The 115343-nt window shown below is 70.6% G+C and carries 84 protein-coding genes, 3 rRNA genes and 2 pseudogenes (2 of these 89 cut by a window edge); 21 read left to right on the forward strand and 68 right to left on the reverse strand.

The features are described 5' to 3' along the window. The 6 genes and pseudogenes from AB1046_RS11465 to AB1046_RS11490 all read right to left on the reverse strand — a co-directional run. Nucleotides 1-678 carry the 5' portion of an N-acetylmuramic acid 6-phosphate etherase gene (locus AB1046_RS11465; RefSeq protein ID WP_369375377.1) on the reverse strand. It extends 282 nt beyond the left edge of the window, so the window shows 678 of its 960 coding nt (coding positions 1-678); it begins with the start codon at nucleotides 676-678; its stop codon lies beyond the left edge, outside the window. Nucleotides 679-820: 142 nt separating this feature from the next. Next, complete coding sequence (locus AB1046_RS11470; RefSeq protein WP_369375379.1) at nucleotides 821-2755, reverse strand: glycoside hydrolase family 3 N-terminal domain-containing protein; 1935 nt, start codon at nucleotides 2753-2755, stop codon at nucleotides 821-823. Then, nucleotides 2752-3582 (reverse strand): carbohydrate ABC transporter permease, encoded by an 831-nt coding sequence (locus AB1046_RS11475; RefSeq protein WP_369375381.1) that lies wholly within the window; start codon nucleotides 3580-3582, stop codon nucleotides 2752-2754. Before AB1046_RS11475 ends, AB1046_RS11470 begins: the two co-directional genes overlap by 4 nt. After that, complete coding sequence (locus AB1046_RS11480) at nucleotides 3579-4487, reverse strand: carbohydrate ABC transporter permease (RefSeq protein WP_369375667.1); 909 nt, start codon at nucleotides 4485-4487, stop codon at nucleotides 3579-3581. Before AB1046_RS11480 ends, AB1046_RS11475 begins: the two co-directional genes overlap by 4 nt. 77 nt (nucleotides 4488-4564) lie before the next feature. Further along, a complete protein-coding gene (locus AB1046_RS11485; RefSeq protein ID WP_369375383.1) occupies nucleotides 4565-5857 on the reverse strand; it encodes a sugar ABC transporter substrate-binding protein in 1293 nt (430 codons plus the stop codon). A gap of 273 nt (nucleotides 5858-6130) precedes the next feature. Further along, nucleotides 6131-7191, reverse strand: a pseudogene (locus AB1046_RS11490) (biotin/lipoate A/B protein ligase family protein). Nucleotides 7192-7369: 178 nt separating this feature from the next. Between AB1046_RS11490 and AB1046_RS11495 the strand changes: the two are divergent. Next, the gene (locus AB1046_RS11495) at nucleotides 7370-8500 is read left to right on the forward strand and encodes an N-acetylglucosamine kinase (protein ID WP_369375385.1); all 1131 of its coding nucleotides are present in this window, start codon (nucleotides 7370-7372) and stop codon (nucleotides 8498-8500) included. A gap of 156 nt (nucleotides 8501-8656) precedes the next feature. After that, nucleotides 8657-9565 carry a MurR/RpiR family transcriptional regulator gene (locus tag AB1046_RS11500; RefSeq protein WP_369375387.1) on the forward strand — a complete coding sequence of 303 codons (909 nt, stop codon included), beginning with the start codon at nucleotides 8657-8659 and terminating at the stop codon, nucleotides 9563-9565. A 138-nt stretch (nucleotides 9566-9703) separates the two neighbouring features. Here the strand turns inward: AB1046_RS11500 and cimA are convergent, their stop codons facing one another. Continuing rightward, a complete protein-coding gene (cimA, locus tag AB1046_RS11505) occupies nucleotides 9704-11347 on the reverse strand; it encodes a citramalate synthase (RefSeq protein WP_369375389.1) in 1644 nt (547 codons plus the stop codon). Between the two features lie 363 nt (nucleotides 11348-11710). Here cimA and AB1046_RS11510 point away from each other — a divergent pair, with 363 nt between their 5' ends. From AB1046_RS11510 to AB1046_RS11540, 7 genes are read left to right on the forward strand one after another with little or no spacing between them, the layout of a single operon-like run. Next, nucleotides 11711-12910, forward strand: a complete 1200-nt coding sequence (locus tag AB1046_RS11510; RefSeq protein ID WP_369375391.1) for an inositol-3-phosphate synthase — start codon at nucleotides 11711-11713, stop codon at nucleotides 12908-12910. Beyond that, the gene (locus AB1046_RS11515) at nucleotides 12907-13848 is read left to right on the forward strand and encodes an SCO3242 family prenyltransferase (RefSeq protein ID WP_369375393.1); all 942 of its coding nucleotides are present in this window, start codon (nucleotides 12907-12909) and stop codon (nucleotides 13846-13848) included. Before AB1046_RS11510 ends, AB1046_RS11515 begins: the two co-directional genes overlap by 4 nt. Next, complete coding sequence (locus AB1046_RS11520) at nucleotides 13845-14843, forward strand: sugar phosphate isomerase/epimerase family protein (RefSeq protein WP_369375395.1); 999 nt, start codon at nucleotides 13845-13847, stop codon at nucleotides 14841-14843. The genes AB1046_RS11515 and AB1046_RS11520 overlap by 4 nt, the downstream gene beginning before the upstream one ends. Then, a complete protein-coding gene (locus AB1046_RS11525; protein ID WP_369375397.1) occupies nucleotides 14840-15577 on the forward strand; it encodes an EboA domain-containing protein in 738 nt (245 codons plus the stop codon). Before AB1046_RS11520 ends, AB1046_RS11525 begins: the two co-directional genes overlap by 4 nt. A 2-nt stretch (nucleotides 15578-15579) precedes the next feature. Continuing rightward, nucleotides 15580-16458 (forward strand): TatD family hydrolase, encoded by an 879-nt coding sequence (locus AB1046_RS11530; protein WP_369375399.1) that lies wholly within the window; start codon nucleotides 15580-15582, stop codon nucleotides 16456-16458. Between the two features lie 10 nt (nucleotides 16459-16468). Continuing rightward, nucleotides 16469-17752, forward strand: a complete 1284-nt coding sequence (gene eboE / locus AB1046_RS11535; RefSeq protein WP_369375401.1) for a metabolite traffic protein EboE — start codon at nucleotides 16469-16471, stop codon at nucleotides 17750-17752. Further along, on the forward strand, nucleotides 17749-19149 hold the full coding sequence (locus AB1046_RS11540; RefSeq protein WP_369375403.1) for an alkaline phosphatase family protein: 1401 nt from the start codon (nucleotides 17749-17751) through the stop codon (nucleotides 19147-19149). The genes eboE and AB1046_RS11540 overlap by 4 nt, the downstream gene beginning before the upstream one ends. A gap of 15 nt (nucleotides 19150-19164) precedes the next feature. Here the strand turns inward: AB1046_RS11540 and AB1046_RS11545 are convergent, their stop codons facing one another. Continuing rightward, nucleotides 19165-19512: a hypothetical protein gene (locus AB1046_RS11545; RefSeq protein ID WP_369375405.1), complete on the reverse strand. Its 348-nt coding sequence runs from the start codon at nucleotides 19510-19512 to the stop codon at nucleotides 19165-19167. Between the two features lie 47 nt (nucleotides 19513-19559). Next, a complete protein-coding gene (locus AB1046_RS11550) occupies nucleotides 19560-20660 on the reverse strand; it encodes a C2 family cysteine protease (RefSeq protein ID WP_369375407.1) in 1101 nt (366 codons plus the stop codon). A gap of 268 nt (nucleotides 20661-20928) precedes the next feature. Between AB1046_RS11550 and AB1046_RS11555 the strand changes: the two genes are divergently transcribed. Further along, nucleotides 20929-21507 carry a DUF6069 family protein gene (locus AB1046_RS11555; RefSeq protein WP_369375409.1) on the forward strand — a complete coding sequence of 193 codons (579 nt, stop codon included), beginning with the start codon at nucleotides 20929-20931 and terminating at the stop codon, nucleotides 21505-21507. A 39-nt stretch (nucleotides 21508-21546) separates the two neighbouring features. Here AB1046_RS11555 and AB1046_RS11560 read toward each other — a convergent pair whose 3' ends face one another. Together AB1046_RS11560 and AB1046_RS11565 are read right to left on the reverse strand one after the other, a co-directional pair. Beyond that, nucleotides 21547-22206 (reverse strand): response regulator, encoded by a 660-nt coding sequence (locus AB1046_RS11560; protein WP_369375411.1) that lies wholly within the window; start codon nucleotides 22204-22206, stop codon nucleotides 21547-21549. After that, the gene (locus AB1046_RS11565; RefSeq protein WP_369375413.1) at nucleotides 22203-23852 is read right to left on the reverse strand and encodes a sensor histidine kinase; all 1650 of its coding nucleotides are present in this window, start codon (nucleotides 23850-23852) and stop codon (nucleotides 22203-22205) included. The genes AB1046_RS11560 and AB1046_RS11565 overlap by 4 nt, the downstream gene beginning before the upstream one ends. A gap of 108 nt (nucleotides 23853-23960) precedes the next feature. Here AB1046_RS11565 and AB1046_RS11570 point away from each other — a divergent pair, with 108 nt between their 5' ends. Continuing rightward, on the forward strand, nucleotides 23961-24812 hold the full coding sequence (locus tag AB1046_RS11570; RefSeq protein ID WP_369375415.1) for a GAP family protein: 852 nt from the start codon (nucleotides 23961-23963) through the stop codon (nucleotides 24810-24812). A 31-nt stretch (nucleotides 24813-24843) separates the two neighbouring features. Continuing rightward, entirely contained in the window at nucleotides 24844-26676 is a 1833-nt protein-coding gene (locus tag AB1046_RS11575; RefSeq protein ID WP_369375417.1) for a cation:proton antiporter, read from the forward strand. A gap of 37 nt (nucleotides 26677-26713) precedes the next feature. Here AB1046_RS11575 and AB1046_RS11580 read toward each other — a convergent pair whose 3' ends face one another. The 15 genes and pseudogenes from AB1046_RS11580 to AB1046_RS11650 all read right to left on the reverse strand — a co-directional run bounded on the left by AB1046_RS11580 (nucleotide 26714) and on the right by AB1046_RS11650 (nucleotide 43588). Beyond that, nucleotides 26714-27844 (reverse strand): branched-chain amino acid aminotransferase, encoded by a 1131-nt coding sequence (locus tag AB1046_RS11580; protein WP_369375419.1) that lies wholly within the window; start codon nucleotides 27842-27844, stop codon nucleotides 26714-26716. 189 nt (nucleotides 27845-28033) lie between these two features. Further along, on the reverse strand, nucleotides 28034-29092 hold the full coding sequence (locus AB1046_RS11585; RefSeq protein WP_369375421.1) for a 3-isopropylmalate dehydrogenase: 1059 nt from the start codon (nucleotides 29090-29092) through the stop codon (nucleotides 28034-28036). A 105-nt stretch (nucleotides 29093-29197) separates the two neighbouring features. Next, a pseudogene (locus AB1046_RS11590) lies at nucleotides 29198-29602 on the reverse strand (pyridoxamine 5'-phosphate oxidase family protein); the annotation flags it as partial. A gap of 276 nt (nucleotides 29603-29878) precedes the next feature. Then, the gene (locus AB1046_RS11595) at nucleotides 29879-30277 is read right to left on the reverse strand and encodes a VOC family protein (RefSeq protein ID WP_369375423.1); all 399 of its coding nucleotides are present in this window, start codon (nucleotides 30275-30277) and stop codon (nucleotides 29879-29881) included. A 106-nt stretch (nucleotides 30278-30383) separates the two neighbouring features. Further along, nucleotides 30384-31076, reverse strand: a complete 693-nt coding sequence (locus tag AB1046_RS11600) for an ASCH domain-containing protein (RefSeq protein WP_369375425.1) — start codon at nucleotides 31074-31076, stop codon at nucleotides 30384-30386. A gap of 207 nt (nucleotides 31077-31283) precedes the next feature. Further along, nucleotides 31284-32312: a ketol-acid reductoisomerase gene (gene ilvC, locus AB1046_RS11605; RefSeq protein ID WP_369375427.1), complete on the reverse strand. Its 1029-nt coding sequence runs from the start codon at nucleotides 32310-32312 to the stop codon at nucleotides 31284-31286. Nucleotides 32313-32437: 125 nt separating this feature from the next. After that, nucleotides 32438-32986, reverse strand: coding sequence for an acetolactate synthase small subunit (gene ilvN / locus AB1046_RS11610; RefSeq protein WP_369375429.1), 549 nt, complete (start codon nucleotides 32984-32986; stop codon nucleotides 32438-32440). 16 nt (nucleotides 32987-33002) lie between these two features. After that, a complete protein-coding gene (locus tag AB1046_RS11615; protein WP_369375431.1) occupies nucleotides 33003-34883 on the reverse strand; it encodes an acetolactate synthase large subunit in 1881 nt (626 codons plus the stop codon). A 315-nt stretch (nucleotides 34884-35198) separates the two neighbouring features. Further along, nucleotides 35199-35930, reverse strand: coding sequence for a hypothetical protein (locus AB1046_RS11620; RefSeq protein ID WP_369375433.1), 732 nt, complete (start codon nucleotides 35928-35930; stop codon nucleotides 35199-35201). A gap of 2 nt (nucleotides 35931-35932) precedes the next feature. Continuing rightward, nucleotides 35933-37339, reverse strand: a complete 1407-nt coding sequence (locus tag AB1046_RS11625; protein WP_369375435.1) for an ATP-binding cassette domain-containing protein — start codon at nucleotides 37337-37339, stop codon at nucleotides 35933-35935. A gap of 91 nt (nucleotides 37340-37430) precedes the next feature. Continuing rightward, a complete protein-coding gene (locus AB1046_RS11630) occupies nucleotides 37431-38405 on the reverse strand; it encodes an NAD-dependent epimerase/dehydratase family protein (protein ID WP_369375437.1) in 975 nt (324 codons plus the stop codon). Continuing rightward, entirely contained in the window at nucleotides 38402-40246 is a 1845-nt protein-coding gene (locus tag AB1046_RS11635; RefSeq protein WP_369375439.1) for a class I adenylate-forming enzyme family protein, read from the reverse strand. Before AB1046_RS11635 ends, AB1046_RS11630 begins: the two co-directional genes overlap by 4 nt. Next, nucleotides 40243-41547, reverse strand: a complete 1305-nt coding sequence (locus tag AB1046_RS11640; protein ID WP_369375441.1) for a cytochrome P450 — start codon at nucleotides 41545-41547, stop codon at nucleotides 40243-40245. Before AB1046_RS11640 ends, AB1046_RS11635 begins: the two co-directional genes overlap by 4 nt. After that, entirely contained in the window at nucleotides 41544-42314 is a 771-nt protein-coding gene (locus AB1046_RS11645; protein WP_369375443.1) for a glycosyltransferase family 2 protein, read from the reverse strand. The genes AB1046_RS11640 and AB1046_RS11645 overlap by 4 nt, the downstream gene beginning before the upstream one ends. A 35-nt stretch (nucleotides 42315-42349) precedes the next feature. Next, nucleotides 42350-43588, reverse strand: a complete 1239-nt coding sequence (locus AB1046_RS11650) for a 3-oxoacyl-ACP synthase III family protein (RefSeq protein WP_369375445.1) — start codon at nucleotides 43586-43588, stop codon at nucleotides 42350-42352. A 128-nt stretch (nucleotides 43589-43716) separates the two neighbouring features. Here AB1046_RS11650 and AB1046_RS11655 point away from each other — a divergent pair, with 128 nt between their 5' ends. After that, nucleotides 43717-44286 (forward strand): Uma2 family endonuclease, encoded by a 570-nt coding sequence (locus AB1046_RS11655; RefSeq protein WP_369375447.1) that lies wholly within the window; start codon nucleotides 43717-43719, stop codon nucleotides 44284-44286. Nucleotides 44287-44308: 22 nt separating this feature from the next. Here AB1046_RS11655 and AB1046_RS11660 read toward each other — a convergent pair whose 3' ends face one another. From AB1046_RS11660 to ilvD, 5 genes are all read right to left on the reverse strand, one after another. Continuing rightward, entirely contained in the window at nucleotides 44309-45274 is a 966-nt protein-coding gene (locus tag AB1046_RS11660; protein WP_369375449.1) for an ATP-binding cassette domain-containing protein, read from the reverse strand. Then, entirely contained in the window at nucleotides 45271-45993 is a 723-nt protein-coding gene (locus AB1046_RS11665; RefSeq protein WP_369375451.1) for an ABC transporter permease, read from the reverse strand. Before AB1046_RS11665 ends, AB1046_RS11660 begins: the two co-directional genes overlap by 4 nt. A 130-nt stretch (nucleotides 45994-46123) precedes the next feature. Further along, nucleotides 46124-46924 (reverse strand): ABC transporter permease, encoded by an 801-nt coding sequence (locus AB1046_RS11670; RefSeq protein ID WP_369375453.1) that lies wholly within the window; start codon nucleotides 46922-46924, stop codon nucleotides 46124-46126. Between the two features lie 63 nt (nucleotides 46925-46987). Then, nucleotides 46988-47659: a 4a-hydroxytetrahydrobiopterin dehydratase gene (locus tag AB1046_RS11675; protein WP_369375455.1), complete on the reverse strand. Its 672-nt coding sequence runs from the start codon at nucleotides 47657-47659 to the stop codon at nucleotides 46988-46990. A 103-nt stretch (nucleotides 47660-47762) separates the two neighbouring features. Next, nucleotides 47763-49625 (reverse strand): dihydroxy-acid dehydratase, encoded by a 1863-nt coding sequence (ilvD, locus tag AB1046_RS11680; RefSeq protein WP_369375457.1) that lies wholly within the window; start codon nucleotides 49623-49625, stop codon nucleotides 47763-47765. Between the two features lie 253 nt (nucleotides 49626-49878). Here ilvD and AB1046_RS11685 point away from each other — a divergent pair, with 253 nt between their 5' ends. Next, nucleotides 49879-50313 (forward strand): CBS domain-containing protein, encoded by a 435-nt coding sequence (locus AB1046_RS11685; RefSeq protein WP_369375459.1) that lies wholly within the window; start codon nucleotides 49879-49881, stop codon nucleotides 50311-50313. Nucleotides 50314-50394: 81 nt separating this feature from the next. Here AB1046_RS11685 and AB1046_RS11690 read toward each other — a convergent pair whose 3' ends face one another. From AB1046_RS11690 to AB1046_RS11720, 7 genes are all read right to left on the reverse strand, one after another. Then, nucleotides 50395-50982, reverse strand: coding sequence for a GNAT family N-acetyltransferase (locus tag AB1046_RS11690; RefSeq protein ID WP_369375461.1), 588 nt, complete (start codon nucleotides 50980-50982; stop codon nucleotides 50395-50397). A gap of 67 nt (nucleotides 50983-51049) precedes the next feature. Further along, nucleotides 51050-52582, reverse strand: a complete 1533-nt coding sequence (gene gatB / locus AB1046_RS11695) for an Asp-tRNA(Asn)/Glu-tRNA(Gln) amidotransferase subunit GatB (protein WP_369375463.1) — start codon at nucleotides 52580-52582, stop codon at nucleotides 51050-51052. After that, a complete protein-coding gene (gene gatA / locus AB1046_RS11700; protein WP_369375465.1) occupies nucleotides 52579-54105 on the reverse strand; it encodes an Asp-tRNA(Asn)/Glu-tRNA(Gln) amidotransferase subunit GatA in 1527 nt (508 codons plus the stop codon). The genes gatB and gatA overlap by 4 nt, the downstream gene beginning before the upstream one ends. 14 nt (nucleotides 54106-54119) lie before the next feature. Continuing rightward, a complete protein-coding gene (gene gatC / locus AB1046_RS11705) occupies nucleotides 54120-54416 on the reverse strand; it encodes an Asp-tRNA(Asn)/Glu-tRNA(Gln) amidotransferase subunit GatC (protein ID WP_369375467.1) in 297 nt (98 codons plus the stop codon). Between the two features lie 168 nt (nucleotides 54417-54584). After that, nucleotides 54585-54701 (reverse strand): 5S ribosomal RNA (gene rrf / locus AB1046_RS11710). Between the two features lie 151 nt (nucleotides 54702-54852). Beyond that, a 23S ribosomal RNA gene (locus AB1046_RS11715) occupies nucleotides 54853-57973 on the reverse strand. 563 nt (nucleotides 57974-58536) lie between these two features. Continuing rightward, nucleotides 58537-60058 (reverse strand): 16S ribosomal RNA (locus AB1046_RS11720). Together the 16S, 23S and 5S rRNA genes form the textbook arrangement of a ribosomal RNA operon. 594 nt (nucleotides 60059-60652) lie before the next feature. On the opposite strand from AB1046_RS11720, the gene AB1046_RS11725 reads away from it, so the two are divergent. Continuing rightward, nucleotides 60653-61324 (forward strand): GNAT family N-acetyltransferase, encoded by a 672-nt coding sequence (locus tag AB1046_RS11725; protein WP_369375469.1) that lies wholly within the window; start codon nucleotides 60653-60655, stop codon nucleotides 61322-61324. A 70-nt stretch (nucleotides 61325-61394) separates the two neighbouring features. Here AB1046_RS11725 and AB1046_RS11730 read toward each other — a convergent pair whose 3' ends face one another. The 8 genes from AB1046_RS11730 to AB1046_RS11765 form a co-directional block, all read right to left on the reverse strand. After that, entirely contained in the window at nucleotides 61395-62408 is a 1014-nt protein-coding gene (locus AB1046_RS11730; protein WP_369375471.1) for a sugar phosphate isomerase/epimerase family protein, read from the reverse strand. Further along, nucleotides 62408-65086, reverse strand: coding sequence for a PQQ-dependent sugar dehydrogenase (locus tag AB1046_RS11735; protein WP_369375473.1), 2679 nt, complete (start codon nucleotides 65084-65086; stop codon nucleotides 62408-62410). Before AB1046_RS11735 ends, AB1046_RS11730 begins: the two co-directional genes overlap by 1 nt. Before the next feature lie 98 nt (nucleotides 65087-65184). Then, a complete protein-coding gene (locus tag AB1046_RS11740; RefSeq protein ID WP_369375475.1) occupies nucleotides 65185-66186 on the reverse strand; it encodes a sugar phosphate isomerase/epimerase family protein in 1002 nt (333 codons plus the stop codon). A gap of 65 nt (nucleotides 66187-66251) precedes the next feature. Continuing rightward, on the reverse strand, nucleotides 66252-69413 hold the full coding sequence (locus tag AB1046_RS11745) for a ThuA domain-containing protein (RefSeq protein WP_369375477.1): 3162 nt from the start codon (nucleotides 69411-69413) through the stop codon (nucleotides 66252-66254). A 162-nt stretch (nucleotides 69414-69575) separates the two neighbouring features. After that, the gene (locus tag AB1046_RS11750; RefSeq protein ID WP_369375479.1) at nucleotides 69576-70757 is read right to left on the reverse strand and encodes a Gfo/Idh/MocA family protein; all 1182 of its coding nucleotides are present in this window, start codon (nucleotides 70755-70757) and stop codon (nucleotides 69576-69578) included. Nucleotides 70758-70835: 78 nt separating this feature from the next. Further along, nucleotides 70836-71891, reverse strand: coding sequence for a substrate-binding domain-containing protein (locus tag AB1046_RS11755; protein WP_369375481.1), 1056 nt, complete (start codon nucleotides 71889-71891; stop codon nucleotides 70836-70838). Nucleotides 71892-71977: 86 nt separating this feature from the next. Beyond that, on the reverse strand, nucleotides 71978-72937 hold the full coding sequence (locus AB1046_RS11760; RefSeq protein WP_369375669.1) for an ABC transporter permease: 960 nt from the start codon (nucleotides 72935-72937) through the stop codon (nucleotides 71978-71980). Nucleotides 72938-72954: 17 nt separating this feature from the next. Beyond that, nucleotides 72955-74436, reverse strand: a complete 1482-nt coding sequence (locus tag AB1046_RS11765) for a sugar ABC transporter ATP-binding protein (RefSeq protein ID WP_369375483.1) — start codon at nucleotides 74434-74436, stop codon at nucleotides 72955-72957. A gap of 198 nt (nucleotides 74437-74634) precedes the next feature. Between AB1046_RS11765 and AB1046_RS11770 the strand changes: the two genes are divergently transcribed. Continuing rightward, nucleotides 74635-75756: an ROK family protein gene (locus tag AB1046_RS11770; RefSeq protein WP_369375485.1), complete on the forward strand. Its 1122-nt coding sequence runs from the start codon at nucleotides 74635-74637 to the stop codon at nucleotides 75754-75756. Between the two features lie 90 nt (nucleotides 75757-75846). Here AB1046_RS11770 and AB1046_RS11775 read toward each other — a convergent pair whose 3' ends face one another. Continuing rightward, the gene (locus AB1046_RS11775) at nucleotides 75847-78846 is read right to left on the reverse strand and encodes a family 16 glycoside hydrolase (RefSeq protein WP_369375487.1); all 3000 of its coding nucleotides are present in this window, start codon (nucleotides 78844-78846) and stop codon (nucleotides 75847-75849) included. A 279-nt stretch (nucleotides 78847-79125) separates the two neighbouring features. Beyond that, on the reverse strand, nucleotides 79126-81420 hold the full coding sequence (ligA, locus tag AB1046_RS11780) for an NAD-dependent DNA ligase LigA (RefSeq protein WP_369375489.1): 2295 nt from the start codon (nucleotides 81418-81420) through the stop codon (nucleotides 79126-79128). 169 nt (nucleotides 81421-81589) lie between these two features. Between ligA and AB1046_RS11785 the strand changes: the two genes are divergently transcribed. Continuing rightward, a complete protein-coding gene (locus tag AB1046_RS11785) occupies nucleotides 81590-83104 on the forward strand; it encodes a flavin-containing monooxygenase (protein ID WP_369375491.1) in 1515 nt (504 codons plus the stop codon). 98 nt (nucleotides 83105-83202) lie between these two features. Here AB1046_RS11785 and AB1046_RS11790 read toward each other — a convergent pair whose 3' ends face one another. The 5 genes from AB1046_RS11790 to AB1046_RS11810 form a co-directional block, all read right to left on the reverse strand. Continuing rightward, nucleotides 83203-84465 (reverse strand): cytochrome P450, encoded by a 1263-nt coding sequence (locus AB1046_RS11790; RefSeq protein WP_369375493.1) that lies wholly within the window; start codon nucleotides 84463-84465, stop codon nucleotides 83203-83205. Further along, nucleotides 84462-85073: an ATP/GTP-binding protein gene (locus AB1046_RS11795; RefSeq protein WP_369375495.1), complete on the reverse strand. Its 612-nt coding sequence runs from the start codon at nucleotides 85071-85073 to the stop codon at nucleotides 84462-84464. The genes AB1046_RS11790 and AB1046_RS11795 overlap by 4 nt, the downstream gene beginning before the upstream one ends. Continuing rightward, complete coding sequence (locus AB1046_RS11800) at nucleotides 85054-85407, reverse strand: DUF742 domain-containing protein (RefSeq protein WP_369375497.1); 354 nt, start codon at nucleotides 85405-85407, stop codon at nucleotides 85054-85056. Before AB1046_RS11800 ends, AB1046_RS11795 begins: the two co-directional genes overlap by 20 nt. A 110-nt stretch (nucleotides 85408-85517) precedes the next feature. Then, on the reverse strand, nucleotides 85518-85931 hold the full coding sequence (locus tag AB1046_RS11805; protein ID WP_369375499.1) for a roadblock/LC7 domain-containing protein: 414 nt from the start codon (nucleotides 85929-85931) through the stop codon (nucleotides 85518-85520). Continuing rightward, a complete protein-coding gene (locus AB1046_RS11810; protein WP_369375501.1) occupies nucleotides 85928-87604 on the reverse strand; it encodes an ATP-binding protein in 1677 nt (558 codons plus the stop codon). The genes AB1046_RS11805 and AB1046_RS11810 overlap by 4 nt, the downstream gene beginning before the upstream one ends. 317 nt (nucleotides 87605-87921) lie before the next feature. Here AB1046_RS11810 and AB1046_RS11815 point away from each other — a divergent pair, with 317 nt between their 5' ends. After that, complete coding sequence (locus tag AB1046_RS11815) at nucleotides 87922-90081, forward strand: prolyl oligopeptidase family protein (protein ID WP_369375503.1); 2160 nt, start codon at nucleotides 87922-87924, stop codon at nucleotides 90079-90081. Between the two features lie 118 nt (nucleotides 90082-90199). On the opposite strand, the gene AB1046_RS11820 is transcribed toward AB1046_RS11815, so the two are convergent. The 8 genes from AB1046_RS11820 to AB1046_RS11855 all read right to left on the reverse strand — a co-directional run bounded on the left by AB1046_RS11820 (nucleotide 90200) and on the right by AB1046_RS11855 (nucleotide 101297). Further along, a complete protein-coding gene (locus AB1046_RS11820) occupies nucleotides 90200-91270 on the reverse strand; it encodes a hypothetical protein (RefSeq protein WP_369375505.1) in 1071 nt (356 codons plus the stop codon). 162 nt (nucleotides 91271-91432) lie between these two features. Beyond that, nucleotides 91433-92470 carry a hypothetical protein gene (locus AB1046_RS11825; protein ID WP_369375507.1) on the reverse strand — a complete coding sequence of 346 codons (1038 nt, stop codon included), beginning with the start codon at nucleotides 92468-92470 and terminating at the stop codon, nucleotides 91433-91435. 12 nt (nucleotides 92471-92482) lie between these two features. Further along, nucleotides 92483-93736, reverse strand: a complete 1254-nt coding sequence (gene mnmA / locus AB1046_RS11830; RefSeq protein WP_369375509.1) for a tRNA 2-thiouridine(34) synthase MnmA — start codon at nucleotides 93734-93736, stop codon at nucleotides 92483-92485. Next, nucleotides 93733-95019, reverse strand: coding sequence for a cysteine desulfurase family protein (locus AB1046_RS11835; protein WP_369375511.1), 1287 nt, complete (start codon nucleotides 95017-95019; stop codon nucleotides 93733-93735). The genes mnmA and AB1046_RS11835 overlap by 4 nt, the downstream gene beginning before the upstream one ends. Nucleotides 95020-95077: 58 nt before the next feature. Further along, nucleotides 95078-96673 (reverse strand): phenylacetate--CoA ligase family protein, encoded by a 1596-nt coding sequence (locus AB1046_RS11840; protein WP_369375513.1) that lies wholly within the window; start codon nucleotides 96671-96673, stop codon nucleotides 95078-95080. Next, nucleotides 96670-97698: a hypothetical protein gene (locus tag AB1046_RS11845; protein ID WP_369375515.1), complete on the reverse strand. Its 1029-nt coding sequence runs from the start codon at nucleotides 97696-97698 to the stop codon at nucleotides 96670-96672. Before AB1046_RS11845 ends, AB1046_RS11840 begins: the two co-directional genes overlap by 4 nt. Before the next feature lie 172 nt (nucleotides 97699-97870). After that, the gene (locus AB1046_RS11850) at nucleotides 97871-100057 is read right to left on the reverse strand and encodes a PhoX family phosphatase (protein WP_369375517.1); all 2187 of its coding nucleotides are present in this window, start codon (nucleotides 100055-100057) and stop codon (nucleotides 97871-97873) included. A 160-nt stretch (nucleotides 100058-100217) separates the two neighbouring features. Continuing rightward, entirely contained in the window at nucleotides 100218-101297 is a 1080-nt protein-coding gene (locus tag AB1046_RS11855) for a ThiF family adenylyltransferase (protein WP_369375519.1), read from the reverse strand. Nucleotides 101298-101390: 93 nt separating this feature from the next. Here AB1046_RS11855 and glgX point away from each other — a divergent pair, with 93 nt between their 5' ends. Next, the gene (gene glgX, locus AB1046_RS11860) at nucleotides 101391-103703 is read left to right on the forward strand and encodes a glycogen debranching protein GlgX (protein ID WP_369375521.1); all 2313 of its coding nucleotides are present in this window, start codon (nucleotides 101391-101393) and stop codon (nucleotides 103701-103703) included. 18 nt (nucleotides 103704-103721) lie between these two features. Beyond that, a complete protein-coding gene (locus tag AB1046_RS11865; RefSeq protein ID WP_369369517.1) occupies nucleotides 103722-105437 on the forward strand; it encodes an FAD-binding dehydrogenase in 1716 nt (571 codons plus the stop codon). 7 nt (nucleotides 105438-105444) lie between these two features. Here AB1046_RS11865 and AB1046_RS11870 read toward each other — a convergent pair whose 3' ends face one another. The 4 genes from AB1046_RS11870 to AB1046_RS11885 all read right to left on the reverse strand — a co-directional run bounded on the left by AB1046_RS11870 (nucleotide 105445) and on the right by AB1046_RS11885 (nucleotide 111325). Then, entirely contained in the window at nucleotides 105445-106482 is a 1038-nt protein-coding gene (locus tag AB1046_RS11870; protein ID WP_369369518.1) for a prephenate dehydrogenase, read from the reverse strand. A gap of 43 nt (nucleotides 106483-106525) precedes the next feature. Next, the gene (locus AB1046_RS11875) at nucleotides 106526-107365 is read right to left on the reverse strand and encodes a hypothetical protein (RefSeq protein WP_369369519.1); all 840 of its coding nucleotides are present in this window, start codon (nucleotides 107363-107365) and stop codon (nucleotides 106526-106528) included. Nucleotides 107366-107417: 52 nt separating this feature from the next. Continuing rightward, nucleotides 107418-110477 (reverse strand): VanW family protein, encoded by a 3060-nt coding sequence (locus AB1046_RS11880; RefSeq protein WP_369369520.1) that lies wholly within the window; start codon nucleotides 110475-110477, stop codon nucleotides 107418-107420. 449 nt (nucleotides 110478-110926) lie between these two features. Beyond that, nucleotides 110927-111325 carry a hypothetical protein gene (locus tag AB1046_RS11885; RefSeq protein WP_369369521.1) on the reverse strand — a complete coding sequence of 133 codons (399 nt, stop codon included), beginning with the start codon at nucleotides 111323-111325 and terminating at the stop codon, nucleotides 110927-110929. Between the two features lie 58 nt (nucleotides 111326-111383). Between AB1046_RS11885 and AB1046_RS11890 the strand changes: the two genes are divergently transcribed. Further along, entirely contained in the window at nucleotides 111384-111953 is a 570-nt protein-coding gene (locus tag AB1046_RS11890; protein WP_369369522.1) for a hypothetical protein, read from the forward strand. A 1-nt stretch (nucleotide 111954) separates the two neighbouring features. On the opposite strand, the gene AB1046_RS11895 is transcribed toward AB1046_RS11890, so the two are convergent. The 3 genes from AB1046_RS11895 to AB1046_RS11905 form a co-directional block, all read right to left on the reverse strand. After that, the gene (locus AB1046_RS11895; protein WP_369369523.1) at nucleotides 111955-113097 is read right to left on the reverse strand and encodes a PIG-L family deacetylase; all 1143 of its coding nucleotides are present in this window, start codon (nucleotides 113095-113097) and stop codon (nucleotides 111955-111957) included. Between the two features lie 38 nt (nucleotides 113098-113135). Then, a complete protein-coding gene (gene typA, locus AB1046_RS11900; protein ID WP_369375671.1) occupies nucleotides 113136-115073 on the reverse strand; it encodes a translational GTPase TypA in 1938 nt (645 codons plus the stop codon). 206 nt (nucleotides 115074-115279) lie between these two features. Next, a protein-coding gene (locus AB1046_RS11905) for a dipeptide ABC transporter ATP-binding protein (protein ID WP_369369524.1) crosses the window boundary here: on the reverse strand, nucleotides 115280-115343 show its final stretch. Its footprint extends 1682 nt past the window's final position; the window shows 64 of its 1746 coding nt (coding positions 1683-1746); its start codon lies off the right edge, out of view; it ends in the stop codon at nucleotides 115280-115282.

The raw sequence follows: 115343 nt of genomic DNA on the forward strand, positions 1-115343 counted from the left end.
CCGCACCATCACGGCCGTCGAGAAGGTGTTGAGCACCATCTTCTGGGCGGTCCCGGCCTTCATGCGCGTGGATCCCGTGATGGCCTCGGGTCCGGTGTTCACCAGGATCGGGACGTCGGCCTTCGGCGCCAGGGTCGCGAACGGGTTCGATGCGAGCAGGACGGTGCGCGCCCCGCGGGAGCGGCCCATGTCCAGCGCTCCGCCCACGTACGGGGTGCCTCCGCTGGCGGCGATCCCGAACACGATGTCTGCCGGCCCGACGTCGGTCACAAGCGCCCCGCCGGCGGCGACGTCGTCCTCCGCGCCCTCGACCGCCCGCTTGAAGGCGCCCAGCCCGCCCGCGAGGTGCGGCACGAACATCTCCTCGCCGACGCCGTAGGTGGGCAACAGCTCCGCGGCGTCGAGCAGGCCCATGCGGCCCGACGTGCCCGAGCCCACGTAGTGCACCCGTCCCCCGGCTCGGATCCCGTCCACCGCCATGTCGATCGCCTCGACGATGCGCGGGTGCGCGGCGCGTACCGCGGCGATGACGGCCGCGTCCTCGTCGGTGATCATGCGCACCATGTCCGCCGTGGAGACCACGTCGATGTCACGGGTACGCGGGTTGCGCTCCTCGGTGGGTGAGACCGGGTGCGGCGCCGATTGTGCGTGCCGTTCGAATCCCGCCTCCGCGATCATCGGCGAACCCCTTTCCATCTGCTTGCGCTGTGCTCTTGGACGCTGTGCTGCTCTTGGACGCTGTGCTGCTCTTGGACGCTGTGCTGCTCTTGGACGCTGTGCTGCTCTTGGACGCTGTGCTGCTCTATGACACCGTGCTGCTCTATGACGATTGCCCATCACCCGCATACCCCCGGAGCCGAGCCACGGCGGCAGCCGCGTTCGCCCGTCCGGTCCCGCACGCCACCACCACAGCTGGACCACCACCGCTCAGCGTCCCGAACCAGCCGTCGACCGGTCCGGGCAGGCCCGTGTGGACCACCACAAGATCCGGCCGCACGGCCCAGAGCTGCTCCAGCCGGGCACGTTCGGCCGAACCCGAGAAGGGTTCACGGGTGATCACGACAAGCGGTCGCTGCGACACGGGAGCACCCGTAGGAAACTCTGCGCCACGTTTGGTACCGATCCTGTCGAGATCCGCCGATACACCGTACCGGGAGATTCGGGCAATAAGTACCGCAAGTCCGCGATCATCGAGGCCAAGTTGTAGGGGTTTCGGGTCGGCGCCTTCACCGACCGGCTCGTAAGGGCCCCGTTCGGCGCTCTCGGGCCCCTCCAGCAGCCCCTCGGGCAGCCCATCAGCTAGCAGGGCCGGGAACAGCGTCGCCCCAGGCCACGCGGCCACGATGGCCGTCTGGACGTGCTGCGCCGTACGTCCGGCGGCATGGTCCAGCCGGGTGCGCAGGTCCGCTACATCGGGTTCAGCGTCGGGCGCGAGCGGCACCAGGCGGGCGCCACGCACGGTCACGACGGCGTCCGCGATGCCGGCCCCGACGTCGGCCAGCTCGGCGAGCGCCGCCTTCGCGGCGTCCACCCCGGTCGCCGTGCCGGCCGCCGCCCGACGGATGCGGACCGCCGCGACGAGCGCCCGTGTGCGCACCCCGGACGCCTCGAGCTGCTCGACGGTCACGCGCCCGTTGGCCACTGCCCGGTGGAGCGCGTCGTTCGACTCGGTGTACAGAGCCGGGTCGAGCCCGAGGCAGAGCAGGTCGGCGCCGGCCTCGACCGCACGCACCGCCGCCTCCCCCACGGATCCGGTGAGCTGGCGCAGGGCACCCATGTCGAGGGCGTCGGTGATGATCGGGCCATCGTGCCCGAGCTCGCGCAGCAGCCGCGTCGCGGCCGGTTCGATGGAGGCGGGCGCCGGCCCGATCGCCGGGAACAGGACGTGGGCGGTCATGACGGCGTCGAGCCTGGATTGATCAAGCCCGGACTGACCAGGGTTGAACGGTCCAGGGTTGAACGGTCCAGGGTTGAACGGTCCAGGGTTGGCCAGCCCAGAGTCGGGGCACAGAGCCCGTGCGAACGGCAAGAGGTCTCGCGCCCGTACGACGTCGAGCGGCGCGTCCACCACCGGCAGGCCCAGGTGGGAGTCCACGGTCGTAGCTCCGTGGCCGGGGAAGTGCTTGCCGCACACCCCGACGCCGGCACTGCGCACACCGCGGGCGAACCCGATGCCGTGCCGGGCGACCTGCTCGGGCGTGGTCCCGAAGGCGCGCACCCCGATCACCGGGTTGTCCGGCTCGGAGACGACGTCGAGCACCGGGCCCAGGAGCAGGTTGATGCCCGCCGCGGCGAGCACCCGGCCCAGCGCGCGCCCGGCGTCGAGCGACACGCTGCCGCCACCCGGGTAGGCGCCGAGCGCGGCCGCCCCGGGCAGGGACGAGCCGCTCGTCGCCTCCAGCCGCGAGACGTCGCCGCCCTCCTCGTCCACGGCGATCACCAGGTCGGGCGAGATCGTGTGCAGGGCGGCGGACAGCGCCGCGGTGGTCGCGACGTCGGGTGTGTTCCGCGCGAAGTAGACGACGCCGGCGAGGCCGGCCCGGGCGGCGTCGGCCAGCCAGGACGGCACGCGCGCGCCGTCGTGGTCGGCACTCACGGAGCCCGGGATCTCGGAGCCGGGAATCTCGGGGCCGGAGCTCTCGAAGCCGGGCAGGAGCACACCATTGACGGCGCGCTCCGTACGAGTGGGCCCCGTCCGAGTGAGCCCCGTACGAGTGGGCCCCGTACGAGTCAGCCCCGCAGGCTCGTCGGTCATGCCTTCACGGCCCCCGCCGTCAGACCCGATGCGAGGCGGCGCTGGACCAGGATGAAGAAGACCATCACGGGCACGGTGATGATCGTGGAAGCGGCCATGATGGCGCCCCAGTCGTTGGAGTGGACGCCGAAGAACGAGCGCAGCCCGATCGCCACGGTGTAGCTCTCCGTGGCGCCCCCGAGCATCGTCATTGCGAAGATGAACTCGTTCCACGCGGTGATGAAGGCGAAGATGCTCGTCGCCACCAGCCCCGGAGCCACCAGGGGCAGCAGGACCGACCAGAACATCCGGCCCCAGCTCGCGCCGTCGAGGTAGGCGGCCTCCTCCAGCTCCACCGGGACCGCCGCGACGAACCCGCGCAGCATCCAGATGCCGAACGGCAGGGCCAGCGCCACGTAGACGACGACCAGGCCGGTCAGGGTCCCCAGCAGCTGCAGGTCGCGGACCTGCACGAACAGCGGGATGACGAGCGCCTCCAGCGGCACCATCTGCACGATCAGCACCATCATGAGGATCTGGGTGCGCATCTTGAACCGGAAGCGGGCCACCGCGACGGACGCCAGCAGGGCGAGCGCCGACGAGACGAGAACCGTGCCCAGCGCCACGAGCAGCGAGTTGCGCAGGAACGTGCCGAACCCGCCCTCGGTGAGCACAAACACGTAGTGCTCCAGCGTGGGCTCGGCCGGCCAGAAGCTGCTGGTGTTCCCGGCCTGTGCGTCCAGCGAGCTGTTCAGCATCCAGTAGACGGGGAACAGCGTGAACACGAGCAGCAGGGCGACGAGCACTCCCTTGCCGAGCTGCCGCAGCGGCGATTGCCGTGAACTCATCGTTCCTCCTCCGCCAGCACGGTGCGGACGTAGACCACGGTGACCACGAGCAGCAGCAGGGTCAGCAGCACGGCGATCGCCGAGCCGAAGCCGTACCTGTTCTGCCCGAACGACTCCACGTACGACCACACACCCAGGTTGAGCACCGACCGGTTCGATCCCGCGCCGCCCGGCATGAGGTACACCTGCGCGAACACCTTGAAGTCCCAGATGGTCGACAGGATGATGACGACGGCGAACACCTGGCGCAGCTGCGGCACGATGATCGAGAAGAACCGCCGGAACGACCCGGCGCCGTCCATCTCGGCTGCCTCCAGCATCTCCTTCGGCACCCCGAGCAGTCCCGCGAGCACGGTGATCGCGACGAACGGGAAGCCGTGGTGGATCACGTTGAGCAGCACTATCGCGTAGAAGCTCCACCGGTCGGTAAACCAGTTGGTGGGGTCGTCCAGCAGGCCGAGCCCCATCAGGACGTCGTTGAACACTCCGCGGTCGGCGTCGAAGATCCACACCCATACGTACGTGCCGGTGACGGCGGGCATCGCCCAGGCCGCCATGATCGCGCTGGACGTGACGGTGCGCCAGAAGGTCCCGAGCGACGCGAGCAGCACGGCCACCCCGGTGCCGAACGCGACAGTGCCCGCCACCGACAGCACGGCGAACCCGACGGTGTTGGGCAGCACCACCGTCCACAGCTCCGGGGAGGCCAGGACCTCGGCGTAGTTCCCGAGGCCGATCCAGTTCGGCTCACCCGTGGTGATCTCCCGCAGCCCGTAGTCCTGCAGGGAGAAGAGGAACACCCGCACCAGCGGCCACAGCATCAGGACTGCCAGGACCGCCAGCGCGGGGGCGAGCAGCAGCCAGGGCCGCACGGAGGCGGCCCTGGCCCGGCTGAGCCGTGGCAGCTTTGCCCTGGGAGCGGTTTCCCGCGGAAGGGTCTGTGTCACCGCGGAGTCATCCAGAGTCTCGGAGTCATCCAGAGTCACTCAGACCCGTTCAGCGTGTTCGTCATCTCCTCGGCGGCAGCGGCGCTCGCCGTCGCGACGTCGGCGTCGCCGGAGAGGATCGACTGCATCATCGTGCTGGTGGTGAGCCTCGCCTGCACCGCGCCGTAGGTGGGCGCGGCGGGCACGGACGCGCCGCCGTCGACGAACTGCTCGGCGAACGGCGCCACGAGCGGGTCGGTGCTCGCAAGCGTCTCGTCCAGCAGGGAGACCTGGCCGGGGAAGTACCCGGACTGCTCGGCCCACTGCTGCGCGAACTCACCAGTGGTCATCATCTCGATGAACGCGAAGGCCAGGTCCTGGTCCTCGGCTGTCTGGAACATGCTCAGGTGGGAGCCGCCCAGGACCGAGGGGGCAATGCCGCCGTCCTGGCCGGGGATCGGCACGGCGGCAAAGTTGCCCTCCATCTCCGGGTTGGCCTCGACGATGGCGCCCGGCGTCCAGGAGCCCATGATCGCCATGCCGACGTCGCCGGCCGCGAACGCGTCGAGCACGTCGGTCTCGCGCCACGTGGTGGCGCCGGTCGAGGAGAAGTCGTGCTCGGTGGCCAGGCCGGTCCAGAACTCGATGCCCTCCTGCGCCTCAGGGCTGTCGAGGCCCGAGGTCCACGTGTCGCCCTCCAGCGTGGCGACCTCGCCGCCCGCGCCCCACACCCACGGGTAGACCGTGAACTCGGCGTCACCGGGGACGGCGACGGCGATGCTGTCCGGGAACTCCTCGTGGAGGGCCGCCGCGGCGGACTCGAGCTCGGCCCACGTGGTGGGCGGCTCGACGCCGGCGGCCTCGAACATCTCCGTGTTGTAGACCAGGGAGCGCACGCCGGCGTACCAGGGCATGCCGTAGAGCTGCTCGTCGTAGGTGCCCGCCTCGACCAGACCCTCCACCAGGTCGTCGGTGACCCCGGCCCCGTCGACGTACTCGTCGAGCGGAGCGAGCGCCCCGGCGTCGGCGAACTCGGGGGTCCAGGTGGTGCCGGTCTCCGCGACGTCCGGGGTGGTACCGCCGGCGATCGAGGTGACGAACCGGTCGTGAGCGTCGCCCCACTCGACGAACTCGACGTCGAGCGTCGCGCCGGTCTCCTCCTCGAAGGCGGTCGAGACGTCCGCGAAGAAGTCGTCCGCCTCGGGGTTGGTGCCCTGCATGATCCAGACGCTGAGGGTGCCGTCCCCCTCGCCCTCGGTCCCCGCGCCGCCGGCACAGGCGGCCGTCGTGGCCGCGAGAAGCAGTGCGCCGGTGGCTGCCGCTATGGGGCGCCGCATCCCTCGAGTCATCGTTCGAGTCATCGTTCGAGTCATCAGTTCGGCTTCCTTCCGCTGGGTACGCGCTGGTGGGTACGCGCCACTGCCGCGAGAGGAGCCAGTTGGAAGCCAGGCGGAATCCAGGTGGAATTCGGAGCCAGATGGCATACCTAAGAAATGAACTTCCCTAAACGCGGCATTGCGTGGAGATTACTGACGGGATGAACTATCTGCTAGGGGTGTTACCAAACCGTGATTGCTCATCATTGCACGCGCCCTTTACCGGCCCCTACGGCACTCCCGCAGTCACAGCACCCGCGCGGTCCAGGTCGGAGTGCCGAACTTCGACTCGACCAGCTCGCCGGCCAGAGCCCACTCCTGGTCCGTGATCTCACCGGTCACGGTGCGGTACCGCGCCCGGAACGACGCCTCGAGCGCGTCGATCACCTCGGCCCGGCTGAGTCCCGTCTGGGAGCGCAGCGGGTCGACGCGCTTGTTCGCGCTGCGGGTGCCCTTGTCACTGAGCTTCTCCCGCCCGATCCGCAGCACATCAGTCATCTTGTCGGCGTCCATGTCGTAGGCCATCGTCGCGTGGTGCAGGACGGCGCCCCCGGCCAGCCGCTTCTGGGCGGCGCCGGCGATCTTGCCGGCCGGAGAGGCGATGTCGTTGAGCGGCACGTACGTGGCGTCGATGCCGAGGCCGTGCAGCGCCTGGACCACCCAGTCGTCCAGGAACGCGTAGGACCGCTCGAAGCTCAGCCCGTCCACGAGCGAGCCCGGCACGTACAGGGAGTAGGAGATGGTGTTGCCGGGCTCCATGAACATGGCGCCACCCCCCGAGATCCGCCGGATCACGCGGGCCCCGTGCCGTGCGGCGCCCTCGGCGTCGACCTCGTTGCGCAACGACTGGAACGATCCGATGATCACCGCTGATTCGTCCCACTCCCAGAACCTCAAGGTGGGTCCGCGGCGGCCCGCGCCCAGCTCCTCGGTCAGGACCTGGTCGAGCGCGACGTTGAGCAGGGGCGAGACGGCGGGGGTGCGGATCACCTGGAACTCGTGGTCGTCCCAGCCGGTCGCGTGGCCGAGCGCACGCCGGGTGGCGACGGCCACGGCGTCGGCGTCGAACCCGACGGCGGTGGCACCTGCCAGGGCACCCCGGACCGCCTCGGCGAGCTGGGCCTTGGAGGAGTCGGCGGGTAGACCGTCGAGCGCGGCGCCCATGGCCTCCAGCGCCTCGTCGGGTTCGAGGAAGAAGTCCCCGCTGACCCGGGTGCCCGTCAGTCGCCCCGGGGGCCGGCCGTCTGGTCCACCTCGGTCTCGACACGAACCAGCTTTCCGAGTGGAACCTTGTACTCTCCGCGCACGTGTTCACAGTAGGCGACGGTGCCTGTGGTGTCCGACGTCGGATCCTCACCTTGGGTACGGAAGGCGGGTCCGACGTCGGGCACATCCGACTATTTGGCGAGAAGACGCTGTAGAACAGACCATAATTTCCTCCTCTCTTTAGACAACCTTGCCCTGGTTTCGTGTCAGAATGACCTGGTGTCCGAACTCGCACAGGGTATTGATGGGATGGCGGCAGACGCCTGGGTCGTCGCTCTCGACGTAGGCGGCAGTGGCTCGCGCCTTGTCGCAGAATTCGGCAGCTCCACCCACCCAGAGCGCATCAGCCTGAGCGGGCGCGCCGTCAAGGTGAACCACCACGGCAGCGACGCTCCGGCGGTCGTCTCCTCTCTGTGCCAGTCCTTCAACGCGTGGGCCGCCCGCATGGGCCACGACGGGATGAGCGACGGCAGCACCGCGCCGGTCGCCTCTGCCGCCGTCGGCATCACCGGCCTGACGTCGCTCGTCGACAAGCCGACCGACGTGCACGACATCCTCGCCCGCGAGCTGCGGACCAACCGCACCGCGGTCGCCGGTGACGCGCTCACCGCACACCTCGGCGCCCTGAAGGGGCGCGCGGGTGCCGTGCTCTCGGTGGGCACCGGTGCCGTCGCCTTCGGGTACGACGGCGTGAGCCGCTGGCGTCGGGCCGACGGCTGGGGCCACCTGCTCGGCGACCTGGGCGCTGGCGTCTGGGTCGGCGGCGAGGCGCTCCGCGCAGCCGGTCGTTACCACGACGGCGCGTCCCGCGGGGCGTCGAAGCGCCCCCTGGAGGCGGCCGTCGCCAAGTTCGGCCTCATCGAGAGCTGGCCCAACCAGTTCTACAAGAACGCGGAGCGCGCCCGGCAGCTCGCCTCGATGGCTCCCGAGGTCATCATCGCCGCGGCCGAGGGCGACTCCACGTCGATCCGCATCCTCGACGAGGCTGGCCGGCACCTCGCCGACACCCTGTCCAGTGCGCTGGGCCGCGGTATCCCGCCGCTCGCCTCGACCACCGGCCGACTGGTGCAGGAGGAGTCGCCGCTCACGGTGTCGCTCACCAAGCACCTCTCGGAGGACCGGCCCGACGTCTCGCTCGTACCGAGCGACGGCTCGCCGCTCGACGGCGCGCTGAACCTGGCCCGTCGCCTGCGCGAGGCGCCGCAGTCCGTGGCGGGTTTCCGCCCGTGGCTCACCGTCCGGGTGGACGGCCACCACACTCTCCACGAGTCCGCCGAGGACCTTGGGGCCAAGGACACCCTCGCTGCCGGCCTGTCGGCGACCGAGCTGCCCGGTGACGAGCTTCAGTGAGCGGCTGTCGTTCGGCCGTTCCCTGTGTGACTGCTAGTTCCTTCGCTGCTCGTTTCACTGCTGCTGCTCATTTCACTGCTGCATCGCGCCCGGATCCCCGGTACGGGTGTATGTTCTCGACCCCTAGCCCCACCACCCCATCCCGGGAGATGCGACATGTCAGGTGACGTCCTCGTCCGACTCAGGCGCGCACTACCGAACCTGCGACCAGCAGAGGCGAGAGTGGCGCAGACGGTCCTCGACGACCCGAACACTGTCGTCCAGTCGACCATCACCGAGCTCGCCGGACACGCGGACACGTCACAGGCCACAGTGGTGCGGTTCTGCCGTGCCGTCGGCTACGCGGGCTACCCGGAGTTCCGGATCGACCTGGCCCAGGCGACCAGCCGGCGCGAGGTCGAGATGGAGCGGTCCGGCATCGCCGAGGGCGAGATCAACCAGACCGACGACATCGAGGCCGTCGTCTCGAAGATCGCGTTCCACGAGGCGCGCACCATCGAAGAGACCGCGCGCATGATCGACACCGACGCGATCGAGCGGGTGGCCACGGCCATCTCCGAGGCCAAGCGGGTGGACGTCTACGGCGTCGGCTCGTCCAACCTCGCCGCCGCCGACCTCGCGATGAAGCTGCAGCGCATCGGCGTCTTTGTGTTCAGCTCGCCCGACCCGCACCAGCAGCTCGCCTCCTCGGCTCTGCTCGAGCCGGGCAACGTCGCGATCGCCGTCTCGCACTCGGGGCAGACGCGGGAGACCAACCAGGCCCTGGAGATCGCGCGCAAGCGCGGCGCCCTCACCGCGGCGATCACGAACTTCCCGGACGCCCCGATCGGCCTGGTGTCCGACGTCGTCCTGGCCACCACCGCCCGCGAGACCCAGTTCCGGGTCGGCGCCATGTCCAGCCGCATCGCGCAGCTCACGGTCGTGGACTACCTGTTCGTGCGGGTCGCTCAGCGCACCTACGAGCGCTCGTCGATCGCCATCAAGGCGACGTACGACGCCGTGCGCGACCAGCGCCTCGACTTCGGCAGCCCCAAGGGCGAGCGGCCGGCGGCACCGAGCGCCTGATCCCTCCCGCTGGGATATGGCTAGACAGAGCTAGGGCGAGACAGAGCTAGGGCGAGACAAGACCACTACGGTTCCTGTCTCGCCCTAGCTCTGTCTAGCCCTAGCTCTGTCTCGGCAGTGCTATCTCGGTGTCGGCCCTCAGGGGCGGGGCTCCACGCCCGACCTCAGCAACCCGTACACGTACGCCTCGGTCACGGCCTCCCAGGCGGCCTCCACCACGTTGGGCCCCACGCCGACGGTCGACCAGGAGTGCTCGCCGTCGGTGGTCTCGGTCAGCACCCGCGTGATCGCGTCCGTGCCGAGCTCCGTGTCGAGGATGCGGACCTTGAAGTCGATGAGCTCGAACCGGCCGAGCTCCGGGTAGACCCGCGACAGGGCCGTGCGCAACGCCTGGTCCAGCGCGTTGACGGGGCCGTTGCCCTCCCCCGTCGTCACGATCCGCTCGCCGCCGGCCCGGAGCTTGACCGTCGCCTCGGCGACGGCAGCGGCGTCGGGCGCATGGACCGGCGGCAGCGCCGCACCGGCCGGGACGGTCTCCACGATGATGCGCCACGACTCGACGGTGAAGAACTCCGGGCGGCGGCCGAGCTCCGAGCGCAGCAGCAGCTCGAACGACGCGTCGGCGGCCTCGTAGGTGTAGCCGGCGGCCTCGTCGAGCTTGACGCGGTTGGTGACCCGGGAGAGCAGCTCACCCTGACCGGCGAGGTCGAAGCCCAGCTCGCGGCCCTTGAGCTCGATCGAGGCCCGGCCCGCCATGTCCGAGACGAGCATGCGCATGTCGTTGCCCACGAGGGTGGGGTCGGTGTGCTGGTACATGTCGGGGTCCACGCGGATCGCGCTGGCGTGCAGGCCGCCCTTGTGCGCGAACGCGCTCGCCCCGACGTACGGCTGGCGGGCGAACGGCGAGATGTTCGTGATCTCGCTGATGGCGTGCGAGATCCGGGAGGCCTCCCGCAGGCCGCCGTCGGCCAGGAGGGACATGCCGAGCTTGAGCTCCAGGTTGGCGACGACGGTGACGAGGTCGGCGTTGCCGGTGCGCTCGCCGTAGCCGTTGACGGTGCCCTGGACGTGGGTGGCGCCCGCCTCGACGGCGGCGAGCGAGTTCGCGACGGCGCAGCCGCTGTCGTTGTGCGCGTGCATACCGAACCGCTGCTCCGGCCCGACGGCGATGCGCTCCCCCAGCTCGCCGACGACCTCGCTGACCCAGCTGGGCAGCATGCCGCCGTTGGTGTCGCAGAGCGTGACCACCTCCGCGCCGGCGTCGAACGCGGCGGCGACGGCGCTGGTCGCGTACTCGGCATCGTGCCGGTACCCGTCGAAGAAGTGCTCGGCGTCGAGAACTACCCGGCGTCCCTCCGCGACGAGGAAGGCGACGGTGTCGCTGATCATCGCGAGGTTCTCGGCGCGGGTCGTGCGCAGCGCACGCTCGACGTGCCGCACGTCCGACTTGGCGACGAGCGCCACCACTGGGGTGGCCGCGTCGAGCAGGGCGCGCACCTGCGGGTCGTCCCCGGCCCGGACGCCCGCACGACGAGTGGCGCCGAACGCGGCGAGCACCGCGTTCTTCAGGTTCAGCTCCGTCGCGGCGCGAGCGAAGAAGTCGGTGTCCTTGGGGACCGCGCCCGGCCAACCGCCCTCGATGTAGCCGACGCCGAGCTCGTCGAGCAGAGCCGCGATCGCGAGCTTGTCGGATACGGAGAGGTTCATGCCCTCCTGCTGCGCGCCGTCACGCAATGTCGTGTCGTACACCTGGAACGAGGCGCTGTTCGAAGCGGTGGTCATCGATGCTCCCAACGATGGATCTGGCTGTGTGGCTGAGGGGTACAGCTGTCGGGGTATAGCTGTGGGGGATTCAGGCCAACAAAAAAAGACCCTCCGAGTGTGGAAGGTCTGCGCGTCCGGTGGGGTTCTCGCCGGACGCGCTACGAAATGATGATCACCTGTCGCAGGGTGGAGCTCGGGGTGAGGCACTGAGTCATGCGGGTCATAGTGCCACAGCCGCGCGGTCCGCGGAAGTCGCCGGGCAGTGACCAGGCGCTGCCGGACGCTTCTCCCGGACAACTCCGAACTTTTGTTTGCTTATCGCCAAAAGGGGAGTTAGCGTGCGTTCGACGACGTCGTCGTAGTCGAACCGGGGGAGCAAAGATGCACCAGGCCTCTGCACGCCACCATTCCGCCGCACGCACGGGTGTCTGGTTCGTCGGAGCCCGCGGGTCCGTGGCCAGTACCGCCACCATGGGCCTCGCGGCCATCGCCGACGGTCAGGCGGCCCCCACAGGCTGCGTCACCGCCCGTGAGCCCTTCGCCTCGGCAGACCTGCCCGCGTTCGCGGACCTCGTGGTGGGCGGGCACGACATCTCGTCGGTCACCATGACCAAGCGCGCGGAGTGCCTCGTCGAGAGCGGCATGATCCCGCCCCGGCTGCTCGCCGCTACCCACGACGCCCTCGAACGGGCCGACGCGGAGGCGCGCCCCGGGTACGACCCGCACGCCGCCGAGCAGAACCTCTCTCAACAGGCCGCCGCCGAGCGCCTCGCGGCCGACATCACGTCCTTCCAGGAGCGGCACGCCCTGGCCCGCGTGGTGGTGGTCGACCTCTCCTCGACCGAGCCGCCCGTCGTCCCGGTGCCCGAGCATGACGACGTCGACGCCCTGCTCCTCGCCCTGGCCGACCCGGCCCGCGCGGTGCTCCCGGCATCGTCGGTCTCCGCCTACGCAGCGGTCCTGGCCGGTGCCGCGTACGCCGCCTTCACACCGTCGGCGGGCATGGGCCTGCCCGCGCTGACCCAGCTCGCGCGCGAGCGCGGCATCCCCGTGGCCGGGCAGGACGGCAAGACCGGGCAGACCTGGCTGCGGACCGTGCTGGCCCCCGCGTTCGCCGCTCGCGGGCTCAAGGTGCTGTCCTGGTCCGGGACCAACCTCCTGGGCGGCGGCGACGGCGCCACCCTCGCCGATCCGGAGGCCGTACGCAGCAAGCTCGCCAGCAAGAACCGGGGGCTGACAGCGCTGACAGGCAGCGATACGACGCCGCTGCACATCGACAACGTGCCCGACCTCGGCGACATCAAGGTCGCCTGGGACCACGTGCACGTCGAAGGGTTCCTCGGCTCGCGGCTCACCCTGCAGACCACGTGGAGCGCCCACGACTCGATGCTCGCCGCGCCGCTGGTCCTCGACCTCGCCCGCCTGCTCGCGCTCGCGCACGCCGCCGGGCTCAGCGGTCCAGTCCCGGAGCTGGGCTTCTTCTTCAAGGACCCCTGGGGCTCCGACGTGCACGACGCCGCCGCGCAGGTCGGCGCTCTCGAGGGCTGGGTCCGCCGCACGTCGGCGCGGGTCCGCCGATGAAGCCCAGCTTCTCCGCCCTAGCCGAAGCCGCCATTGCCGACGTCGCCGATATCGCTGAGCTCGTCCGGGCGCCGGCCGCCCTGAGCGTGGTCGGCGACTCCCTCGCCGGACTCGCGGCCGCCCGGGCCGGCACGCCGACGGCGCTCCGCGGGCGCCACGTGCTGCTGCCCGTCGCCTCGGTCTGCCTCTACCTGGGCGGTATGGCGCTGAACGACTACGCCGACCGGCACGTGGACGCCGTCGAGCGGCCCGAGCGGCCAATCCCCTCGGGCCGGGTGACGCCGAGTGATGCGCTCGCCGTCGGTGTCGCGCTGACCGCGGGCGGCGTGGCCGCGGCGGGTCTCGCCGGCGGACGGCGGGCGCTCGCGATCGCCGTCCCGCTCGCCGCCTGCATCTGGACCTACGACCTGGTGGCGAAGGACCGGCCGGCCGGGCCGTTCGTCATGGCGGCGTGCCGCGGGCTGGACGTGCTGCTCGGGGCCACGCCGGGACGCATCCGGTCCGCGCTCCCGGCCGCCGCTGGCCTGACCGCTCACACGCTCGGCGTCACGGTGCTCTCCCGCGGCGAGGTGCACGGCACCACCGCGCAGATCGCCGGAGGTGTCGCCGCGGGCACCCTCGCGGGTGCTGTCGCGGCGTCCGTGGTGCCGTCGGCCGCGCCAGCACGCGCCGCACGCTGGGTCACCGTCGCGGCCGCGGGCGCCTACGCCGCGGCCTGCCTGCCGGCGCAGGTCCGAGCGGCGGCCGAGCCGACGGCGGCCAACGCGCGTACCGCTACCCGGTCCGGGATCCAGGCGATGGTGCCCCTGCAGGCCACGTGGGCCGCGCGTTCCGGGGGCCTGGGTACGACGGCGCTGCTGGCCGGGGTCGCCGCCGTCGGCTACGGGCTGCGACTGCTGGGCCGCGTCCGCGGCCGCGCGGGTGTGAGCATCACATGAGCCGTCACACAGCTCATCAGACGGCTCATCAGACAAGGCCGCCGTTTCTGCTGGGCTACGGCACCAACGGGTTCGGTGACCACCCCCTGCCCACGGCGCTGGACGTGCTCGACGACGTCGGGTACGACGCTGTCGCCGTCACGCTCGGGTTCCCGCACCTGGACCCGTTCTCCCCCCTCGCGGGCGACGACGTAGCGGCACTACGCGCGCACCTCGGGCGGATGCGCGGCGGCACGGGGGCGGCGGTCGTCGTCGAGACGGGCACGCGGTACCTCCTCGATCCCCTGCACAAGCACCGGCCCACGCTCGTGGACCGGGACGCTGCCCTGCGGATGCGGTTCCTCGAACGCGCCATCGAGATCGCGGCGGATCTCGAGGCGCACTGCGTCTCGTTCTTCTCGGGGGTCCTGCCCGACGGCGCCGACGCTACCGAAGCCGATGTCGCCGACGGCTGGGCCAGGCTCCACGACCGCATCCCGGCCCTGGTCGAGTACGCCGGGGAGCGCGGGGTGCGGCTCGCGATCGAACCCGAGCCCGGCATGCTTGTCGAGACGGTCGACGACGCCCTGCGGCTGCGCTCCGAGGTAGGTGATCCGCCCGAGCTGGGCATCACGGTGGACGTCGGGCACTGCCTCGTCGTCGAGCCGGACGGCGTCGAGGGCGCGCTGCGTGCCGCCGCGCCCTACCTGAGCAACGTGCAGCTCGACGACATGCCGCCCACGCACCACGAGCACCGCCCGTTCGGCGAGGGGGGCATCGACCTGCCGCTGGTGCTCGCCACGCTCGCCGACATCGGCTATCGCGGCGTCGCCGCCGTCGAGCTGCCTCGCCACTCCCACGACGCGCCGCGGCTCGCCCGCGACAGCCGCGCGGCCCTGCTGCGCGCGTGGGCGGCCGTCACCGGCGCACCCACCGGCCTGCCCACCGGCCCAGTCACCGGCCCAGTCACCGGCCCAGCCACCGGCCCAGTCACAAGGGAAAGGACCGTGCCATGACCGCTGACGCGAACGCATCGTCCGACTGGCTTGCGGACGCATGCGCCGAGGTCGCCCGCGACCCGGACAGCGTCACGCGAGCGTTCGCGTTCGCGGCCCGCAGGGTGGGTCGCGCGCCGCGTCGGCCCGACGTCGACCCGGGCGGCGTCGTGCACGGCACGGTCGACGACGCCGCCCGGGCGGCCCTCGTCGTCGCGCTGGCCGACGCCGTGGGCACCGGCCCGGACTATGCCGAACGCCTGGTGCGCCTCTACCGGCAGGGGGACGCGGCCGAGCGGCGGGGCGTCCTGCGGGGCCTCGACCTGCTCACGGAGCGGGGCGACCTCGGCACGGCTGATCCCGGCACAGACGATCCCGGCATGGCTGATCCCGGCACAGCTGATCCCGGCACAGCGCAGCTGGTCGCCGCCGGCGTCGACCTCGCCGCCGACGCCCTGCGCGCCAACGACCCGGGGCTGGTCGCGGCCGCCGTCGGCCCGTTCGGGTCCCGGCACCTGGACCAGCACACGTGGCGGCACGCGATCCTCAAGCTCGTCTTCCAGGGCGTGAGCCTCGACGCCGTCAGCGACCTGGGCGCGCGCGCCGACGACGAGCTCGCCCGCATGGCGCGCGACTTCGCGGCCGAGCGCCGCGCGGCGGGCCGCTCCGTACCAACCGATCTCGACCGGCTCAGCAGCGCCCCGGCCAGCAGCACTCGGCTCAGCAGCACCCAGCTCAGCAGCACGAAGGAGTGACGATGCGCATCTTCGACCCGCACATCCACATGACGAGCCGCACCACCGACGACTACGAGGCGATGTACGCGGCGGGCGTGCGCGCCGTCGTCGAACCGGCGTTCTGGCTGGGCCAGCCCCGCACCAGCGTGGGTTCGTTCACCGACTACTTCGACTCCCTGCTCGGCTGGGAGCGGTTCCGGGCGGCGCAGTTCGGCATCCGGCACCACGCGACGATCGCGCTCAACCCCAAGGAGGCGAACGACCCGCGCTGCCGCGAGGTGCTCGCCGAGATCCCGCGCTACCTGTTCAAGGACGGCGTCGTGGCGGTGGGTGAGGTCGGCTACGACTCGATGACCCCCGAGGAGGACGAGGTCTTCGCGGCCCAGCTGCAGATGGCCCGGGACGCCGAGCTGCCCGTCCTGGTGCACACCCCGCACCGCGACAAGCTCGCCGGGACGCACCGCACGCTCGACGTCGTGCGTGAGTCCGGGCTGCCGCCGGAGCAGGTGCTGGTGGACCACCTGAACGAGACCAACGTGGCGCTGGTGCGCGACGCCGGGGCGTGGGCCGGGTTCTCCATCTACCCCGACACGAAGATGGACGAGGACCGCATGGTCGCGCTGCTGGCGGAGTACGGGACGGAGCGCATGATCGTGAACTCCGCCGCGGACTGGGGCCGGTCCGACCCGCTGAAGACCGCGAAGACCGCGCAGGCGATGCTCGCGGCGGGCTTCAGCGACGACGACGTCGACCAGGTGCTGTGGCGCAACCCCGTCGCCTTCTACGGGCAGTCGGGCAACCTGGTGCTCGATCCGGTCCCCGGGTTCACCGAGGGCGCTCCCCCGACGCCCGGCGTGGAGTTCGAGGGCTCGTCCGTGCTCCGCGGCGCACGAGCCTGAGGCGGCTGAGATGGCAAGCGAGATGCTGCTCTCCTACTGCACCAACGTGCACCCCGCCGAGGACCTGGACGGTGTGATCGACCAGCTCAGCCGGTACGCCGGCCCGGTACGTGAGGCCGCGGGCCTGGATACGCTCGGCGTCGGGCTGTGGCTGCCCGCCGAGGTGGCGCACCAGCTGGACGCGTCCGCCGCGGACCGGGACCGGCTGCGCGCGGCGCTCGCGGAGCACCGGCTCCAGGTGCACACCCTCAATGCCTTCCCGTACGGCGGTTTCCACCGTGAGGTGGTCAAGCTCGCGGTGTACTCCCCCACCTGGGCCGAGCGGGCCCGCCTGGACTACGTGCTCGCCTGCGCCCGGGTACTGGCTGACCTGCTGCCCGACAGCAATGGTGATAACAACGGAGGCGACGGCGAAAACAGCAGCCAGATCGCCGGGTCGATCTCGACCCTCCCCCTGGCGTGGCGCGCGCCCTGGACGCAGGCCGACGACGACGAGGCGACCCGGGCGTTCGCCACGCTGTCCGCCGAGCTGCGCGAGCTGAAGCGGCGCACCGGCCGGACCGTGCGGATCGCCGTCGAGCCCGAGCCGGGGTGCGTGCTGGACACGGTGGAGGACGTCGTCGCGTGGCTCGCGCCGCGCACTCGTGCGGATCGGCCCGACGACCTGCGGATCGACCCCGAGCACGTCGGCGTCTGCCTGGACACCTGCCACCTCGCGGTGTCGTTCGCGGACCCGGCCGGCGCCGTCCGCCGGATCACTGACGCGGGCCTGCGGGTGGTCAAGGTGCAGGCGTCCGCGGCGCTGGAGGTCGCGGACCCGTCCGCGCCGGGTGCGCGGGCGGCGATCGGGCGGTTCGTCGAGCAGCGTTATCTGCACCAGGTGCGCGAGCTCTCGCCGTCGGGCAGCGTGCTGGCCTCGGACGACCTGCCGGTGGCGCTAGGGCTAGGGCTAGCACTCGGGGATGCCGACCGGCGCCCGGCCCTGCCGGGCGACGGGCCCTGGCGCGTGCACTTCCACGTGCCGCTGCACCACGAGCCGAAGCCGCCGCTGGCGGCGACCACCCAGGTGCTGCGCGACGCCGTCGCCGCGGTGCGGGCCGCGCCGCACGGCGGCGAGGCGCACCTCGACGTCGAGACGTACACCTGGTCCGTGCTGCCCGACGGCGTGGCGGGGGCGGCCGGCGCGGACGGCGAGGCCGGCGAGGCCGGCGAGGCCGGCCTGGTGGCCGGGATCGCGGCCGAGCTGCGCTGGGCCGGAGAAAACCTGCTCGTCACAGAGGGAGCTGACGCATGAACCCCGTCCTGCTGCTCGACGTCGTCGGGCTGACCGCCCGCGCGCTGGCCCACATGCCGCGCCTGCGCCGGCTCGCGGACTCGGGCTGGCAGTCCGAGCTCGCCACCGTGCTGCCCGCTGTGACCTGCAGCGTGCAGTCGACGATGCTGACCGGGCTGATGCCTGCCGAGCACGGGATCGTCGGCAACGGCTGGTACTTCCGCGAGCTGGGCGACGTGTATCTCTGGCGTCAGCACAACCGCCTCGTCGCGGGCGAGAAGCTGTGGGAGGCGGGCCGCAAGCACGACCCGGAGTACAGCGCGGACAACGTGTGCTGGTGGTACGCGATGGGCATGTCCACCGACGTCACCATCACCCCGCGCCCGATCTATCACGCCGACGGCCGCAAGTCGCCCGACGCGTACATCCGGCCCGTGGCGCTGCACGACGACCTGATCAGCCGGTTTGGCGAGTTCCCGCTGTTCACCTACTGGGGCCCGACGGCGTCCATCGCCTCGACCCAGTGGATCGTCAACGTGACCAGGCACCTGCTGCGGTCGCGGAAGTCCGCGCTCACGACGGCTTACCTGCCGCACCTGGACTACGACCTGCAGCGCTTCGGCCCGGAGTCGCCCGAGGCGGACCGCGCGGCGGCCGAGCTCGACGCCGTGCTGGCTCCCCTGCTGGAGGACGCCGAGGCGGCGGGCGTGACCGTCGTCGCCGTCTCGGAGTACGGCATCGGCAAGGCGAACCGGCCGGTCGACATCAACCGGCTGCTGCGTACCGAGGGCTTCCTGGAGGTCTACACGCAGGACGGCAAGGAACAGCTCGACCCGTGGACGTCGCGCGCGTTCGCCGTCGCCGACCACCAGGTGGCGCACGTGTACGTCGACGATCCCTCCGACGTCGCCCGGGTCGCGGACCTGCTGCGCGGGGTGCCCGGCGTCGACGAGGTGCTCGACCGCGAGGCGCAGGCGAAGTACGGGCTGGACCACGAGCGGGCGGGTGAGCTGGTCGTCGTGGCGGAACCGGGATCCTGGTTCACGTACTACTACTGGCTCGACGACGACCGGGCGCCCGAGTTCGCCCGCGGCGTCGACATCCACCGCAAGCCCGGCTACGACCCCGCCGAGCTGTTCTTCAACCCCGCGGACCCCCTGGCCAAGGCGAAGGCGGGCCTTAACCTGGTGCGCAAGAAGCTGGGCCTGCGGTATGCGATGAGCACCACGCCGCTCGACGCGTCGTACGTGCGCGGCACGCACGGGCGGCTGCCCGACTCGTCGGCGGACACGCCGCTGGTGCTGTGCTCGGACGCGGACGTCCCGGCGTCGGTAGCCCGCTGGGTCGACGACGCCGCCGGCCAGGTCCCGGCGTCCGCCGTGAAGGGCCTGGTGCTGGACCTGCAGGGGGTCCGCTAAGGCCTTGTTGTGGCTCTAGGGCCGGTGGGGGACGTGGCGGACCAGGACGGCGCTCTGCTCCTTCGGGTCGCGGCCGCCCTCGACGCCGACGAGCTCAAGCTCGCCCTCGTCGAACAGGTCCACCCGCTGACCGACCTCGACGTCCGACTGAGCGTGCCGGCCGTCGTCGGCGCGCACGAGCAGGCGCGCCGTCGGCACACCGTGGCGGGGACCGGCGATCATCACGCCGATCCGGGCCGTCCCGATCCGCAGCTGAGCGCTCTGCCTCACCCGGACCACGGAGTCCGAGGGCACAGCGTCCGCGGGCACAGAGTCCACTGGCACAGCGTCCGCGGGCACGGCGGGACGTCCTTCGTCGGACATGGCAGCTCCTTCCGCTCGGGCATCAAGGTCCGTCATATCAAGGTCCGTCATTTCGTGCGCTCACCGTAGGTCACCGAGTCAAAGTTCTTGTAGAACTCGTCGGCCGACATCGTGAGCGTGCCGGGCTTCGAGACGCCGTCCGACCCGGTACCGCCGGTCGGCCCCCACGGGTTGACCAGGGTGATCGTCTTGCCGTCCTCCGAGACGCCCTGCACCGTGTACACGTGGTTGCCCACGACCTTGTTGTCCGGTGGCGGGTCGCCGAACCAGCCACCGCCGTCCGGGGTGGCGGCGACAACAGGCTCACCGTTCTTCACGCGCTCGCCGATGGACTGGAGGCTGGGTGGGTCCTCCCACGGCAGGGCCGGGTCGAGCGAGTCGCTCGAGGTGTCCTTGCCGGTGATCATCTCCAGCGCGTTTGCGGGATCGTCGTAGTTCATGTCCTCGTAGTCACCCCCCATGAACACCGCTGCGGCCTTCTCGTAGACCGTGATCCACGACGCCTTGCCGTTCGGGTCGCCCGCGGCGTTCTCGTAGGCGGTGTCCTCGACGGTGATCTGTACCGGTTCGCCGTCGTCGTAGAACGTCACCGTGTAGGTGCCGTCCTGGGCGTTGTACTTGATGTGGTCCTGGATCCACTTCGGATTGCTCTCGGCCACGGCGCCCGCGGACGCGAGGAACCAGCAGTCGGCAAGCCTTCCCTGATCGATCTTGCTCGCGTCGATCGCCGCGTCGTCGAGCGGCACCAGGCCGATGTCCTCGACCTTGCCCATGTCGCCGGGCGCGCCCGCCGGCTCCTTCTCCTTGCTGCCCTGCCCCTCGGACGAGCTCTGGTCGGTCCCCTCCGGGGACGGCCCCGCGCTCCCACCGACGCCGTCGTAGGACTCGCTCGTGCCCGCCTGGTCGTCCGCGTTGGCGACCGCCCGTTCCCCGGCGGCCGCAACCGCCTGCGCCACGGTCACCAGCGCCACGGCAAGCACCGTGTGCCACTCGTCGAGGAACCGTTCGTGGTCCTCCCCGGACCACTCCGCTTCCGTCACCGCAGCCGTGAGCTGCTCAGCAGTACGTTCGAGCGCTTCCCCGTGCCGCACCATCGCGGTCCCCAGCGCTCGCAGCGCCTCGACGTCCGCACCGTACATCTCGCCCATACCGACACCTCCGTGTGCTCACGATATTGGCTCGTCCATCCGGGGTACCAGGAATGTCCCGGGAATGTCCGGGCTGCCTCAGCTCCGATGAACCGGTGCCAGTCACATCTGGCAATGACATCTGCCCAGAACCTAGCGATCGTGCCCGCCGAGGACCATGGGCACCACTGCCCACCACCGGGAAAGCCCAGTTCACCGGTCGTGTCCCGTGCGACCTGGCCCGATCCGTGGTGGAGTGGACATAGGGCTCACAACCGGAGGTACCGCGATGAGCGACCCGAACCGCCCCTATGACCCCGAGTACGGGGAGCAGCCCCCGCCGGTCTATCCGCCGCCCGCCCAGACCCCGGGTACGCCCACCCAGCCCGTAGGAAGCCCTGCCCACGAACACGTCCAGCCGGTCTCGTCCGGCACGGAGAACCCGCGGCTCGGCCTGGAGGTCGGCCGCTACTGGGCCGGCGCGATGGCGACGGTCCTCGTGGCTGCCCTCATCGGGTTCGCCGCGGACTTCATCCTCGAAGAGGTTCTGGGTCTCGAGGTCCAGCCGCAGGCCGACCTGTTCGGCACCGGTTCCGACCTGGTGGCCTGGATAGTGGCGGGTGTGCTCTTCGCCCTCGCCGGCGCGGCCGTGCTCTACCTGCTCGTCCTGAGCACACCGCGTCCGAGGGCGTTCTTCGGCTGGGTGGTGGCCCTGGCCACCGTGATCCTCGCCATGGTGCCGTTCGCGGGCCAGGCGGAGATCGTGCCGGCCATCCTCGCCGCGATCGTCTGGATCATCATCGGCTCGGCTGTCTGGTCGCTCCTGACGGGAACCCTGAGCCGCACGGTGGTCCAGCGCACGCCCTGACCGTCTTTCTCGTTGAGTGCCGGGGCGTTGAGTGCGGCGTCAGGCCAGGCCCGCGTCGCGGGCCGCGATCGCGGCCTGGACGCGGGAGGTGACGCCGAGCTTGGCGAGCACCCGTGACACGTGGGTCTTGGCCGTGGCCTCGCTGATCGTGAGCTCGGTGGCGAGCTCCGCGTTGGACAGGCCGCTGCCGAGGCCGGCCAGCACGTCGCGCTCCCGCGGCGTCAGGTCCGCGGGCAGGGGCGTCACGGGGCCGCCCCGGTGGCCCGCGCGACTCCCGTCGCGCGGCGCGGACAGCTCCGCGATCAGCCGCCGGGTCACCTCCGGCGCCACGACGCCGTCGCCGGCCGCGACGTGCCGCACCGCGTCGACCAGCGCGGACGCCTCGGCGGTCTTCAGGAGGAAGCCCGCCGCGCCGGCCCGCAGCGCGCCGAACACGTATTCGTCCAGGTCGAACGTCGTCAGCACGAGCACCTCGGCCAGCCCCTCGTCCACGATCTGGCGGGTCGCGGTCACACCGTCGGTCCCGGGCATGCGGACATCCATCAGTACGACGTCGGGACGCAGCGCCCGGGCGTTCGCCACCGCTACGGCGCCGTCACCGGCCTCGCCGATGACCTCGATGTCACCGGCCGTCGCGAGCAGCATGCGCAGACCCGCGCGGATCGCCGCGTGGTCGTCGGCGAGCAGGACACGGATCATGCGCGGACCTCCGGTGTTGGCGGATCCGACGGCGCGGACGGCGCGGACCCTACGGGCGCGGGCCCTGCAGGCGCGGACCCTGCAGCTGTGCGGCCGGGCAGCGGCAGGACTGCCCGGACCCGCCATCCCGTGCTGTCGGGGCTGGCGCCCCCAGCACGCACAGGCCCCGCCTCGAACGAGCCGCCGAGGGACTCGACGCGCTCCCGCATCGACACGAGCCCGATCCCGGTGCCGCCGCCGACGTCGGCCCGGGCGCGGGGTGTCTCACCGGGACGCACACCGACGTCGTGCACCTCCAGCTCCAGTCTCTCCCCCGCGACGACCCGCAGCTCGGCCCGGGTGCCGCCGTGCTTGAGCACGTTCGTCAGGGCCTCGCGTACCACCCGGTACACGGCGTGATCCACGGCCGTGGGCAGCGGCGTCCGGCCGGTCAGCAGACCGCCCGGGTCCGTCACGGTCAGGTCCAGCCCGGCGAGCCGCACCTGGTCCAGCACCCCGGCGAGCTGCGCGGCCCGCGGCGCGGCGAGCAGACCGATGCTGCCGCCGAAACCAAGGCTTGAGCCGCCATCGGCATCGGCATCGGCACCGGCACCGGCACCGGCACCGGCACCGAACCGATCGGACTCCGCACGCCACGCGGCCGTACCTGCCCTGTCCGAGCCTGCCGCCGCCGAGCCTGCCACCACCGAGCCGGATGTCGCCGAGCCGGATGCCGCCCAGCCCGTCGAGTTCGAGCCCGCCCTGCCGGAGTCAGCCCTGCCAGAGTCAGCCCTGCCAGAGTCAGCCCTGCCGGATTCAGTCCTGCCGGAGCTGTCCTCGTCCGGCACCGGGCTCGCGCTCAGCACCCGGATCATCGCCTGCATCTCCTCCAGCGAGGCGAGGCTCTCCGTGCGCACGCTGCGCAGTGCGGCCCGGTCGCGCTCCGCCCCCGCGGGACCTGCGAGCGCCGCGCCCGACGTGATGGCGATGGCCGACAGGTGGGAGGCGATGACGTCGTGCAGGTCGCGGGCGACGGCGGTGCGCTCGGCGCGGACGGCGTCGTGCCGGGATGCCTCCGCGAGTCGCAGGAGTGCGGTGCCGCGTTCCCGTTCGAGCTGTTCCCGGTCCTGCGCGGCGGCGGTGAGCTCGCGGCCCTGGCGCACGTTGGCGCCCCACCACAGCGGCGTGACCAGGAGGGTGGCCGCCTGGAGGCCGCCGAGGACGGCGGCGCGCGCGTCGCGGGTGAGCTCGCCCACCACTACGGCCACGGCGAAGGAGGCGAGCCCGACGCCGATGGCGGCCACGCGCCGCGCCGTCGGGGCACCGTGCAGGTTGACCGCGTAGAGCGCCTCCCACAGGAGCACGATCATGCCGACGCTGCCGCCGAGGGCGACGTCGGCGCCGAACGTGAGGGTGACGACGCAGAGGACGAGGAGGGGGCGGGTCCGCCGCCAGACGAGCGCGATGCAGCCGACGAGCGTCGGGCCGGTGAACCACCAGAGCGGTGTGTCTGGACGGCCGGGCCAGGACGTCCCGGTCAGGCCGAGGGCGCCGAGCGTCATCGCGATGAGGAAGAGGCCTGCCGCCGTCACGATGTCCCCGCGGCGGTCCTCCGCGCGGACCGCAGCCACGAGGGTGCCGAGCAGCGGGGCGATCGTGCGGAACATCTCCCTATCTCAGCACGACGGCGCGCGGTGCGGGTCATCCGAACGATGTACCGACTGTCGGCGCTTCGGCCGATGCGGACCTGTGGGACGTCCGCCAGGCTGGCTGCCATGGACTTCATCTCCGGCGAGCTCACGGGTGCCGTGCTGTTCGGCGCCCTGGCGCTGCTCGCGCTCATCGACTCCACCAGCTTCGGCACCCTCCTCATCCCGGTGTGGCTGCTCATGACGCCCGGCCGGGTACGTGCGGGGCGGATCCTCGTGTACCTCGGATCGATCGCCGGCTTTTATGCGGTGCTGGGCATCCTGATCCTGCTGTTCGCCTCGACGCTGGGTGACCTGTTCGCCGGGCTGGCCGACTCCCGTCCGTTCCTGATCGCGCAGCTCGCGGTCGGCGTCGGGCTGTTCGTGTGGAGCTTCCGGCTGGACCCGGCGAGCGCCCAGAAGCGTGCGGCGAAGGAGGCAGCAGAGCGCGAGGCCGAGCGGATCGCAGCGGGGCTGCCTGCATCCCGGGCAGGGGACGGGACGGCCGACGGTGCCGCGCAGAGTGCCGCGCAGGGTGCCGCGCAGCAGACCCCCGCTGGCGGCCGCCTGAACCGCTGGCGGGAGCGCGCCGTCGGCTCGGAGGCCGGGTCGATGCGCGGGCTCGTGGCTCTGGCCGTCACGGCCGGCCTGGTCGAGATCGCCTCGATGCTTCCGTACCTCGCCGCGCTCGGCCTGATCGGTACGCAGGGTCCGGGCTGGCCGATGTCGGGGCTCTGGATCCTGGGGTACTGCGCGATCATGATCGCGCCCGCCCTGGTGTTCCTGACCCTGCGCGTCGTCGCCGCAGGGCTGGTGGAGCGTCCTCTCAGCCGGCTCGACGCGTGGCTCACGAAGAACGCGGCGAGCACCACCGCGTGGGTCGTCGGGATCGTGGGGTTCCTGGTGGCCCGGGACGCGATCGGCAGGCTCTGGGGCTGAACGCGCAGTAGTTTGCTGCCAGTCTTGGCACATGACCGAACCGCTCGTCGTGATCGTGACCGCACTGGTGGCGATCGCCGCGGCGACCGTCGCCGGCCCGCGCCTGGGCATCGCAGCACCCCTCGTGCTGGTCGGCATCGGCGTCGCGGCGAGCTTTCTGCCCGTCTTCGAGTCGACGCACATCGAGCCGGAGTGGATCCTCGAGGGCGTCCTGCCGCCGCTGCTCTACTCGGCCGCGGTGTCGATGCCGGCGATGAACTTCCGCCGCGAGTTCGGGGCGATCAGCGGCCTGTCCGTGCTCCTCGTTGTCGGCAGCGCGCTCGCGCTCGGCCTGTTCTTCATGCTCGTCATCCCGGACCTCGGGTTCGCGTGGGGCGTCGCCCTGGGCGCGATCGTGAGCCCGACCGACGCCGTCGCGACGTCGATCGTCAAGCAGACGCCGGTGTCCAAACGCGTGGTGGCGATGCTCGACGGCGAGAGCCTGCTCAACGATGCGACGGCGCTCGTGCTGCTGCGGACCGCGATCGTCGCGACCGCCGCGTCGTTCTCGTTCTGGGGTGCGGTCGGCACGTTCGCATACTCCGTGGCTGTCGCGGTGGCGATCGGCGGGGTCGTGTCCTGGCTGAATCTCACGGTCCGCAGGCGCCTGACGGACCCGACGGTCAACACCGTCCTCTCGTTCACGGTGCCGTTCGTCGCCGTCGTGCTCGCCGAGGCCCTCGGGGCGTCCGGCCTGGTGGCCGCCGTCGTCGCGGGTCTGATCACCGGGATCCGCGCGGCGCGCGAGCTCTCGCCCCAGAACCGGCTGTCGGACGCGCAGAACTGGCGCACGGTCGAGCTTGTCCTCGAGGGCGCGGTGTTCCTGACGATGGGCTTGCAGATCAAGGAGATCGTGACGAGCGTGCAACGGGACCACGCCGGGGTCGGGACCGCCGTGCTCATCGCGGGCGGCGCGCTCCTGCTGACGATCCTGGTGCGTGCGGCGTACGTGACGCCGCTGCTCGGCATCCTCGCCCGCCGGGTCCGGCGCGGCGAGCAGCTGCAGCCCCGGCTGCAGGGGATGCAGGAGAAGCTCGCCACGCCGGAGGGTGCGAAGGAAACGTTCGCCGAGGTCAGCGCACGGTCACAGGGCAGGGCCGGGTCACGGGGCCGGGCCGGCGGGGCACGCCCGCAACGCAGGATGGACGAGCGCAGGACGGACGAGCGCAGGACGGACGAGCGCAACATCGACCGGTTCGCACTCCGGGTCACGCGGGTGCTCGCAGACATCGACTACTTCCTTCGCGAGCCGCTGGGTTGGCGCGAAGGCACCGCGATCGTCTGGGCGGGCATGCGCGGTGCGGTGACCGTGGCCGCGGCGCAGACGCTCCCGGAGGACACCCCGCAGCGATCGCTGCTCGTGCTCATCGCGTTCGCGGTCGCCCTGCTGTCGCTCCTCGTCCAGGGCGGCACGCTTGGCCCGCTGCTGCGCCGCATCACGCCAGACGTGGACCAGGCGGCGGTCGACGAGCAGGACCGTACGGAGCGGGCCCGGATCTTCGCGCTCATGCGGACCGCCGCCGAGGCGGTCCCGGCGCCGCCGGAGCACGAGCCCGAGCCCGAAGGAGAGCGCGAGGGAGAGTACGAGGCAGGAAACGAGGGTGAGCACGAGCCCGATCACGAGGCGACGCAGGAGGGGCCGCACACGCGGGAACAGTTCGCAGGGGCGAAGCAGTACCGCCTCGCGGTCATCGCCGCACAGCGGTCGGCGCTGCTCGACGCCCGCGACAACGGCACCTTCGACGCGGACGTCCTGGCGTACGTGCTGGCCAACCTCGACGCGGCGCAGATCGACCTGGAGATGCGCGGAGGGCCCACCAGCTGACGCCGCGGGCCCTCCACACAACTGATCAAACGAGCGGTCAGGCCAGCCGGCGCATCCAGCCGTGCCGGTCCTCGGTGCGCCCGTACTGGATGTCGGTGAGCTCCTGGCGGATCGACATGGTGAGCTCGCCCGCCTCGCCGCCGTTGACCTCCAGGTCGAAGTTCGACCCGGCGAGCCGCCCCACCGGCGTGACGACGGCGGCGGTGCCGCAAGCGAAGAACTCCTTGACCTTCCCGGACCGCAGCCCGGTGACGACGTCGGCCAGCGGGATGCGGCGCTCGACGGCCTCGTAGCCGCGGTCCGCCGCGAGCCGCAGGATCGACGACCGGGTCACGCCCTCCAGGATGGTGCCGGACAGCTCAGGCGTGTGGATCGTGCCGTCGTCAAGAACAGCGAACACGTTCATCCCGCCAAGCTCTTCCAGGTACTTGTTCTCCACCGCGTCGAGGAAGCACACCTGGTCGAAGCCCTGCTGCTGGGCCTCCATCTGCGGCAGCAGGCTCGCCGCGTAGTTGCCGCCGGACTTCGCGTCGCCCGTCCCGCCCGGGCCCGAGCGGTGGTACTCCTCGGACACGTAGATCGACACCGGGCGGACGCCGCCCGAGAAGTACGGGCCCACCGGCGACGCGATCACGAGGTACTCGGCCTCGAGGCTGGGCCGCACGCCGAGGAACACCTCGGAGGCGTACATGAAGGGGCGCAGGTAGAGGGACGAGTCCTCGCCGTCGGGCACCCAGTCGATGTCCGTGCGGACCAGGGCGGCCAGCGACCCGATGAAGTCGTCCACGCTGAGCGCCGGCAGCGCGAGCCGGTGCGCGGACCGGGCGAAGCGTGCGGCGTTCTGGTCGGGACGGAACGTCCAGACCGAGCCGTCGGCGTGCTTGTACGCCTTGAGCCCCTCGAAGATCTCCTGCGCGTAGTGCAGCACGGCGGTCGCCGGGTCGAGCTGGAGCGGACCGTACTGCTCGATCCGCCGGTCCTTCCAGCCGTCGGCGCTGGACCAGGAGACGCGGGCCATGTGGTCCGTGAACTTGGTCCCGAACTTCGGCGCACGGAGCGCTTCGACGCGCTCCTCCTCGGACGTGGGCGCGTCGGTGGGCCGCACATCAAAGAGCGCAACGAGGTCTTCGAGCCTCGTCGGGAGGATGGGGTTCTGCGTGGTTGTCATGTCGATGCCTTTCACCGGAATGCTCTGGTCAGTCTTCCACGCCCGGCAGGACGGCGGAGCATCCAAGACAGTGGAGGATCCAACAGTGGAGCATCCGAGCCGGGTGTCTACCCGGACGGCCTTCGACGTACGACGGCGGCGCCCGGGGTCGGTCTGCGTGACCCTGGGCGCCGCCGTCGTGCAGCGGGCTTACTCGGTCACGCGGGCCGCGATGTCGCGGCCTACCTCGTCGGTCGTGCGTACCGCGGCGCCGCGCGCCGCGAGATCCGCGGCGACTGCGTCGTGGACGCGCGCGGACTCGGCCGCGAAGCCCAGGTGGTCCAGCAGGAGGGAGACCGAGAGGATGGTGGCCGTGGGGTCGGCCTTGCCCTGGCCCGCGATGTCCGGCGCCGAGCCGTGGACCGGCTCGAACATCGACGGCGCGGTGCGGTCGGGGTTGATGTTGGCCGACGCCGCCAGCCCGATACCGCCCGAGATCGCAGCGGCCTGGTCGGTGAGGATGTCACCGAAGAGGTTGTCCGTGACGATCACGTCGAACCGGCTCGGGTTGGTCGTCAGGTAGATGGTCGCGGCGTCCACGTGCGCGTAGTCGGTGGTGACGTCGGGGAACTCGGCGTTGACCTTCTCGACCGTGCGGCGCCACAGGTGGCCCGCGTGGACCAGCACGTTGTGCTTGTGGACCAGCGTGAGGTGCTTGCGGGGACGCGCCGCGGCCCGGGCGAACGCGTCGCGGACCACACGCTCGACGCCGAATGCGGTGTTGACGCTGACCTCGGTCGCGATCTCGTGCGGTGTGCCGACGCGCAGCGCACCGCCGTTGCCGACGTACGGTCCCTCGGTGCCCTCGCGGACCACTACGAAGTCGATCTCGCCCGGGTTCGCCAGCGGGCTGGCGACGCCCTCGTAGAGCTTGGTCGGGCGCAGGTTCACGTAGTGGTCGAGCGCGAAGCGGAGCTTGAGCAGCAGACCCCGCTCCAGCACCCCGCTCGGGACCGACGGGTCGCCGATCGCGCCCAGCAGGATCGCGTCGTGGCCCTTGATCTTCTCGAGGTCCTCGTCGGTGAGGGTCTCGCCCGTCGCGTGCCAGCGGCGCGCGCCCAGGTCGAACTCGGTGGTGGAGAGCTTGGTGCCCGACGGCGCCAACGCCGCCTCGAGCACCGCGAGGCCCTGTTCGACGACCTCGGTACCGATGCCGTCACCTGCGACCACTGCGAGGTCGATGCCGCCTGTTGTACCCACCTGTGCCATGTCCGGAGCCTATCCGCGCGCACGGTCGGTTGAGACGCAGGTCTCACGGAATGGACGCGCTGAGGCCCAGTGAAGATGCTCAGTCACGAGGCTCAGTCACGAGGCTCAGTCGAACGACCAGGACGTCGCCCCGCCCGGCTCCCGCACGTGCAGCGCGTTCGCCCTGGTGGGGGTAACCCGATACACGTGCCACGGCGCCGGTCCCGCCGACGGCGCGCTGTACGGCGCCGTGAGCGCAGTACCGGACTCATCCACCCCCGCCGGCCAGCCGCCCTCGGCCGCGACCTTCGCGATGTGCGCGACCGTGGCCGGGTCAGTCACCAGCGCGGCGACGCCCTCCACGACGACGTCGTAGTCGTCCGTAGCGACCGCGATCGTGCAGCGTGGCTCACGCTCCATGTTCCGCCCCTTGCGAGCACTCCGGCCGGACACGACGAAGTACCCGCCGTCGTCCCAGAAACCCCCGACACCGGTGGTGTGCGGGCTCCCGTCGGCGTTCACCGTGGTGAGCCAGTGCGAATGGCGGTCAGGCCCCTGACCTCCAGGACCCTGGTCGCCAACGTCGGCAAGTGCCGCGGCGACGGGCTCCCACTAGAGCGGCTGGAGCTCGTAGAGGTCGGCGAGGTTCTTGGTCTTCACGTGTGTGCCCATACAGGTCGGACGGCGCCGGGGCCCGGAACTCATCGGCCGGCCCCGGCGACGGCTCCTACCCCCGGCCCGCGCCCAACTGCTCGCGCTCTACTCGTCCCGCGCGCTAATGGTCCCGCGCGCTACTCGTCCCGCGCGCTACTGGTCTCGCGCCGAGAGCACGCAGAACTCGTTGCCGTCGGGGTCGGTCAGCACCGTCCAGCTCGCGTCGTCCGGCTGCCCGACGTCGATCACGCTCGCGCCCAGCTCGACCAGCCGGGCGATCTCGGCGTCCCGGTCGTCGCTCGTGTGCGGCGCGAAATCCCAGTGCAGGCGGTTCTTTCCGGCCTTCACGTGCTCGACCGGGACGAAGACCATGCCGGGTGGCACCTGGTGGAAGTCCAGCTTCTCCGAGAGCTCCAGCGCCCACGGCGGGACCAGCACCGACTCCGAGTCCGTCTCGAAGATGACCTGCCAGCTCAGGGCCTCGGCCCACCAACGAGCCAGCTTCTTGTGGTCGGTGGACTCCACCACGGTCGAATACCAGCGCAGCACCATCGCCATCACCTCTCGCTTGTGACCTCCGACCCGAGTCCCGGGCCGATGCGCACACGCTAGAACGAGACACTGACATCGACTCGAACGGGTCAGGTGTCAGCGCGGGTCAGGGCTTCGGGTAGAGCAGCTCGAACGTCTCGCACACCACTGGCATGTCCTCCGCGAACTCGCGGCTCTCGGGCAGGTTCCGGCGGAAGTACGCCTCGTGGTCCGCGCGCCACGACTCGAGGCTGCGGTCCCCCTCGGCGGCCGCGAAGTCCTCGTCGACCTCCTCGAACGTCGTGGTCTCGACGCTCGTGGTGCGGATCAGGGCCCGCGGGTGGCCGTCGCCGTCGAGCAGGATCGACAGCTCGCCAACCATCGGCAGGGGCGCGCCCTCGTCGTCGTAGTCCCAGAAGGCGGACGACGTCGCCGTCTTGTCCCCCGCCAGGACCGCGCTGAGCAGCTTCTCCGCGAGCTCGGGCTCGTCGCCGAAGGACCAGGCCTGAGGCGGCACGGTCTCGCTCACGGTCTGCCCGACGACGATGCTCGCCTTCGCGAGGCCCGCGTACTGGCGGGTCGCGGCCCAGAAGTCGAGGACCTCGGCGGCGAGCTCGGCGTCCTCGACCGACACCGCCTCGGGGTCGAACGTCGAGGGATCGAAGGCCTCGGCGTCAGCGGTCTCAACGTCGGCCGCCTTGGCCCCGGTCGTCTCGGCGTCAGTCGTCTCGGCGTCAAGCTCGGCGTCAAGCTCGGCGTCAAGCTCGGCGTCGGGCTCGGCGTCGGGCTCGGTCTTCTCGGGCGTCGTGTCATCGGTCACGGGGGACATCCTGCCAGCACCCGCTGATACCAAGCACCCATCCCGTCATCAGCCGGACAGCGCACGCCCTCCCCCGGGCTGACACAACGGATTCGGGGTGGGTAGCGCTGCGTAGACATTGTCTACGCAGCGCTACCCACCCCGAATCGGTAGGCATCTCCCGAACGCCGTCAAGCACCCGAGAACACCAAGGTCAGCGCGCCAGGATCAGCGCCCCGCGGAACCCTCGACGTAGTCCGAGTCGGACGGCTTGATCCACGCGAACATCTTGCGCAGCTCGCGGCCGGTGGCCTCGATCGGGTGCTGCTCGCCCTTGGCGCGCAGCTCCTTGAACTCGGGTGCGCCGGCGTCCTGGTCGGCGATGAACCGTGCCGCGAAGGAGCCGTCCTGGATGTCGGCCAGCACGGCCTTCATGTTCTCCTTCACGTGCGGGTCGATGACCCGCGGGCCGGAGACGTAGTCGCCGTACTCGGCGGTGTCCGAGATGGACCAGCGCTGCTTGGCGATGCCGCCCTCGATCATGAGGTCGACGATCAGCTTGAGCTCGTGCAGCACCTCGAAGTACGCGACCTCCGGCTGGTAGCCGGCCTCGGTCAGCGTCTCGAACCCGTACTGGACGAGCTGCGAGGCGCCGCCGCACAGCACGGCCTGCTCACCGAACAGGTCGGTCTCGGTCTCCTCGGTGAACGTCGTCTTGATACCGGCGGCGCGGAGGCCACCGATGCCCTTGGCGTACGAGAGGGCCAGCGGCCAGGCGGCGCCGGACGCGTCCTGCTCGACCGCGACGATCACGGGGACGCCGCGGCCGTCGGCAAACTCGCGGCGCACGATGTGGCCCGGGCCCTTGGGCGCGACCATGAACACGTCGTGCCCGGCCTCGGGCTTGATGTACCCGAACCGGATGTTGAAGCCGTGCCCGAAGACGAGCGCGGCGCCCTCCTTGAGGTTCGGCGCGATGTCCTGCGCGTACAGGTGTCGCTGCACCTGGTCGGGCGCGAGGATGACGACGACGTCGGCATCCCGGACGGCGTCCGGCACGGTCGCGATGGTGAAGCCCTCGTTCTCGGCCTTCACGCGGGACGCGGAGCCCTCGCGCAGGCCAACGGTCACCTGCACACCGGAGTCACGCAGGTTCAGGGCGTGCGCGTGGCCCTGGCTGCCGTAGCCGATCACAGCAACCTTCTTCTGCTGGATGATCGACAGATCGGCGTCGTCGTCGTAGAACAGCTCAGCCACGGTTCTTGCTCCTTGTGTTGGGTTTTACAGGTGGAAAGACGAGTTCGGGTTGGAAAGACGAGCTCGGGTCGGAAAGAAGGATGGGAAGACGGGTGGGGAAATACAGTTGGGCCAGGAAGTACGGCTCACGCGGACCGGACGGAGCGTTCGAACGCGCGGTCGGTGATGGACCGTGCGCCCCGGCCGATTGCCAGCGTCCCGGACTTGACGATCTCACGGACACCGTACGGTTCCAGCGCCACGAGGAGGGAGTCGAGCTTCGCGGCGGGCCCGGTCGCCTCGATGACCACGGAGTCCGGCACGACGTCGACCACCCGGGCCCGGAACATCTCGACGACCTCCAGCACCCCGGTTCGGGTGGCGGCGTCGGCCCGCACCTTGACGAGCAGCAGCTCGCGGTGCACTGACGACTCGGGTTCGAGCTCGACGATCTTGATCACGTGGATCAGCTTGTTGAGCTGCTTGGTGACCTGTTCCAGGGGGTGCTCGTCGACGTCGACGACCACGGTGATGCGCGAGATCTCCTCGTGCTCCGTGGGGCCCACCGCCAGGGAGTGGATGTTGAACGCGCGCCGGGCGAACAGCCCGGCGACGCGGGTGAGCACGCCGGGCTTGTTCTCCACGAGCACGGACAGGGTGTGCCTCGACGTCGGATTCGACACGGGGTTCGACATGGGATTCATTCCTCGCTCAGTCTTCTCGGTCCCACGCCGGCGAGATGCCGCGTGCGTACTGGATGTCGTCGTTGCTCACGCCGGCGGCGACCATGGGCCACACCATCGCGTCCCGCGAGACGGTGAAGTCCACGACCACGGGCCGGTCGTCGATCTGATTGGCCCGCTTGATCGCGGCGTCGACGTCGGACGCTCGCTCCACGCGGATGCCCTCGCAGCCGTACGCGTCGGCGAGCTTCACGAAGTCCGGCACGCGCATGGTGCCGTGCCCGGTGTGCAGGTCGGTGTTGGAGTAGCGCGACTCGTAGAAGAGCGTCTGCCACTGCCGCACCATGCCCAGCGAGCTGTTGTTGATCACCGCCACCTTGATGGGGATGTCGTTGATGGTGCAGGTGGCGAGCTCCTGGTTGGTCATCTGGAAGCAGCCGTCACCGTCGATCGCCCAGACGGTCCGGTCGGGCATGCCGACCTTGGCGCCCATCGCGGCCGGGACCGAGTAGCCCATGGTGCCGAGGCCACCGGAGTTGATCCAGGTGTTGGGCCGCTCGTAGCTGATGAACTGCGCCGCCCACATCTGGTGCTGCCCCACGCCCGCGACGTAGATGCCGTCGGGCCCGGTCAGCTCGCCGAGGCGCTGGATCACGTGCTGCGGCGAGAGGTGCCCGTCCTCCGGCTGGGTGTAGCCGCGCGGGTACGTGCGGCGCCACTCGTCGAGCTGGCGCCACCAGCCCTCGATGTCGGGCTTGCCGTGCGCCTCGTGCTCCTTGGCCAGCTCGGGCAGCAGGTCGCCGATGACCTCGCTGAGGTCGCCCACGATCGGGACGTCCGCCTCGCGGTTCTTGCCGATCTCGGCCGGGTCGATGTCGGCGTGGATGATCGACGCCAGCGGGGCGAAGCTGGAGAGCTTGCCCGTCACGCGGTCGTCGAACCGGGCGCCGAGCGCGAAGACCAGGTCGGCCTTCTGCAGCGCCGCCACCGCGGGCACGGTGCCGTGCATGCCGGGCATGCCGAGGTGCTGCGGGTGGCTGTCCGGCACCGCGCCACGGGCCATGAGCGTGGTCACCACTGGCGCCCCGGACAGGTCGACCAGCTTGCGCAGCAGCTCCGCCGCGCCCGACCGGATCACGCCGCCGCCCACGTACAGCACCGGCCGCCGGGCCGTGGCCAGCAGCTTCGCAGCCTCACGGATCTGCTTGGAGTGCGGCTTGGTCACCGGGTGGTAGCCCGGCAGCGACAGCTCCTGCGGCCACGAGAACGTGGTGCGCGCCTGCATCGCCGACTTCGAGATGTCCACGAGCACCGGGCCCGGCCGCCCCGTGGAGGCGATGTGGAACGCCTCCGCGATGGTGCGGGGGATCTCGTCCGGGTCGGTGACCAGGAAGTTGTGCTTGGTGATCGGCAGCGTGATGCCGACGATGTCGGCCTCCTGGAACGCATCGGTCCCGATCGCCGAGGCCCCCACCTGGCCGGTGATCGCCACGAGCGGGATCGAGTCCATGTGCGCGTCCGCGATGGGCGTCACCAGGTTCGTGGCGCCCGGGCCCGACGTCGCCATGGTCACCCCGACCTTGCCGGTCGCGTGGGCGTAGCCCGACGCCGCGTGGCCGCCGCCCTGCTCGTGCCGCACCAGGATGTGGCGGAGCTTGGCGGAGTCCATCAGCGGGTCGTAGAGGGGCAGGATCGCGCCGCCAGGGATGCCGAAGACGGTGTCGACGCCGATCTCCTCGAGCGAGCGGACGATGGACTGCGCGCCCGTGACTTCTTCCGGCCCGACGCGAGGCGTGGCTGCCTCGGGCTCGGTCCTGCCGCCTACCACGCGGGACCGAAGCTCGGTGCGCACCTGGTCACGTGCTTCGGCGCGCGCAGCGATCTGTGCGGGTGTCGGTGTGCCGGTCATACGATTCTCCTGCCGTCGCGCCCCGTCCCGGGGCGAAAGCGAGCGTTCGTGACAACAAAAAAACCCTGCGTCCTTTGGTGAGAAGGACTGCCAGGGTGAGCGCGCGGACGATGCCTGTGCTGGGCTTAGGCCGCGCGCTCAGGAAGTACTACAAGAATGTTCGTCTGCACGTGACGCACGTTACGCCGATTCTTCGCCGGTGTCACCCAGCGGGCCGAAGGTCCCACGATCCGAGACACGGCCGAGTTGCAGCAGCGGCCCAGCCGCGGGATTCCGGGCCTCGCAGTCAAACCTGCAGTCAAACCTGGCCCGCTCCTAGCGTACGTCCCGACGTCGGAACACAACAGCACCGAGCCCGGCCAGCACCACCGTGACGCCGAGCAGCAGGAGCGCGCTCTGCACGAGCGGGACCGCCCCCGTACCGCGGACCCACGCGTCCGCACTGGTGGCCAGGGACCAGTCCGGGGCCACGGACGTCGTGCTCAGCACGATCAGCTCGGCCACGAACCACGCCACGACGAGCGCCACCGCGACCCACCAGCGCCGGACCAGCACACCGAGCGCGGCGCCGCCGACCGCCGTGCACACCGCGAGCGCGAGCACCCGGACGCCGCTCCACGCCAGCGCGGACACCAGGTCCGGCTGCGCACCACCGAGCAGGTCGACCCGAGCGTGCACCCCGTACAGACCGGCGGCCAGCAGCGCGTACGCCACGGCCACCCCGGGCAGCACCGCCAGCCCCGCGGCGGCCACCTTGCTCCAGTACACGCGCCCGCGGCGCGGTTCGACGGTGAGCACCGCCCGTGTCCCACCCGACGCCGCGTCCCCCGTCACCAGCAGGACGCCCGCGACCATGGCCAGGACCACGGAGGTCATCGCGTACAGCGAGAGCTCACCCTGCGCGAGCCTCTCGGTGAGCGTCGACGGGTCCGCATCGAACGCCGTCAGCGCGACCACGAGGGCGACGTACAGCAGCATCGCCGCCGCGATCCACCGGATCGCCGGTCGCACGCCGAACCGGCGCAGCTCGGCCAGAAGCAAACCCATCGTCAGCTCTCCTTGGCGGATCTCGCGGCGGGCTTCTTGGTGTCCGGCTTGGTGTCCGGCTTCGCATCCGGCTTGCCAGCCGGCTTGGCATCGGACTTCGCACCCGACTTCGCAGCCTTCGCGTTGGCCGCTGCCAGCTTCTGCGCGGCCTTGTCATCGATCTTGGCCTGCTTCGCGGCTGCCCTTTCGTCGATCGCTGCCTGCTTCGCGGCCGCCTTCTCGTCAATCGCCGCCTGTTTCGCGGCGTCCTTGGCCGCGGCGGCCGCCTGCTTCTCCGCCGCCTTTTCGTCGACCGCTGCCTGCTTCGCGGCTGCCCTCTCCTCAATCGCCGCCTGCTTCGCAGCCGCCTCCGCCTCGGCCGCGGCCTCCTGGGCCGTCGCCTCCTTGGCGGCCTTGCGCTGGTCAGCAGCCTTCTTGCGGTCTGCGGCCTGCGCCTCGGCCGCCTTACGCACGGCCCGCTCCTCGGCGCGGCTCACGGGCTTCGGCTCCGGCGTCACGACCGGTCGCAGTCGCCCGACGACGGCCGCCAGGTCCTCACGCTGCGGTGTCAGCTCACCGGCGAAGAGCTTCTGCTTCGCCAGCGCGCGAGAGATGTCGGCCGGTTCGGCGACGCCGTCGACGTGCAGCACGTCGCCGTCGGACCGGACCTTGAAACCTGCCGCGCGGAGGGTCGCGACCGCCTGGGCGGGCTCGTCGATCCGCACCCGGACGCTGACCTTGCCGTCCCCCAGGAGGTCAGCGGCGGTGCCCTGCGCGAGGACTCTGCCGCCGTCGAGCACCGTTACCGTGTCCGCGATCTGCTGCGCCTCGGTGAGGACTCCGGTCGCGACGAGCACGGTCTTGCCCTGGTCCGCGAGGCGGCGCAGGGCCTGCCGGATCTCGCGTGTGCCGACTGCGTCCAGCCCCGCGCTCGGCTCGTCGAACACGAGGAGGTCGGGATCGCGCAGCAGGGCCGCCGCGAGCGCCAGGCGGCGGGCCTCGTCGGCGGAGTAGGTGCCGTACGCCGCCCTGGCCCGGTCGCTGAGGACCACGCGCGTGAGGATCTCGTCGACGCGGGCACGCGGCACGCCTGCCGCGCTCGCGAGGAGCGCCAGGTTGCGGCGGCCGCTCAGCCGGGCCTGGAATCCGGGTTCGCCGACGACGGCGCCGATGCGGCCGGCCAGTTCGGGCAGGCCGTCCGGGACGGGGACGCCGAAGACCTTGATGGCGCCCCCGTCGGCGCGCGCGAGGCCGGTGAGCAGGCGGAGCGTGGTGGTCTTGCCTGATCCCGGCAGCCCGAGCAGCGCGTGCACGCCGCCGGCGGGCACCCGCAGGTCCAGCCCGTCCATCCCCACGGCGCGCCCCCGCACAGACCGGTAGGTCTTGCGCAGCCCGAGCGTCTCGATCGCGGCGTCGCTCCCTGGGATCACCCGCACAGGGTAGGGCATAACGGACAGCGATGATCTTCCGCCGTCGGGCCGGCTTCCGTCGTCGGTCCGGCTTCCGCCGTCGGACAGAGACCTACCAGCTCATCGCGCCGTGCAGCGAGGTCGGCGCCGGGTCCACGCCGAGCCGCTCGCGCAGCACGGTGAGGTCGTAGGTGCGCTCCATCGCGAAGTGGCTGATGGTGTAGCGCGACAGGCGCGGCTCGCGCCCGGTCCGCCGGGCCACGCGCTCCGCTACCCACGCGAGCGCGTTTGCGAGCCGGATCGGGATCGCCACCACCTGCACGGGCCGGAACCTGGCGAACATCAGCAGCTCCAGGGTCTGGTGCAGGTCGACAGGCCGCGCATCGGCGACGTTCGCCACGAGCGGCAGGCCGGCCGCGATCTCGGGGCCGACGTCGGCGTCCAGCGCCGCGCGCACCGCGTGGGCCAGGGTGTTGATGTGCGTGAGGTGCTGCCGTACGTTCCCGCCGCCGGGGACCGCCAGCCAACCGGCGAACGCCGCGGACTCGAGCCGCGGCAGCAGGGTCGTGTCCCCCGGTCCGTAGACGGCGCGCGGTCGCAGCACGACGACGGGTCCGCGGTCCTCGCGTGCGGCGTCGCCCGCGAGGTAACGCTCGGCCGCGGCCTTCGTGGAACCGTAGGCGTTGACGTAGCCGTGCGCGGGAGCGTCGGCCTCGGTCGCGGCGACGCTCGGCTTGCGGGGGTCGTACACGCTGCCCGAGGACACGTGCACGAACCGCGCCTCCGGGAACGTCTCGCGCACCGCGCGGGTGCCCTCGACGTTGACGATCCACGCGCGGGCATGGCTGCCGCCGTCGCCCACTGCCGCGCCGCAGTGCACGACGGCGTCGATGTGCTCGGGCCGGTCCTCCTTGGCCAGGGGCCCGTCCCGCAGGTCCCAGAACTGGTGGGTGACCTGCTGGAGGAGCTCGTCGGGCAGCCGGGGGACACGGCGCGAGAACGCCACGACCTCGTGTCCGTGCGCCGCGAGATCGCGGACCACGGCACCTCCGACAAAACCTGACGAACCGGTCACAGCCACCTTCATGCGCGCACTGTACCGGCCAGTGGTGACACCAGACTGACCAGCGCACGACGGTCAGGTTTCCGGGAGCGGCCCGCGAGCGGCAGATGCGACGCCTCGACCACCAGATCGGGCAGGGCACCGTGGTCCAGGACGTGCGGGACACGGTCCGCGACGGCCCGGGCGAGGTCGGTGCCGGTCCGGACCTGGGGCGTGCCCGCTCCCCCGGCACCGATCCCGCCCTCGGCCGTCACCACGAGGACCACGCGCTCGTCGCCGTCGGGCACGGGGACGCCGACCAGCACGGCCTCGGCCACGCCGGGCAGGTCGCGCAGCCGTGGCTCGAACAGGCCCGGATAGATGTTCACGGTGCCACGGATGATCATGTCCCGGTTCCGGCCGACCAGCACGATCCGCCCGTCGGCGTCCTGGAACGCGAGGTCGCCGGTGCGGTGCTCGGTCGCCCGGGGCTTGCCGGCGTCGAGATCGGACAGGTACCCGGCCATCAGGGAGGGCCCCGTGAGCACAAGCTCGCCCACCGGCGGGGGCTCCGGATCGGTGGCGCCCGGGTCGGGATCTTCCAGGTCGGCAGCATCCGGGTTCGGAGCGTCCCCGTCCGGAACGCCAGGATCCGGAACGCCAGGATCCGGAACGCCAGGATCCGGAACGCCAAGGTCGGAAGAGTCCAAGTCTGCGACCGCCGTGTCGATCCGGACGCCGATGCCGGGGAGCGGGCGGCCCACCAGGTCACCGGCCGCAGCGGCGGCGATCTTCTCGTCCGCCTCGGTCATCGCCGCCGGCAGGATCTCGGTGGCGCCGTAGACGGCGATCCAGCGGGTGCCAGGCAGGACGCGGCGGCCACGCTCGAGCAGCGCGACGGTCACGGGCGCCGCACCGACCGCCAGGACGGTCGGGCCCTCGGCGGGCACCTCGCCCGCCTCGACGACGTCGAGCAGTGCCGTCACGTCGGCGGGCACCAGGAACGACGAGTCGGCCCCCGCAACCCCCCGCGCGAACGCCTCCGGCGCGTCCTTGGGGGTTCTCGCCGGGATCTCCCACGTGCCGCCCGTGACGATCGCCGGCAGCCCGAGGAACAGCTGGTCGGTGTACGCCCGCTGACCGGGCCGCAGGTCGCCGACCTGCGCGAACAGGTCGAGCATCCCGCCGAGCGTGCGTGCGGTGTGCACCACTGCCTTCGGGTCCGACGTCGTCCCGGACGTGAAGACGACGAGCGCCTCCCGGTCGTCCAGTTCCGGCACCGGGCCTGACGCCGAGCCCAGTCCTGCCGTCCACAGGCTCGCCACCCGGCGGGCGCGCCGCGGCACACCCGGCAGCCACGGGCCGGCGTACAGGTGCCGCACCGGCAGCCGCCCGTAGTCCGGCAGCAGCAGCCCGCGCGACCGGGCGATCCCGCGCAGCGGACCGGACGACGCCGCGTACAGCAGCGCCTCCGTCGCGGCCCAGCGCGGGCGCGCCGCCGCGATCCGGGCGGCGAACAGCTCCGACGTCGAACCAGGATCCACAAAGACGACGACGCCCCCCGCGCGCAGGATCGCGAGGCAGAGGATCACGCCCTCGGGCCGGGGCCGGATGCTGTACAGCACCCGGTCGCCGGGCTCCATCCCCTGCGCTCGCAGCCCGCCCGCCGCTCGCTCCACCCGCTCGGCGAGCTCGCCGAAGGTGACCTCCTCGCGCACACGAGCGCCGTCGTGCCTGCGATCGCCGTCGGGCCCACTGAACCGACCTCCCGCGAACCGACCTCTTGCGAACCGGCCGCCCCCGAACCAGTCGCCCCCAAACCAGCGGAGCGCGACGGCGTCGGGCGAAGCCCGGGCCACGGCCAGCAGATCGTCCACGAACGTCATGCCGCCTCCAGAGTCAGCTCGAGGGACCGGTACGCCGGGACGAGCACGCCACGCGCGGCACGACGGCGCCCCACCACCGGGACGCGGCCGTCGGTCGCCGCGGCCGAGAGCGCGTCCAGCACGGCGTCGACCTGGGCCAGCGCCAGCGGCATCCCGAGGCAGAAGTGCGGGCCCGCGCCGAACCAGAGGTGCCGCACGTCGGGGTCGGCCTGCCGGTCGGGGTCGAAGCCGCCGGACGCCCGGCAGCAGTTCACGGTGGCGATGACCACGCGGTCGCCGGCCGCGACCGGCACCCCGCCCACCGAGGCGTCGGACCGCACTGAGCGCAGCATCGCCGGCGTCGGCACGGTGACGCGCAGCCCCTCCTCGACGGCGCGACGGCGCAGCTCGGCGTCGTCCGCCAGCAGGCGCCCGGTCCACCCCGTGTCGTGCGCGATGGCGACGAGCCGGGGCACGAACGACTGGATGGTCTCGGTACCCGTGAGCACAAACGCCCCGACCGCGCCCATCGCCTCACGCTCCGACAGGCCCAGGTCGCGCATCCGCCCGGGCACCGTCGCCGGGTCGCCCGCACGGTAGGCGGCGCGGGCGGGCGCGGTCAGCTGCTCCAGCACCAGTCGCGCCCGCGCCACCTGCGGCCGGGTGAGCCCGTGCCGGTGCAGGCGCACCATCCCGGTGATCGCCTGCGCCGCGGACATGGCCGAGCGCACGGCGTCGTCCGTCGGCGGCAGCCCGACCATCCGGCAGATCACGGCCCCGGCCTGCGCCGTCACGGCCGCTGCGAGGTCGACCGTCTGCCCAGCGGCCAGGCGGCGCGTGAGGTCGGGCAGCACACCCGCGCCACCGGCGGCGCCCACCAGCACGGCAGAGCCCACCTGCACGGCAGAGCCCAGGCGATCGGCGGAGTCCGCAGCGTCGGCCGCGACAAGCTCCCGCACCGCGCGAGGCGAGAACAAAGGCCCGAGCGCCCGGCGCAGCGCGGCGTGCTCGGCCCCCTCCATGTTGAGCAGCACGGCCTGCCCGAGCACCGGCGTCCACAGGTCCGACGGCGCCCCCGGGCCCACCTTTGAGAAATGCTCCACGTCGAGCAGCACCTCGCGGGCGAGCGCAGCGTCGCTCACCACCACCCCGATGCGCGGCACACGCACGACCGGCCGGTTCCGCGCGGACCGGAGCGCGGGATAGGCGAGCGGGTGCGCGGCCCGCTGCACCCGCTCCTCCCAGAACGCCTCAGGCGAGGCACCGCGACTCTTCGGGCCGTCCTGCCCGGTGGCGCCGCGTGGCTGAACGACCGCGCTCATCGGATGTCCACCACCTCGGGCCGGTACCGGTGGTCGGCGTACCAGCCGAGCGTGCGCACCAGCCCCCAGGCGTGCACCCGACGGGTCGACGCGCGCACCCAGACCTCACGATGCTCCGCGTACCGCGTCGTCAGCCGCCGCACCGCGTTGACCAGGGCACGGTCCTCGTGCACGTCCTCGATCCGGGTGCGCGGGAACCCGCCCGCCCGCTCGTACAGCGACGCCGTGATCGCCATGTTGCAGCCCGGCGTCATCACGTACGGCCCGAGGTATCCGTCGTCCTGGTTGCCCGGCCGCACCTTGCCGAACGTGCTCGACGCCCACAACGCGAACGACAGCACCCCCTGCTGGAAGCGCGAGACCGGCAGGTCGTCGGTGCGCGGCAGGAGCCGTCCCGCGACCAGCTCGTCGCCCGATCGGAACGCGTCCCGCACCGCGCGCGTCCACGTCGGCGGCGGCAGGCAGTCGGCGTCGGTCCGGGCCAGCAGCTCGGCCCCGAGCCCGATGGCGGCCCGCATGCCCGTGTCGGCCGCGGCGCCGGTCCCCTTCTCGGCCTCCGTGATCACGTGCCAGCGCAGCCGCCCCCACTCCGCGATCGCCTTGCGCACCAGGTCGGCCGTGCCGTCGGTGGACCCGTTGTCCACCACCACCAGGTCGAAGTTGTCGTCCTCCTGCGTGTGCAGCGCCTCCAGGGTGCGCAGGATCCCGTGGTCGTGCGCCTCGTTCAGCGCGGGCACGACGACGGCGAGGCGCGCCGTGCCGGCCACCGCACCTGCACCTGCACCGTGACCCCAGCGCGGGGTCACCACCGGACCACCATCGCGCCCATGCTGATGCCGCCCGCGAGGCCGAGCAGCAGCACGACGTCGCCCCGCTTCAGCCGACCCGACTCCAGCGCCGTCACGAGCTGCAGCGGCAGCGTCGCCGAGGCGATGTTGCCGTGGTCGGCCACGGTGAGGACCGTGCGGTCGGCCGGCACACCGAGCGCGCGGTGCACGTCCGCGAGGTAGGACACCGCCACCTGGTGCACGGCGATGAGCGCCACGTCGTTGATGGCCACACCGGCCCGTTCGAGGGCTTGTTCGACGGTCTCCGGCCCGAGCGCCAGGAACGCGTCCCGCAGCCGCGACCCGTCGATCTCGAAGTAGCTCCGCTCCGGATCGCGCGGATTGACGGTGCCGCCGCCCGGCAGCATGCCGACGTCCCAGTGCTGAGACTGAGCGGAGAAGGCCGAGCCGAGGATGCCCGAGGCCCGCGGCCCGGGCTCGACCAGGTCCGCGAGCTCGGCGGCCAGGTCGTCCTCGAAGCCGCCGAGCTCACGGACCTGGCCGTTCCCGGTCCCGGCCCCGGTGCCGTTCCCGGTCCACGACGCCACGCCGGACAGCGGATCGGTCGCCTCGACGAGCACCGCTGCCCCGGCATCGGACATCGTGTACCCGGCTGCGGACATCGCGTAAGTACGGCGATCGGGCACGTCCCACCGGACCCCGCGCGTCGGCATCTCGCCGCACGCGACGAGCACGCGGCGGTACCGGCCGGTGCCGATGAGCGCCTCGGCCACCTCGATGCCGTTGAGCACGGAGTTGCAGGCGTTCTTGACGTCCATCACCGGCGCGCGGACGCCGAGCTTCGCGGCGGTGATGTGGCTGGTGGCCGGCTCGATCATGTCCTGGGTGGCGGACGCGAAGATCAGGAGGTCGACATCCTCGGGGCCAAGACCCGCGCGGTCCAGGACGGTGCGGCAGGCGGCGACGGCGAGGTCGGAGGCCTGCTGGTCGTCGTCGGCCACGTGCACCGTGCGCACGCCCGTCAGGCGCGACACCATCGGGATGCGCGGAGCGACCCGCGGGTTCCTACGGTGCAGGTCGCGCTCCGCCTCGGCCACGTCCCGCGTGCGTTCGGGCAGGTGGACGGCCACTTCAGCGATGCGGGCGACGGGTCGGGGGGACTGCCGGGGCTGCTGGGAGGGCCGGGGCGACGCAGAGGGCTCGGTGGATCGGACGGGTGCCGGGGTCAGCACGGCGGCTGGTTCGGGAAGCACCCGGCACAGAGTAGCGGCACCCTCATCGCGCGCCGATGACGGCTAGATGTATTAACGTCTAGGTGTGCTATCGAGCGAGGCAAGGACAAGCCACAAGACGGAGCTAGCGCGTTGGCGTAGGCGGTTCGATGGCTGAGCTTCCCGATTGGATGCGCCCGCCGCGACCCGAAGGCTGGTTCGCAGAAGACCTGGACAACCTGCCGGACGCTCCCCGCAACACGGAACTGATCGACGGAACCCTCGTCTTCAGGATGTTTCCTCAACGCCATTGGCACAGCCGTGTGATCCACGCACTCAACACCGCCCTCAGCTCAAAGGCGCCGGACGAGATCGAGGTCAGCAGCAAGATGACCGTCCGGCTGGACGAACGTAACCGACCAGAGCCGGATGTTGTCGCATCGACCGTGTCCATCCCGCACGACGCCACCTGGTACGAGGCCAAGGACTTCGTCCTGGCGGTCGAGGTCGTCTCTCCCGAGTCCGAACACCGCGACAAGGCCGTCAAGCCGCACAAGTACGCAGAGGCAGGTATCCGTCACTTCTGGCGCATCGAGGACGTCGACTCTGTCACCGCGATCCACGTCTACGAGCTCGACGACCTGACCAAGACCTACGTCCCGACGGGTATCTTCCGCGACACCCTCAAGGTCGACCTGCCGTTCCCTATCGAGCTGGACGTCCAGAGCCTCTACGGCTGAGCCGCCAACCCGGAACCGGGCGTCACCGCCGCGTAGCGCGGTAGATCTCGCGCACCACGTCCTCGATGTCGGGCTCGGCGATCGACAGGTCGAGCACCTCGGCCCGCTCGGACACCGCGGCGAGCACCCGCGCCGCCGTCGTGCGCTGCGGGTCGAAGGCGAGGCGCTGCCGCAGGCCACCTGACTCGCTGCGGACGTGCTCCGCGCCGTCAAGGTCCACCAGGTCCGGCTTCGCCTCGGCGAGGTCCACCACGAGCTCGCGTCGCGCGCCCACGGTGCGGGCCAGCTCGGTGAGCGTGCCGTCGAACGCGAGGCTGCCGTGGTCCACCACCAGGATCCGGTCGCAGAGCCGCTCGACGTCGCCCATGTCGTGTGTGGTGAGCAGCAGCGTCGTGCCATGCTCGCGGCGCTGCGCCACGAGGAACTCGCGCAGCCGCTGCTTGGACAGCACGTCGAGGCCGATCGTCGGCTCGTCGAGGATCAGCAGCTCGGGCCGGTGCAGCAGCGCGGCCGCGACCTCGGCGCGCATGCGCTGCCCCAGGGAGAGCTGCCGCACGGGCGTGGCCAGGAACTCCCCCATCTCCAGCATGTCGACCAGCTCGGCGGTCCGGGTGCGCTCGTCGGCCACGGACAGGGAGTGGATCGCCGCGAGGATCGAGAACGACTCCCGCACGGGCAGGTCCCACCAGAGCTGCGACCGCTGCCCGAAGACGACGCCGATCCGGCGCGCGAGCGCCCGGCGCTGCTTCAGTGGGTGCAGCCCCACCGTGGTCACCGCACCGCTGGTGGGCACCAGGATGCCGACGAGCATCTTGATGGTGGTCGACTTCCCGGCGCCGTTCGCGCCGATGTAGCCCACGGACTCGCCCGCCTCGATCGTCAGGTCGAGGTGGTCGACGGCGACGTGCCGGGGCCGGCGCAGCCGGTTCTTCCGGTCCGGCCGCCCGGTGAACACCCTGGTCAGGCCCTCGGTCTCGATGACGTTCATCCGCCCGCTCCTCGGTAGTGACGAAGTCCCCAGCGCCAGCACAGCCCCGCGACGACGACCGCCCAGAGCGCCGCGATCGGCGCACACCAGCCGATCCAGGCCGGCAGCCCGGCCAGGCCCGGGATCCCCAGCAGCGTGGATACCGGCAGGTAGGCGGCGAACGCCACGGGGAAGATCGCGCCGAACACGACCAGCAGCACCCGCGGCCACACGGTCGCCGGCTGCGTGGCCGCGTACCGGCCGCCGTAGACGAACGCGTTGGTCATCTCGGCACCGTTGATCAGGAAGAACTGCAGGCCGGCCGCCGTCACGAACTGCGCGCTGAAGATGACGAACCCGCAGACCAGGGCCAGGACCAGCAGGCCGATCGTGCCCACGCCCCAGTCGATGTCGTTGAGCACCAGGCCCACGGTGAGCGCGGACGCGCCCACCAGACAGCGCGCCAGGCGCCGCAGGCTGAGGTCGCTCGTGATCAGCTGCGCCAGCACCGGCTGCGGGCGCAGGAAGAACACGTCGAGCGTGCCTGCGCGCACGTACACCGGGAGGTTGTCGCAGTGCCCGACCACCAGGTCAGCCAGGGAGAAGGCGAGGTCGGACAGGCCGAACACAAGCATGATCTGCGCCAGCGTGAACCCGCCGATCTGGTCCGTCGCCGAGTAGAGCACCCAGATCTCGGTGAACTCGATGACCCCCACGAGCGCTGACCCGAACAGGTCCATGCGGAAGCTGGCACGGTGGCTCGCCTGCGAGCGCGCGCGGCTCGCGAGCACGGCCCGGTAGGCACGCAGGGTTTGGCGCGTTCTAGCCAGTGCCCTCCCGTGCCTGAGCCTGCGGCTCCGCTCCTCCGGCTCAGCCACCCTGCACCTCCAGCCTGCGGCGCCCGGCCCGTGTCATCAGCTGCCCGACGGCGAGCACCACCGCCAGCCACAGCACCTGCACCCCGAGGTGCTGCCAGGCGCCGGCGCCGGTGACCTGCCCGGAGAGCACGTCGATCGGGAACTGCATCATCGACGGGAAGGGCGTGAGCAGCGTGACGGTCAGCAGCCAGTCCGGGAACAGGTAGATCGGCGTGAACAGGCCGGCGAAGAACCCGGAGCAGGCCATGTAGAGCGCGCTGAGGCCGCGGGTCTCCACGATCCAGAACCCGCAGGTGGCCAGCACATACACGGTGGCGTGCGAGACCGAGATGCCGATCAGGAGGCTGACCAGGCCCAGCACGTATGCGCTGGCGGACGGCGGCAGGGCCATGCCCCCGACGAGCACCCCGATCAGCACACTTGGCAGCCCGCGCGGGAGCAGGGCGAACAACCCCTTGCCGATGTCGGTCAGGATCTGCGCCGCCTGGACGCTCACCGGCCGCAGGAAGTCGACTGCGACATCACCCGACTTGATCCGGGTCTGCAGGTCGCTGCCGCCCCAGAAGTTGACCGATCCGAGCATCCCCTGCCCGAGCCAGACGAAAGCCGCCATGGAGGCAGCGGAGTAGCCGGCCAGCTCACCGCCGGAGCTCGCGACCGCCGCGCCCATGATCCCGCCCTTGAGCAGGCCGAACGTCGCGTTCGCGACCAGGCCCGCGAACGTCGCCAGCGGGTAGGCCGACTGCCCGCGGAATCCTGCTGCCAGGAACCGCGCATAGGGGTTCCGGGTCACGGACGGGAGCGGGCGCACAAGCGCGAGATCTTACGCGCCGGCCTGCGAGAGTTCACCCTGTTTTTAGGGCTCACCCTGCCACGTGCAGACGCACGCCTCGTTCCCCTCGGCGTCGGCCAGCACCCACCACGACGGGGCGTGCTCGTCGGTGACGAGCCGGCCGCCCGCGGCGACCGCCGCCACCACGCGCGCCTCGGCATGGTCGTGCGGCACCCACACGTCCACGTGGATGCGGTTGCGCTGCTCCCGCCGCTCGTCCGACTGCTGGAACCAGAACGACGGCAGCCGCCCGTCCCCGTCGAGGAGGGGGCTGGCGGTCGAGATTCCGCCAGGGTGCGGCCGCGGGTCGTGCCCCAGCACCGCCTGCCAGAACGGCTGGACCTCGGGACCCACCACGACGTCTATCGCGATCGCCACGTCGCGCACCCCGGCCGGGTCTGCCGCGACACCGAACACGCGGGCCGCCGCGGAGATGGCCCGCGCGAGCGCGAGGTCCCGCTCGGACAGCCCCCCGATGTCGTGCGACCAGGTCCGAACCGTGACGGTCCCGTAGCGCAGGTCGACGTCCGGGTGGTGGTTCATGGACTCGGCCAGCTCACCGATGCGGCCGACCAGTGCAAGACCCGTGGCGAACGAGCCGGTGGTGAACCGCGCGATCGCCGAGACGGCCAGCGCCCGCCAGTCGTCCGTGCCCTCGGCGGCAGTGAACTCGGCTGCGGTGATCGGATCACTCATGGGTCGCGCTTCTCCTTGGACGTAGCGCTGTTCTGCCTGGTCAGCCTAGTCAGTGTGCGCATCCTGTCCAGACCCTTCACCCGCCTGTGCCGCCAGCCCGATCTCAGCCGCGCCGGAGCCGCGCCACGTCCCGCACCGCGCCCTTGTCGGCCGACGTCGCCAGGGCCGCGTAGGCCTGGAGCGCCGGCGACACGTACCGGTCGCGGGCCACGGGCTGCCACGGCCGCTCCGACGACTCCATCTTGGCGCGACGCTCGGCGAGCACCTCGTCCGGCACGTTGATGTGGATCTTGCGGGTGTCGACGTCGATCTCGATCTCGTCGCCGTCCTCGACCAGGCCGATGGTGCCGCCGGCCGCCGCCTCCGGGGAGACGTGTCCCACGGAGATGCCGCTCGACCCGCCGGAGAACCGGCCGTCCGTGATCAGGGCGACCACCTTCCCGAGGCCGCGGCCCTTGATGTAGGAGGTCGGGTACAGCATCTCCTGCATGCCCGGCCCGCCGGCGGGGCCCTCGTAGCGCACGACCACCACGTGGCCCGGCTCCACCTGCTTGGTCAGGATCTTCTCGACGGCCTCGTCCTGCGACTCGCAGACCAGGGCCTTGCCGACGAAGTGGAACACGTCCGGGTCGACCCCCGCCGTCTTGAAGACCGCGCCGTCCTCGGCGAGGTTGCCGCGCAGCACCGCCAGCCCGCCCTCGACGGTGTACGCGTGCTCGACGTCGCGGATGCAGCCGCCCGCGCCGTCGGTGTCGAGCGACTCCCACTGGTTGTTCGTGGAGAACGCCTTGGTGGTGCGCACCCCGCCCGGCGCGGCGTGGAACAGGCCGAGCGCGCGCTCGGTGGCCTTGCCGCCGCGGACGTCCCAGTCGTCGAGCCACGCGCGCAGCGTGGGTGTGTGCACCGAGGTCACCTCGTGGTCCAGCAGGCCGCCCCGGTCGAGCTCGCCCAGCAGCGCGGGGATGCCGCCCGCCCGGTGGACGTCCTCCATGTGGTAGTCCGGGTGGTTGGGCGCGACCTTCGACAGGCACGGCACCCGGCGGCTGATGCCCTCGATGTCGGAGAGCGTGAAGTCGACCTCGGCCTCCTGCGCCGCGGCGAGGATGTGCAGCACCGTGTTGGTGGAGCCACCCATGGCGACGTCGAGCGTCATCGCGTTCGCGAAGGCCGCCTTGGTGGCGATCCCGCGCGGCGCGGCGGTGTCGTCCTCGTCCTCGTAGTACCGGCGGGCCAGGTCGACGATGGTGCGCCCGGCCTCCAGGAAGAGCTCCTTGCGGGCGGCGTGCGTCGCGAGCGTCGAGCCGTTGCCCGGCAGCGACAGGCCCAGCGCCTCGGTGAGGCAGTTCATCGAGTTCGCGGTGAACATCCCCGAGCAGGAGCCGCACGTGGGGCACGCGTTCTCCTCGACCAGGCCGAGGGCCGCGTCATCGACGTTCTCGTCGGCCGAGTAGTTGATCGCGTTGATCAGGTTCAGCGGGGTCTTCGCGACGCCGTCGGCGATGACCGCCTTGCCGGCCTCCATGGGCCCGCCCGACACGAAGATCACCGGGATGTTCAGCCGCAGCGCGGCGTTGAGCATGCCGGGCGTGATCTTGTCGCAGTTCGAGATGCACACGAGCGCATCGGCGGTGTGCGCCTGCACCATGTACTCCACGGAGTCCGCGATGAGGTCGCGGCTCGGCAGCGAGTAGAGCATGCCGGCGTGGCCCATCGCGATGCCGTCGTCGACGGCGATCGTGTTGAACTCCTTGGCGACCCCGCCGGCCTCCTTGATGGCGGACGCCACGAGGTCACCCATGTCCTTGAGGTGTACGTGCCCCGGCACGAACTGCGTGTACGAGTTCGCGATCGCGATGATCGGCTTCCCGAAGTCCTCGGAACCCATGCCCGTGGCGCGCCACAGCGCGCGGGCTCCGGCCATGTTGCGGCCGTGGGTGGACGTCCGGGAACGCAGGGGACGACTCATGACTCTTCAGCTCCTTCGATGCTGGTGTCCTTCGATGCTGGACAGCCGCGCACGATGCTGGGCGGGGCGGCCTGAGCACGCTACCTCCGGCGTGGCGCGACCGACAGCGCGCGTCCACAGGGTGACCCTCGGGCGTCCTTCGGGTGACCCTTCACGGTCGGCACACCTATCTGGAACCCCGCCCGGTGCCGTACCTTCGTAGCAGGAGTCCGCAATGACGCGGCCTCCGACATGCATCCGACGGGGGTATCGAATGCGAGTGACAGAGGCACTTCGACGCAAGGGCGGCTCGGTCGTCACCATCTCCGGGGAGCAGAGCGTACGCGAGCTCCTCGCACTGCTCGCCCAGCACGGCATCGGTGCCGTGGTGGTCTCCGACGACGGCGTACAGGTCGACGGGATCGTGAGCGAGCGCGACGTCGTGCGCCGGCTGCACTCGGACGGCGACGGTGTCCTCGACGGCCCCGTGGCCCAGATCATGACCGCCGAGGTGCACACCTGCGGGCCCGAGGCCACGCTCGACGAGCTGATGCCCCTGATGACGGAGCGCCGGTTCCGGCACGTCCCCGTGCTGGTCGACGCCCGGCTGACCGGGATCGTGAGCATCGGGGACGTGGTCAAGCACCGGATCGCCGAGGTGCAGGCCGAACGCGACCAGCTGACGGCCTACATCTCCGGCGGGCCGTAGACCAGCCCGTCGACCGGTCCGCAGACCAGGGCTGGGCCGGTCGGTTCGGTCCCGCAGCTCGGTCCAGTCCCCCAGCTCGGCTCAGTCCCCCAGCGTCGCCCGGTACTCGTCCTCGAGGACGCTCATCACCACGGCATCGGCCCAGGCGTCGCCGTCCCGGTAGACGTCGCGCAGGCGTCCCTCCTCGACAAAGCCGAGCGACTCGTACAGGGCCTGGGCGCGCGGGTTGATGCTGAGCACGTCCAGGCTCACCCGGTGCAGGCCCGGTCCGGGGTCGTCACCCGCGCCGTCGAAGGCGAAGCGCAGGACCTCGAGGATCGCTTCCCGGCCGTACCCGCGGCCCCGGTAGTTCGGCAGGAGCTGGAGCCGCAGGTTCGCCGAGCGGACGTCCTCGTCGAGGTCGTTGAGGACTATCTCGCCGATCATCTCGTCGCTGACCGGCTTGCCGTCCCGCATCGCGGCCGAGCAGATCGCCCAGTCGAACCGGCCGGGCCGGTCGCTGACCGTGGCGGCCCACTCGTCGATCTGGTCGCGCGTGAAGACGGCGGTGGTCCCCGTCAGCCGGGTGCCCTCCGGATCCTGCACCGCCTCCCACAGGCGTTCGGCATCGCGCGCCTCGATGGGGCGCAACCGCATCATCTCGCCGCGCAGGAGAGGCCCGCGGGTCACTTGCCGGGCCCCGCCGCTCGCGACGCCGCCCGGAGAGTCACTGTCCGCGGTGTCACTGCCCCCGGTGTCACTGCCCGATCCGATCCAGCACCAGCTCTCGGACCCGCTTCGCATCGGCCTGGCCCCTGGTCGCCTTCATGACGGCGCCGATGATCGCGCCGACCGGTCCCTGGTTCCCGCCGCGGACCTTCTCCACGATGTCGGGCTGAGCCGCCAGCGCGTCGTCGATCGCGGCGAGCAGCGGGCCGTCGTCGGACACGATCTCCAGACCGCGCGCGACGACGATCGCCTCCGGGTCGCCCTCGCCGGCGAGCACACCGTCGAGCACCTGGCGGGCGAGCTTGTCGTTGAGCCGGCCGGACTCCACGAGTCCCTGCAGCTGCGCGATCTGCGCCGGGGTCACCGACAGGTCCTCGAGCGTGACCTCGTCCTGGTTGGCCCGGCGGGCCAGCTCGCCCATCCACCACTTGCGTGCGCCCGCGGCGCTCGTCCCAGCGGCGACGGTCGCCTCGATGAGGTCCATGGCGCCGGCGTTGACGACGTCGCGCATCTCGGCGTCGGCGTAACCCCACTCCCCCTGGAGCCGACGACGGCGGGCGACCGGCATCTCCGGCAGCGTCGCCCGGATCTCCTCGACCCACTCGCGGCTCGGTGCCACCGGCACCAGGTCGGGCTCGGGGAAGTAGCGGTAGTCCTCGGCGTCCGACTTCACGCGGCCCGACGACGTAGTGCCGTCCTCCTCGTGGAAGTGCCGGGTCTCCTGGATGACCTTCTGGCCCGCATCGAGGACGCCTGCCTGACGGGACACCTCGTAGCGGACGGCGCGCTCGACCGAGCGGAACGAGTTGACGTTCTTCGTCTCGGTGCGGGTGCCGAGGGGCGACTCAGGCGTCGGACGCAGCGACAGGTTCACGTCCGCGCGGACGTTGCCGCGCTCCATGCGGGCCTCGGAGACGTCGAGCGAGCGGAAGATGTCGCGCAGCGTCTGCACGTAGGCGCGTGCCACCTCGGGCGCGCGCTCGCCGGCCCCCTCGATGGGGCGGGTCACGATCTCCACCAGCGGGATGCCCGCGCGGTTGTAGTCGACCAGCGAGTACTCGGCGCCCTGGATGCGACCGGTCGAACCACCCACGTGGGTGTTCTTGCCGGCGTCCTCCTCCATGTGCGCGCGTTCGATCTCGACGCGGAACACCTCGCCGTCGTCGAGCTCGATGTCGATCCAGCCGTCGTAGGCGATGGGCTCGTCGTACTGCGAGGTCTGGAAGTTCTTCGGGACGTCCGGGTAGAAGTAGTTCTTCCGGGCGAACCGGCAGTTCTCGGAGATGCTGCAGTTCAGCGCAAGGCCGATCCGGATCGCGTACTCGACGGCCTTGCCGTTGACCACCGGCAGCGCGCCCGGCAGCCCGAGGCTCACCGGCGTGACCTGGGTGTTGGGCTCTCCGCCGTACGCGACCTCGGCCGCGCAGAACATCTTGGTGAGCGTGCCGAGCTCCACGTGCACCTCGATGCCCAGCACCGGGTCGTAGCGGCGGACGGCGTCCTCGTAGGCGACCAGGCCGGTTGCCCTGCTGGTTGCCGTAGCGGTCGACGGTGCGGTCATCGGGCAAGCTCCGTGGTCTTGAGTTCGGGTGCCTTGTTCAGGAGGGGGCCGCCCCAGCCGGACTCGAGGGCCGCCTCGAGGGCGGCGCCCACGCGGTACAGCCGGTCGTCCGCCTTGGCGGGGGCCAGGATCTGGAAGCCGACGGGCAGGCCGTCGTCGGACAGGCCGTTCGGCAGGGACATGCCCGGGATGCCGGCGAGGTTCGCCGGGATCGTCGCGACGTCGTTCAGGTACATCGCGAGCGGGTCGTCGAGCTTCTCGCCGAACTTGAACGCGGTGGTCGGCGCCGTGGGCGAGACCAGCACGTCGGCCTTTTCGAACGCCGCCGCGAAGTCGCGCTGGATCAGCGTGCGGACCTTCTGCGCGCTGCCGTAGTAGGCGTCGTAGTAACCGGCGGAGAGCGCGTAGGTGCCCAGGATGATGCGGCGCTTGACCTCGTCGCCGAAGCCGGCACCGCGGGTGGCGCTCATGACCCGCTCCGCCGTGACCGGGCCCTCGGCCGGCTCGACCCGCAGGCCGAACCGCATGCCGTCGAACTTCGCCAGGTTGCTGGACGCCTCGGCCGGCAGGATCAGGTAGTACGCGTCTAGCGCGTAGGTGAAGCTCGGGCAGGAGACCTCGACGATCTCGGCGCCGAGCGTGCGCAGCTGGTCGAGCGACTCGGCGAAGCGAGCGGAGACGCCTGCCTGGTAGCCCTCGCCGGACAGCTCCTTGACGACACCGACCCGCAGGCCCTTGAGGTCGCCCTTGGCGCCCAGCTGGGCAGCCGCGACGACCCCGGGCACCGGCTCGTCGATCGACGTCGAGTCGTGCGGGTCGTGACCGCCGATGAGCTCGTGCAGCAGTGCGGCGTCGAGCACGGTGCGGGTCACGGGGCCTGCCTGGTCGAGCGAGGAGGCCAGCGCGATCAGGCCGTACCGCGAGACGCCGCCGTAGGTGGGCTTCACGCCCACGGTGCCGGTGACGGCGCCGGGCTGACGGATCGAACCACCGGTGTCGGTACCGATCGCGAGCGGTGCCTCGAAGCTGGCGACGGCGGCGGCGGAACCGCCACCGGACCCGCCGGGGATGCGGTCGAGGTCCCACGGGTTCTTGGTGTTGCCGTACGCCGAGTGCTCCGTGGACGAGCCCATCGCGAACTCGTCCATGTTGGTCTTGCCGAGGATCGGCAAGCCAGCGGCCTTGATGCGGTCCACGAGGGTCGCGTCGTAGGGCGGAATCCAGTTCTCCAGGATCTTCGACCCGGCGGTGGTGGGCAGGCCCTTGGTCACCACCACGTCCTTGACCGCGATGGGCACACCCGCGAGCGGGTGCAGCTCCTCGCCGGCCGCGCGCTTCGCGTCGACCTCGGCGGCCGTCGCCAGCGCCTCGTTCGAGGAGACGTGGAGGAACGCGTGCAGGTCCCCGTCCACCGCGGCGATGCGATCCAGGTGGGCCTGCGTGGCCTCGACGCTGGAGACGTCCTTGGTGCTCAGTGCGGACGCAAGGTCCGACGCACTGAGGCGCGTGATGTCACGTGTCATGTCGTTGATTCCCATCACTCTTCGCCGAGGATCTGCGGGACGGCGAAGCGGCCGTTCTCCTGCTGCGGGGCGCCGGCCAGAATTTCCTCGACCGGGAGGGCGGGTTCCGGCACGTCGTCTCGGAACACATTCGTCAGCGGGAGGGGGTGGCTTGTCGCGGGCACGTCTGCGGTGGCGACCTCGCTCACGCGAGCGACCGAGTTGACGATCACGTCAAGCTCGTCGGCGAGGCGGGCGACCTCGTCCGGTCGCAGGTCGATCCGTGCCAGCGCAGCCACGCGCGCAACCTCGTCACGGGAGATGGTGGACATGGTCCCAGTCTAGTCGTCGGAGAGGTCCGCGCCGCGCGCCCCTGCACCGGTGCGATGCGGATGCGAGATGCGGATGTGATGGGAAATGCCGTAAGGGGGTGGGAGGCTCTTCTCTTGCGATCGTGTGATCGCTCAAGAAGAGACTCCCACCCCCTTACGGGAATGGTTGTCCGGCGGCGTCCTACTCTCCCACCCCGTCTCCAAGGCAGTACCATCGGCGCTGTAGGGCTAAGCTTCCGGGTTCGGAATGGGACCGGGCGTTTCCCCTACGCTAAGACCACCGTAACGCTATCGAGAACAAGGCAACCCCTTTTTGCCCTCACCAGGCGCCCCTTCGAGAAGGGGGTTGTGGCGGGGTGGGGGTGGTGCCCGTGACTCGGGAACCGCATAGTGGACGCGTCGCAAAACATTTGATGATTATTACCCGTGTTGGGTGGTGTTGAAGTTGTTGGCAGTTAGTACCGGTCAGCTCCACAGGTCTTTAGTCCCTGCTTCCACATCCGGCCTATCAACCCAGTGGTCTGCTGGGTGCCTCTCACACCACAAGGGTGTATGGAAACCTCATCTCGAAGCAGGCTTCCCGCTTAGATGCTTTCAGCGGTTATCCCTTCCGAACGTAGCCAACCAGCCATGCTCCTGGCGGAACAACTGGCACACCAGAGGTTCGTCCGTCCCGGTCCTCTCGTACTAGGGACAGCCCTTCTCAAGTTTCCTGCGCGCGCAGCGGATAGGGACCGAACTGTCTCACGACGTTCTAAACCCAGCTCGCGTACCGCTTTAATGGGCGAACAGCCCAACCCTTGGGACCTACTCCAGCCCCAGGATGCGACGAGCCGACATCGAGGTGCCAAACCATGCCGTCGATATGGACTCTTGGGCAAGATCAGCCTGTTATCCCCGGGGTACCTTTTATCCGTTGAGCGACGGCGCTTCCACAAGCCACCGCCGGATCACTAGTTCCGACTTTCGTCCCTGCTCGACCTGTCGGTCTCACAGTCAAGCTCCCTTGTGCACTTGCACTCGATACCTGATTACCAACCAGGCTGAGGGAACCTTTGAGCGCCTCCGTTACATTTTAGGAGGCAACCGCCCCAGTTAAACTACCCACCAGGCACTGTCCCTGAACCAGATCATGGTCCGAGGTTAGACATCCGAAGCGATCAGAGTGGTATTTCAACAATGACTCCACCCGAGCTGGCGCCCGGACTTCACAGTCTCCCACCTATCCTACACAAACCGCACCGAACACCAATACCAAGCTATAGTAAAGGTCCCGGGGTCTTTCCGTCCTGCTGCGCGTAACGAGCATCTTTACTCGTAGTGCAATTTCGCCGAGTTCGCGGTTGAGACAGCGGAGAAGTCGTTACGCCATTCGTGCAGGTCGGAACTTACCCGACAAGGAATTTCGCTACCTTAGGATGGTTATAGTTACCACCGCCGTTTACTGGGGCTTAAATTCTGAGCTTCGCCCAAGGGCTGACTCGTCCTCTTAACCTTCCAGCACCGGGCAGGCGTCAGTCCGTATACATCGTCTTGCGACTTCGCACGGACCTGTGTTTTTAGTAAACAGTCGCTTCTCCCTGGTCTCTGCGGCCCTCCCCGCGTCCCCCAGCAAGTGGGTTAACAGTTCAGGCCCCCCTTCTCCCGAAGTTACGGGGGCATTTTGCCGAGTTCCTTAACCACGATTCACTCGATCGCCTTAGTATTCTCTACCTGACCACCTGAGTCGGTTTAGGGTACGGGCGGCTAGTCCCTCGCGTCGAGGCTTTTCTAGGCAGCATAGGATCACCAGATTCCCACCAAAGTGGTCTCTATCAGCTCTCACCCTATGTGTTCCACGGATTTACCTATGGAACGGGCTACGACCTTGGACATGGACAACCATCGCCACGCCTGGCTACCTTCCTGCGTCACCCCTGTTAACACGCTTACCTACTACCGGATCAGGTCCCACGCCTTACTCACGATGTCACCCGAAGGTGACGGTGTGAGGTTGGGGTGGTTAGTATCACCGGGCTCGGTATGGGCGGTACTTCGCCGGTAGGAGAATATCAACTCCTTGTCCATCGACTACGCCTGTCGGCCTCGCCTTAGGTCCCGACTTACCCAGGGCGGATGAACCTGGCCCTGGAACCCTTGGTCATTCGGCGGACGGGATTCACACCCGTCATTCGCTACTCATGCCTGCATTCTCACTCGTGTAGGCTCCACCGCTAGGTCACCCTGCGACTTCACTGCCCACACGACGCTCCCCTACCCACCCACACACCTGAACACACACCACAAGGATGCATGCTGGGCTAACGTATGAGTGCCACGGCTTCGGCGGTGTGCTTGAGCCCCGCTACATTGTCGGCGCGGAATCACTTGACCAGTGAGCTATTACGCACTCTTTCAAGGGTGGCTGCTTCTAAGCCAACCTCCTGGTTGTCTGTGCAACTCCACATCCTTTCCCACTGAGCACACGCTTAGGGGCCTTAGCCGGTGATCTGGGCTGTTTCCCTCTCGACCACGGAGCTTATCCCCCGCAGTCTCACTGCCGCGCTTGCACTTACCGGCATTCGGAGTTTGGCTGACGTCAGTAACCTGGTGAGGCCCATTAGCCATCCAGTAGCTCTACCTCCGGCAAGAAACACGCGACGCTGCACCTAAATGCATTTCGGGGAGAACCAGCTATCACGAAGTTTGATTGGCCTTTCACCCCTAACCACAGGTCATCCCCCAGGTTTTCAACCCTGGTGGGTTCGGTCCTCCACGCCGTCTTACCGGCGCTTCAACCTGCCCATGGCTAGATCACTTCGCTTCGGGTCTAGACCCGGCGACTATGGACGCCCTATTCGGACTCGCTTTCGCTACGGATACCCCACACGGGTTAACCTCGCCACCGAGCACTAACTCGCAGGCTCATTCTTCAAAAGGCACGCCGTCACCCCTGCTAAGAAGGCTCCGACGGATTGTAGGCACACGGTTTCAGGTACTATTTCACTCCCCTCCCGGGGTACTTTTCACCTTTCCCTCACGGTACTTGTCCGCTATCGGTCACTAGGTAGTATTTAGGCTTAGCAAGTGGTCTTGCCAGATTCACACGAGATTTCACGGGCCCCGTGCTACTTGGGATCCCCTCCACCAGGCCGCACCATTTCGTCTACGGGACTCCCACCCACTACGGTCCGGTATTCAACCCGGTTCGACTATGACACGACTTTCTTACTGGCTGAAGAACTGTCAGATTCTCCCAGAAGGTCCCACAACCCCGCACACGCAACGCCTGACAGCTTGACACGCATACGGTTTGGCCTCATCCGCTTTCGCTCGCCACTACTCACGGAATATCTCTTCCTGTCGGTACTGAGATGTTTCACTTCCCGACGTTCCCTCCACACACCCTATACATTCAGGCGCGGGTAACCGAACATGACTTCGGCTGGGTTCCCCCATTCGGAGACCCTCGGATCACAGCTCGTCTGCCAACTCCCCGAGGATTATCGCAGGCTACAACGTCCTTCTTCGGCTCCTAGTGCCAAGGCATCCACCAATGTGCCCTAAAAAACTTCAACAAACCAACAATCACAGAAACCAAGAAACAAACCATGACAACAACCACAAACCCACCCAGGAAACCTGGGAGATCCATGGTCACACATCACGGTCGCAGTCTTGGAAAAAATCAAAGATGCTCGCGTCCACTATGCAGTTCTCAAGCAACGGACGAACCCACCAAGCAACCCGCACACACCAACACCGGCAAGCCGGCTGATCTGCGTACGACCCAGTGACCCGTACCTCAATCCAGAAACACCCACACACCCCCCACACCATCCACGAGGGACAGTCAGGGAAGCGGGCCGGTTGTCTCAGGACCCAACAGTGTGCTTGGCAAGCCCTACCCGGCGACCCTGCGCGTTCCAACCCACAAGGGGCGTACTAGCGTCGAGCACCCCGGACAGGGACTCTTCGTCAATGTTCCACCCATGAGCAACCACCCCAGACGCGTACGGCCTGGGCCTGGCCTCTGCCACCAGCACCATGCCACCCAGATCCGAAGACCTGTCAGTCCGAAGACCTGGCAGCGGTTGGCGTCCCCCGGTGTCCGGGGGCCTGATGGAGATGAGCTCCTTAGAAAGGAGGTGATCCAGCCGCACCTTCCGGTACGGCTACCTTGTTACGACTTAGTCCCAATCGCCAGTCCCACCTTCGACCACTCCCTCCCTTGCGGGTTGGGCCGTGAGCTTCGGGTGTTACCAACTTTCGTGACTTGACGGGCGGTGTGTACAAGGCCCGGGAACGTATTCACCGCAGCGTTGCTGATCTGCGATTACTAGCGACTCCGACTTCACGGGGTCGAGTTGCAGACCCCGATCCGAACTGAGACCGGCTTTTTGGGATTCGCTCCACCTCACGGTATCGCAGCCCTCTGTACCGGCCATTGTAGCATGCGTGAAGCCCAAGACATAAGGGGCATGATGATTTGACGTCATCCCCACCTTCCTCCGAGTTGACCCCGGCAGTCTCCCATGAGTCCCCGGCATAACCCGCTGGCAACATAGGATAAGGGTTGCGCTCGTTGCGGGACTTAACCCAACATCTCACGACACGAGCTGACGACAACCATGCACCACCTGTGTACGAGTGTCCAAAGAGTTCGTCATCTCTGACGCGTTCTCGTACATGTCAAGCCTTGGTAAGGTTCTTCGCGTTGCATCGAATTAATCCGCATGCTCCGCCGCTTGTGCGGGCCCCCGTCAATTCCTTTGAGTTTTAGCCTTGCGGCCGTACTCCCCAGGCGGGGCACTTAATGCGTTAGCTACGGCACAGAACGAGTGGAACCCGCCCCACACCTAGTGCCCAACGTTTACGGCATGGACTACCAGGGTATCTAATCCTGTTCGCTCCCCATGCTTTCGCTCCTCAGCGTCAGTAACTGCCCAGAGACCTGCCTTCGCCATCGGTGTTCCTCCTGATATCTGCGCATTCCACCGCTACACCAGGAATTCCAGTCTCCCCTACAGCACTCTAGTCTGCCCGTACCCGATGCAAGCCCACAGTTGAGCCATGGGATTTCACACCAGACGCGACAGACCGCCTACGAGCTCTTTACGCCCAATAATTCCGGACAACGCTTGCGCCCTACGTATTACCGCGGCTGCTGGCACGTAGTTAGCCGGCGCTTCTTCTGCAGGTACCGTCACTCTCGCTTCTTCCCTGCTGAAAGAGGTTTACAACCCGAAGGCCGTCATCCCTCACGTGGCGTCGCTGCATCAGGCTTTCGCCCATTGTGCAATATTCCCCACTGCTGCCTCCCGTAGGAGTCTGGGCCGTGTCTCAGTCCCAGTGTGGCCGGTCGCCCTCTCAGGCCGGCTACCCGTCGACGCCTTGGTAGGCCATTACCCCACCAACAAGCTGATAGGCCGCGAGCCCATCCCCCACCGAAAAACTTTCCAACACCCACCATGCGGCAAGTGTTCATATCCGGTATTAGACCTCGTTTCCAAGGCTTATCCCGAAGTAGGGGGCAGGTTGCTCACGTGTTACTCACCCGTTCGCCACTGATCCACCCAGCAAGCTGAGCTTCACCGTTCGACTTGCATGTGTTAAGCACGCCACCAGCGTTCGTCCTGAGCCAGGATCAAACTCTCCGTAAAAGAGAAACATCCACACCCCACCCAAAGACGAGGCATGAACAATGATACCGACCAGACTAAACCTGGCTAGATTCAGTCCAACCAAACAAAACCCCTACAAGCGTCACTCCACCAACCGAAAAGTCAGCAAAGCCACACCCACACAGGGCATAAAACATTGGCATTGACTATCAAGCACACTGTTGAGTTCTCAAACAACCGACGCACACCGCCAGAGTCGCAACCATTCGATCGCTTCTCTGCCCGGGGCAGCTCCGCAAACTTACCAGATTCTTTCGGCTGATCAAATTCGCATCCGAGTCCATAGAACTGGAGGGAATTGCACCTGCCTGCCGAATTCGGCGACCACATCCTGTTCGGGAGAGCACGAAGCCATCCCGATCCTGCGATGTGGGTTTCAACCCCGGCGCGGCCACCCAACCGTTTCCAGTTGGTGTCCGTCTGCCCGGCGGGCTGACCTGGAGAACATTACACACGATCTTGCGTGGACGCCACTTCGCCGACAGTGGCCTACGGCACACGATGTTTCTGCAGGTCAGCACGTGTTCCGCTGCCTCGCTCACCCGCGGACGGCTCGCGTACTACGTTCGTGCCGTGACCTCCGAGCCCGACGCGGCGTCGTTCGCCCCCACCGAGACCCCCGCGGCACAGAGTGCAGCACCGAACAGAGCACCGAACACGGGACGCGACACAGCGCCCGACGCGGTCACGACCACCCGTCCAGGCGCCGTGCGCCGAGCAACAGCCCAAGATGCGGCCGAGGTCGCGTGGCTCGCCGCCGTCACGTTCCCCCTCGCCTGCCCGCCCCGGTCCACGCGGTCCGAGATGGCCACGCATATCGCGCAGAAGCTGACCGTCGGCCAGTTCCGTGACTGGGCCACCAGCGCCGAGCACACGCTGCTCGTGTACGACGACGGCACACGACTGCTCGGCTACGCGCTCCTGGCCCTCGGGACCCCTCAGGGTGCGGCCGAGTCCGCCGTGGTCCGCGAGGCAAGCCTGCGTGCGGCCCCGTACGTCGAGCTGTCCAAGATCTACGTCCTGCCCGACGCGCAGGGCAGCGGTGTCGCCAGCGGGCTCATGCAGGGCGCGTCCGACGCCGCGGCCGAGCTCGGCCCGGGCCTACCGCTCTGGCTGGCGACGAACACGCATAACCAGCGCGCCCAGGCCTTCTACCGGAGGAGCGGCTTCGAGGTGGTCGGCAAGCGCACCTACGCAGTGGGCGGCGTGACACACGACGACCTGGTGTTCCTGCACGCCCGGTAAGCCCTCGGTGAGGAAGCAGAGGGTGGGGCCGACGCCAGACGGCGTCGGCCCCACCCCCTTTGTCACGCGCTCAGCAGCGCTTGCTCCGCAGCGAACGAACCTCGACGTACGAACGCTGGGCGTTGCCGAACGAGTCGGCCGGGTATCCGGGCGCCGGAGCCTGGGCGGCGTTGTCCTGCTCCCAGACGCCGTGGCGCTTGCCGCTGCCGGGGAGTGCCGACAGGAACTCGCGGTACGGGATGTCGCCGATCCCGAACTCGACCATGTTGTAGCCCGCCTCGCTCTCCGGGTTCACCTCGCCGTCCTTGAGGTGCAGGAGCGGGTAACGGTGCGGGTTGCGCCGCACGTAGTCGACCGGCTCGAAGCCCGGGTAGCGGTGCTTCCCCACGAAGGCCCAGTAGACGTCCATCTCGAGGAAGACGGTCCTCGGGTCGGTGTTCTCGAAGAAGACGTCGTAGAGACGCACGTCGGGGTTGTCGGTGGCGAACGCGAACTCCCCGTCGTGGTTGTGCTGGTAGAACTTCAGGCCGCGACGGCGAGCGGCCGCGCCGAAGTCGTTGAACTGGTCGGCCGCGGCCAGGTATCCGGCGACCGTGTTGTTGCCGGTGGGTGCCTGGGCCGTGCCGATGTGCTTCATGCCGAGGGTCTCGGCGATGTCGAGCTCCAGCTCCATGTTGTTCGCGAAGTCGCCGATGCCGCGGTGCGAGCCGACGGCGCGCAGGTCGTTGTCGTCCAGCAGCTGCCGGATCTGCTCCGGTGTGATCGCGCCGACCGCGCCCTGCGAGTACCCGGCGAACTCGACCTCCTTGTACCCGATGGCCGAGAGCCGCTCGAACACGGCGCGGAAGCCCAGCGAGGAGACCTTGTCCCGGATCGAGTAGAGCTGGATGCCGATGTTGCCCGGTGGCACGAGCACGCGACCCTTGCCGGCGGACGCGGTGGCGGCCGTCGTCGTCGGGGCGAGCGTGGCAGCGGCGGCGCTGCCCGCGAAGGCCGTGCCGGCGAGTGCAGCCGCGCCAACGGCCACGGTGCCACCAGCCAGCCTCAGGAAGTTCCGGCGGTCGACGTCAGTGCGTGGTTCCATCACTGCTCTCCTTCGGTCCGAGCGGCCCCGGACGGGCCGGTCGTGTTCTGATCCGTCGCCGGGGGCGTCCCGACGCCCGCGCCGACCATGGTGACCGCGTCGAGGTCGAGCCCTCCGGTCGCGGTGATGTAGAGCGTCCCGGTCCGCTCCCGGTCGCGGAACCGCAGGTCGACGTCCCGCCAGGTCCGTGCGTTCACCTTGGCCGTGGCGAAGGGCTTCGCCTTGGGCGAGCCCCAGCGCAGCTCGAGCTTGCCCTTGCCGCGAACGGTCGCGGTGGCGCTGTCGATGCCGGACAGGCTCACCTGCTCCAGGGCGACCGAGTCGCGCTTGCCCAGGCCGGTCACGTACGCGCCGGCCGAGGCCGCCTCGTCCTCGACCAGCTCGACGCCGGTGAGGGTCCCGTGCTCCGCCTCCTGCAGCTTCGGGTTCAGCCGCAGCGACACCTCGGCGGTGGCGGGCGGCAGGCCGTTCGCCCCGTTGTCGGTGTAGGTGATGACCACGCCGCCGTACAGGTGCGCGCCAGCGCCGTGCTCCGGCGAGTCGGGGTCGGTCGGGAAGACGCCGGTGCAGCCGGTGCCCGACACCTCGGGGTGCGCGTGCTGGTCGTGGCCGAGCCCGTACGACCATCGGACCCGTTCGCAGACCGTCTCGGTGCCGTCCTCGGCGTCGTTCGTCGACACCTGGAACGGGATCTCGTCGCCCCACTCGAAGAACCCGCCGTCGGCCGGGTGCTCGACGACGATCTCGGGCGCCTGGTTACCGACGCTGATCGACGTGGAGGTCAGCGTGCGCTTGCCGCTGCCGTCGGTGACGCGCAGGCGGGCGGTGTACACGGCGAGCTCCGTATAGGTGTGGGTGACCTCCGGGCCGGTCAGGTCGAAGGTGCCGTCGCCGTCGACGTCCCACTCGTAGGTGAGCGCGTCGCCGTCCGGGTCGCTGGAGCCAGTCGCGTCGAACGCGACCTCCAGGGGTGCCTCCGACGACGATCGAGGGGTGGCCGTGAACGTAGCCTGCGGCGCCTTGTTGCCCTCGGCGTAGTCGATCCGGTACAGCCCGGCGTCCGGGTTCTGCCGGAAGAATCCGTCGCCGTACTCCAGCACGTACAGCGAGCCGTCCGGCCCGAACTCCAGGTCGATCGGGTTGTCGTTGATCGGCATGCCCGCGCTCTCGGCCGCGGCGTTCGGGAAGAAGTCCTCGATCTCCCCGACCTCGAACGTCGACCAGTCCACGGTCAGGGCGGCGTAGTAGTCCTGGGAGAACTCGCCGAAGAACGCCTTGCCCTCCCAGACCGCGGGGAACTTGCCCGGAGCGGTGCTGTCGGCGTCGAAGTGGTAGACCGGGCCGCCCATGGGCGCCTGGCCGCTGCCCGAGCCGAAGTTCACGAGCTCGTCGCGCGGCTGCTGCCCCGGCTGGTCGCCGTAGTACACCGTCGCGGCCCGGGCCGGCGGGAGGTCCGTCAGGCCCGTGTTCCAGCGGGAGTTGTTCTGCGGCGCGGCGCAGTCGAAGAACTCGCCCGGCGTCGCCGTCGCGAAGTTCCACTCGTTGTACGCCGCGTTCGGTCCGTGGCACAGGGGCCAGCCCGCGTTGTGCGGGTCGTCGAGGCCGACGACGTTCCACTCCACGTAGCCCATCGGCCCACGGTCGGCGTTCGCCGCGCCGGCGTCGGGCCCGTAGTCGCCCCAGGACAGGGAGCTCGTCTCGGGGTCGACCTCGATGCGGAACGGGTTGCGCACGCCCATCACGAAGATCTCGGGTCGCGTGCCCTCCGTGCCCGGGGCGAACAGGTTCCCCGCGGGGATGTCGTAGGTGGTGCCCTCGCCCGGCGGGGCGCCGGCCGGGATGTCGTCCCGCACGTCGATCCGCAGGATCTTGCCCCGCAGGTCGTTCGTGCTGCCCGCGCCGCGGCGCGCGTCGAACCCCGGGTTCATGTTCGGGGCGTCGTTGTTCGGGGCGTACCCGTTGGCGCCCGGGGTCCCGGCCGGGGTGTTGTCACCGGACGACAGGTAGAGGTTGCCCTCTGCGTCGAAGTCGATGTCCGCACCGACGTGGCAGCACTGGCCGCGCTGCACCTCGATGTCGAGGATCGGCTGCTCCGAGGCCGGGTCGAGCGCGTCCCCGGTCCAGGTGAACTTCGACAGGCGGTTCACACCGACCCACTGGTCCCAGTAGCTCTCGTCCTCGCCTGCGGGCAACGAGTTGGGTGCATTGCCCGACGGCGTGTCCGCCACGCCGTCGCCGTCCGCGTCCCGCGGGGCATATACGAGGTAGACCTCGTTGCTCTCCTCGAAGTCCGGGGCCAGGGCGATGCCCTGCAGGCCGTCCTCGGAGTTCGCGTAGACGTCGAGGTCGCCCGCCAGCCGCGTTACACCCGTCGCGGGGTCGGTCACCCGCACGTCGCCGTTGCGGGCCGTGTGGAGCACCCGCAGGTCCGGCAGGACCGCCATGTCGATCGGCTCACCGGTGTCCTTGGTGAGCAGGACCTTCTCGTAGTTGGCCCAGTCGGTGTCGGCCGCGGCAGCGGCGGCAGGGGCGGCGTCGGGGGCGGCAGAGGCTGCGTGGCCCTCGTGGGCGGACGCCGTCGGCGTGGCCAGGAGCGCCGCACCGACCAGGACGCTCGCGGACAGGGCCGCGAACGTCTTCTTTCGACGCGCCTGGGCGCGAGAGTGGATAGCCTTCATACGTGATGCAGCTCCTCGTCGAGTTCTTCACGCGACCGGGCCCCGTCCGCATCCCATTCGTCCGGGGCCCGGTCTTCTTCGGTTCAGCCTTCTTCGGTTCAGCGGGTCGAGAACGCCGCGTCGAACGCTGAGTCGGGCGCGTCGAACGCGTTCGAACGCACGAACTCGAGCGCCTCGGGCGCACCGACGAGGCGGTCCATGCCCGCGTCCTCCCACTCCACGGAGATCGGGCCCGCGTAGCCGATCGTGTTGAGCATGCGGAACGCGTCCTCCCACGGGACGTCGCCGTGCCCGGTGGAGACGAAGTCCCAGCCGCGGCGCGGGTCGGCCCACGGCAGGTGCGACGACATCCGGCCGTTCCGGCCGTTCGTCATGCGCTTCTTCGTGTCCTTGCAGTCCACGTGGTAGATCCGGTCCTTGAAGTCCCAGAGGAAGCTGACCGGGTCCAGGTCCTGCCACACCATGTGGCTCGGGTCCCAGTTGAGCCCGAACGCCTCGCGGTGCCCGATCGCCTCCAGGGTCCGCACAGTGGTCCAGTAGTCGTAGGCGATCTCGCTCGGGTGCACCTCGTGAGCGAACTTGACGCCGACCTCGTCGAACACGTCGAGGATCGGGTTCCAGCGGTCGGCGAAGTCCTGGTAGCCGGCCTCGATGGCGGCGTCGGACACGGGCGGGAACATCGCCACGTACTTCCAGATCGCGGAGCCGGTGAACCCGACGACCGTCTTGACCCCGAGCTTCGCGGCGAGGCGCGCGGTGTTCTTCATCTCCTCGGCGGCGCGCTGGCGCACCCCCTCCGGGTCGCCGTCGCCCCAGACCCGGTCGGACACGATGTCACGGTGCCGCTGGTCGATCGGGTCGTCGCAGACCGCCTGGCCCTTGAGATGGTTGGAGATCGCCCACACCTTCAGACCGTGCCGCTCAAGCAGCTCAAGGCGCCCGGCGACGTACTCGTCGTCGTCCCAGCGCCACGGGTCCAGGTGGTCGCCCCAGCAGGCCAGCTCGAGCCCGTCGTAACCCCAACCCGATGCGAGGCGCGCCACCTCCTCCAGCGGCAGGTCGGCCCACTGGCCGGTGAACAGGGTGATCGGTCGTGCCATTTTTTCCTCCGTCGTAGTGCCGAGTGGGGCGGGGCGGGCTCTGGGGGCCCGCCCCGCCACACGGATCAGGACGACTGCTCGGCTGCCACGCCGTCGCCCACGAAGTCGATCCAGTTCACGTTCGACTGGCCGGATGTCTGCACGAAGTACAGCTTTCCCGAACCGGTCGGGACGTCGTGCAGCGTGGCGGTGACGTCGGTGTACGTCTGCCAGGCGCCGGTGGCCGGCACGGACACGCTGCCGATCTCCGGGCCGTTCGGCGCACCCCAGCGGATCGAGATCGGTCCGCCGCCGCTCGGGGAGGCCGCGCGCAGCGTGATCGCGTCGATCCCGTAGAGGCTGATCGGCTCGAACGCCCACCAGTCGTCGGGCTCGATGAACCCGATGTTCAAGCCGCCACCAGCGGTGTCGCCGGTGCCCTCACGCTGTACGCCGGGGGCACCGCCGCTGGTCGAGCCGGCCAGGCGGCCGGTGTCGGTGAAGAACTCCGCCTGGATCCGGTTGGGCTGCAGCACCTGCAGGTCGCTGCCGACCAGCGAGATGCCCACCTCGCCGCCGTCGTCCGTGAACTCGGCCTCGAGCGTCCAGAAGATGTTCGCGTCGGCGCCGTGGCCACCGTCCGCGGCCGTCTGGAGCACGCCGTCGCACCCGGACAGCTCCTGGACGGGGTGCGAGTGCGAGTCGTGCCCGAGCGACGTGTAGAGCATGACGTCGGCGCAGTCCACGTACCCGTCCGGGTCGGTGACGGTGATCTCGTACTCGACCTGGTCGCCCCAGGCGAAGATGCCGCCGTTGTCCGGGAAGGTGATGGACACCGTGGGCGCCGTGTTGCCGACCACGATCGTCACGTTGGCCACCCCGGACGCCCCAGTGGCGTCCGTCGCGGTGAGCTGGGCCGTGTACGACCCGTTCTCCGTGTAGGTGTGGCTGGGGTCTGCCTCGGTGGACGTCGTCCCGTCGCCGAAGTCCCAGTGCAGCGTGAGCGGCTCACCACCCGGGTGGGTGGTGCCGTCCGAGGAGAACTGGACGGCCAGCGGGGCGTGCCCGTCGGTCACGTCGGCCGAGGCCTGCGCGACCGGCGACGGGCTGCCCTGGCTGTAGGCCACCCGGTAGACGCCACTGGTGTCGTTGTTGCCGCCGAAGCCGGCGCCCCAGTCGATGACGTACAGCGCGCCGTCGGGCCCGAAGTCCATGTCCATGGGCCGGTCGAAGCCCGCGGTCGGGTCGAGGATCCCCGGGAGCACCTGGTTGATGTCCGAGACGACGTCGCGCTGCGCACCGGTGAGCTGGAACGAGTAGACCTTGCCCTGGTTCCACTCGCCGAAGAGCGCCAGGCCGTCCCAGTACTCGGGCCACTTCACGTCCGAGTCGAGGGCCGGGTCGAACTCGTAGACCGGGCCGCCCATGGGCGCCCCGCCGCCACCGATCTCCGGGATGTCGGGGTTACCGGCTCCGGTGTACCAGACCTCCGCCGCGATGGCGGCCGGCAGCTGGGTCAGGCCCGTGTTGTTGGGCGAGTTGTTGACCACGCCGCCGGCGCAGTCGAACGACGCGCCGGACGTGCCCGTGGCGAAGTTGTAGTCCACGTAGTTGTTGTTGGCGCCCGTGCAGTACGGCCAGCCGTAGAAGCCCGGATCGCTCACGACGTTCCACTCGACCGCGCCCCGCGGGCCGCGGGCCGGGTCAGCAGTACCCGAGTCGGGCCCGTAGTCGGCGACCAGGATGTTGTCGTTCGCCGGGTCGATGCCGATGCGGAACGGGTTGCGGAAGCCCATGGCGAAGATCTCGGGGCGCGTCTGCGCGGTTCCCGGCGCGAACATGTTGCCGTCGGGGATCGTGTACGAACCGTCCGCCTCAGGGTGGATGCGCAGCACCTTGCCCCGCAGGTCGTTCGAGTTGGCCGCCGTGCCCTGTGCGTCGAAGTTCTGCCGGCCGGACCGCTCGTCGATCGGGGTGAACCCGCTCGACTCGAACGGGTTGCTGTTGTCCCCGGTGACGAGGATCAGGTTGCCCTGCGAGTCGAACTGCATGTCGCCGCCCGCGTGGCAGCACGTGTCGCGCTGGGTGGGGACCTTCAGGACCGCCACCTCGCTCGCGGGGTCGATGGTCCCGGTCTCGTGGTCGTGGGTGAACCGCGAGACCCGGTTGTGCGGCCCGTCCGCGCCGACGTTCTCGGGCGACCAGTACAGATAGATGTACATGTTGGTCGCGTAGTCCGGGTCGAGCACGATACCGGTGAGGCCGTCCTCGTTGGCGAGCGTGACGTCCAGGGTCAGGGCCGTGGTGGTCAGGTTCGTGTCCGGCGAGATCTGCTGCACCCGGCCGTCACGTTCCACGTAGAACACCGTGCCGTCCGGCGCGACGTCGAGCATCATCGGGTTGGCCGTGTTCTCGTCCAGCGGCACCCGCTCGTAGCTCGCGAACTGCGTGGCGTTGCAGTCGGAGGCGACGACGCCGGCAGCGGTCTGGATGCCGCCGAGCAGGTGCTGGCGGAACGCCGGCTCCGCGTAGGACTCGTCCGTGTGCCCGCCGCCCGTGTACCAGGACCGGCCGCCGTCGTACACCTGGCACCAGGCGGTCGGGTGGTCGGCGCCCATGGCGCCGCCGCCGGGGTCGTAGCTCTCCTCGTCCAGGCTGGCCAGGACGTGCACGTCCCCACGCGGGTTGGACTGGAAGTTGTACCACTCGTCGTGCCGCTCCCAGCGGGTCGGCAGGTGCGCCGTGGAGGCGTGCGCGCCGTCCTCGACGTCGATCGTCGCGTCCTGGTTCGCCGGGTGGCTGAGGAAGTACGCGCCCACCAGCTCTCCGTACCAGGGCCAGTCGTACTCGGTGTCGGACGCCGCGTGGATGCCCGCGTAACCGCCGCCACCCTGGATGTACCGCTCGAACGCGGCCTGCTGCTCGGCGTTGAGCACGTCGCCCGTGGTGGACAGGAAGACGACCACCTCGTAGTCCGCCAGTCCCTCGTCGGAGAAGACCGTCGGGTCCTCGGTGGCGGTGACCGTGAAGTCGTTCTCCGCGCCGAGCTGGGTGATCGCCTCGATCCCGACGGGGATCGAGCCGTGCCTGAAGCCCGTCGTCCTGGAGAAGACGAGGGCGTCGAAAGGTGCGGCCGCAACTGCGGCCTTCGGTTGGGTGGGCGCCGCGGCCGGTGCCACGGGTGCCGCGGCGGTTGCCGCGAGCGCCATCGGGATGCCGAGGGCGGTCACGGCCGCTGCCGCGGCCACCGATCGCAGTAGACGACGGGTTCGTTGCACGTTTCTCACCGGGAGCTCCTCATCGAGTCGGGTCAGTACTTGTGCGGTGCTGTTGTGCGGGTGCTTGGTCGTTCCGTGCTGTGGTCCGTGCTGTGGTGCTGGTGCGTTCTGGTGCCTTCTGGTGCGGGTGGATCACGAGAGTGGCACCCACCCCCCTCCGCCGGCGGCGCTGCGCTCGACGGCGTCGAGCACCCGCTGGATGCCCAGGCCGTCGCTGAACGACGGCGTGGGCTGCCGCCCGGCGGCGAGGTCGCCCATCAGGTCGACGACCTGGTGCGTGAACGCGTGCTCGTAGCCGAGGCCGTGCCCGGGCGGCCACCAGGCGCCACCGTACGGGTGCTGGGGCTCGGTGACGACAATTCGGCGGAAACCCGCCGTCGTCGGCTCGTCCTCCGCGTCGAAGAAGTGCAGGAGGTTCATGTCCTCGAAGTCGAAGGCGAGCGAGCCCTTGGACCCGTTGATCTCCAGCCGGATCGCGTTCTTGCGGCCCCAGGCGAACCGGGTCGCCTCGAAGGTCGCGAGCCCGCCGCCGGACAGCCGGCCGAGGAACACCGCGGCGTCGTCGACCGTGACCTTGCCGGTGCGACCGGTGTCGGCCACCCCGGACAGGCCGGAGGACGACGCTGCCAGCGGCCGCTCGTGCACGAACGTCTCCATCAGGCCGCTCACCCCGGTGAGCGATTCGCCGGTGACGTACTGAGCCAGGTCCACCACGTGGGCGCCGATGTCGCCCAGCGCGCCGGAGCCTGCCTTCTGCTTGTCGAGGCGCCAGGACATGGGCGCCTTCGGGTCGGCGATCCAGTCCTGCAGGTACTGCGCGCGTACGTGCCGCACCTGGCCGATCCGGCCCTGCTCGACGAGCTGCCGGGCCAGCGCGATGGCGGGCACCCGACGGTAGGTGAACCCCACCATCGCGCGCACGCCGTGCGCGGCCGCGGCCTCGGCGGCGGCCGCCATGGCCTCCGCCTCGGCCACGGTGTTGGCGAGCGGCTTCTCGCACAGGACGTGCTTGCCCGCCTCGAGCGCGGCGATCGCGATCTCGGCGTGCGTGTCCCCGGGTGTGCAGACGTCGACCAGGGCGACGTCGTCGCGGGTCAGCAGGTCCTGCCAGCCCACGACGGCGTCGTCCCAGCCCAGGCGGTCGGCCGCGGCGCGGACCGCCTCGGCGTCCCGCCCTGCGACCGCGCGCATGCGCGGCGTGATCGGCAGGTCGAAGAACCGCGGCGCGTTGCGCCAGGCCTGCGAGTGTGCCGCCCCCATGAACGCGTAGCCGACCATGCCGACTCCGAGCTCGCTGCTTTCTTCGGTGCTCATACCGCGTTTCCCCCCACTGTTGGCTCCCCCGCCGTGCTGCACGCCCCAGCGGGCGTCGTCGTCCGGTCCGTCACAGCGTCAGGAGTCGAAGCCGATGGGCAGGTACTCCTCGACGTTGTCCGCCGTGACGACGGGCGCGAAGAGCTGGACGGTGCGCGGCACGCCGATGGAGGCGAGGTCGCCGACCGTCTTGTTCTGCGCGATCAGGCGGGCCAGCTTGACGCCGTCGGCGGCCTGGGTGGAGGGGTAGATGACGGTCGCCTGCACGACGCTGTCGCCGGACTGGATGAGCTCCATCATGTTGCTGGACCCGGCGCCGCCCACGAGGAAGAACTCGTCGCGGCCCGCGTTCTCGATGGCGGCCAGCACGCCGACACCCTGGTCGTCGTCGTGGTTCCAGATGGCGTCGATCTCCGGCTCGGCGGACAGCAGGTTCGCGGCTGCCTCCTCGCCGCCCTCGACCGTGAAGTCGGCGGCGACGCGTGCGTCGACGTCGAGCCCGCAGTCGTCCAGGGCGGCGGCGAAGCCTTCGCTGCGATCGGTGGTCAGCGGCAGGGCGTCGATGCCGGCGATCTCCGCGACGACCGCGTCCGGGTTGTCACCGAGCTGCTCGCAGACGTAGGTGCCGGCGCTCACGCCCATGCCGTAGTTGTCGCCCAGCACCGTGGTGCGGGCGGCGAACGGGCTGCTGAACTCGCGGTCCACGTTGATGACCGGGATGCCGGCCTCCATGGCCTGGAGCGCCACGTCGGTGAGCGCCGCGCCGTCGAACGGCAGCAGCACGATCGCGTCGACGCCCTGGTCGATGAAGCCCTCGATCTGGCTGATCTGCACGTTGACGTCGTTGGTGCCCTCGGCGACCAGGAGCTCGACGTCCTCGTACTGGTCCGCCTCGGCGCGGGCGGCGCTGGTGATGGCGCCCATCCAGCCGTGGTCGGCGGCCGGGGCGGAGAACCCGATGGTTACCTCGTCGCCGGGTGCGTCGTTCTCCGTCGTGGTGACGGGGCCGGCGGCGGCCGTGTCCTCCTCGCGGGGCTCGTTGCTGACGCAGCCGGTGAGGACGAGCGCGGTACACGCGACGGCGACGAGGGCGCCGGACAAACGGCGCGTGCGAGGAGTGCTGGACGAGGTCATGGTGATCTCCCTTGATCCGAGGTGGGGCTTCTGAGTGAGCTGGGAAAGGTACTGGGGGGCGCCTGCACGACGAGGGGATGACGGGCTCACGTGCTCGTCGCTTTCTCGCGCGCTGCGAACCACTGCTGCAGCAGCACGGCGCCGACGATGATCGCGCCCTTGGCGATCGCCTGGACCGAGCTGTCGAGGTTGTTGATGACGAACACGTTGGTGAGCGTCGAGAAGATCAGGACACCAAGGACGGTGCCGGTGATGGTGCCGCGCCCGCCGGCCAGGAGGGTGCCACCGACGACGACCGCCGCGATGGTGTCCAGCTCCAGGAGTGTTCCGTGCGTGGAGGAGCCGGAGGTGGTTCTGGCCAGCAGGATCACGGCGCCGATGCCCGCCGTCAGGCCGGCGAGCCCGTACAGGTACAGGGTGTGCCGCTTGATCTTGATGCCCGCCAGGCGGGACGCCTCGGGATTGCCGCCGATGGCGACGGTCCGCCTCCCGAACGTCGTGCGGTTCAGCAGGAACCAGCCGACGGCGGCGACCACCACGAAGATCCACACGATCACGGGCACACCCAGCGGCCGGGCCTGGAACACGTCGAAGAACGGGTCCAGGTCGTCAAGGATCTGCGTGCGCCGCCCGGCGATGAGCTCGGCGAGGCCGCGGGCAGCGGCCAGCATCGCGAGAGTCGCCATGAACGCCGGCACCTTGCCGTACGCGATGATCGCGCCGTTGATGAGCCCGGCGACGAGCCCGACGGCCAGGGCGGTCAGCACGATGATCCACCAGCCGTAGTCCTGCGCCAGGTACTGGGTGGACAGGGTCGAGGCCCACACCGAGGCCAGGGCGAGCACCGCGCCGACGGACAGGTCGATACCGCCGGACATGATGACGAACGTCATGCCGATGCTCACCACACCGGTCACGGCCGCGAGGCTCAGGATCGTGGTGATGTTGCCGAAGCTCACGAACCGCTCGCCGCCGGTCACCACCCCGATGACGACGAGCAGGATGAGGGCGAACACGAGGCCACCCATCCGCAGGGCTGGGCCCATGAGGGCCGATCGTCCGCTCACGCGGCACTTCCTTCCATGACCAGGTCGAGCACGGCGTGCTCGTCGATGTCGTCGGCCGGGCCGTCGTGGACCGCCTTGCCGTCGGAGATGACCAGGACGCGGTCCGCGAGGCCGAGCACCTCGGGGATCTCGCTGGAGACCACGACCACGGCGGCGCCCTCGTCCGCCAGGCGGCGGATCAGGGCGTAGATCTCGGCGCGCGCGCCGACGTCGACGCCCCGCGTGGGCTCGTCGAGCAGCAGGACGCGGCAGCCGTGCACGAGCCAGCGCGCCAGCAGCGCCTTCTGCTGGTTGCCGCCGGACAGCGTGCGCGCATCGCGGTCCGCGGAGGCGGGCCGCAGGTCGAGGGCCTCGATCTGCTCGCGCGCAGCGGCGCGCTCGGCCCCCTCGTCGAGGAGTCCCCCACGTGCGAAGCGCGCGAAGGTGGACAGGGTGATGTTGCGGTACACGGGCTCGTCCAGGAGCAGGCCCTGGCTCTTGCGCTCCTCGGGGCACAGGCCCACACCCGCGGCGACCGCCGAGTGCACCCCGGACCCCAGCTTCTTGCCGCCCACCCGCACGGTGCCCGACGTCGCCCGCCGGGCGCCGTAGATCGTCTCCAGGATCTCTGAGCGGCCCGAGCCCACCAGGCCCGCCAGGCCGACGATCTCGCCGGCCCGGACCGTGAGGGAGACATCCGCGAAGACGTCCCCGAGCCGGAGGCCCTCGACCTCGAGCACCGGTGCCGCGGCTTCCGGGACACCCGGACGGTCGGGGAATGCGTACTCGACCGACCGGCCGGTCATGAGGTGGATCAGGTCCTTGGTCGGGGTGTCCGCCACGACGAGGCTCTCCGCGACCGTCCGGCCGTCCTTGAGCACGGTGATCCGGTCGCCGAGCTGCCGGATCTCCTCCAGCCGGTGCGAGATGTAGATGACCGCGACGCCGTCGGCGGTGAGCTCGCGCACGATGCGGTGGAGGTTGGCGACCTCCTCGGAGTCGAGCACGGCGGACGGCTCGTCCATGACGACGACGCGCGCGTCGCGCGACAGCGCCCGGGCCAGCGACACGATCTGCTTGCCCGCGGCGGCCAGCGAGCCGACCTCGCGATGTGCAGAGATCTCGGGGTGGCCGAGCCGCTTCAGGATCTCCCGCGTGTTCCGGGCCGCATCGGACCGGCGGGTGACACCGCCGGTGGCCAGCTCGTGCCCGAGGTAGATGTTCTCGGCGACCGTGAGGCCGTCGACGACGTCCAGCTCCTGGTAGATCGTCGCGATGCCGAGCTTGAGGGCCGCGACCGGATCCGAGATCGTCACCGGCTCGTCGTCGAGCAGCACCTCGCCCGCGGTGGGCTGGTGTGCTCCCGCCAGGATCTTGATCAGGGTGGACTTGCCCGCACCGTTCTGGCCCAGCAGGCAGTGCACCTCGCCAGGACGGACCTCAAGGTCCACACCGTCGAGCGCCCGCGCGCCAGGAAATTCCTTCACGATGCCGCGCATGCGCAGCAGTGATTGGGGCTGATCAGCCATTTGCTCAGCCCGCTGGGGGTCCGCTTCGACCATGTTACGAACTTAGAGTGACTTATGCCGACGGTCAAGCAAAAGTCGCAACTTTGATTTGCATGATTGACTAGAGACATGGTGGAAGTGGCACGGGAAGTGGTTCAACAGGCACCCAAGGTCTCCGGAGCCGGGGACATGTTCCAGCTCTTGCGCGATGGGCGGCCGCGCACGCGCGCCGATCTCGCGGCGGAGACCGGGCAGGCCCGGTCGACGGTCGCCGCGCGCATCGACCTGCTCATGGCCGCGGGGCTCATCGCCCCCGCGGGCGAGGCGACGTCGACCGGCGGGCGCCCGCCCGCGACCTTCGCGTTCGCACCATCGGCCCAGGTGGTGCTGGGTGTGGACCTCGGGGCGACCCACGCCCGCTTCGCCCTGACCGACCTCGCCTCCAACGTGCTGGCGCAGCGCGACCTGCCGCTCGCGATCACCGACGGGCCGGCCATCGTGCTCGACCAGGTGGCCGAGACCGGCGCCGAGCTGCTGCGCGAGGCCGGCCGATCCTCCGGTGAGCTCGCCGGCGTCGGCGTCGGGCTGCCCGGGCCCGTGGAGCACGCCACCGGCAAGCCGAACAACCCACCGATCATGCCCGGCTGGGACGACGCCGACGTGCCGGGCATCCTCGGTGCCCGGTTCGACGTCCCCGTGCTCGTGGACAACGACGTCAACATCATGGCCCTCGGCGAGCACCGCGCCGCCTGGCCCGGCGTCGCGGACCTCCTGTTCGTCAAGGTCGCCACCGGCATCGGCGCGGGAATCATCGCCGACGGCGCGCTGAGGCGCGGCGCGCAAGGTTCTGCGGGCGACATCGGGCACGTCGCCGTGCCCGGCGCCGGCGACATCGTGTGCCGGTGCGGCAACGTCGGCTGCCTGGAGGCGATCGCCAGCGGGCTGGCCGTGGCGAACGCGCTGCCCGGCGCGCACACGCCCGCCGACGTCGTAGCGCTGGTCCGGTCCGGCGACGTCGCCGCGAGCCAGGCGGTGCGGCAGGCCGGCCGGGACATCGGCGCCGTGCTCGCCACGAGCGTCAGCCTGCTCAACCCGTCGATGATCGTCATCGGCGGCATCCTGGCCGACGCCGGCGAGCACATAGTGGCCGGCATCCGCGAGGTGGTCTACCAGCGGTCCCTCCCCCTGGCGACGCAGCACCTGCGCATCGTCACCGCCCGGACCGGCGCGCAGGCAGGCGTCCTGGGCGCGAGCGCCATGGCGGTGGACCAGGCCCTCAGCTCGGAGGCAGTAGACCGCCTGGTCGGCTGACGACCGCCCGCGGCTCACCTCGGTCCGACCGGGACTGCGCCCCTGACTCGACGTACCTGGTGCGGCGAGTCAGGGGCGCAGTCCGTTGGGTCAGCTGTTGGTTGTCAGGTCTCGGACCCGGACGTCGCGGTAGTAGATCGTCTCCCCGCCTCCGTGGTTCTGGAGGCCCACGTAACCCTGGGCGAGGTCACGCGCGGGATCGGTGCTGACGAAGTCGTTCACTAGCACCCCGTTGAGGAGGACCTTGATGGTCTGCCCCACCACCCGGATCTCGTAGGAGTTCCACGAGCCCACCGGGTTCAGCGCCTGCTCGACGGCCGCCGGGTCCGCACCCTGGAAGGTGTAGATCGAACCGGTGGTGCGGTCGGGCTGGTCGCTGGCGTCGATCTGGATCTCGTAGCCCTGGTTGACGGCGACCCACGGGTCGGTCCCCGGGTTCGGGAACCCGACGAACACGCCACCGTTGTCGTCCTTCAGGAGCTTCCAGTCGAGCTTGAGGCTGTACTCCTGGAGCTCCTGGGCGGTGTACCAGAGCAGACCCATGCCGCCGGTGCTGCGGATCGAGCAGTCGCTCTGCCGGCCGAACGAGCCGGCCCCCGCCAGGCGCCAGTCGTCCAGGGAGGCAAGGGTGCCGTCGAACAGGGCCGCGTACCCCGGCTCGTACTCCTCCGGTACGCAGATGTCCGGCTCGTCGCCGACCGTGAGGACGTCGAAGTTGACGTTGCCGTCGTCGTCCGCGTCGTAGCGCAGCGTGATGGTGTTGACCCCTTCCCGCAGCTCCAGCGGCCGGGTGACGGTCGCCCACGTCTTCCAGTCGCCCGTGGACTCCAGCGCCCACGGCTCGACCTCCTCCCCGTTGACGAGCACCGATACCGACTTGGTGCCCGGCGCCGGGTTGGGGCCGTTGGAGTACCGCAGGTGCACCGGCTGGGCGCCGGCGCTGTCCGCCGTCGTCGTGAAGGTCACCGCGGCACCCACCTGGCCGAACCCGGCGACGAACCCGGAGCCCGAGTACCCGCTGTGCTCGGTGGCGACGTTCGCCGAGCCGGCGAGCGTCGCTGCCTCCGCCTCGTGGTACCCGCCGGCGGGAGCCGGGTAGCCCGGGATCGCGTTGAGCGTGTACCAGGCCTCGGTGTTCCACAGCTCCCGGTCCGCCGCGTCGGTGAACGGGCGCGGGCTGCGCAGGTGCACCACGCGGCCCGGCTCGAGCCCGTCCACGGTCAGCGTCACGCTCTTCCGGTCGGCGGACACCTCGGCGCCCGCGACGAACAGCGGCCGCTCGTCGATCTTCGGCCCGCCGTACGCGGGTGTGGGCACGTAGCGCCAGTGGTCCATGCGGAACGCCGCGTTCGGGTCCGCGGCGATCTTGGCGACCGTCTCGTCCGACAGCGGCTGCGTGTACTCGACCTCGAAGCCGGACTCGGTAGCTCGCATATTGATCATGTCGAAGGCGCTCTCGCCGTTCGGGGTGAGCTTCTGCAGGCCGTAGCGCAGCTTGCCCGGCTCGCTCCAGTTGCCGCCCTCACCGATGCCGCCCACGTACAGGGCGCCGTCAGGCCCGAGGAGGGTGCGGTTGACGCCCGCCTCGAGGCCGGCCGTGTGGCGGAACACCGCACCCTGGTACTCGCCGTCGACCTCCTCCAGGAACCCGCGCTGGAGGCCACCGTAGGTGACGTCACCGAACACGAGCTGGCCCGCGTACACGCCCTCCTCCAGCAGCACCGGCGCGCTCGGCGAGTTGCCGATCTCGTTCTGCGGCACCCACAGGGCCGGAGCGCTCACGCTCTGGTCGTCGAACGGGCCGTCCGGGTTGGTGTAGTGGTTGAAGAACTTGCCGTCCTCGACGTGCACCAGCTTGGAGCTCGGCAGCCAGGCACCCTGGTTGTCCATCACGAACATCTCGCCGTCCGGGCCCTTGACCATGCCGTTGGGCGTCCGCAGGCCGCCGGCCACGTACCCGACCTCGCCGGTCTCGCGGTTGACCTTGATGGCGGTGCCGCGGTTCGGCGCCGGCTGCGGGTCCGTGGTGGCGCCGCCGTTGTTGATGGCCACCGACAGGTTCACGTAGAAGTTCTCGTCGTCGTACAGCAGGCCGAAGGCGAACTCGTGGAAGTTGCCGCCGAAGGGCCACTCGGCCACCGTGGTGTGGGTGTCGTAGAAGCCGTCGCCGTCGGGGTCGGTGAGCTCGGTCAGGCGGTCGCGCTCGGAGACGTAGATCGACTCCCCGATCACGGCGACGCCCATCGGGTTGAACAGGTCGGTGGCGACCCGCTCGTACGTGACCTGGTCGGCCGAGGTCTCGCCAGTCACGTTGTCCAGCAGGAAGACCTCGCCGGGCTCCGGGTCCTCGACCCAGCCGCCGGGGCTCACCGAGCCGGACGTGACCACGGCGAGGCGCTCGTCGTCGGTCCAGCCGAGGCCGGAGACCATGGGCTCGAAGCCCTCGGGACGCAGGTCCGTGAGCGTGTAGCCGGGGTAGACGGAGTCGAGGCGCATACCGTCGCCCGCCGACTCGTCCTGGCCCTCGCAGTACTTGGTGCCGGGGGCAGTCACGCGCACGACGCCGGCCTCGGTGCTCAGGACGGACGTCGGCACGACGGCGAACTCCGCGGCACCCGGCGGCCGCCACTCGAGCCGCAGCACGTTGTCGCCGCCGTTCTCGAAGTACTCCAGGCGCAGGTCGTGGAACCCGGCGGTCAGCGCCACCGTGCCGTCCTTGGGCTCCGCCCCGTGCAGGCCGTCGTGGTCGATGACAACGGCGTCGTCGATCACGAGGCGCGACCCGTCGTCGCTGGTGACCCGGAACTCGTAGTTGCCGTCCGCCGGGACGTTCAGGTTGGCCAGCGCGTGCGCGATGAAGCGCTCGCTCATGCCGAAGTCGGCGTCCGTCGTGTAGTCGATGGTGGGCTTGAGCTGGTCGACGTTCGGCGTCTGGCCCGAACGGAGGGTGCAGAGCTCGCTGAGATCGCGAGCCAGGTCGTAGGTGCGGAGGGTGACGCCTGGTTCCTGGGGCGGCAGATCGTCGACGGCGGTCGCGGTCGCACCGGTGGCGGTGGCCGCCCCCGCCAGCATCGCCGCTGCCAGTGCCACGGCAGTCGCGCCTGCGGCTGCCTGTCTCGCGCGGGGTTTGGTTCCACGTTGGCGCATGAGCTCTCCTCGGTCGGCGTTGACCTTGCGGCTAGCAACCTACGAGGGCTTTTGTCGACAGTCAAGCAAAAGTTGTCAGTTGGTCAACGTTACGACACGAGGTGAACTAATGGGTGAAGTCGGGCACGACGCCGAGGCGCACGATCCCGGCTTCATGACTTGCGGGTGCAAGGGACCGAAGTCGGCCACCGAGGAGCCGGGCCTTGAGAGAAGCGGCGCTGCTCACAGCGCCTCGGGGCCGCCCTCCAGCAGCAGCTTGAAGCCGTCCTCGTCCAGGACAGGGATCTCCAGCGCCTCGGCCTTGGCCGCCTTGGTCCCGGCGTTCTCCCCGACCACCACGTAGTCCGTCTTCTTCGAGACCGATCCGGCGGACTTGCCGCCCGCGGCGAGGATCGCCTCCTTGGCGCCGTCGCGCGTGAAGTCCACCAGCCCACCGGTCACCACGACGGTCAGGCCTGCCAGCGGGCCGGTCGGCCCGGTGTCGGCCTCGGCCATGGCGGCAGGGCCGGGGTGGCCCGGGGTGGCGAGCTGGACGCCCGCCGCGCGCCACGCCGTGAGGATCCCCTGGTGCCACTCCACCGCGAGCCACGCCTTGATCTCGGCGGCGATCACGGGGCCCACGCCCTCGACGGCAGCCAGCTCAGCCTCCGACGCCGCCTCGATCGCGTCCACCGAGCCGAACCAGCCCGCGAGCGCCCGCGCGGCCACCGGGCCGACGTGCCGGATGTTCAGCGAGACGAGCATGCGCCACAGGTCTTTGGTCTTGGCGCGTTCGAGCTCGTCGAGCAGCTTGGTCGCGTTGGCCGACGGCGCCCACTCCGGCAGGATCTCGCCTGACTCCTCTGCGGCGGCGCGCTGCGCCTTGCCGTAGGACAGCTTGCGCCGGAACGGGGCACGACGGCGCACCACGCCGTCGTCGTCCATCTTGGGCAGGCCGGTCTCCGCGTCGCGTACGACTGCCTCGATGGGGAGCAGCTGGTCGAGCGTGAGCGAGAAGAGCTCGGCCTCCGTGACCAGGGGCGGCGTGTCCGGCACGTCGGGCTGCGTGAGCGCGGCGGCGGTGACCTCGCCGAGCGCCTCGATGTCCAGGCCGCCGCGGGAGCCGATGTGCTCGACCCGTCCGCGCACCTGCGCGGGGCAGGACTCGGCGTTGGGGCACCGGAGGTCGACGTCGGCCTCCTTCATGGGGCGCAGGGGCGTGCCGCACTCCGGGCAGTTCGCGGGCATGACGAAGTCCTCGCGCGGGTAGCCGTCGCCGGCCAGCGCGGCCACCGGCCCGAGGATCTCGGGGATGACGTCGCCTGCCTTGCGCAGCACCACCACGTCGCCGATGCGCACGCCCTTGGCGCGGACCACGTCCTGGTTGTGCAGGGTCGCCTGCCGCACCGTGGAGCCGGCGACCTTGACGGGCTCCATGACGGCGTACGGGGTGGCCCGGCCGGTGCGGCCCACGCCGATCTGGATGGCCAACAGCCGGGTGTTGACCTCCTCAGGCGGGTACTTGAAGGCGATGGCCCAGCGCGGCGCACGGCTGGTCGAACCCAGCTTGCGCTGCTGCTCCAGGGCGTCGACCTTGAGGACTATGCCGTCGAGCTCGTGCTCGATGTCGTGCCGGTGCTCGCGGAAGTACTCGATCATCTCGAGCGCCTCGTCCAGGCCTGGCACCACCCGGTTGTGCGGGGACACGGGGATGCCCCACTGCTCGAAGTGCGTGTATGCGTCGGACTGCCGCTCCAGCTCCGTGTGCTCACCGGCCTGCCACTGCAGGGCGCCGACACCGTGGGCGTACATGCGCAGGTTGCGGCGCGCGGTGACCGTCGGGTCCTTCTGGCGCAGCGAGCCGGCGGCCGTGTTGCGGGGGTTGGCGTACGGGTCCGAGCCGGCCGCGACCAGCTTCTCGTTCAGCACGGCGAAGTCGGCGGTGGCCATGAAGACCTCGCCGCGCACCTCGATGAGGTCGGGGTGATCGGCGCTCTCCCCGGCAAGGCGCTTCGGGATGGTGCCGATGGTGCGCACGTTGGCCGTCACGTCCTCGCCCGCGCGCCCGTCACCACGGGTAACGCCCCGGACCAGCTCGCCCTTCTCGTACACCAGGGAGATCGCCAGGCCGTCGATCTTGACCTCGCACAGCAGGCCCGGTTGCTCGGTGCCGAGGGTGCGGTGCACCTTGTCCGCCCAGTCCGCCAGCTCGTCGGTGCTGAAGGCGTTGTCGAGCGAGAGCATGCGCTCGATGTGCTCGACGGTGGCGAACCCGGCCGTCGCCGCGCCACCGACGCTCTGCGTGGGCGACTCCGGCGTCACGAGACCGGGGTGCGCCGCCTCGAGCTCCTCCAGCTCGCGCAGGCGCACGTCGTAGTCGGCGTCCGACGAAACGGGCGCGTCGTTCTCGTAGTACGCCCGCCGATCCTCCTCGATCCCGGCGACCAGATCGGCCCACCGGCGCTGCGCCGCGGCCTCGTCGTCGGTAGGTTCGGTGGCTCCCGGGATGCCTGTCGTCTCACTCACAGACACAATCATGGACTGAACCACTGACATCCGGGCGGGTAGCCGTTCGTGCCGGTATCAAAAGGTCTGCCGACCTGGGCATTCGCTCCGATCGGCCCCTATCGCACACCGGTTGCGTCCCGCTACCATTCGAGAAAATTGCCAGGAATCTAACCAGGAATCTACTGAGAGCAGGGGCCCCTTGAAGATCGCCGTCGTCGGTGCCGGTTTCGCAGGACTGGCTACCGCGAAGATACTCCGCGAGTTCGAGCACGACGTCACCGTCTTCGAGAAGGCGCCCGACGTCGGTGGGGTGTGGAGCGCGACCCGCCGCTACAGCGGTCTGCGGACGCAGAACAACAAGGACTCGTACGCCTTCTCGGACCTTCCGATGCCGCGGGACTACCCCGAGTGGCCCACCGGCGAGCAGGTCCAGGCCTACCTGGAGCGGTACGTGGCGAAGTTCGAGCTGCGCCCGTACCTGCGGCTAGCCACCGAGGTGGTCCGCGCCGAGCTGACCGACGCCGAGGACGGCTGGATGATCACCGCCCGCCGGATCGGCGCCCCCGTCTCGGCACCCGAGCGGTTCGACCACCTGGTGGTCGCCAACGGAGTCTTCTCCGACCCCGTCTTCCCGCAGTACGAGGGCTACGCCAACCTGGTCCGCGCCGGCGGCAAGCTCGTCGCCTCCAGCCAGCTCAACAACCTGGAGGACGCCCGCGACAAGAACGTCGTGGTGGTCGGGTACGGCAAGTCGGCGTGCGACGTCGCCGCCGAGATCGGCCCGGTCGCCAAGTCCACCACTGTCGTGGCCCGGCACCTGCTGTGGAAGATGCCCAAGCGCATCGCCAACGTCCTCAACATGAAGTACCTGCTGCTGTCCCGCCTCGGCGAGGCCCTGTTCCGCTATCAGGAGCTGTCCGGCGGCATGGAGAAGTTCCTGCACGGCCGCGGCGACAAGGTGCGCGCGTCGATGCTGGAGAGCATCGGCTCGGTCGCCACCTGGCAGCTCAAGCTCAAGAAGGTCGACCTGGTGCCGCACGGCGAGTTCGCCGACATCGCCAACAGCCAGGTGTCGCTCTCCACGGACGGGTTCTACGAGCAGGTCGTCGACGGCACCATCGCCGTCCACCGGGATGCCGAGATCGAGCGGTTCGAGGTCGACGGGGACCAGCCGGTGGCGGTGCTCAGCGACGGCGCACGGATCCCCACCGACCTCGTCGTCTGCGGCACGGGATTCCACCAGCGGGTGCCGTTCCTCGACGACACGATCGCCGCCCGCCTGGTGGACGAGCAGGGCAACTACCGGCTCTACCGCCAGATCCTGCCGGACGGTGTGCCGAACCTGACGTTCTCCGGCTACAACTCGTCGTTCTTCTCGCCGCTGTCCGCCGAGGCGGGAGCGATCTGGATCGCCGCGTACCTGGCCGGCGCGCTCGAGCTGCCCGCGATCGAGGAGCGGCGCAAGCACGTGGCCGAGCGGGTGGCCTGGATGGAGGAGCGCACGGGCGGCAAACACGCCCGGGGCACCAACGTCATCCCGTTCTCGATGCACCAGATCGACGAGACGCTCGACGAGGCCGGCGTGAACATCAGCCAGGGCGCCAAGGTCGTGCAGTGGCTCCTGCCGATCGATCCGTCGGTCTACAAGAACGTGGTGCCGCAGCTCAAGGAGCGGATCGGCCTGGGGAACACCAAGGAGCGAGTCGGCTCCTGACGCTCGTCAGCTGACAAGCACTGCGGGGCCCGGCCGAGAGATCGGCCGGGCCCCGCAGTACGTGTGACGACGGTCAGCGGCAGTACGTGTCACGACGGTCAGCGCTGGACCCGCGGGCCGCCCTCGGTGGGCGGCGAGGTGAACCGGACCGGCAGGCTGCGCGGATAGCGCGACCACGGGGAGACCGACATCTTGATCGAGTCCGCGGAGACCGTCAGCTCCATGTCGAGGATCCGGCGCAGCAGGGTGTCGACGGCGATCCGGCCGATCAGCGGGCCGATCCGGTGGGCGGGGCACGCGTGCGCGCCGGCGCCCCAGGTGAGGTGGAACCGGCTGCCCAGCTCCTCCCAGGGGTCGTCCGTGCGGATGGCCCGGTCCGCGTTCGCGGCCGCGACGGCGGGGACCAGCGCGTCGCCGACGGCGATCCGGCGGCCACCCAGCTCGCAGTCCTGCCGGGCGAACCGCGGCAGCACGTGCGGCGCCGGCGGGTTGCGCCGCGACACCTCGTCCAGCGCGTCGTCCAGGTCGAGGCGACCACGGCGCACGCGGGCGGCGAACGCCGGGTCGGTCAGGATCATGTGCAGCGTGCTGGCGATCCACGCGATCTCGGCGTCGTGCCCCAGGCTGAACATCACACCGAGCGCGGCCATCACCTCGACGTCGTTCTCGTGGTTGGGATGGTTCACCAGGGCCGTGGTCAGGTCCTCGCCCGGCTCGGCCCGGTGCGTCGCCACGAGGACCGCGACCAGCGCCTCCTGCTCGACGGCGGCCGCGCGCGCCTTGTCCCTGCCCGCGTACAGCGCCTCGGTGAGGTCGTGCATCTTGTTTCCGTCGGACAGACTCATGCCGAACAGCTCGGTCATGACCATCACGGAGACCGCTACCGCGTACTCGCTCACGAGGTCCGCCTCGCCGCGCGGCATCAGGCGGTCGATGACTGCCTCGCACGTCACCGCGACAGTGCGGGCCAGGCGCTTCTCGTCGACCGAGCCCAGGGCGTCGTCGATCGGGGCGCGCAGCCGGCGCTGTTGCATGCCGTCGAGGTAGTACGCGCTCTCCCGCGGCGCCAGGGCGGCGAACACCCCGGAGTCCGCGGGCAGGGACCGCTCCTGGACGTACCGCCAGTTGCGCGAGTTGCGCGAGAACAGCAGCTCGTTGCGCATCACGCTGCTCGCCTCGTCGTACCCGAGCACGAGCCAGGCGGGCACCCCCGGTTCCAGGTCCATCGGGGCCACCGGACCCCACTCGTCGCGCAGCCGCTCGTAGAGCTTGTGCGGGTCCCGGGCCTTCGTGATGTCCGACAGCGGCATCCGGTCAGGGATGTCCTCCAGCCGCAGGTGCACCCTGTTGGCCAGGGTCACGCGTTGACCTTCTGGAACACGGGGAAGGTCATCGCGTGCTCGACGAGGGTGATCAGGGTCAGGACGGAGGACGCCCGGTCCCGGGCGTCACATTCGACGATGGGGGTCTCGGGCAGCAGGTCCAGCGCCGCCCGAACACGTTCGAGCGGGTAGTCCGGTGAGTCCGGGAACTGGTTGACGACCACGGCGAACGGGATCCGGGTGCGCAGCTCGAGCTGGTCCAGGACCTCGAAGCTGTCCTCGAGGTGCCGGGTGTCGATCATGACCAGGGCGCCCACGGCGCCGTCGGCCAGCCCGGCCCAGAGATCCCAGAACCGGCGCTGACCCGGGGTGCCGAAGAGGTACAGGGCGATGTCCTCGGTCACGGTGATGCGACCGAAGTCCATCGCGACCGTGGTCGTCTCCTTGTTCGGCTGCCCCGGGTCGATGCCCACGCTCGCCTTTGTGATGCGCTCCTCGGTGCGCAGCGGGTCGATCTCGCTGACCGCACCGATCAGCGTTGTCTTGCCCACCCCGAAGGCACCCACGACCAGGATCTTGACCGACCGTGCAACGGTCGGCGCCAGGTGCTGTCCGGGCACCGTAGGGTCAGAGCTTGCGGAGTCCATCGAGAATCTTCTCCAGGATGTCCTTGCCGGGCAGGACGTGCGTCTGATGGTTGGAACGGATCGTCAGATTTCCCGTGTCGACCAGGTCCGAGACCATGACCGCCACAAGGCTTACCGGTAGCTGCAGGTACGCCGCCACCTCTGCGAGAGCGAGCGTGCCGCGGCACAGCTGCACCAGCTCCCGCTCCAGCCGGCCTACCGTCGAGAGCACTGGCCGGCTCTCGACGGCGCGCACCAGAGTCTCGGGTCGCAGAGTGTTTCGAGACGGGTGCGCACGCCCTGAGGTGAGCACGTACGAGCGCACCGGGTGATCGCGGTACTCCTCGGTTTCCATCCCCTCGCCCCCTGTCGGTCGGTCAGGTATCGGTCGAGCTGGTGGTGCCTGAAACTCTCGAGCCCGGCCGGGCTCGGCTACTGCTTTCCGTGCTGGAGTCCGAGGCGGGGTCAGGTGTTGATCCGCTCCGTGCCCAGCGTGCGCTCCCCGATCATGAGGACCTGGGCCTGCATCTGCTGTGCGATCAGGGCCGGGTCGATCACCGTCTCGGTGATGACCGCAAGGCGGGAGCCGTCGCCGGCCCCGCGAACAAACAGGAACCCGCCGTCGAACTCCACCATGACCTGGCGAATCGTGTCGCTGTTCCCGAACTCCCTGCTCATTCCGATCCCCAGTGCCGCTAGTCCGGCACACGCCGCGGCCACCTTGTCGGCCACGTCGAGCGGGGTCTGGTCAGTCCGAACTTTCATCAGCCCGTCCGAGGTGAGCACCACTACATGCCTGACCCCCCGTACACCACTGATGAGCTCGAGCATCCAGCTGTTGCCGTCGGTGCTCGTCATGCCGTCGGCCTGCGTAGTCATCGGTCCTCCGAAGTTCCGTCGGCTCCAGCCGACGGTTCGCTGCTGTCTGGTGAGTCCCCGAACCGCGCCTCGCTCGAGCTGAAGAAGGCGCCCATCCACTCACCGGCTTCTTCGGCCGACTGAGTGGGAGCGGGAGCTTCGGTACGGGGCTCCCTGCTCTTCTCGGTCCGGCCGTCGGGCAGGTCTGCCTCTCCACGGCGTGATCGCCGCTGCGGGAGCGCAGACGGCTCGAGGAACTCGTCGTCCTCCGGGCGGGCTCGCCCAGGACGCAGGGGCAGCTCGCCAGGAGCCTGAACGGTGGCACCGGCCACGGGCGTCTCCTCCTCGTCGTCGACCACCACACCGGGCGCGCTCAGCGGCTCGACGGGGACCACGGTCGCAGGGTCGGGCGCCGCGGGAGCGGGCCACTCGTCGTCCTCGGCGGGCTTCGCGGTGGGCAGCTCGGGTGCGAGCGGCGCATCGACGACGGCGGTGGCGCTGCGGCTGGATGCGAGCGCCGAGACCCCGGTGGACGGGACCGCAGCGCTGGGCAGGGTCGCCGTCGGCGTGAGCATGCCCGACGGCACGACGGCCTCGGTGAGCTCTGCCGGGATCATCACGATGGCGCGCAGCCCGCCGTACACCGACTCGGTGACGTCCACGCGGAAGCCGTGGCGGCGGGCGTAGGTGCCGACCACGGCGAGGCCGGTCTGCGGGATCTCGCCCAGCTCGGTGATGCTGATCTCGCGCTTGCCGGAGGCGATGTCGCGCGCCTGCTCAAGCTGCTTGAGGTCGAGGCCGACGCCGCAGTCGTCGATCTCGACGACGGCACCACGTTGCACCTGCCGCAGGGCCACCAGCACCTGTGTGGTGGGTGGCGAGGACTGCGTGGCGTTGGACAGCAGCTCGGCCACGAGGTGGATGAGCGGTTCGACGATGCGCGCCGAGACGGCGACGCCGGGGTCACCCGACACCTCGACCCGGTGGAACGCAGTGATGCGGCTGGCGGCGCCCTTGACGACGTCGGGCAGCGGGAGCGGCTCGCTCCACTGCTGGCCGGGCCACTCGCCGCACAGCGCCGCGAGGCTCTGCGCCTGGCGGGCCTGCTGAGCGGCGGCGTGGTCCACGCGCATGGAGGTCTGCAGGATGTCCGGGTCGGTGGGGTGGCGCTGCACCATGCGCGCCGCCTCCTCCTGGATGCGGTGCGCGGCGGCCTGGACCTTGCGACTCAGGGCGACCACCGCGACCTGGACGGCGTCGCGACGCGCGACGCGCTCCTCCTGCACCCGGGCGAGCATCCCGGCGGCCTCGTCGAGACGGGCCTGTGCGCGGGCGTCACCCGGCAGGTGCGGGAGCGGGGGCGCGGGCTCGCTGTCGAGGAACGCGGGCAGCTGCTCCTTCGCCAGGGCGTCGAGGGCCGCAAAGGAAGCCTCGGCGCGCTCCTCGGCCCGGCGGTGGGCGAGGACCAGGTCCTCGTGCGCGGCGAGGTCGTCCCGTGAGGACCGCGCGGCGATCAGCGCGGCCGCGATCGCGAGCCCGACGGCGGCGATGCCGACGAGCCATGCGGGCCACGTGGAGGAGGCTCCGGTAGCGGTGAACAGGACGGGTGACACGAACACGTAGGCAAGTACGCCGGCGACGCACACCCAGGGTGCGACCTGACGCAGCCGGCTAGGCGGAGGAGCAGAAGACATCGAGCTCACCGAGCCGATCCCCCTAAGAGTTGTCTCGTCAGAGTTTGGGGACACACGGCTGATGCCGCCGTCTGCTCCACGAACTCGGCTGAAGAGGGCGAACAACCCCCTGGAGTGCAGTTTCTACCATAGTGCGCACCGGGCGTGGAAGGGCACAGCAGTGGTGCGGGCGCCGAAAATAAGTGCCAGTGACGAATGTGGAGAGCACGAACACCGGAAACACCCCAAATCCTTCCAAACCGGGCAGGCGCAATTTGGGTCGGGGTGCGCACCCCACCGGCAGCGGGCGTCCTGATCGGCCGCGTAGGGTGCTTCCCATGAGCGTCGAGCACACCCAGACCACCCCCCGACCCGCTCTCCCGGACACCCCCCTCGACCCCGCCGCGGCCGACCCGTTCGGCTGGCTCGAGGACGTCGAGGGCACCGACGCCCTGGACTGGGTGCGGGAGCGCAACGCGCACAGCGCGGCCGCTCTCGGCGGCCCGGCCTTCGCCGCTACCGAGCAAGCGGTGCGCGAGGTCCTGGACTCCGACGACAAGATCCCGCACGTCTCCAAGGTCGGGGAGCACTACTACAACTTCTGGCAGGACGCCGAGCACGAGCGCGGCCTGTGGCGCCGCACCAGCCTCGACTCCTACCGGACCGACGACCCCGAGTGGGAGACCGTCCTCGACCTCGACGCCCTCGCCGAGCAGGAGGGCGAGAGCTGGGTCTGGCACGGCGCGAGCGTCCTGCGCCCGACGCCGGAGCAGCTCGCCGCCGGCGAACCCCGCCGGCACGCGCTGGTCGACCTGTCCCCCGGCGGCTCCGACTCCGACGTGACGCGCGAGTTCGACCTGGTCACCAAGCAGTTCGTGGCCGAGAGCGACGGCGGGTTCGCCCGCGCGCAGGCCAAGGGCGGCCTGTCCTGGATCGACGCCGACAGCGTCTACGTGTTCACGGACTTCGGCGCGGGCACCGTCTCGTCGTCGGGCTATCCCCTGCAGGTGAAGCTGTGGCGCCGCGATACACCCCTGGCCGAGGCGACCCTCGTCTACGAGGGCACCGAGCAGGACATGTACATCAGCGCCTCCCGCTCGCGCACCCCGGGCTTCGAGCGCGACCTGGTGCAGCGTGCGCTTCGGTTCTACGCGAACGAGACCTACCTGGCCACGGGCGTGGGCACGCCGGACCAGACGCTCACGAAGATCGACGTGCCGGACTCGGCGAACGTCGGCCTGCACCGCGAGTGGATGCTGGTACGGCTGCGCGACGACTGGGAGCTCGGCCGCACGACCTACCGCGCCGGGTCCCTGCTCGCCACCGGTTTCGACGACTTCATGGCCGGGTCCCGCGACCTGACGGTCCTCTTCGAGCCGACGCCGACGACGTCGCTCGCCGGGATCACCTGGACGCGGCACCACCTGGTGGTCAACGTGCTCGACGACGTGAAGAACCTGCTGCACGTGCTGACCCCGCCGACCGCGCTGGCCGGCGAGTGGGTCCGCTCCGAGCTCCCCGTGGGCGGCGAGCTGCTCACGGTCGGCGTCGGCGCGGTGGACGTCGTCGACTCCGACGACGTCTGGGTGGTCACCACCGGGTACCTGACGCCGTCGACCCTGGGACGCACCACCGTTGCGGGCCCCGGCGAGACGGCGGCGGCTCCCGAGGTGCTCAAGTCCGCGCCCTCCTACTTCGAGGCGGCCGGGCTGGAGGTGCGCCAGCAGTTCACGGAGTCGGACGACGGCACGCGCGTGCCGTACTTCGTCGTCGGACGGTCGGACCTCGTCTCCGGCCAGGCCGGACCCGCGCCGACCTTGCTGTGGGGCTACGGCGGGTTCGAGCACGCGATCCTGCCCGGGTACTCCGGCACGATCGGCCGCGCCTGGCTGGACCGCGGCGGGGTGTACGCCGTGGCGAACATCCGCGGCGGCGGCGAGTACGGGCCGGCCTGGCACCAGGCCGCGCTGAAGGCGAACCGGCACAAGGCGTACGAGGACTTCGCCGCCGTCGCGCGCGACCTCGTCGCCCGGGGCATCACCGTGCCGGAGCGGCTCGGGATGGAGGGTCGCTCCAACGGCGGGCTGCTCGCCGGCAACATGCTGACGCAGTACCCGGAGCTCTTCGGCGCGATCATCGTGGGTGTGCCGCTGCTGGACATGAAGAGGTACTCGCACCTGCTAGCGGGCGCGTCCTGGATGGCGGAGTACGGCGACCCGGACACGGACGAGTGGGAGTTCCTCAAGAAGTACTCGCCGTATCACCTGTTCGACGCGGCACGGGAGTACCCGCCGGTGCTGTTCACGACGTCGACCAAGGACGACCGGGTGCACCCCGGCCACGCCCGCAAGATGGCGGCGCTCATGCTGGCCGCGGGCAAGGACGTGACGTACTACGAGAACATCGAGGGCGGCCACGGCGGCGCGGCGAACAACGCCCAGGCGGCGTACATGGCGGCAACCCACTGGACCTTCCTCTGGACCCGCCTGGCGGGCTGACACCCAAACCACGCGACTGACTCGCCGAGGCTCGGTGGGCGAGTCAGTGGGGTGGTCCGGCCATCTCACTGACTCGTGGAATTCTTGGGGTTGAGTCAGTGGGGTGGTTCGGCCTGGGTCACTTCTCGTGCTGTCGACGGCGGTCGACGAATACCTGGCGCATGAGAAGGTCGAGCCGCTCCGGGTCGATCACGTCGTCCCATGCCAGGTCGACGATCCACCAGCCCTCTTCCATGAGCGCCTGAGCCCGTGCAGATTGGTCCTGTCGCCGCACGTCCGGGTCGCCGAAGGAACCGCCCGACAGCTTCACGGCGCCGTTGAACTCGAAGCCGATCTTGAGATCCGACCACCCGATGTCGACCCAGTAGACACCACGCCGCGTCGGCACGCGGACCTGGGTCTCCGGTTGCTGGGGCCGCAGGCTGCGGGCCCCCTGATACGCCAGCGCCTCGCCCGGCGAGGCACACCCAGGCTCGACGGCTGCGACCACCTCACGCGCCTTGACGATGCCGCGTGTGCCACCCATCTCGTCGAGGATCTCTCCGACCACCGCGGGGTCCGCGCCGAGGCGAAACGCCGATGTCGCCACCACGACACCACCGTCGAACGACAGCAGACGCGCACAGTCCACGACGGTCCGTTCCAGCGCGGTGACGGGGATCCCGTCGACGACCGCGCGGTCTCGCTCGGTCAGGGTCGTCCAGTGCTTGCGCACATCATCCCCCGTCTCGATGGCGGTGTGCGGCTTGACGCGATACGTGACGTGCACCGTCGAGGAAGCGCGATAGAGCCAGCAGCGGTGCAGGAGTGCCGCCGTCGTATGGCTGAACCACAGGTCCGCGCTCGACACGTCCACAACCCCGCGAACGCCGCGCATCACCGTCACCTCCGCGTCCTTGCTCGCGCGCCCGGACCTCGTGAACGGACGCAGGTAGACGCCGCGGCGCAGCCGGTCGATCTTGCCGGCGCGAGCCTCCTCGGCCAGCTTTCTCCGCTCGTCCCGCCGGTAGAGCACCGCCCTGGGAACGGTTGGGATGTCCGAGCGGTCCGCCGAGTACATCCGCGCGGTGGGGTCAGCCCCGTCTCGCCGGGCCTGCTGCCACCGGGCTATACGCCGCAGATTGCCGGCGTAGTCAGGTTTACACGTCACCTGACAATGTTGTCGGTAAGTTGGCTCAAAGATCGGCATCACAGCTTCGGGCTGTGGAAAACTCTCCAACCAATATCAAGACGCCATCCGTAACCACACCACTGACTCAGCGCATGGCGGCCGTCGAGTCAGTGGCATGGTCCGACCACCTCACTGACTCGGCGAAGTTTGGGGGCGAGTCAGTGGCGTGGTGTTGAGACGTTACGCCTCTGCCTTTTCCGCCAGGGTTTCCGCTACTCGGCCCAGGTTGGACAGCTCCGCGCGGTGGGTGTCGGTCGATCCGAGTAGCTTCCGCGGGGCCGCCAGCAGCGTCACCTCCGCGAGCTGGGCCGCGGGCAGGCCGATCCGGCGCCACGGCACGCTCACCAGGTCCGCGAGCTCGCCGACGGCCGGCCCGGCGCACTGCGAGACCCGCACCGGCGGCAGACCCGCCCACAGCCCGGTGCCACGCTCCGTCGCGCGGGCTACCAGCTCCCAGGCCTTCTCGTTCCAGCCGCCGGGCCCGACGTCGGCCAGGTCCAGCCCCAGCGCGTCCGCACCGGCGAGGACAACGGGCGGCACGCCCACCCACGTGCTCCCGAGGTGCACCACCGAGCGCGCACCCGCGCCCTTGACCGCCGTGAGCACCGGCTCCAGGCCCTCGACGATCGCGGGCCCGTCCACCGCCCGCAGCCGCGAGAAACCCGAGAACGTCGGCAGTACACCCGCGTGCACCTGGCCGAGCAGCGGCTCGGCGAGCTGCACGGTCACCTCGGCGCCGGGCACCTGGGCCAGCAGGTCCGCCACCAGCGTGCCGACGCTCTCGGCGAGCGCCAGACCCAGGTCGCGCCGGGCGCCGGCGTCGGCCAGGACCCGGTCCCCGCGGGCCGACCACAGCTGGGCCGCCAGCGTCCACGGCCCCAGCAGCTCCACCGTGAGCGGGCCCGCGTGGCCGTGCGCCGCGATGGCGAGCGCGCCGAGGTCCTCGCGCCAGAACGCCTCGGCCCGCCGTGCGTCCGCGCCGGGGCGCTCGGTGAGCTTCCAGCCGTGCGGGCCCAGCTCGACGGGCATCTCGGTCAGGAGCACCGCCGTCCGCCCGAGGGCGTCGGCGCCCGGGCCACGCTGGGGCAGCTGCGTCAGGAAGGGCACCGGGTCGACCCCCGTGGGCAGCTCGGCGAGCTCGCCGAGCGCGGTCTGCTGCGCCTCGAGCACGTCGCGCTCGCCACCGGGCCACGGTCCGTGCCCGCTCACAGCAGTCATCGTTCTCCTTGTTCAGATGTTCGACGCCGGTGCCCGCCAGGCTCGGGAGACCGTTGCCTGGCCCAGCACGCGCGTACCGCGGTAGACGACCACAGACTGGCCCGGGGCCACACCACGCAGGGGCGTCCCGGTCAGCTCTATCTCCATCGCCGGCCCGGATCCGTCCGTCTCTCCATTGCCCGACGGCGGTCGCTCCTCGTCACCATACGCGTCGCTGACCTGGGCGATCGACCGCACCCGTGCCGGGACGGGCGCCCCGTGCGCGCGCACCTGCACCTCGGCGTCGAACCAGCCGTCCGCTTCGACCACCGACGGCAGCACGTCGTCGAACCACAGGGCCTTCTCCCCCGCGATCCGGTCCACGCTCAGCAGCTCGGCGGGCCCCACGACCACGGTGTTCGTCGCGGGCTGCACGTCCACCACGTACCGCGCCCTGCCGTCGGCGGCGGGGCGCCCCAGGGCGAGGCCTCGGCGCTGGCCCACGGTGAACGCGTAGGCGCCGTCGTGCTCGCCCACCACGTCGCCCGAGGTGTCGACCACGGAGCCGGGGCGGGAGCCCAGGCGGGACTGCAGAAAGCCGCGGGTGTCACCGTCGGCCACGAAGCAGATGTCGTAGGAGTCGGGCTTCGCCGAGACGGACAGCCCGCGCTTCGCGGCCTCGGCCCGTACCTCGTCCTTGGACGCGAACCCGCCCAGCGGGAACATCGCACGCGCGAGCCGCTCCGGCCCGGCGACGGCCAGCACGTAGGACTGGTCCTTGGCGTCGTTCGGCGAGCGGTGCAGCTCGCGCACGAGCCGCATGCCCGACGTCGGCCCGCCATCCTCCGCGACCGACGCGTCCGACGCTCCTGATGCGACCGGCACCTCTCGCGTGACGATCTGCGCGTAGTGCCCGGTCGCTACGGCGTCGAACCCGAGGGCGGTCGCCTTGTCGAGCAGGGCCTCGAACTTGATGTGCTCGTTGCAGCGCACGCACGGGTTGGGGGTGCGGCCGGCCTCGTACTCCGAGAGGAAGTCGGCCACCACCGTCTCCTCGAAGCGCTCGGACAGGTCCCACACGTAGTACGGGATGCCGAGCACGTCGGCGGCGCGGCGGGCGTCACCGGCGTCCTCGATGGAGCAGCAGCCGCGCGATCCCGTACGGAACTGGTCCCGGTTGCGGGACAGCGCCATGTGCACGCCCACGACGTCGTGACCCGCCTCGACAGCGAGCGCCGCGGCGACCGCGGAGTCCACCCCGCCCGACATGGCGGCCAGCACCCTCATGCCCCGCCCCCGATCGTGCGGCCGGACACCAAGCCCGCGGCCTGCGCCCGCGCGACGACGTGCGGCAGTGCGTCGACCAGCCGGTCGACGTCGGACTCGGTGGACGTCGCCCCGAGCGTGAAGCGCAGCGCGCCGCGGGCCTCCGTCTCGGGGACGCCCATCGCGAGGAGCACGTGCGACGGCTGCGGCACGCCCGCCTGGCACGCCGACCCGGTGGAGGCCTGCACGCCCGCCGAGTCCAGCAGGTACAGCAGGGAGTCGCCCTCCGCGCCCGGGAAGGTGAAGTGCGCGTTGCCGGGCAGCCGGTCGCCCGTCGCCGGGTCCGGGCCCCGCAGCACGGCCGAGGAGGCGGCGGCGCGCACCCGCGCGATGAGGTCGTCGCGCAGGGCGGACAGCCGGGCGGCGCGCTTCGGCATGCAGTCGACGGCGTGGCGCGCCGCGACGCCGAAAGCGGCGATCGAGGCGGCGTCCAGCGTGCCGGAGCGCACGCCGCGCTCCTGCCCGCCGCCGTGCTGCACGGCTTCGAGCGCCAGGTCGCGCTTGGCGAGCAGGGCGCCCACGCCGACGGGGCCGCCCAGCTTGTGGCCGGTGACGGTCATGGCGTCCACGCCCGACGCCGTGAAGTCGACCTCGGCCTGGCCGACCGCCTGCACGGCGTCGGTGTGCACGGGGATGCCGTAGGGGCGCGCGGCGCGCACCACGTCGCGGACGGGCTGGAGCGTGCCCACCTCGTTGTTGGCCCACATGACGCTGATCAGCGCCGTCTCGTCGGCGTGGGCGGCGAGCTCGGCGCGCAGGGCGTCGAGGTCGAGCCGTCCGTCGCCGTCGACGGGCAGGAGCACTATCTCGGCGCCCGCGTGCCCGGCGAGCCAGAAGGCGGGGTCAAGCACCGCGTGGTGCTCGACGGCGGAGACGAGGATCCGGGTGCGGCTCTTGTCCTGTGCGCGGCGTCCCCAGAAGATGCCCTTGATCGCGAGGTTGTCCGCCTCGGTACCGCCCGACGTGAAGATGACCTCGCTGGGCCGCGCGCCGAGCGACTTCGCCAGCGACTCGCGCGCCTCCTCGACCGCGCGCCGGGCCGAGCGGCCCGCGGAGTGCAACGACGACGCGTTGCCGGTGCGCTGCGCCTCGGCCACGAACGCCGCGAGCGCCGCAGCCGACATGGGTGTGGTCGCGGCGTGGTCGAGATAGGCGCCCTCGGGCGCACGCGGGGGTTCGGCGTGCGCGCCGCTCGCCGTCAGGGGCGTGCGTGCGGGATCGGGGGGCGGAGTCGTCACGGTCATCAAGTCTACGAACGTCGTCGAGGCCCGATCGCATCCCGCGGTGTGAGCCGCGCGACGGTCACCGCCTGGAGAACTCGTGGGAGAGGTCCATGTCCCACTGCGCCAGGGCGCTCCCGGACACCTGCCAGACGTACTCGTTCTTGAGCTTGCCGCTGTCCGTGGCGAAGGGTCCGGAGCGGTATCCGTAGAACGCGATGGTGGGCAGGGTGCCCTCCGGCGCGGTGAGCACCGCGTTGTGGAAGTCCCCGTTCCGGCGGCGGAGCTCTTCCGCGACGAGCGCCCGGTACAGGTCCTGGTCCAGCCGGTCCTGGTCCAGTGCGGCAGCGGCCGTCGCGGCCGCGGTGAGCTGGAGCGCGATGTGGAGCTGCCGATCGCCGCCGGCGTCCTCGTAGCTGATCAGGCGGTGGTTCTCGACCGTCTCCAGGAGCTCGGGGCTGCTGTGGATGACGTCGCGCAGCGCGTCGGGCCCGACGACGGCGCCGTTGTAGTCGACGGACAGGTCGGACCGCCCGTAGTGGAACAGGAGCGGGAGGTCGAGGAACTTCTCGGCGATCACGGCGTCGTGGCCGAGCTCCTTGAGCACCGGCAGGACCTCGCGCATGCGCAGCACGTGGCCGCGGTCGTGGATGTTGTACCGGATGCGGGGGTTGATGTTCCGGTCCCGGGCGATCGTGACGATCAGCTCGCCGTCGTCGTTGGTCTCCAGCAGGTAGTCGAAGGGTTTGAACTGGAAGATCATCGGGAGCACGCCGTACTCACCGGTCTTGGTCAGCCGTTCGGACAGGCGCGGGTCGTCGTGGATCGCGCGCCGCAGGGCGACGGTGAAGTCGGTCTCGATGCTGAGGTTGATCTCCAGGTCGCTGGCCCCGTAGGAGCCGAACGCGCTGTGGGCGTACCGGAGGATGTGCGAGCGCATGTCCTCGCTGATGCCTTCCCCGCCGAACGCGGCCACGATGTCGTACTCGCCCCAGGCCAGCCGGTCGTCGTCGAACAGGGACTTCAGGAACGGCGGGTAGCTGGTGATGATGTAGGTGTAGTCGGTCCCGAACTCCCGCATCGTGCTGATGATCTTGTCCTTGTCGGGGCCGACGGACTTGATCATCGTGACCTCGGTGAGCGAGGCCGTGACGTTCATCCCGGTGGCCCACGCACCGAGGGAGAACGCGTTCAGGACGAACGGCTTCTTCTTCAGGCTCGACGCGGTCCGGGCGAAGCCCACCTGGAGCAGCTGGCGCGTGGCGGCGCGCTCCTCGCGCCCGCGGACCCAGCTCGTGGGCTTGCCGGAGCTCCCGGACGACTCGTCGACCACGACGCCGCGGCGGGGCAGCTTTCCCCCGACGCAGCGCTCGGGGATGCTCCACCGTTTGACGTAGGACTCCTTGTCCATCTCCGGGATCCCCTGGAACGCTTCGGTGAGGGAGCCCTTGAAGGTCAGGCTTCCGTCCCGGTCACGTTCCGCGAGGAACGCGCGGTAGGCGGGCACCTGGTTCGCCGCGAGGTCGAAGGTGCGCCACGCGCGCAGCCGGCCCAGCCACCAGCGCAGCGGCTCGATGCCGGGCCCGAGGAGCAGCTTGTGCGTGTGGACGCTGTGCGTGAGCGGGCGGACGACGGCATCCACCAGGCCCACGAGGGCGAACGCGAGGAGGCGCTTCATGCGGTTGCTCCGATCAGCATCGACGCTGCGGGACGCCGGTGCGCCACGGGAGGGGTCTTGCTGTAGCCGAACCGGAACAGCATCCAGGCCATCCGGCCGGTGCCCTCGTCGGCGGCCACCGCCTGGGCGAACGCCAGGTGCGAACCGGGGTTGGTGATCACCGTGCCGAAGGGGTGGAGCCGCACCCCGTGCGCGGTGAGCTCGAGCCAGAGCCGCATGAAGGTGCGCCCAGCCTCGATGTAGTCCGCCGGCCCCGCGAACGGGCCCTCCAGCCAGCCGAGCTGGCGGACCCCGCGCATGGTGTTCAGGTACATCCAGCGGATCGCCCCGCCGACTACCGGCGCGTCCCACAGGCCGCGGTGCGACATGGCGAACCGGAGCAGGCCGCCGGGCATGAGCATGGCCTCGGCGCTCAGGCCGTCGGCCCGCTCGCGGGCGTCGTCCTTGCTGAACCGCAGCCAGGTCATGATCTCGCCGTAGACCGCGTCGTTGCGCAGGTCGGAGAACAGGGTCGCCTGGTTGATGTGCACGAGCCGGCGCACGATCCGGCGGTCCGCGGTGGTGCGGAACGTGTGGCCAGCGGCGTCCGCCACGGCCGCGGCGCCCACCACCACGTCGTCGGGCACGAGCCGGGCGTCATAGGGACGACGGGACGTGCGGCGGGAGCGGAACAGCTCCAGCCGTTCCCGGGCCGCGTCCGAGACGGCTCGCGGCGTGAGGGTCACCGTGCCCAGGCTGTGCAGCCGGTCGGCGCTGTCGAAGTCCATCTCGCGGTGGTCCAGGCTCTCCGCCACCGTGTACCCCAGCCCTTCCGCGACGGTGCGGAGCGACTCCAGGAAGACTCCCGCGCAGACGTGCCCGAACGGGATGCCGAACGACTCCGCGGGAAGGCCGAGGTCGAGGTCGTAGTAGAGCTCGGCGGTCCGGTCGTCGACAGGCCGGAGCTTGATCGGCTGCGAGTTGTGCGGGGAGGGGTAATGGCGCGCGTCCTCGACGACGAGCGGCCACGGGTCCACGTGTGACACCGGATCCTCCTTGGTTCGGCGCAGCCTGCTGTGCGGGTCGCACGCAACCTAGCGCGACCGCGGGCAGCACCGCCCGGAAGGTGGCGAAAGCGTTATGTGATCGGCAGTACGTCAGGTGGTCGGCAGCCCGGGCTGCCGACCACCTGACGTACTACCGTCGCCCGAGCGCTGGTTACGCGCCGGAGCCCGTGCGCTGCCACGGGAACGGGCCCGGGCCGTCGAACCAGCCGGGGCGGCCGCCGCGGCCCTCCTTGTAGACCTGCACGATCGACGGGCGCGGTCCGCGCCAGGCGCCGGCCGGCACGTCCTCGCCGTCCTGAAGGTAGTCCGGGAAGTACGAGTGCTGCGCGGCGAAGCTGCCGTTCTCACCCGGGTGCTGGACGGCCACGTAGACCATGCCGTCCTGGGAGTCGACGACGGGGCCGCACGTCTCGGCCTCGGCCGGGACCGACAGGAACTGCTGCACGTGACCGCGCTCGCGCCCGGTCAGCGGCACCTTGAACAGGCCATCGCACTTGGCGATGCTGCCCGGCTGACCGTCCGTGGAGATCCACAGGTTGCCCTCCTGGTCGAACGCCAGGTTGTCGGGGCAGGAGATCGGGGAGACGCGGTCGGCCGGGAAGCCGGAGAAGTAGGCGGAACCGTCCACCGACGGGTCCCCCGCGACGATCAGCAGGTTCCACGTGAACGTGGTGGCCAGCTGGTTTCCGCGGTCCTCGGTGATCTCCACCACGTGGCCCGAGCGGTTGGTGTTGCGCGGGTTCGGCTCGTCGGCGGGCGCGATGCGGCCGCCGGGGGTGCCGCCACGGCTCGAGTTGTTGGTGCACGCCACGTAGATCTTGCCCGTGTGCGGGTTGGGCTCCACGTCCTCGGGGCGGTCCATCTTGGTGGCGCCCACGGCGTCGGCGGCGACGCGGGTGTAGACCAGCACCTCCTCGACGGACATGCCCGGCACCATGCTGCGGCCGCCCTTCACCAGCGGCACCCACTCGCCGCGCCCGTCGAAGGAGCCGTCGGACGGGACCGCGCCCGTGCCGTCGATCTCGCTCGCCGGGGAGTCACCGATGAACCGCGCGACGTAGAGGTCGCCCTCGGACAGCAGCGTCTTGTTGTGCTCGCGGGCCCAGTCGGACCGGCCGGAGCGCATGCGGTTCTTGGAGACGAACTTGTAGACGTAGTCGAAGATCTCGTCGTCGCCCATGTAGGCCACTGCGTGGTTGTCCTTGGACAGGATGACGTTCGCACCCTCGTGCTTGAACCGGCCCATCGCCGTGTGCTTCACGGGGGTGGCGTCCGGGTCGTACGGGTCGATCTCGACGATCCAGCCGAACCGGTTGGGCTCGTTCTCGTAACCGGGGTTGCGGGCGTCCCAGCGCGGGTCGTCGGCGTCCCAGCCGGTGCCCGGGGCTGCGTTGCGCAGGCCGTAGCGGGCGTCTCGCGGGTTGGTGCCCGACGTCCGGAAGAAGCCGTGGAAGTTCTCCTCGCCCGAGAGCACGGTGCCCCACGGCGTGGTGCCGCCCGAGCAGTTGTTCATCGTGCCGAACACGCGCTTGCCGGTCGGGTCCGCGACGGTCTTGACCAGGTCCGACCCGGCGGCCGGGCCGTCCAGGCGGAACTCGGTGCCGATGTGGAACCGGCGGTTGAACTTGCTGATCCGCGAGTACGTCCACGGCGCACCGGTGCGCTTGCGCTTGACCTCGACCACCGACATGCCGTGTGCGGCGCGGTCCACCGCACGGCGGGTGACGGCGTCCAGCTCGGGCGGGTACATGATGCCGGGGTTCGTGTACTCGTGGTTCACCACGAGCAGGCCGCGGGTGCCGCGGCCCGGGCCACGGCCCTTGGCGTTGTCCTCGATGTCCGTCGGGTCGAACGGCAGGATGTCGGTGTAGTCGACGTTGTAGCCGAACTGCAGCGCCTGCTGCTGCGGCGTCTGGTTCGCGACATCGAACGCGCGGCCGCCCGGCATGATCGGGTCGCCCCAGCGGATGATCGCGTTCCACTCGTAGCCGTCGGGCACGATCACGTCGTCGACGGCGGCGGGTGTCGCGGCGATGGGCCGGAAGGACAGGCCCTTGTGGCCGGAGCTCCCGGGCCAGCCGGTGGCCGCGGCCTCGGGGGCACCGGCAACCTGTGCACCGACGACGACGGCGCCCGCCGCCACCGCCATCGTGCCGAGCATCGCCCGGCGGGTCAGCGCAGCGCTGGCCACGTCCTTGAAGTACTCGTTGGCGCTCTGGTTCGGCGCGGGGTGGGAGCAGGCGTCGGCACACTTGAGCCGACACGTGACAGGGCTGCGCTTACCACGCGCGTAGGGCGCCAGCTGCAGCAGCGGGCGCGACTCGGGGGCGATCGTCATCGGAGTTCTCCGGTCTGACTGAGGGGGGTCGGTCGTGGTCAACCTAGGAGCGGGCCATGTCGTCGCCACGAAAGCCTCGGTACGCCCCGGTGAACGCAAGGTGTCCGGGAGGTGATTCGGGCGTACTTCACCCGGGTCTCACCCAGCGCGCGCCCAGAACTCACCCTAGGAGCGCGCGGCTCGTGACGTCGTGCCAGCCCTCGGCCCGCAGCAGCTGCTCCGCGCCGCGGGACCGCAGCCCCCGCTCGCACACCACGACCACCGGGCGGTCGACCGGGTGGTCCAGCAGCTCGGGCGGGAGCTCCCCGGCCGCCAGGTCCTCCAGCCGCACGAACACGGCCCCGGGCACGGCACCCGGCCGCAGCCCGACGTCGAGCAGCAGCACCCCCGGCGCGCCCGGCTCGCCCAGCGCGCTCGGCTCGCCCAGGGCAGGGGGCTCTACGGCTCCCGGGGTCCGTGCAGCGGCGCCGGTGTCCGGGCCGTCCGTGCCCGACGACGGCGGCGGGGCCAGCTCGATCGTGTCCCACGTGGACGTGCGCGCGTCGTAGGCCAGCAGCCGGCCCAGCGCCGGCTCGCCCGTGCCCGTCAGCACCTTGACGGCCTCGACCGCCATCGTCGAGCCCACGACCCCGCACGCCGGGCTGAGCACGCCCACCGTCGCGCACGACTCCCCCTCGGGCGGCTGCGGGCCGAACACGTCCGGGTAGGTGATCGCCCGCCCGTCCGGCGCCGCCGACCAGAAGACGCTCACCTGCCCGTCCCAGCCCAGCACCGTGCCCCAGACGACGGGCAGGCCGAGCCTCGCGGCGGCGTCGGACACGGCGTAGCGGGTCTGATAGGTGTCCGACCCGTCGACCACCAGGTGGTACCCGCCGAGGATGGCGGCGGCGTTGTCGCGGGTCAGCCGCTCGTGATGCGCGATCACCTCGGCCTCGGGGGCCAGCCCGCGCAGCGCGTCCGCGGCCGAAGCCGTCTTGTCGCGCCCGACGTCGGCCGCCGAGTGCAGTACCTGGCGCTGCAGGTTGGAGGCGTCGACGACGTCGTCGTCGACGATGCCGAGCGTGCCCACACCCGCCGCCGCGAGGTACTGCAGCACCGGCGACCCGAGCCCGCCCGCCCCCACCACGACGACCCGCGATGCGGCGAGACGCTCCTGCGCGGCCAGCCCGAACCCGTCGAGCAGGAGATGCCGCGCGACCCGCCGCCGCTCGGCGGCCCCGAGCCGGCCGGGACCCAGCACGGGCGGTAACGAAGACGACCTCACCACCACATTCCACCACGCCCACGTCGGCGTCGGGACGGATCGCATCCAAAGGCTGCAACGATTGGGCGCATGGTGCAGTCACGACAAGCAGAACCGCAGCGCGTCCCGGGCGAGCCCGCCCCGCGGCCGGTCGTCCGGCCGCTGATCCGGCCGACGGCGCGGCGCAGCCACGTCCCGCCGCTCGGGGTGTACGTCACGCCCGACGGCGGGATCGACGCCGCGGTGCTCGCCTCGCACGCGACCGCCGTCGACCTGTGCCTGATCGACGTCACCGACCCGGCCCTGGACGAGCACGACCCGAACCGGTACACCGAGCGGCGGGTCGAGATGGTGGGGCCGGTGTACGGCGTCTGGCACACGCATGTCCCGAACGTCGAGCCTGGTCAGCGCTACGGCTTCCGGGTGTACGGGCCGTGGGAGCCGGAAGCGGGGCTGCGGCACAACCCGGCCAAGCTGCTGATCGACCCGTACGCCCGCGGGTTCGCGGGCCGCCTGCGCTACGGGCCCGAGGTGGTGGGGTCCGTAGCGACGGAGCGGGAGCCGGGCTGGTGGCTGGGCGACCCCCACGGCCCCGCGGACGACGCCGACTCGCTGGCGTACGTGCCGCACTCCGTCGTCGTCGGGCCGTTGCCGCCGCCCCCTCCCCTGACGCGCCCGCGGGTGCCCTGGGCCGACACCGTGATCTACGAGGCGCACGTGCGCGGCCTGACCATGCTCCGCGAGGACATCCCGGCCGAGCTACGGGGCACGTACGCGGGGGCCGCGCACCCGGCCGTCGTCGAGCACCTCTTGAGCCTGGGCGTGACGACGCTGGAGCTGCTGCCCATCCACAAGAGCCTGGCGGAGTCGCGACTGGCGGCCAACGGGCTGCCGAACTACTGGGGCTACAACACGCTCGGGTTCTTCGCGCCCAACGCCGCCTACGCCACCCGGGCCGCGCAGGACCAGGGCGCCGAGGCAGTGCTCGACGAGGTGCGCGGCATGGTGCACCTGCTGCACGAGGCGGGCATCGAGGTGCTGCTCGACGTCGTCTACAACCACACCTGCGAGGGCGGCGACGACGACCTGCACTTGGCCTGGCGCGGGCTCGACAACCCCCTCTACTACCTGCACGACGGCGCCTCGCCCGCCGCTCTCGCCGACGTCACCGGCACGGGCAACTCGCTGGACTTCCGGCGGCCGCGCGTGATCCAGCTCGCGCTGGACTCGCTGCGGTACTGGGCCGAGACCGTCGGCGTGGACGGCTACCGGTTCGACCTCGCGGTGACGCTGGGCCGGGGCAACGTCGGTTTTGACCCCGACCACCCGTTCCTCGTCGCGCTGCAGACCGACCCGGTGCTGTCGGGCCTGAAGCTGGTGGCAGAGCCGTGGGACGTTGGGCCCGGCGGCTGGCAGACCGGCTCGTTCCCGCCGCCCATGGCGGAGTGGAACGACCGGTTCCGGGACGCCGCACGCGGGTTCTGGCTGAACGCGCCGAAGCAGGGCGCGCGCGGGCAGGAGATGCGCGGGCTGCGCGAGCTCGCCACGCGGCTGGCCGGGAGCGCCGACCTGTTCGGGCCGAGCGACCCGCCGCTGGTGCGCGGGCCCGTGGCCTCGGTCAACTACGTCACCGCGCACGACGGCTTCACGCTCGCGGACCTCGTGGCCTACGACCACAAGCACAACGAGGCCAATCTCGAGGACAACCGCGACGGCTCGGACAACAACCTGTCGTGGAACCACGGGCTGGAGGGCCACACGTCGTCGGGCGACGACGCCACCACGGAGCCGTGGCAGGCGATCGTGCCGCCGCGCCGCAGGTCGCAGCGCAACCTGCTGGGCACCCTGCTGCTCGCGGCCGGCACCCCGATGCTGACCGCGGGCGACGAGTTCGGCCGCACCCAGGGCGGCAACAACAACGCGTACATGCAGGACAACGCGACCTCCTGGCTGCGGTGGGCGATCGACGACGCCGGCACCGACCTCCTGGAGACCACCCGCTACCTGCTGCGGCTGCGGCGGGAGAACCCCGCGCTGCGGGCCGACTCGTTCTACCTGGGCTCGCCTCGGCCGCACGAGCTGGACACCGACCTGCTCTGGTTCGCCGAGACGGGTGCGCCCATGGAGCCCGAGACCTGGAACGAGCCGGGCCGGCGCGTGCTGCAGATGCTGCGGCCCGGACCGGCGACGGGCGACGCGGACGTGCTGCTGGTCGTCAACGGCGGCCTGGGCGACATCGAGGTGACACTCCCGCCGACCCGTCCGGGCAGCGCGCCCTGGGAGCTCGTCTGGGACTCCGCGTGGGACGCGCCCGTGGTGCCCGACGACGAGACCGGTCCCCGGACCTCCGTGACCCTGGACGCCCTGAGCCTGCACGTCCTCCTCTCCCCGGGCACCCCCTGACCCCGTTACAGTGCGCTCATGACTGACTCTGTCTCCAACAACGACGTTGCCGCAGCGGTCGACACCGACGTCTTAGTCGTCGGCGCGGGGCTCTCCGGGCTCGTCACCGCGACCGAGCTGACGGCGGCGGGCAAGCGGGTGGTCCTGCTCGACCAGGAGCCGGCGGCGTCGCTGGGCGGGCAGGCCTGGTGGTCGTTCGGCGGGCTGTTCCTCGTGGACTCCCCCGAGCAGCGCCGCCTCAAGGTCAAGGACTCGTTCGACCTCGCCTTCGCCGACTGGCTCGGCTCCGCCCAGTTCTCGCCGGGAGCCGACCGGGGAGAAGGACCGGACCGCTTCGGCTACCGCTGGGCCAAGGGGTTCGTCGAGTTCGCCGCCGGCGACATGCGGTCTTGGCTGCACGCCAAGGGTGTGCGCTGGTTCCCGCTGGTGCAGTGGGCGGAGCGCGGCGGCTACCCGGCGGGCGGGCACGGCAACTCGGTACCTCGCTTCCACGTCACGTGGGGCACCGGCCCCGCGATCGTCGAGCCGTTCGTCAAGGCCGCGCACGAGGCGAACCGGGCCGGGCTGCTCGACCTGCGGTTCCGGCACCGGGTCACGTCCCTGGTCGTCACGGACGGCCGGGTCACCGGGGTCCGTGCGGAGATCTTGGCCGACGACGACGCCGGGCGCGGCGAACCTTCCAGCCGCACCGTGACCGGCGAGGTGGAGCTGTCCGCCCAGGCGGTCGTCATCGCGAGCGGAGGCATCGGCGCGAACCACGACCTGGCGCGAGCCCACTGGTCGGCCGACGCCGGGCGGCTCCCCGAGCGGATGCTGTCGGGTGTGCCCGACTCCACGGACGGGCTCTTGCTCGGCGTCGCCGCGGCGTCGGGCGCCGCCCTGGTGCACGAGGACCGGATGTGGCACTACCCGGAGGGCATCGCCAACCACTCGCCGGTGTGGTCCAAGCACGGCATCCGAATCCTGCCCGGCCCGTCCTCCCTGTGGCTCGACGCCGACGGCGGCCGCCTGCCGGGCCCGCTGTTCCCCGGCTTCGACGCCCTCGGGGCGCTGCAGCACGTCACAACCCGCGGCGACGACCACTCCTGGTTCGTGCTGAACAAGGCGATCATGGAGAAGGAGTTCGCGCTGTCGGGCTCCGAGCAGAACCCCGACCTGACCGGCAAATCGGTACCCCTCCTCCTGGATCGGGCGCGCGGCAAGTCGGTGCCCGTGCGGACCTTCGCGGAGCGGTCGGGAGAGTTCCTCTGGGCGGACACCCCGGCCGAGCTCGCCGGGAAGATGAACGCGCTGACCGAGGCCACTCCCGGATCTTCGGGGCACGTGGACGCCGAGGCGCTGGCCGGCCTCATCGCGGCCCGCGACCAGCAGGTCGCCACCGGGCTCGGCAAGGACCCGCAGGTCGTGGCGACGGCGGCGGCCCGGCACTTCGTCGTCGACAAGGTCATGCGGGTCGCGCCGCCGCGCGCCTTCAGCGACCCGAAGGACGGCCCGCTGCTCGCCGTCCGCCTGTCGGTGCTGACCCGCAAGACGCTCGGCGGCATCTGGTGCGACGAGACGGGCCGCGCCCTGACCCCGGACGGCGACGTGCTGGAGGGGCTGTGGGCCGTCGGCGAGGCCGCGGGCTTCGGCGGCGGCGGTGTGCACGGCCACCGCGCCCTGGAGGGCACGTTCCTCGGCGGCTGCCTCTTCACGGGCCGAACGACGGGCCGCGCCCTGGCGGAGATGCTGTAGGGCGGACTCAGCGGAGCAGGGCCGTGCCGTCTTCCAGGGCGAAAACGACGGCGCCTCCGGCGCAGCGGGTCACCAGCTCCGCCGGCCAGTCGCCGGTCAGCGGCACTACATCGACGTCTGAGCCGACGTCGGACAGGCCCGCGCCGTCGCCCGGGTGCAGGCCCGTCACGCGGGTGCCGCCCGGGCGGCCGAGCCGTTCGCGCACCGAGTCCGGCCGGTCGAAGAACCAGTGTGTCGGGGCGTTGGAGTCCAGCGCCTCCGCGAGCCGCTCCAGGTCGCGAGCCGCGAGCCGCAGGACGGGGGCCACCCAGGCGGCGTTCTCGGTCACCATCGCCTCGGTCCGGCGCGGATCGGAGAGGCCGACCCGGGTCCCGTCCCGGAACGAGCCCGCGGCGAGCCGCAGCGCGAGGTCGCGCACGGGCGCCCCTGCCACGGCCCCGAGCAGCTGGTTGGCCAGCACGTGCGGTACGTGCGACACGAGGGCGGCGGCCTCGTCGTGCAGCTCGTCGGTGAGCACCGCGGCTGTCCCGCCCAGCGGGCCCGTGACCAGGCGCAGCACCCGCTCGAGGCGAGCCGGGTCGGTTCCGGGCGCACACGTCACCGCCCACGGGATGCCCTGCAGCAGCTCCACCGACGAGGCTTCGAACCCGCTCCGCTCCGTCCCCGACATCGGGTGCGCCCCCACGTAGCGGTCGCCCAGCCCGGCGTCGGACACTGCCTCCCGGACGGGCGCCTTCACCGATCCGACGTCGGTCACCGTCGGGTCCCAGCCGGGCTCGCCGGACAGCGCCTCGGCGAGCTCCGCCGCGACGGCCCGCATGGCACGCAGCGGCACGGCGAGCACCACGACGTCGGGCCGCTGCACCGCGAGCCCGGCGACGTCGTCCGCCACCGTGAGACCGGCCGCCCGGGCCGCCTCCGCCGACGACGGGTCGGTGGCGACCACCGGGACGCCGGCGCCCTGCAGGGCGCGGGCGAGCGAACCACCGATCAGGCCGAGGCCCACGATGCCCACCGAGCCGCCCTGCTCGCGCAGCGTGCTCACCGCAGCAACCCGCGATCGCGCACCACGGCCGGAGCCTGGGCCGTCATGCCCATCGCGGCGTCAGTGCGTCCGGCCCCGGCACGAACGCCTCGCCCGGCAGCACGGCCAGCGTGCGGTGCGCCACCCCGCGTGCGGTGAGGTCGGCGACCAGGACGCTCAGCACGTCCGACGTCGGGCAGGAGAACGACGTGAAGAACACGTGCGGCCCGGCCGACGACGGCTGGCTGCGCAGGTGGTCCAGGTCGAGCCCGGCGTCCGCGATGACCGCGAGGGTGGGTTGCAGGGAACCGAGGTGGTCGTCGGCCGGGCCGAACGCGAGCCACACCTGCGCCGGCGTCGTGAACGGAGGCCAGTCCGCCCTGGACTCCAGCAGCCCGTACCAGACCGGCCCGCCCTCGGCGAGGGCCGCGCTGTCCGGGAGCTCCGCGAAGCCTGCCGGGACCCGGGACCGCTCGATGACGAGCGAACCGCCCTCGCCCGCCAGGGCCACCCGCTCCTCGACGGTCGCGCGCGTGGGCACCAGGCGAAGGCTCGCGCCAAGGCCACGGAGCACGGCCGCGCAGTCGCGCATGCCCGCCTCGTCGATCACCACCTGGCCCACCGTGGCGCCCGCACCGACCCACACCCACTGGCCGGGCACGGCCACCGCCGCCGTCACGATGAGTGACGACGCACCCTCCAGGAGCGCCCGTTCGAGGCCCGGCGCCGGATGCTCCGGGTGTCCCAGGTGCACCACGGCCGCCAGGGCCTCGATGCTCGCCACCGTGGCGAGCGTGTCCGCCGTGGTGCCGAGGTCCAGCAGTTCGACCGGGTCGTTCCAGCCCGCCATCCGCGCGGCCAGCACCGCGTGCGCGGGAGACTCCCGCTCGCTACGTCCAAGCATGTGCGAAACCTACCGCCGGTCGTACGTCAGGGCCTCATAGCTGGTCGGATGGCTAGTCACACACGACCGGATTGTCCGGGTTGTAGGTGTGGTTGAAGGAGTTCTCCTTGACGACCTCGCCGTTGCGGAGGACCTGGCGGGAGATGCTGACGCTGAAACCGTCCTCGCCGCCGGGGTACGGCACGCAGTCCGCCGAGGAGTCGTGGATCACGGTCGTCGGCACGACGTTGGTCCTCGGGCTGGTGCTCTCCTCCACCGTGTAGTAGCTCGTGCTCCAGATGCGGACCGTGAGCTCGCCGCCCGAGATGAAGGCCTGCATGACCGCGCCGTACGGGGTGTCGTTGGTGAACCGCATGTCCTTGGCGCCCACGTAGATCGTGGCCTCGCGCCCCGGCGGGTAGCGAGTGAACCAGAAGGAGTGCGCGTGGTGCTCGACGTCCACGAACCCGGCGAAGAAGCTCGCGTTGAACGAGGTGGTGGCCATCTGCGAGAGGCCGCCGCCCACCGCCTCGACGTGCTCGCCGTTCTCGATGACGCCGGCGTCCTGGTAGCCGTTCTCGAGCGTGATCGGTGCGAGCGCCTCCAGCAGGGAGAACGTCTCGCCCGGCTTGATGAGGCTGCCCGTGACCATCTCCGCGCCGCGCTGCAGGTTCTGGGTGCGCACCGGCTCGTTCGTCAGCGGCGTGCTGAACTCGGAGACGATCTCCTGGACGCCCAGCGCCTCCAGCGACTCGACGGTCTCCTGCGGGTCCTGCTCGACCAGCTCGACCGACGTCTCACGATCTTCGCTCGTCGCGGCGATCTGCACGGCCTTGCCCGTCTGTTCGACGTCGAGCGTCGTGCCGGTCTCGCCCCCCACGACCGTGGGCCGGCCGCCGGCGAACTCGAAGTGCGCGTCGGACGGGACCTCCAGCAGGTCGGTAGTGCCGTCGACGATGGCCGCGACGGTCGCCTCCCCGTCCACGATCGTGACCAGCTCGGCGTCACGCGGCTCGAACCGGAACAGGCCCGCCAGCACCTCGGGCTCCAGCACCGGCGTCTGACCGCCCACGGACACCGTGACCGGTGCCGAGACGACCGTCTGTGCCACGGCGAAGGTCTCGTCGGTCTCCTGCTGCGTGATGACCGGCTGCACCGGCTCGACCGGCAGGTCGAACGGGCCGGTCTCGCTGAGCCAGCGCTCCCGGATGATGCGCGCCGTCTCGCTCACCTCGATCCGCGAGCCGTCCTCCGCGTCCGTCTTGACCGCCTGCCCGTCGACGAACGCGACGGTGCCGTCCACGGGGGCCACCGCGAGCGATTCCTCGAGACTCGCGACCGCGGGCTCGAACTTCTGGTTGTCGACGGCCAGTACCAGCTCCCCCTCGGAGCCGCCGAACATCTGCTCCCACATCCGCAGCGGGCTGAGCGAGAACCCGGTGAGCTCCGCGGCCGTCGCCTCGGCGTCGATCGCGAGGCCGCTGGCTTCCGGGGACAGCTGGGCCGTGCCCTCGCCTGCGGTGAGCTCGATGGGCTCGTTGATCCGCGGGGCGAGCTGCTCCGTGAGCGCCGACGCCGCGTCGGTCTGCGTCATTCCGCCCACGTTGACGCCCGCCACCGTGGTGTCACGCGGTGCCGTGTCGCTCAGGAGCCACGCCACCAGGGCGTAGATCGCGAACAGCACGACGGCGCCCAGCACCGTGAGCAGCGCGATCCTGGGACCCCGGCTCGGGGCGCCGTCGCCGGCGAGGCCGAAGAAGCCGTCCCGGTCGCCCGCGTTCGGGCCGCCCGGGCCGGCGGGGCCCTGGGGAGCGTTCGGGTCGCTGGGGTCCACGGGGGCGGCGCCCAGCGGCGGCGCCTCGGTACGCACCGGCGCCCAGCGGGTGCCGGCCAGCGGGCGCGAGACGCGCTGGATCGCACCGGTCAGCGGCTTGAGGAACGGAACCTGGCCGGAGCTCGGCGGCGGCACCGTGCCCGGGGCGGGAGCGACTGCGCCCTGAGTCGGCGGGACCGCGCCCAACGGCGTGCCCGACGTGCGCGGCGGTACGGAAGGCGGAGCGGACGCCGGCGTCGGGACGGCTGCGCCTGCAGCGCCCGACGCGGCTGCGGCGGCGGCCGCGACTGCCCCTGCAGTCCCAGCTGCGGCTCCAGCCGCAGCTGCGCCGGTCGCGGCCGGGCCATTCGCGGCCGTCTGGGCCGCGGACGCGGGTGCCGCCGCCTCCACCGGGGACTTCTCCGGCGTCACCGGGTCCGGCACGGTCTGCGGAGCGGTCGATCCCGGCGTGGTGCCGGCCGGGGCCGTCTTCGGCCCGGGGACAGCGACCGGATCGGCCGCCGGGGCCGCCGCGGCGCCCGCTGCGGCCGCTGTCGCTCCGACTGCCGTCGCTCCGAGCGCTGCAGCGCCGAACGCTGCCGCCGCCGGAGCTCCGACGTCGGACGACGGCGCGGCCGGGGTTGACGTCACCGGCTCGACGGGAGCCGCGTCCGCCGTCTTGTCGGGGGTCTTGCTCGGGTCTGCAGCGTCCGGAGATACGTCCGAGGAGGTCTTGCTCGGGTCTGACACGTCTGGGGCCTGTCCTGCCGTTGAGGCGGCCGGTGTCGTGCCGGGGCGCGTAGTGTCCAGCGACTGTGCGCCCTGGTTCTCGGTGCTGCTCGCGCCCGGGACTGACTTGGGCGGGCGGTCGAACGCGAAGACGCGCGGGGTGTAGCCACTCCTGGGCGCCACGGCGGCCTTCGCCGGCGGGGTCGCGAGCTTCTCGACGACGGTCTGCAGCACGGCCACCGGGTCGGGGATGTCCGTGCTCGGCTCCGCGAGTGGGCTCGGGGTCACTGGCTCACGCGGTGCCACCTGCTCGACCGGCGTCACCGGCGTCACCGGCGTCACCGGCGTCACCGGCACATTCGGCACCACCGGCACGGTCGGCACCACCGGAGCGCTCGGCGTCACCCGCTCGACCGGCGCCTCCGGCGAACTCGGCGTCGCGACCGGCGCCTCGGCGTCGGCTCCAGTGCCCTGCGGGTCGCTCCCGGTCCCGGCCGGCACGACGGGCGCTGCTGCAGCCGGCGGTGCCGCAGGCGGCACGACGGGCGGACGCGGGGCCTCTGGGGCCTCGGACTGCTCCGGAGGGGTCACGGGCTGGGCCTCGTCTGCGGATCGGGGAGCCGGCGGAGCGGTCGGTCGACCGGCCGGTACTGGGGACTGCGCCGCCTCGGGGCCTGTCGGCCGAGCAGGAGGTTTAGCTACCTGCCGCGGGACGCTGCCAGGGCGCGTCCGAGACAAGCGGGGAGGCATCGCCGGGGCGGGTTGCGTCCCGGCGTTCTCGTCTGACGTCGGCTCGAGCGGTTCGTCACGCTCGGTCGGCTGACCCATCGGCACTCTCCGTGCAACTACCCGAGACGCGGACTCTCCGCGTCCCCCAGTGGCGCACCGGGCCTGCGGCGGATCCGCTGGACGGGGCCGCCCTGCCGGGCATCTTATCCAGCGAGATTCGCGCCTGCGGCCCCGTACTGGGCGCCCCGAGGTGGAGGTTGTGTATCAATCCTGCCCACCATCCTTAACCAGTCTGCGAAGAACTGCAGACCTCATGCAATGTGCCGGTCCCGGCGGGCCGGGACCTCGGCGAACCACGACGACGGCAGGAACGCGACGACCGCCAGGATCCCTACCCCCGCATACGACCAGACCAGCCCCAGCACGCCGGCCGGGACCACGACGTCGCCCCCGGAGCCCGGCAGCGACAGCGCCTGCACGATGGCGACCCAGCCCACACCAAATCCCAGGAGCGTGCCGTAGCCGGCCCAGGCGCGCGCGAGCACACCGCCCGCCGCCGTCAGCGCCAGCGCGAGGACCAGACCGAGATACCAGGACTCGTCGCCGAACCGGTGCACCACGGTCCCTAGGGCGCCCAGCACTGCGCCGAGCAGGACGGCCAGCAGGGTGCGCACGATCGTTCGTCCGAGGGGGCGGCCGCGTGAGTTCACCCAGTCATTGTCCAGCATTCCCCTGGGAGCACACTGCACGTGTGAAACACTCCGGCGGGTGAACACGCTCCAGTCCCAGACACAGCTGATCGTCAGGCAGCGAATCCGCATGATGGTCAACCAGTACGAGGTGCACGGCGCGCGGCCCGACGGCGGCGAGGGGGACCTCTACGCGTTCGCTCAGCAGAAGCGTATGGCGTTCCGCGAGCAGGTCACCATCTACACGGACGACACCAAGCGGGAGGCCCTGCTCGGCTTCAAGTCCCGCCAGGTGATGGACCTCGGCGCCACCTACGAGGTGGTCGACGCGGGCGGCACCCCGATCGGCTCGTTCCGCAAGGACTTCGCGGCGTCGCTGCTGCGCAGCACGTGGCACGTCGACCAGCCCGGGCTGGGCATCGTCACCGGGGCCGAGCGCAGCCTGCCCGTCGCCATCATCCGCCGGCTCGCCGAGGTGGCCTGGCTGCCGTACCACTTCGACTTCCTGATCGACGGCCGGCCCGGCTTCACCGTCGAGAAGAAGTGGGGCCTTCGCGACCGTTACGTGGTAACCATCCACGAACCACAGCTAGACCGCCGCCTGGTAACGGCCATGGCGATCGCCCTGGACGCCCTCCAGGAGCGCTGAGCTAGCCGGGGTCCGCGGCCAAGTAGGTCTCACTGGTCAGGATCGGGGACAGGACGCCGTTCGAGAGGGCGTACCAGCCCGCGACCAGGCCCTCGGGTCGCGTCAGCGCCGTCGTGTGCTGGACCTGTGTGGCGTGGGCCCGCAGGGCGGCGGTCACCCGGTCCAGCACCGGTCCGACGTCGACCCTTACGACCCGCAGGCCCGCTGCCTCCAAGTTCTCCTTGGCGAACGGCGGCAGGTCTCCGTCGGGGTCCGCGAACGTGAGGCCCTCGGCGGCGGCCAACGCCCGCGCCTCGGGCAGGGCGGCGAGCATCGCGCGCGCCTCGCGCAGGTCCGACGCCGACGCGACTGCCTGCCAGAGCTCGGCCCCGGCCCACGGCTCCTCCCCCGGCCCGACGACGGCGGCGCGCCCTTCCGCGGCTGCCCGGCGGGCGCCGTCGGGCCGCCAGGCCGGGTCGGCCGCGAGCTGCAGCGCACGGACCGTCACCTCGTGTGCACGCACGTGGTCGGGATGTCCGTAACCTCCACCAGGCTCATAGGTCGCGACGACGGCGGGGCGCCGCGCGCGGACCAGCACCGCGAGCCGGGCCGCCGACTCTTCGAGCGACACCCGCGCGAATGCGGTCGGCGGCGCGTCCGGGGCGGGGCCGGCGACGCCGGGCGCCACCCAGGCCATCCCGGAGTCCTCGTACCGCACCTCACCCGCCGCATCAGAGCCCGCCGCGTCAGTGCCGGCCGCGTCAGACCCGTGGGTCACCCCGGCGACCTGTGCAGCTGACAGCGGGAGGGTGTCCAGGAACGTGTGCTCGATCGTCCCAGCCGAGGCCGGGCGATCGGTGTCGCCAGCGCCGGCCCTTGCCAACCGCTCCAGAGCGGCCGCCAGCTCGGTTTCCCGGTAGGCGCCCAGCGCGGGACCGTCGCCCTCGAGGCCGGCCCGCCGCTCCGACGTCGTACCGGGAAGGGCGAGGACCTCGCCGCGCTCCCCGCGCGTGCACGTGACCACGTACACGGGCCGACCGGCCGCGGCGAACGAGGCGATCAGAGCGCCGGTCGACAGCGTCTCGTCGTCGGGATGCGCGTGCACGGCCAGCAACCCCCCGAACGCACTGAGTGCTGGATGCTCGTTCGGAGGACGGGTAGTCATCGAACGAGCATCCAGCACTCAGCGGTGGCGGAAGGAGGTCAGTTGCGCTTGGCGCGCGCCGTCGCTCGGGCGCGGTCCGTCGCGTTCAGCAGCACCTTGCGGATGCGGACGACCTCGGGGGTCACCTCGACGCACTCGTCCTCCTGCGCGAACTCCAGCGACTCCTCGAGCGTGAGCTTGCGCGGCGGGATCAGGTTCTCGAAGTTGTCGGCGGTGGCGGACCGCATGTTCGTCAGCTTCTTTTCCTTGGTGATGTTGACGTCCATGTCTTCGTTCCGCGAGTTCTCGCCGACGATCATGCCCTCGTACACCTCCTGCGTGGGGTCCACGAAGAAGGAGCCGCGCTCCTGGAGGTTGATCATGGCGAACGGCGTGACCTTGCCGGATCGGTCCGCGACGAGCGAGCCCGTCATGCGCGACTCGATCGGGCCGTGCCACGGCTCGTAGCCCTCACCGATCGAAGCCGCGATACCGGTGCCGCGGGTGTCCGTGAGGAACTGCGTGCGGAAGCCGATGAGCCCGCGCGCGGGAACCATGAACTCCATGCGGACCCAGCCGGTGCCGTGGTTCGTCATGGTCTCCATGCGGCCCTTGCGCTGCGCGAGGAGCTGCGTGACGGCGCCGAGGTACTCCTCGGGCACGTCGATGGTCATGCGCTCCATCGGCTCGTGCAGCTTGCCGTTGATCTGCTTGGTGACGACCTGGGGCTTGCCGACGGTCAGCTCGAAGCCCTCGCGGCGCATCTGCTCGACGAGGATGGCCAGCGCCAGCTCACCGCGGCCCTGCACCTCCCACGCGTCGGGACGCTCGGTCGGGAGCACCTTGAGCGACACGTTGCCGACGAGCTCGGCGTCGAGGCGGTCCTTCACCTGGCGGGCGGTGACCTTGTGGCCCTTGCCGCCCTTGCCCGCGAGCGGCGCGGTGTTGATGCCGATGGTCATCGAGATGGCCGGGTCGTCGACCGTGATGAGCGGCAGGGGGCGCGGGTTGTCGAGGTCGGTGAGGGTCTCGCCGATCATGATGTCCGCGATACCCGCGACGGCGACGATCTCGCCGGGGCCGGCCTTGTCGGTCGGCACGCGGTCGAGTGCCTTGGTCTCCAGCAGCTCGGTGATCTTCACCGTCTGCAGCGAGCCGTCGTGCCGGGCCCAGGCGACGTTCTGGCCCTTGACCAGGGTGCCGTTGTGGATGCGCAGCAGGGCGAGCCGGCCGAGGAACGGCGATGCGTCGAGGTTGGTGACGTGCGCCTGCAGCGGCATGTCCTCCTCGTACGTCGGGGCGGGGGTCTTCTCGAGGATGGTCGCGAACAGCGGCTCGAGGTCCTCGCTGTCGGGCAGGCCACCGTCGGCGGGCTGCTCCGTGGAGGCGCGGCCGGCCTTCGCCGACGCGTACACGACGGGGACGTCGAGGATGGCGTCCAGGTCAAGGTCCTCGACCTCGTCCGACAGGTCGCTCGCGAGGCCGAGCAGCAGGTCCGTGGTCTCGGCGACGACCTCGGTGATGCGCGCGTCCGGACGGTCGACCTTGTTCACGACGACGATGACCGGAAGCTTCGCGGCCAGGGCCTTGCGCAGCACGAAGCGCGTCTGGGGCAGCGGGCCCTCCGACGCGTCGACCAGCAGCACGACGCCGTCGACCATCGACAGGCCGCGCTCGACCTCGCCGCCGAAGTCGGCGTGGCCCGGGGTGTCGATGACGTTGATGGTGATGCCGCCGGGCTCGCCGTTCGCCGCCGCCGCGGGACCGGAGTACCGGATGGCGGTGTTCTTGGCGAGGATCGTGATGCCCTTCTCACGCTCCAGGTCGCCCGAGTCCATGACGCGGTCCTCGAGGTGCTGACGGGCACCGAAAGAGCCCGACTGCCGCAGCATGGCGTCCACGAGCGTGGTCTTGCCGTGGTCGACGTGGGCCACGATCGCGACGTTACGCAGGTCGGAGCGGGTCGCACGGGCCGAGGTCGGCGCGGTTGCAGGCACGGTCACGAAGCACTCATTTCCAGAAGGGAGGTCAGGGGCGCGGACTCTGGTCCCGAAGGGACCGGTCTCGCAGCATCACCCATCTTACCCGCGAATCGAAATCCCCAGGTGTCGACCGCATCACGCCCAGGAAAACACTCCGGGCGCGTCGACGCCCTGGTCACCTGAGGAGACCAGGGCGTCGACGCCTTCGTGCGGAAAAGAGGTCAGCCGGCGATCTCCAGGCTCGCGCCCGGGATGGCCGCCAACAGGTCCCGCGTGTACTCCTGC

The organism is Promicromonospora sp. Populi, from assembly GCF_041081105.1.
Classification (GTDB): Bacteria; Actinomycetota; Actinomycetes; order Actinomycetales; family Cellulomonadaceae; genus Promicromonospora.

Excerpts from the sequence above, each read along its gene's own strand:
- AB1046_RS11685 (WP_369375459.1), top strand. The coding sequence starts at position 49,879 with ATGCGAGTGACAGAGGCACTTCGACGCAAGGGCGGCTCGGTCGTCACC.
- AB1046_RS11765 (WP_369375483.1), bottom strand. The coding sequence starts at position 74,436 with ATGCGCGGCATCGTGAAGGAATTTCCTGGCGCGCGGGCGCTCGACGGT.
- AB1046_RS11595 (WP_369375423.1), bottom strand. The coding sequence starts at position 30,277 with ATGGTGCTGCGCTGGTATTCGACCGTGGTGGAGTCCACCGACCACAAG.
- AB1046_RS11810 (WP_369375501.1), bottom strand. The coding sequence starts at position 87,604 with ATGTCTTCTGCTCCTCCGCCTAGCCGGCTGCGTCAGGTCGCACCCTGG.
- ilvD (WP_369375457.1), bottom strand. The coding sequence starts at position 49,625 with ATGAGTCGTCCCCTGCGTTCCCGGACGTCCACCCACGGCCGCAACATG.
- AB1046_RS11805 (WP_369375499.1), bottom strand. The coding sequence starts at position 85,931 with ATGACTACGCAGGCCGACGGCATGACGAGCACCGACGGCAACAGCTGG.
- AB1046_RS11660 (WP_369375449.1), bottom strand. The coding sequence starts at position 45,274 with ATGAACGTCATCGAGACCGAGGGCCTGACCAGGGTGTTCACCGGGCGG.
- AB1046_RS11850 (WP_369375517.1), bottom strand. The coding sequence starts at position 100,057 with ATGACGATCGCCCCCGAGTCGCGCCCGCTGCTGCAGCTGGCGCCCTAC.
- AB1046_RS11665 (WP_369375451.1), bottom strand. The coding sequence starts at position 45,993 with ATGGACCTGTTCGGGTCAGCGCTCGTGGGGGTCATCGAGTTCACCGAG.
- AB1046_RS11835 (WP_369375511.1), bottom strand. The coding sequence starts at position 95,019 with ATGACCGTGACGACTCCGCCCCCCGATCCCGCACGCACGCCCCTGACG.
- AB1046_RS11525 (WP_369375397.1), top strand. The coding sequence starts at position 14,840 with ATGACCGCTGACGCGAACGCATCGTCCGACTGGCTTGCGGACGCATGC.
- glgX (WP_369375521.1), top strand. The coding sequence starts at position 101,391 with ATGGTGCAGTCACGACAAGCAGAACCGCAGCGCGTCCCGGGCGAGCCC.
- gatA (WP_369375465.1), bottom strand. The coding sequence starts at position 54,105 with ATGACACGTGACATCACGCGCCTCAGTGCGTCGGACCTTGCGTCCGCA.
- AB1046_RS11475 (WP_369375381.1), bottom strand. The coding sequence starts at position 3,582 with ATGAGTTCACGGCAATCGCCGCTGCGGCAGCTCGGCAAGGGAGTGCTC.
- AB1046_RS11575 (WP_369375417.1), top strand. The coding sequence starts at position 24,844 with ATGACCGAACCGCTCGTCGTGATCGTGACCGCACTGGTGGCGATCGCC.
- AB1046_RS11770 (WP_369375485.1), top strand. The coding sequence starts at position 74,635 with ATGTTCCAGCTCTTGCGCGATGGGCGGCCGCGCACGCGCGCCGATCTC.
- AB1046_RS11865 (WP_369369517.1), top strand. The coding sequence starts at position 103,722 with ATGACTGACTCTGTCTCCAACAACGACGTTGCCGCAGCGGTCGACACC.
- AB1046_RS11760 (WP_369375669.1), bottom strand. The coding sequence starts at position 72,937 with ATGGGCCCAGCCCTGCGGATGGGTGGCCTCGTGTTCGCCCTCATCCTG.
- AB1046_RS11565 (WP_369375413.1), bottom strand. The coding sequence starts at position 23,852 with ATGTTCCGCACGATCGCCCCGCTGCTCGGCACCCTCGTGGCTGCGGTC.
- AB1046_RS11615 (WP_369375431.1), bottom strand. The coding sequence starts at position 34,883 with ATGACCGGCACACCGACACCCGCACAGATCGCTGCGCGCGCCGAAGCA.
- AB1046_RS11840 (WP_369375513.1), bottom strand. The coding sequence starts at position 96,673 with ATGAAGCGCCTCCTCGCGTTCGCCCTCGTGGGCCTGGTGGATGCCGTC.
- AB1046_RS11520 (WP_369375395.1), top strand. The coding sequence starts at position 13,845 with ATGAGCCGTCACACAGCTCATCAGACGGCTCATCAGACAAGGCCGCCG.
- AB1046_RS11825 (WP_369375507.1), bottom strand. The coding sequence starts at position 92,470 with ATGACTGCTGTGAGCGGGCACGGACCGTGGCCCGGTGGCGAGCGCGAC.
- AB1046_RS11640 (WP_369375441.1), bottom strand. The coding sequence starts at position 41,547 with ATGAGCGCGGTCGTTCAGCCACGCGGCGCCACCGGGCAGGACGGCCCG.
- AB1046_RS11555 (WP_369375409.1), top strand. The coding sequence starts at position 20,929 with ATGAGCGACCCGAACCGCCCCTATGACCCCGAGTACGGGGAGCAGCCC.
- AB1046_RS11540 (WP_369375403.1), top strand. The coding sequence starts at position 17,749 with ATGAACCCCGTCCTGCTGCTCGACGTCGTCGGGCTGACCGCCCGCGCG.
- mnmA (WP_369375509.1), bottom strand. The coding sequence starts at position 93,736 with ATGAGGGTGCTGGCCGCCATGTCGGGCGGGGTGGACTCCGCGGTCGCC.
- AB1046_RS11820 (WP_369375505.1), bottom strand. The coding sequence starts at position 91,270 with ATGCCGATCTTTGAGCCAACTTACCGACAACATTGTCAGGTGACGTGT.
- AB1046_RS11815 (WP_369375503.1), top strand. The coding sequence starts at position 87,922 with ATGAGCGTCGAGCACACCCAGACCACCCCCCGACCCGCTCTCCCGGAC.
- gatB (WP_369375463.1), bottom strand. The coding sequence starts at position 52,582 with ATGACCGCACCGTCGACCGCTACGGCAACCAGCAGGGCAACCGGCCTG.
- AB1046_RS11470 (WP_369375379.1), bottom strand. The coding sequence starts at position 2,755 with ATGACCGACGAGCCTGCGGGGCTGACTCGTACGGGGCCCACTCGTACG.
- AB1046_RS11635 (WP_369375439.1), bottom strand. The coding sequence starts at position 40,246 with ATGACGTTCGTGGACGATCTGCTGGCCGTGGCCCGGGCTTCGCCCGAC.
- gatC (WP_369375467.1), bottom strand. The coding sequence starts at position 54,416 with ATGTCCACCATCTCCCGTGACGAGGTTGCGCGCGTGGCTGCGCTGGCA.
- eboE (WP_369375401.1), top strand. The coding sequence starts at position 16,469 with ATGGCAAGCGAGATGCTGCTCTCCTACTGCACCAACGTGCACCCCGCC.
- AB1046_RS11755 (WP_369375481.1), bottom strand. The coding sequence starts at position 71,891 with ATGACCTCGTCCAGCACTCCTCGCACGCGCCGTTTGTCCGGCGCCCTC.
- AB1046_RS11630 (WP_369375437.1), bottom strand. The coding sequence starts at position 38,405 with ATGAAGGTGGCTGTGACCGGTTCGTCAGGTTTTGTCGGAGGTGCCGTG.
- AB1046_RS11485 (WP_369375383.1), bottom strand. The coding sequence starts at position 5,857 with ATGACTCGAGGGATGCGGCGCCCCATAGCGGCAGCCACCGGCGCACTG.
- cimA (WP_369375389.1), bottom strand. The coding sequence starts at position 11,347 with ATGACCACCGCTTCGAACAGCGCCTCGTTCCAGGTGTACGACACGACA.
- AB1046_RS11655 (WP_369375447.1), top strand. The coding sequence starts at position 43,717 with ATGGCTGAGCTTCCCGATTGGATGCGCCCGCCGCGACCCGAAGGCTGG.
- AB1046_RS11580 (WP_369375419.1), bottom strand. The coding sequence starts at position 27,844 with ATGACAACCACGCAGAACCCCATCCTCCCGACGAGGCTCGAAGACCTC.
- AB1046_RS11500 (WP_369375387.1), top strand. The coding sequence starts at position 8,657 with ATGTCAGGTGACGTCCTCGTCCGACTCAGGCGCGCACTACCGAACCTG.
- AB1046_RS11730 (WP_369375471.1), bottom strand. The coding sequence starts at position 62,408 with ATGGAACCACGCACTGACGTCGACCGCCGGAACTTCCTGAGGCTGGCT.
- AB1046_RS11550 (WP_369375407.1), bottom strand. The coding sequence starts at position 20,660 with ATGGGCGAGATGTACGGTGCGGACGTCGAGGCGCTGCGAGCGCTGGGG.
- ligA (WP_369375489.1), bottom strand. The coding sequence starts at position 81,420 with ATGATTGTGTCTGTGAGTGAGACGACAGGCATCCCGGGAGCCACCGAA.
- AB1046_RS11620 (WP_369375433.1), bottom strand. The coding sequence starts at position 35,930 with ATGGGTTTGCTTCTGGCCGAGCTGCGCCGGTTCGGCGTGCGACCGGCG.
- AB1046_RS11800 (WP_369375497.1), bottom strand. The coding sequence starts at position 85,407 with ATGGAAACCGAGGAGTACCGCGATCACCCGGTGCGCTCGTACGTGCTC.
- AB1046_RS11895 (WP_369369523.1), bottom strand. The coding sequence starts at position 113,097 with ATGACTACCCGTCCTCCGAACGAGCATCCAGCACTCAGTGCGTTCGGG.
- AB1046_RS11585 (WP_369375421.1), bottom strand. The coding sequence starts at position 29,092 with ATGGCACAGGTGGGTACAACAGGCGGCATCGACCTCGCAGTGGTCGCA.
- AB1046_RS11740 (WP_369375475.1), bottom strand. The coding sequence starts at position 66,186 with ATGGCACGACCGATCACCCTGTTCACCGGCCAGTGGGCCGACCTGCCG.
- AB1046_RS11530 (WP_369375399.1), top strand. The coding sequence starts at position 15,580 with ATGCGCATCTTCGACCCGCACATCCACATGACGAGCCGCACCACCGAC.
- AB1046_RS11560 (WP_369375411.1), bottom strand. The coding sequence starts at position 22,206 with ATGATCCGTGTCCTGCTCGCCGACGACCACGCGGCGATCCGCGCGGGT.
- AB1046_RS11795 (WP_369375495.1), bottom strand. The coding sequence starts at position 85,073 with ATGGACTCCGCAAGCTCTGACCCTACGGTGCCCGGACAGCACCTGGCG.
- AB1046_RS11510 (WP_369375391.1), top strand. The coding sequence starts at position 11,711 with ATGCACCAGGCCTCTGCACGCCACCATTCCGCCGCACGCACGGGTGTC.
- AB1046_RS11545 (WP_369375405.1), bottom strand. The coding sequence starts at position 19,512 with ATGTCCGACGAAGGACGTCCCGCCGTGCCCGCGGACGCTGTGCCAGTG.
- AB1046_RS11515 (WP_369375393.1), top strand. The coding sequence starts at position 12,907 with ATGAAGCCCAGCTTCTCCGCCCTAGCCGAAGCCGCCATTGCCGACGTC.
- AB1046_RS11570 (WP_369375415.1), top strand. The coding sequence starts at position 23,961 with ATGGACTTCATCTCCGGCGAGCTCACGGGTGCCGTGCTGTTCGGCGCC.
- AB1046_RS11735 (WP_369375473.1), bottom strand. The coding sequence starts at position 65,086 with ATGAAGGCTATCCACTCTCGCGCCCAGGCGCGTCGAAAGAAGACGTTC.
- ilvN (WP_369375429.1), bottom strand. The coding sequence starts at position 32,986 with ATGTCGAACCCCGTGTCGAATCCGACGTCGAGGCACACCCTGTCCGTG.
- AB1046_RS11675 (WP_369375455.1), bottom strand. The coding sequence starts at position 47,659 with ATGAGTGATCCGATCACCGCAGCCGAGTTCACTGCCGCCGAGGGCACG.
- AB1046_RS11875 (WP_369369519.1), bottom strand. The coding sequence starts at position 107,365 with ATGCTTGGACGTAGCGAGCGGGAGTCTCCCGCGCACGCGGTGCTGGCC.
- AB1046_RS11750 (WP_369375479.1), bottom strand. The coding sequence starts at position 70,757 with ATGAGCACCGAAGAAAGCAGCGAGCTCGGAGTCGGCATGGTCGGCTAC.